General features: G+C 41.8%; 118 protein-coding genes and 2 tRNA genes (1 of these 120 running past the window's edge). 54 read left to right on the top strand and 66 right to left on the bottom strand.

Features of this window, described 5'->3' with window-relative positions; genetic code table 11:
* The 6 genes from KUG63_RS05200 to KUG63_RS05175 form a co-directional block, all read left to right on the top strand.
* Window positions 1–2,119 carry the 3' portion of an FKBP-type peptidyl-prolyl cis-trans isomerase gene (locus tag KUG63_RS05200; RefSeq protein ID WP_287554310.1) on the top strand. 656 nt of this gene lie to the left of the window's left edge, so the window shows 2,119 of its 2,775 coding nt (coding positions 657–2,775); the start codon falls outside the window, past its left edge; its stop codon occupies window positions 2,117–2,119.
* Window positions 2,120–2,548: 429 nt separating this feature from the next.
* Entirely contained in the window at window positions 2,549–3,460 is a 912-nt protein-coding gene (pqqB, locus tag KUG63_RS05195) for a pyrroloquinoline quinone biosynthesis protein PqqB (protein ID WP_287554309.1), read from the top strand.
* A 1-nt stretch (window position 3,461) separates the two neighbouring features.
* Entirely contained in the window at window positions 3,462–4,187 is a 726-nt protein-coding gene (gene pqqC / locus KUG63_RS05190) for a pyrroloquinoline-quinone synthase PqqC (protein ID WP_015005271.1), read from the top strand.
* Window positions 4,184–4,459 (top strand): pyrroloquinoline quinone biosynthesis peptide chaperone PqqD, encoded by a 276-nt coding sequence (gene pqqD / locus KUG63_RS05185; RefSeq protein ID WP_287554307.1) that lies wholly within the window; start codon window positions 4,184–4,186, stop codon window positions 4,457–4,459. The genes pqqC and pqqD overlap by 4 nt, the downstream gene beginning before the upstream one ends.
* A complete protein-coding gene (gene pqqE / locus KUG63_RS05180) occupies window positions 4,434–5,549 on the top strand; it encodes a pyrroloquinoline quinone biosynthesis protein PqqE (protein ID WP_287554305.1) in 1,116 nt (371 codons plus the stop codon). The genes pqqD and pqqE overlap by 26 nt, the downstream gene beginning before the upstream one ends.
* Before the next feature lie 20 nt (window positions 5,550–5,569).
* Window positions 5,570–6,679 carry an S-(hydroxymethyl)glutathione dehydrogenase/class III alcohol dehydrogenase gene (locus KUG63_RS05175; protein WP_015005268.1) on the top strand — a complete coding sequence of 370 codons (1,110 nt, stop codon included), beginning with the start codon at window positions 5,570–5,572 and terminating at the stop codon, window positions 6,677–6,679.
* Between the two features lie 22 nt (window positions 6,680–6,701).
* Here KUG63_RS05175 and pip read toward each other — a convergent pair whose 3' ends face one another.
* Window positions 6,702–7,649, bottom strand: a complete 948-nt coding sequence (gene pip, locus KUG63_RS05170; RefSeq protein ID WP_020161821.1) for a prolyl aminopeptidase — start codon at window positions 7,647–7,649, stop codon at window positions 6,702–6,704.
* 91 nt (window positions 7,650–7,740) lie between these two features.
* On the opposite strand from pip, the gene KUG63_RS05165 reads away from it, so the two are divergent.
* From KUG63_RS05165 to KUG63_RS05155, 3 genes are all read left to right on the top strand, one after another.
* Window positions 7,741–8,823 (top strand): NAD(P)/FAD-dependent oxidoreductase, encoded by a 1,083-nt coding sequence (locus tag KUG63_RS05165; protein WP_015005266.1) that lies wholly within the window; start codon window positions 7,741–7,743, stop codon window positions 8,821–8,823.
* A gap of 54 nt (window positions 8,824–8,877) precedes the next feature.
* Entirely contained in the window at window positions 8,878–9,291 is a 414-nt protein-coding gene (locus KUG63_RS05160) for a Fur family transcriptional regulator (RefSeq protein WP_277642486.1), read from the top strand.
* Window positions 9,292–9,339: 48 nt separating this feature from the next.
* Window positions 9,340–9,415 (top strand) — tRNA-Thr (locus tag KUG63_RS05155).
* Window positions 9,416–9,506: 91 nt separating this feature from the next.
* On the opposite strand, the gene KUG63_RS05150 is transcribed toward KUG63_RS05155, so the two are convergent.
* The 7 genes from KUG63_RS05150 to KUG63_RS05120 form a co-directional block, all read right to left on the bottom strand.
* Window positions 9,507–10,571: an HD domain-containing phosphohydrolase gene (locus KUG63_RS05150; RefSeq protein WP_287554301.1), complete on the bottom strand. Its 1,065-nt coding sequence runs from the start codon at window positions 10,569–10,571 to the stop codon at window positions 9,507–9,509.
* A gap of 386 nt (window positions 10,572–10,957) precedes the next feature.
* Window positions 10,958–13,717: an ATP-binding protein gene (locus KUG63_RS05145; protein WP_287554299.1), complete on the bottom strand. Its 2,760-nt coding sequence runs from the start codon at window positions 13,715–13,717 to the stop codon at window positions 10,958–10,960.
* 474 nt (window positions 13,718–14,191) lie between these two features.
* Window positions 14,192–14,800: a sulfite oxidase heme-binding subunit YedZ gene (locus tag KUG63_RS05140; RefSeq protein ID WP_015005262.1), complete on the bottom strand. Its 609-nt coding sequence runs from the start codon at window positions 14,798–14,800 to the stop codon at window positions 14,192–14,194.
* A 16-nt stretch (window positions 14,801–14,816) separates the two neighbouring features.
* Window positions 14,817–15,785, bottom strand: coding sequence for a protein-methionine-sulfoxide reductase catalytic subunit MsrP (gene msrP, locus KUG63_RS05135; RefSeq protein WP_016389879.1), 969 nt, complete (start codon window positions 15,783–15,785; stop codon window positions 14,817–14,819).
* A 108-nt stretch (window positions 15,786–15,893) separates the two neighbouring features.
* On the bottom strand, window positions 15,894–16,331 hold the full coding sequence (locus KUG63_RS05130; protein WP_015005260.1) for an Hsp20/alpha crystallin family protein: 438 nt from the start codon (window positions 16,329–16,331) through the stop codon (window positions 15,894–15,896).
* A 58-nt stretch (window positions 16,332–16,389) separates the two neighbouring features.
* Window positions 16,390–17,718: an MFS transporter gene (locus KUG63_RS05125; RefSeq protein WP_287554298.1), complete on the bottom strand. Its 1,329-nt coding sequence runs from the start codon at window positions 17,716–17,718 to the stop codon at window positions 16,390–16,392.
* Complete coding sequence (locus KUG63_RS05120; protein WP_015005258.1) at window positions 17,715–18,191, bottom strand: luciferase family protein; 477 nt, start codon at window positions 18,189–18,191, stop codon at window positions 17,715–17,717. Before KUG63_RS05120 ends, KUG63_RS05125 begins: the two co-directional genes overlap by 4 nt.
* Window positions 18,192–18,239: 48 nt before the next feature.
* Here KUG63_RS05120 and greB point away from each other — a divergent pair, with 48 nt between their 5' ends.
* The 4 genes from greB to KUG63_RS05100 all read left to right on the top strand — a co-directional run bounded on the left by greB (window position 18,240) and on the right by KUG63_RS05100 (window position 20,684).
* Complete coding sequence (greB, locus tag KUG63_RS05115; RefSeq protein ID WP_015005257.1) at window positions 18,240–18,734, top strand: transcription elongation factor GreB; 495 nt, start codon at window positions 18,240–18,242, stop codon at window positions 18,732–18,734.
* Window positions 18,727–19,209 carry a YchJ family protein gene (locus KUG63_RS05110; RefSeq protein ID WP_016389880.1) on the top strand — a complete coding sequence of 161 codons (483 nt, stop codon included), beginning with the start codon at window positions 18,727–18,729 and terminating at the stop codon, window positions 19,207–19,209. Before greB ends, KUG63_RS05110 begins: the two co-directional genes overlap by 8 nt.
* Window positions 19,210–19,278: 69 nt before the next feature.
* Window positions 19,279–20,262, top strand: coding sequence for a diguanylate cyclase (locus KUG63_RS05105; protein WP_015005255.1), 984 nt, complete (start codon window positions 19,279–19,281; stop codon window positions 20,260–20,262).
* Between the two features lie 215 nt (window positions 20,263–20,477).
* Entirely contained in the window at window positions 20,478–20,684 is a 207-nt protein-coding gene (locus tag KUG63_RS05100) for an SHOCT domain-containing protein (RefSeq protein ID WP_015005253.1), read from the top strand.
* A gap of 16 nt (window positions 20,685–20,700) precedes the next feature.
* On the opposite strand, the gene purL is transcribed toward KUG63_RS05100, so the two are convergent.
* From purL to dapA, 4 genes are read right to left on the bottom strand one after another with little or no spacing between them, the layout of a single operon-like run.
* The gene (gene purL, locus KUG63_RS05095; RefSeq protein ID WP_287554295.1) at window positions 20,701–24,558 is read right to left on the bottom strand and encodes a phosphoribosylformylglycinamidine synthase; all 3,858 of its coding nucleotides are present in this window, start codon (window positions 24,556–24,558) and stop codon (window positions 20,701–20,703) included.
* Window positions 24,551–25,339 carry an MBL fold metallo-hydrolase gene (locus KUG63_RS05090; protein ID WP_081651250.1) on the bottom strand — a complete coding sequence of 263 codons (789 nt, stop codon included), beginning with the start codon at window positions 25,337–25,339 and terminating at the stop codon, window positions 24,551–24,553. The genes purL and KUG63_RS05090 overlap by 8 nt, the downstream gene beginning before the upstream one ends.
* The gene (bamC, locus tag KUG63_RS05085) at window positions 25,336–25,944 is read right to left on the bottom strand and encodes an outer membrane protein assembly factor BamC (protein ID WP_020933026.1); all 609 of its coding nucleotides are present in this window, start codon (window positions 25,942–25,944) and stop codon (window positions 25,336–25,338) included. The genes KUG63_RS05090 and bamC overlap by 4 nt, the downstream gene beginning before the upstream one ends.
* A gap of 35 nt (window positions 25,945–25,979) precedes the next feature.
* Window positions 25,980–26,849, bottom strand: a complete 870-nt coding sequence (dapA, locus tag KUG63_RS05080; protein WP_015005249.1) for a 4-hydroxy-tetrahydrodipicolinate synthase — start codon at window positions 26,847–26,849, stop codon at window positions 25,980–25,982.
* A gap of 160 nt (window positions 26,850–27,009) precedes the next feature.
* Here dapA and KUG63_RS05075 point away from each other — a divergent pair, with 160 nt between their 5' ends.
* Window positions 27,010–27,483, top strand: a complete 474-nt coding sequence (locus KUG63_RS05075) for a peroxiredoxin (protein WP_015005248.1) — start codon at window positions 27,010–27,012, stop codon at window positions 27,481–27,483.
* Here KUG63_RS05075 and KUG63_RS05070 read toward each other — a convergent pair.
* Together KUG63_RS05070 and KUG63_RS05065 are read right to left on the bottom strand one after the other, a co-directional pair.
* Complete coding sequence (locus tag KUG63_RS05070) at window positions 27,480–28,178, bottom strand: BON domain-containing protein (protein WP_015005247.1); 699 nt, start codon at window positions 28,176–28,178, stop codon at window positions 27,480–27,482. The genes KUG63_RS05075 and KUG63_RS05070 overlap by 4 nt on opposite strands.
* Before the next feature lie 22 nt (window positions 28,179–28,200).
* On the bottom strand, window positions 28,201–29,271 hold the full coding sequence (locus KUG63_RS05065) for an AI-2E family transporter (RefSeq protein ID WP_015005246.1): 1,071 nt from the start codon (window positions 29,269–29,271) through the stop codon (window positions 28,201–28,203).
* A 330-nt stretch (window positions 29,272–29,601) separates the two neighbouring features.
* On the opposite strand from KUG63_RS05065, the gene KUG63_RS05060 reads away from it, so the two are divergent.
* Complete coding sequence (locus tag KUG63_RS05060) at window positions 29,602–30,534, top strand: cation diffusion facilitator family transporter (RefSeq protein ID WP_020161810.1); 933 nt, start codon at window positions 29,602–29,604, stop codon at window positions 30,532–30,534.
* A gap of 2 nt (window positions 30,535–30,536) precedes the next feature.
* Here KUG63_RS05060 and KUG63_RS05055 read toward each other — a convergent pair whose 3' ends face one another.
* Complete coding sequence (locus KUG63_RS05055; RefSeq protein WP_015005244.1) at window positions 30,537–31,421, bottom strand: DMT family transporter; 885 nt, start codon at window positions 31,419–31,421, stop codon at window positions 30,537–30,539.
* 85 nt (window positions 31,422–31,506) lie between these two features.
* Here KUG63_RS05055 and KUG63_RS05050 point away from each other — a divergent pair, with 85 nt between their 5' ends.
* The 8 genes from KUG63_RS05050 to panD all read left to right on the top strand — a co-directional run bounded on the left by KUG63_RS05050 (window position 31,507) and on the right by panD (window position 38,588).
* Entirely contained in the window at window positions 31,507–31,938 is a 432-nt protein-coding gene (locus KUG63_RS05050) for an acyl-CoA thioesterase (RefSeq protein WP_020933030.1), read from the top strand.
* Window positions 31,939–32,092: 154 nt separating this feature from the next.
* On the top strand, window positions 32,093–33,397 hold the full coding sequence (gene pcnB, locus KUG63_RS05045) for a polynucleotide adenylyltransferase PcnB (protein ID WP_015005242.1): 1,305 nt from the start codon (window positions 32,093–32,095) through the stop codon (window positions 33,395–33,397).
* Window position 33,398: 1 nt separating this feature from the next.
* Window positions 33,399–33,902: a 2-amino-4-hydroxy-6-hydroxymethyldihydropteridine diphosphokinase gene (gene folK, locus KUG63_RS05040; protein ID WP_020933031.1), complete on the top strand. Its 504-nt coding sequence runs from the start codon at window positions 33,399–33,401 to the stop codon at window positions 33,900–33,902.
* 70 nt (window positions 33,903–33,972) lie between these two features.
* Complete coding sequence (locus KUG63_RS05035) at window positions 33,973–34,638, top strand: deoxynucleoside kinase (protein WP_015005240.1); 666 nt, start codon at window positions 33,973–33,975, stop codon at window positions 34,636–34,638.
* An 18-nt stretch (window positions 34,639–34,656) separates the two neighbouring features.
* Complete coding sequence (panB, locus tag KUG63_RS05030; RefSeq protein WP_041932966.1) at window positions 34,657–35,469, top strand: 3-methyl-2-oxobutanoate hydroxymethyltransferase; 813 nt, start codon at window positions 34,657–34,659, stop codon at window positions 35,467–35,469.
* Between the two features lie 2 nt (window positions 35,470–35,471).
* On the top strand, window positions 35,472–36,323 hold the full coding sequence (panC, locus tag KUG63_RS05025; protein ID WP_287554291.1) for a pantoate--beta-alanine ligase: 852 nt from the start codon (window positions 35,472–35,474) through the stop codon (window positions 36,321–36,323).
* Window positions 36,324–36,335: 12 nt separating this feature from the next.
* Window positions 36,336–38,084 (top strand): mechanosensitive ion channel family protein, encoded by a 1,749-nt coding sequence (locus tag KUG63_RS05020; RefSeq protein WP_015005237.1) that lies wholly within the window; start codon window positions 36,336–36,338, stop codon window positions 38,082–38,084.
* Between the two features lie 123 nt (window positions 38,085–38,207).
* Window positions 38,208–38,588, top strand: a complete 381-nt coding sequence (gene panD / locus KUG63_RS05015; RefSeq protein WP_015005236.1) for an aspartate 1-decarboxylase — start codon at window positions 38,208–38,210, stop codon at window positions 38,586–38,588.
* 116 nt (window positions 38,589–38,704) lie between these two features.
* On the opposite strand, the gene KUG63_RS05010 is transcribed toward panD, so the two are convergent.
* On the bottom strand, window positions 38,705–39,748 hold the full coding sequence (locus KUG63_RS05010) for an MBL fold metallo-hydrolase (RefSeq protein WP_277642363.1): 1,044 nt from the start codon (window positions 39,746–39,748) through the stop codon (window positions 38,705–38,707).
* A 72-nt stretch (window positions 39,749–39,820) separates the two neighbouring features.
* On the bottom strand, window positions 39,821–40,582 hold the full coding sequence (locus KUG63_RS05005) for a hypothetical protein (protein WP_287554288.1): 762 nt from the start codon (window positions 40,580–40,582) through the stop codon (window positions 39,821–39,823).
* 84 nt (window positions 40,583–40,666) lie between these two features.
* On the opposite strand from KUG63_RS05005, the gene KUG63_RS05000 reads away from it, so the two are divergent.
* The 4 genes from KUG63_RS05000 to ispH all read left to right on the top strand — a co-directional run bounded on the left by KUG63_RS05000 (window position 40,667) and on the right by ispH (window position 43,354).
* Window positions 40,667–41,098 carry a hypothetical protein gene (locus tag KUG63_RS05000; protein WP_015005233.1) on the top strand — a complete coding sequence of 144 codons (432 nt, stop codon included), beginning with the start codon at window positions 40,667–40,669 and terminating at the stop codon, window positions 41,096–41,098.
* Between the two features lie 267 nt (window positions 41,099–41,365).
* Window positions 41,366–41,845 (top strand): ribonuclease E activity regulator RraA, encoded by a 480-nt coding sequence (gene rraA / locus KUG63_RS04995; protein WP_015005232.1) that lies wholly within the window; start codon window positions 41,366–41,368, stop codon window positions 41,843–41,845.
* A gap of 3 nt (window positions 41,846–41,848) precedes the next feature.
* Window positions 41,849–42,415: a cob(I)yrinic acid a,c-diamide adenosyltransferase gene (locus KUG63_RS04990; protein WP_015005231.1), complete on the top strand. Its 567-nt coding sequence runs from the start codon at window positions 41,849–41,851 to the stop codon at window positions 42,413–42,415.
* Window positions 42,416–43,354 carry a 4-hydroxy-3-methylbut-2-enyl diphosphate reductase gene (gene ispH, locus KUG63_RS04985; RefSeq protein ID WP_015005230.1) on the top strand — a complete coding sequence of 313 codons (939 nt, stop codon included), beginning with the start codon at window positions 42,416–42,418 and terminating at the stop codon, window positions 43,352–43,354.
* 63 nt (window positions 43,355–43,417) lie between these two features.
* Here ispH and bktB read toward each other — a convergent pair whose 3' ends face one another.
* A complete protein-coding gene (gene bktB, locus KUG63_RS04980) occupies window positions 43,418–44,605 on the bottom strand; it encodes a beta-ketothiolase BktB (RefSeq protein ID WP_287554285.1) in 1,188 nt (395 codons plus the stop codon).
* 82 nt (window positions 44,606–44,687) lie between these two features.
* Here bktB and KUG63_RS04975 point away from each other — a divergent pair, with 82 nt between their 5' ends.
* Window positions 44,688–45,554 carry an alpha/beta fold hydrolase gene (locus KUG63_RS04975; RefSeq protein WP_232228548.1) on the top strand — a complete coding sequence of 289 codons (867 nt, stop codon included), beginning with the start codon at window positions 44,688–44,690 and terminating at the stop codon, window positions 45,552–45,554.
* A gap of 199 nt (window positions 45,555–45,753) precedes the next feature.
* On the opposite strand, the gene KUG63_RS04970 is transcribed toward KUG63_RS04975, so the two are convergent.
* The 7 genes from KUG63_RS04970 to KUG63_RS04940 form a co-directional block, all read right to left on the bottom strand.
* A complete protein-coding gene (locus tag KUG63_RS04970) occupies window positions 45,754–47,487 on the bottom strand; it encodes a potassium channel family protein (protein WP_033422294.1) in 1,734 nt (577 codons plus the stop codon).
* A 10-nt stretch (window positions 47,488–47,497) separates the two neighbouring features.
* Window positions 47,498–47,881, bottom strand: a complete 384-nt coding sequence (locus tag KUG63_RS04965) for a DUF6394 family protein (RefSeq protein WP_015005226.1) — start codon at window positions 47,879–47,881, stop codon at window positions 47,498–47,500.
* Between the two features lie 97 nt (window positions 47,882–47,978).
* Window positions 47,979–48,173: a DUF1289 domain-containing protein gene (locus tag KUG63_RS04960; protein ID WP_223253188.1), complete on the bottom strand. Its 195-nt coding sequence runs from the start codon at window positions 48,171–48,173 to the stop codon at window positions 47,979–47,981.
* 113 nt (window positions 48,174–48,286) lie between these two features.
* Window positions 48,287–50,011, bottom strand: coding sequence for a PHA/PHB synthase family protein (locus KUG63_RS04955; protein WP_015005224.1), 1,725 nt, complete (start codon window positions 50,009–50,011; stop codon window positions 48,287–48,289).
* 93 nt (window positions 50,012–50,104) lie between these two features.
* On the bottom strand, window positions 50,105–50,470 hold the full coding sequence (locus tag KUG63_RS04950; RefSeq protein WP_015005223.1) for a toxin-antitoxin system YwqK family antitoxin: 366 nt from the start codon (window positions 50,468–50,470) through the stop codon (window positions 50,105–50,107).
* Between the two features lie 80 nt (window positions 50,471–50,550).
* On the bottom strand, window positions 50,551–50,880 hold the full coding sequence (locus tag KUG63_RS04945; RefSeq protein WP_015005222.1) for a c-type cytochrome: 330 nt from the start codon (window positions 50,878–50,880) through the stop codon (window positions 50,551–50,553).
* A gap of 30 nt (window positions 50,881–50,910) precedes the next feature.
* Window positions 50,911–51,228 (bottom strand): c-type cytochrome, encoded by a 318-nt coding sequence (locus tag KUG63_RS04940; RefSeq protein ID WP_015005221.1) that lies wholly within the window; start codon window positions 51,226–51,228, stop codon window positions 50,911–50,913.
* A gap of 155 nt (window positions 51,229–51,383) precedes the next feature.
* On the opposite strand from KUG63_RS04940, the gene grxC reads away from it, so the two are divergent.
* A complete protein-coding gene (grxC, locus tag KUG63_RS04935; RefSeq protein WP_020933044.1) occupies window positions 51,384–51,635 on the top strand; it encodes a glutaredoxin 3 in 252 nt (83 codons plus the stop codon).
* Between the two features lie 7 nt (window positions 51,636–51,642).
* Window positions 51,643–52,035 (top strand): RNA-binding S4 domain-containing protein, encoded by a 393-nt coding sequence (locus tag KUG63_RS04930; protein ID WP_015005219.1) that lies wholly within the window; start codon window positions 51,643–51,645, stop codon window positions 52,033–52,035.
* 10 nt (window positions 52,036–52,045) lie between these two features.
* Here KUG63_RS04930 and KUG63_RS04925 read toward each other — a convergent pair whose 3' ends face one another.
* From KUG63_RS04925 to tusD, 4 genes are read right to left on the bottom strand one after another with little or no spacing between them, the layout of a single operon-like run.
* Window positions 52,046–52,363, bottom strand: coding sequence for a TusE/DsrC/DsvC family sulfur relay protein (locus KUG63_RS04925; RefSeq protein WP_015005218.1), 318 nt, complete (start codon window positions 52,361–52,363; stop codon window positions 52,046–52,048).
* Window positions 52,363–52,653 carry a sulfurtransferase complex subunit TusB gene (tusB, locus tag KUG63_RS04920; protein ID WP_015005217.1) on the bottom strand — a complete coding sequence of 97 codons (291 nt, stop codon included), beginning with the start codon at window positions 52,651–52,653 and terminating at the stop codon, window positions 52,363–52,365. Before tusB ends, KUG63_RS04925 begins: the two co-directional genes overlap by 1 nt.
* Window positions 52,653–53,009, bottom strand: a complete 357-nt coding sequence (gene tusC, locus KUG63_RS04915; RefSeq protein WP_277642359.1) for a sulfurtransferase complex subunit TusC — start codon at window positions 53,007–53,009, stop codon at window positions 52,653–52,655. Before tusC ends, tusB begins: the two co-directional genes overlap by 1 nt.
* A 1-nt stretch (window position 53,010) precedes the next feature.
* Window positions 53,011–53,403, bottom strand: a complete 393-nt coding sequence (gene tusD / locus KUG63_RS04910; RefSeq protein WP_015005215.1) for a sulfurtransferase complex subunit TusD — start codon at window positions 53,401–53,403, stop codon at window positions 53,011–53,013.
* A gap of 38 nt (window positions 53,404–53,441) precedes the next feature.
* Here tusD and KUG63_RS04905 point away from each other — a divergent pair, with 38 nt between their 5' ends.
* Both KUG63_RS04905 and KUG63_RS04900 read left to right on the top strand, forming a co-directional pair.
* The gene (locus KUG63_RS04905; protein ID WP_223253190.1) at window positions 53,442–54,938 is read left to right on the top strand and encodes a M48 family metalloprotease; all 1,497 of its coding nucleotides are present in this window, start codon (window positions 53,442–53,444) and stop codon (window positions 54,936–54,938) included.
* 19 nt (window positions 54,939–54,957) lie between these two features.
* A complete protein-coding gene (locus KUG63_RS04900) occupies window positions 54,958–55,413 on the top strand; it encodes an RDD family protein (RefSeq protein WP_015005213.1) in 456 nt (151 codons plus the stop codon).
* Here the strand turns inward: KUG63_RS04900 and lptG are convergent.
* Both lptG and lptF read right to left on the bottom strand, forming a co-directional pair.
* Entirely contained in the window at window positions 55,384–56,448 is a 1,065-nt protein-coding gene (gene lptG, locus KUG63_RS04895; RefSeq protein ID WP_287554279.1) for an LPS export ABC transporter permease LptG, read from the bottom strand. The genes KUG63_RS04900 and lptG overlap by 30 nt on opposite strands.
* A complete protein-coding gene (gene lptF / locus KUG63_RS04890) occupies window positions 56,445–57,551 on the bottom strand; it encodes an LPS export ABC transporter permease LptF (RefSeq protein ID WP_016390915.1) in 1,107 nt (368 codons plus the stop codon). Before lptF ends, lptG begins: the two co-directional genes overlap by 4 nt.
* Before the next feature lie 109 nt (window positions 57,552–57,660).
* Here lptF and KUG63_RS04885 point away from each other — a divergent pair, with 109 nt between their 5' ends.
* The 3 genes from KUG63_RS04885 to KUG63_RS04875 all read left to right on the top strand — a co-directional run bounded on the left by KUG63_RS04885 (window position 57,661) and on the right by KUG63_RS04875 (window position 62,965).
* The gene (locus tag KUG63_RS04885) at window positions 57,661–59,148 is read left to right on the top strand and encodes a leucyl aminopeptidase (RefSeq protein WP_287554278.1); all 1,488 of its coding nucleotides are present in this window, start codon (window positions 57,661–57,663) and stop codon (window positions 59,146–59,148) included.
* Between the two features lie 15 nt (window positions 59,149–59,163).
* A complete protein-coding gene (locus KUG63_RS04880) occupies window positions 59,164–59,586 on the top strand; it encodes a DNA polymerase III subunit chi (RefSeq protein WP_287554276.1) in 423 nt (140 codons plus the stop codon).
* A 613-nt stretch (window positions 59,587–60,199) separates the two neighbouring features.
* Window positions 60,200–62,965, top strand: coding sequence for a valine--tRNA ligase (locus KUG63_RS04875; protein ID WP_287554275.1), 2,766 nt, complete (start codon window positions 60,200–60,202; stop codon window positions 62,963–62,965).
* Window positions 62,966–63,005: 40 nt separating this feature from the next.
* Here KUG63_RS04875 and KUG63_RS04870 read toward each other — a convergent pair whose 3' ends face one another.
* A complete protein-coding gene (locus KUG63_RS04870) occupies window positions 63,006–63,212 on the bottom strand; it encodes a DUF2970 domain-containing protein (protein WP_020933051.1) in 207 nt (68 codons plus the stop codon).
* A gap of 220 nt (window positions 63,213–63,432) precedes the next feature.
* Between KUG63_RS04870 and KUG63_RS04865 the strand changes: the two genes are divergently transcribed.
* Together KUG63_RS04865 and KUG63_RS04860 are read left to right on the top strand one after the other, a co-directional pair.
* Complete coding sequence (locus KUG63_RS04865; RefSeq protein WP_287554273.1) at window positions 63,433–64,314, top strand: glycosyltransferase family 2 protein; 882 nt, start codon at window positions 63,433–63,435, stop codon at window positions 64,312–64,314.
* Between the two features lie 16 nt (window positions 64,315–64,330).
* Window positions 64,331–65,416, top strand: coding sequence for a glycosyltransferase family 4 protein (locus KUG63_RS04860; protein WP_287554271.1), 1,086 nt, complete (start codon window positions 64,331–64,333; stop codon window positions 65,414–65,416).
* An 8-nt stretch (window positions 65,417–65,424) separates the two neighbouring features.
* Here KUG63_RS04860 and KUG63_RS04855 read toward each other — a convergent pair whose 3' ends face one another.
* The 5 genes from KUG63_RS04855 to KUG63_RS04835 form a co-directional block, all read right to left on the bottom strand.
* Complete coding sequence (locus tag KUG63_RS04855; protein ID WP_287554269.1) at window positions 65,425–66,333, bottom strand: glycosyltransferase family 2 protein; 909 nt, start codon at window positions 66,331–66,333, stop codon at window positions 65,425–65,427.
* The gene (locus KUG63_RS04850; protein ID WP_287554267.1) at window positions 66,330–67,202 is read right to left on the bottom strand and encodes a glycosyltransferase; all 873 of its coding nucleotides are present in this window, start codon (window positions 67,200–67,202) and stop codon (window positions 66,330–66,332) included. Before KUG63_RS04850 ends, KUG63_RS04855 begins: the two co-directional genes overlap by 4 nt.
* Complete coding sequence (locus KUG63_RS04845) at window positions 67,192–68,121, bottom strand: glycosyltransferase family 2 protein (RefSeq protein WP_287554266.1); 930 nt, start codon at window positions 68,119–68,121, stop codon at window positions 67,192–67,194. Before KUG63_RS04845 ends, KUG63_RS04850 begins: the two co-directional genes overlap by 11 nt.
* A 331-nt stretch (window positions 68,122–68,452) precedes the next feature.
* Window positions 68,453–69,499, bottom strand: a complete 1,047-nt coding sequence (locus tag KUG63_RS04840) for a class I SAM-dependent methyltransferase (RefSeq protein WP_287554265.1) — start codon at window positions 69,497–69,499, stop codon at window positions 68,453–68,455.
* Window positions 69,500–69,590: 91 nt separating this feature from the next.
* Window positions 69,591–71,084, bottom strand: coding sequence for a flippase (locus KUG63_RS04835; protein WP_287554264.1), 1,494 nt, complete (start codon window positions 71,082–71,084; stop codon window positions 69,591–69,593).
* 142 nt (window positions 71,085–71,226) lie between these two features.
* Between KUG63_RS04835 and KUG63_RS04830 the strand changes: the two genes are divergently transcribed.
* A complete protein-coding gene (locus tag KUG63_RS04830; protein WP_287554263.1) occupies window positions 71,227–71,355 on the top strand; it encodes a hypothetical protein in 129 nt (42 codons plus the stop codon).
* A 34-nt stretch (window positions 71,356–71,389) separates the two neighbouring features.
* Here KUG63_RS04830 and KUG63_RS04825 read toward each other — a convergent pair whose 3' ends face one another.
* The 3 genes from KUG63_RS04825 to KUG63_RS04815 form a co-directional block, all read right to left on the bottom strand.
* A complete protein-coding gene (locus KUG63_RS04825; RefSeq protein WP_287554261.1) occupies window positions 71,390–72,322 on the bottom strand; it encodes a methyltransferase domain-containing protein in 933 nt (310 codons plus the stop codon).
* Between the two features lie 364 nt (window positions 72,323–72,686).
* Window positions 72,687–72,929, bottom strand: a complete 243-nt coding sequence (locus KUG63_RS04820; protein ID WP_287554260.1) for a hypothetical protein — start codon at window positions 72,927–72,929, stop codon at window positions 72,687–72,689.
* Between the two features lie 121 nt (window positions 72,930–73,050).
* Window positions 73,051–73,290, bottom strand: a complete 240-nt coding sequence (locus KUG63_RS04815; protein WP_287554258.1) for a glycosyltransferase — start codon at window positions 73,288–73,290, stop codon at window positions 73,051–73,053.
* A gap of 296 nt (window positions 73,291–73,586) precedes the next feature.
* Between KUG63_RS04815 and pilB the strand changes: the two genes are divergently transcribed.
* From pilB to yacG, 6 genes are read left to right on the top strand one after another with little or no spacing between them, the layout of a single operon-like run.
* Window positions 73,587–75,296 (top strand): type IV-A pilus assembly ATPase PilB, encoded by a 1,710-nt coding sequence (gene pilB, locus KUG63_RS04810; RefSeq protein ID WP_287554257.1) that lies wholly within the window; start codon window positions 73,587–73,589, stop codon window positions 75,294–75,296.
* Window positions 75,297–75,301: 5 nt separating this feature from the next.
* Window positions 75,302–76,522, top strand: a complete 1,221-nt coding sequence (locus KUG63_RS04805; RefSeq protein WP_287554255.1) for a type II secretion system F family protein — start codon at window positions 75,302–75,304, stop codon at window positions 76,520–76,522.
* Window positions 76,523–76,551: 29 nt separating this feature from the next.
* Window positions 76,552–77,427: a prepilin peptidase gene (locus KUG63_RS04800; RefSeq protein WP_287554254.1), complete on the top strand. Its 876-nt coding sequence runs from the start codon at window positions 76,552–76,554 to the stop codon at window positions 77,425–77,427.
* A 6-nt stretch (window positions 77,428–77,433) separates the two neighbouring features.
* Window positions 77,434–78,039 carry a dephospho-CoA kinase gene (gene coaE, locus KUG63_RS04795; protein ID WP_020933067.1) on the top strand — a complete coding sequence of 202 codons (606 nt, stop codon included), beginning with the start codon at window positions 77,434–77,436 and terminating at the stop codon, window positions 78,037–78,039.
* Between the two features lie 40 nt (window positions 78,040–78,079).
* Window positions 78,080–78,847: a cell division protein ZapD gene (gene zapD / locus KUG63_RS04790; RefSeq protein WP_238538349.1), complete on the top strand. Its 768-nt coding sequence runs from the start codon at window positions 78,080–78,082 to the stop codon at window positions 78,845–78,847.
* Between the two features lies 1 nt (window position 78,848).
* Complete coding sequence (yacG, locus tag KUG63_RS04785) at window positions 78,849–79,037, top strand: DNA gyrase inhibitor YacG (protein WP_015005190.1); 189 nt, start codon at window positions 78,849–78,851, stop codon at window positions 79,035–79,037.
* A gap of 10 nt (window positions 79,038–79,047) precedes the next feature.
* On the opposite strand, the gene KUG63_RS04780 is transcribed toward yacG, so the two are convergent.
* From KUG63_RS04780 to KUG63_RS04765, 4 genes are all read right to left on the bottom strand, one after another.
* A complete protein-coding gene (locus tag KUG63_RS04780) occupies window positions 79,048–79,983 on the bottom strand; it encodes a Nudix family hydrolase (protein WP_287554251.1) in 936 nt (311 codons plus the stop codon).
* 27 nt (window positions 79,984–80,010) lie between these two features.
* Window positions 80,011–81,231, bottom strand: a complete 1,221-nt coding sequence (argJ, locus tag KUG63_RS04775; RefSeq protein ID WP_287554249.1) for a bifunctional glutamate N-acetyltransferase/amino-acid acetyltransferase ArgJ — start codon at window positions 81,229–81,231, stop codon at window positions 80,011–80,013.
* 90 nt (window positions 81,232–81,321) lie between these two features.
* Window positions 81,322–83,976, bottom strand: a complete 2,655-nt coding sequence (secA, locus tag KUG63_RS04770) for a preprotein translocase subunit SecA (RefSeq protein ID WP_287554247.1) — start codon at window positions 83,974–83,976, stop codon at window positions 81,322–81,324.
* A gap of 139 nt (window positions 83,977–84,115) precedes the next feature.
* Entirely contained in the window at window positions 84,116–85,027 is a 912-nt protein-coding gene (locus KUG63_RS04765) for a M23 family metallopeptidase (RefSeq protein WP_015005186.1), read from the bottom strand.
* Between the two features lie 63 nt (window positions 85,028–85,090).
* Between KUG63_RS04765 and KUG63_RS04760 the strand changes: the two genes are divergently transcribed.
* Complete coding sequence (locus tag KUG63_RS04760; protein WP_015005185.1) at window positions 85,091–85,495, top strand: DciA family protein; 405 nt, start codon at window positions 85,091–85,093, stop codon at window positions 85,493–85,495.
* Between the two features lies 1 nt (window position 85,496).
* On the opposite strand, the gene lpxC is transcribed toward KUG63_RS04760, so the two are convergent.
* The 17 genes from lpxC to mraZ all read right to left on the bottom strand — a co-directional run bounded on the left by lpxC (window position 85,497) and on the right by mraZ (window position 104,163).
* Window positions 85,497–86,411 carry a UDP-3-O-acyl-N-acetylglucosamine deacetylase gene (gene lpxC / locus KUG63_RS04755; protein ID WP_016390939.1) on the bottom strand — a complete coding sequence of 305 codons (915 nt, stop codon included), beginning with the start codon at window positions 86,409–86,411 and terminating at the stop codon, window positions 85,497–85,499.
* A 160-nt stretch (window positions 86,412–86,571) separates the two neighbouring features.
* A complete protein-coding gene (ftsZ, locus tag KUG63_RS04750; RefSeq protein ID WP_015005183.1) occupies window positions 86,572–87,738 on the bottom strand; it encodes a cell division protein FtsZ in 1,167 nt (388 codons plus the stop codon).
* Window positions 87,739–87,787: 49 nt separating this feature from the next.
* On the bottom strand, window positions 87,788–89,017 hold the full coding sequence (gene ftsA / locus KUG63_RS04745) for a cell division protein FtsA (protein ID WP_015005182.1): 1,230 nt from the start codon (window positions 89,015–89,017) through the stop codon (window positions 87,788–87,790).
* Between the two features lie 5 nt (window positions 89,018–89,022).
* A complete protein-coding gene (locus tag KUG63_RS04740) occupies window positions 89,023–89,814 on the bottom strand; it encodes a cell division protein FtsQ/DivIB (RefSeq protein WP_287554246.1) in 792 nt (263 codons plus the stop codon).
* Window positions 89,811–90,749, bottom strand: a complete 939-nt coding sequence (locus tag KUG63_RS04735; protein ID WP_015005180.1) for a D-alanine--D-alanine ligase — start codon at window positions 90,747–90,749, stop codon at window positions 89,811–89,813. Before KUG63_RS04735 ends, KUG63_RS04740 begins: the two co-directional genes overlap by 4 nt.
* Complete coding sequence (gene murB / locus KUG63_RS04730; RefSeq protein WP_015005179.1) at window positions 90,746–91,648, bottom strand: UDP-N-acetylmuramate dehydrogenase; 903 nt, start codon at window positions 91,646–91,648, stop codon at window positions 90,746–90,748. Before murB ends, KUG63_RS04735 begins: the two co-directional genes overlap by 4 nt.
* A 12-nt stretch (window positions 91,649–91,660) precedes the next feature.
* Window positions 91,661–93,115 carry a UDP-N-acetylmuramate--L-alanine ligase gene (gene murC / locus KUG63_RS04725; protein ID WP_015005178.1) on the bottom strand — a complete coding sequence of 485 codons (1,455 nt, stop codon included), beginning with the start codon at window positions 93,113–93,115 and terminating at the stop codon, window positions 91,661–91,663.
* The gene (gene murG, locus KUG63_RS04720) at window positions 93,112–94,173 is read right to left on the bottom strand and encodes an undecaprenyldiphospho-muramoylpentapeptide beta-N-acetylglucosaminyltransferase (RefSeq protein WP_015005177.1); all 1,062 of its coding nucleotides are present in this window, start codon (window positions 94,171–94,173) and stop codon (window positions 93,112–93,114) included. Before murG ends, murC begins: the two co-directional genes overlap by 4 nt.
* A complete protein-coding gene (ftsW, locus tag KUG63_RS04715; RefSeq protein WP_015005176.1) occupies window positions 94,158–95,354 on the bottom strand; it encodes a putative lipid II flippase FtsW in 1,197 nt (398 codons plus the stop codon). Before ftsW ends, murG begins: the two co-directional genes overlap by 16 nt.
* On the bottom strand, window positions 95,351–96,736 hold the full coding sequence (gene murD, locus KUG63_RS04710; RefSeq protein ID WP_020933077.1) for a UDP-N-acetylmuramoyl-L-alanine--D-glutamate ligase: 1,386 nt from the start codon (window positions 96,734–96,736) through the stop codon (window positions 95,351–95,353). The genes ftsW and murD overlap by 4 nt, the downstream gene beginning before the upstream one ends.
* 11 nt (window positions 96,737–96,747) lie before the next feature.
* Complete coding sequence (mraY, locus tag KUG63_RS04705; RefSeq protein ID WP_015005174.1) at window positions 96,748–97,830, bottom strand: phospho-N-acetylmuramoyl-pentapeptide-transferase; 1,083 nt, start codon at window positions 97,828–97,830, stop codon at window positions 96,748–96,750.
* Window positions 97,821–99,221, bottom strand: a complete 1,401-nt coding sequence (locus KUG63_RS04700) for a UDP-N-acetylmuramoyl-tripeptide--D-alanyl-D-alanine ligase (protein WP_073024774.1) — start codon at window positions 99,219–99,221, stop codon at window positions 97,821–97,823. Before KUG63_RS04700 ends, mraY begins: the two co-directional genes overlap by 10 nt.
* Window positions 99,209–100,762, bottom strand: coding sequence for a UDP-N-acetylmuramoyl-L-alanyl-D-glutamate--2,6-diaminopimelate ligase (locus KUG63_RS04695; protein WP_287554243.1), 1,554 nt, complete (start codon window positions 100,760–100,762; stop codon window positions 99,209–99,211). The genes KUG63_RS04700 and KUG63_RS04695 overlap by 13 nt, the downstream gene beginning before the upstream one ends.
* Window positions 100,759–102,498, bottom strand: coding sequence for a peptidoglycan D,D-transpeptidase FtsI family protein (locus KUG63_RS04690; RefSeq protein ID WP_015005171.1), 1,740 nt, complete (start codon window positions 102,496–102,498; stop codon window positions 100,759–100,761). The genes KUG63_RS04695 and KUG63_RS04690 overlap by 4 nt, the downstream gene beginning before the upstream one ends.
* Window positions 102,495–102,773, bottom strand: a complete 279-nt coding sequence (gene ftsL, locus KUG63_RS04685; protein ID WP_015005170.1) for a cell division protein FtsL — start codon at window positions 102,771–102,773, stop codon at window positions 102,495–102,497. Before ftsL ends, KUG63_RS04690 begins: the two co-directional genes overlap by 4 nt.
* Window positions 102,773–103,708: a 16S rRNA (cytosine(1402)-N(4))-methyltransferase RsmH gene (gene rsmH, locus KUG63_RS04680; protein WP_015005169.1), complete on the bottom strand. Its 936-nt coding sequence runs from the start codon at window positions 103,706–103,708 to the stop codon at window positions 102,773–102,775. The genes ftsL and rsmH overlap by 1 nt, the downstream gene beginning before the upstream one ends.
* On the bottom strand, window positions 103,708–104,163 hold the full coding sequence (gene mraZ, locus KUG63_RS04675) for a division/cell wall cluster transcriptional repressor MraZ (protein WP_015005168.1): 456 nt from the start codon (window positions 104,161–104,163) through the stop codon (window positions 103,708–103,710). Before mraZ ends, rsmH begins: the two co-directional genes overlap by 1 nt.
* A 588-nt stretch (window positions 104,164–104,751) precedes the next feature.
* Between mraZ and KUG63_RS04670 the strand changes: the two genes are divergently transcribed.
* The gene (locus KUG63_RS04670; protein WP_287554241.1) at window positions 104,752–105,969 is read left to right on the top strand and encodes a DUF711 family protein; all 1,218 of its coding nucleotides are present in this window, start codon (window positions 104,752–104,754) and stop codon (window positions 105,967–105,969) included.
* A 136-nt stretch (window positions 105,970–106,105) separates the two neighbouring features.
* On the opposite strand, the gene KUG63_RS04665 is transcribed toward KUG63_RS04670, so the two are convergent.
* The 3 genes from KUG63_RS04665 to KUG63_RS04655 are packed head-to-tail and all read right to left on the bottom strand — an operon-like array spanning window position 106,106 to window position 109,101.
* Entirely contained in the window at window positions 106,106–106,696 is a 591-nt protein-coding gene (locus KUG63_RS04665) for a DUF3365 domain-containing protein (protein WP_277642437.1), read from the bottom strand.
* On the bottom strand, window positions 106,677–107,696 hold the full coding sequence (gene cydB / locus KUG63_RS04660; protein ID WP_016390951.1) for a cytochrome d ubiquinol oxidase subunit II: 1,020 nt from the start codon (window positions 107,694–107,696) through the stop codon (window positions 106,677–106,679). Before cydB ends, KUG63_RS04665 begins: the two co-directional genes overlap by 20 nt.
* On the bottom strand, window positions 107,689–109,101 hold the full coding sequence (locus tag KUG63_RS04655) for a cytochrome ubiquinol oxidase subunit I (RefSeq protein ID WP_016390952.1): 1,413 nt from the start codon (window positions 109,099–109,101) through the stop codon (window positions 107,689–107,691). The genes cydB and KUG63_RS04655 overlap by 8 nt, the downstream gene beginning before the upstream one ends.
* 668 nt (window positions 109,102–109,769) lie before the next feature.
* On the opposite strand from KUG63_RS04655, the gene KUG63_RS04650 reads away from it, so the two are divergent.
* From KUG63_RS04650 to KUG63_RS04615, 8 genes are all read left to right on the top strand, one after another.
* Window positions 109,770–110,027 (top strand): hypothetical protein, encoded by a 258-nt coding sequence (locus KUG63_RS04650; RefSeq protein WP_287554240.1) that lies wholly within the window; start codon window positions 109,770–109,772, stop codon window positions 110,025–110,027.
* An 86-nt stretch (window positions 110,028–110,113) separates the two neighbouring features.
* Entirely contained in the window at window positions 110,114–110,707 is a 594-nt protein-coding gene (locus KUG63_RS04645) for a hypothetical protein (RefSeq protein ID WP_287554238.1), read from the top strand.
* A 100-nt stretch (window positions 110,708–110,807) separates the two neighbouring features.
* Entirely contained in the window at window positions 110,808–111,440 is a 633-nt protein-coding gene (locus KUG63_RS04640) for a cold shock and DUF1294 domain-containing protein (RefSeq protein ID WP_287554236.1), read from the top strand.
* A gap of 143 nt (window positions 111,441–111,583) precedes the next feature.
* Window positions 111,584–111,772, top strand: a complete 189-nt coding sequence (locus KUG63_RS11870) for an SEC-C metal-binding domain-containing protein (protein WP_083923775.1) — start codon at window positions 111,584–111,586, stop codon at window positions 111,770–111,772.
* 182 nt (window positions 111,773–111,954) lie between these two features.
* The gene (locus KUG63_RS04630) at window positions 111,955–112,251 is read left to right on the top strand and encodes a 4a-hydroxytetrahydrobiopterin dehydratase (RefSeq protein ID WP_287554233.1); all 297 of its coding nucleotides are present in this window, start codon (window positions 111,955–111,957) and stop codon (window positions 112,249–112,251) included.
* Window positions 112,252–112,317: 66 nt separating this feature from the next.
* Window positions 112,318–112,713, top strand: a complete 396-nt coding sequence (locus KUG63_RS04625) for a VOC family protein (RefSeq protein ID WP_287554231.1) — start codon at window positions 112,318–112,320, stop codon at window positions 112,711–112,713.
* A 107-nt stretch (window positions 112,714–112,820) separates the two neighbouring features.
* Entirely contained in the window at window positions 112,821–114,125 is a 1,305-nt protein-coding gene (locus tag KUG63_RS04620) for a DUF2130 domain-containing protein (RefSeq protein WP_287554230.1), read from the top strand.
* Window positions 114,126–114,227: 102 nt separating this feature from the next.
* Window positions 114,228–114,569, top strand: coding sequence for a DUF4405 domain-containing protein (locus KUG63_RS04615; protein ID WP_015005149.1), 342 nt, complete (start codon window positions 114,228–114,230; stop codon window positions 114,567–114,569).
* Window positions 114,570–114,749: 180 nt separating this feature from the next.
* On the opposite strand, the gene KUG63_RS04610 is transcribed toward KUG63_RS04615, so the two are convergent.
* On the bottom strand, window positions 114,750–115,100 hold the full coding sequence (locus KUG63_RS04610) for a hypothetical protein (RefSeq protein WP_015005148.1): 351 nt from the start codon (window positions 115,098–115,100) through the stop codon (window positions 114,750–114,752).
* Window positions 115,101–115,259: 159 nt separating this feature from the next.
* Window positions 115,260–115,336: transfer RNA gene (locus KUG63_RS04605), tRNA-Met, on the bottom strand.
* Between the last annotated feature and the right edge of the window lie 7 nt (window positions 115,337–115,343).

Genomic DNA, 115,343 nt, shown 5'->3' with positions numbered 1-115,343 from the left:
AAAAATAAAAAAAAGCAATCAAAATGATGCCGCAATGGGTGTCTTTCTCTCAATGCTTGGTTCGACATTTTCAACAACCAAAAAGGACATGACGGTTTTAGAGGAAATCAGCATGTATTATTTGGCTCGCTCAGGCGAACGACGACCTAGTGATTGCTTTGACCCGGGCGCTATCAAACGCACATTTACATATAATTACCCTGAAATAGTCTATGAAGATGGCTATAGAATTCCAGCCTCTCAACTAAAATCAGAATACACGATAAACCCTCAATTCATTCCACTTTGTGACAGATTATGCGAAAAACAAGGCGTACTTTACGCTGTGGCAAATGGTATTAATGCCGGCATGAAGAGACTAGAGATTGCGGATCTTTATCGGGGTATTGACGAAATGATCCAACATTATTCTTGTAGGAGCCCAGAAATTAAAAGATTCGAAGCCAACCTTATTAAATATAATGAAAAAGAGCTAAATCAGCCTTCAAATATTAGACGCAATACATTTAAAACAGTGCTTGAAGCGCCAGAGTCAACTTATATCCCTTATGCTCTTCAGCCTCATTCAGCCATTGCAGATAAATTTATGGCTGACAATGCTAAAAACCCAAATGTCGTCACTACACTTAGTGGTTTGCAATACATTATGCTAACGCAAGGGCATGGTAGGCAACCAAGTCCTGGCGATATCGTCAATATCTATTATAAAGGCACTTTGGAAAACGGGAGAGTTATTGCAAAAAAATACGCCACAGGCACACCTTCAACTATATCCACCAACGGCTTAATTAAAGGCATGTCTGAAGCGGTATTATTGTTAAAACCTGGTGGTAGAATTAAAGTTTTTGTACCACCTCATCTTGGTTTTGGAGACAGCGCTAATGGAGTTATTAATAAAGACTCCATTTTAATTTACGAAATAGAATTAGCCCCCTCTATAAACTCCCCTTCTCATATTTCGGAGCCGGCAAGAATAGTCCCCACCAAAACCTTAAAGAAACTCACTGGCAATACCCGAAAACGAACATCGTTTACAACACAACCACAACAAAAACCACCTTCTCAAGTTAGAAAACCGGTTTCCGCTATCATTCAATCTGCTAAAAACACTCAACCTGACAAAAAAACGCTGTATCTAGCATCAGAAGATCTCGAGATTACTAATAATTTTAAGTTCCCTGTAGACATTACCTTAAATAGCGTCTTGGTTGATTTTTTGGCTGTTAAATTAGCGTCAGATCAGCTTGATAATAACAGCTGGTGGACAATGCTATCATCACGTTGGCGTTATGAAAAATCCGAACTATCACCCATGGGTGGACATTTTTTTCATCCGACCGCTCAACAATTTTCCAATGATGATCTTGAAAATACTCTCATACATTTTAAAAATTGGATGTTAGAACAAAGTAATAAGTTACCAGAGATTATCTACATACCTGCGTCTGTAATGGTTGCTAAAGTTGGCAATACTACTCATGCAGTCCCTGCTGACGGTTGTGCGATTTTGGATGACAAAAAAAACCTTAGACCTCACCAATCCAAACTAACTAAGGCTCTATCACAATCACTTTTACCTAAGATGCAGAGCTGTCAGCAACGAATTAAGACTAACAGCGACGACTTAATGAGTTGTGTAATGGCACACCAAAGCGACCCAAGTTTTTGTGGACAACAAATAAAAAATAAACTGACAAAATGTTTAGCTGAATCACCTCAAAACCACACCGATACATGGAACAAAATAAACGTCAAATGGGTTCAAAGTAATTTTAGTATAGCCCAATGTAATGCTTATTTAAGACATGAAAAATTACGCACCTCGAAAAGGTTTCCAACAGACAACGGTTCTCTTCAATTTAAACCATCACAAATTACTGCTCGATTCAATTTTGGCCAATCATTTAGCTTACCCTCTATAAAGGATAAACCCTTCAATTTAGAAAGGCCGCTAGAACAAGCGATATTAATGTTTAAAGTTAAAATACTTTCAGGAAAATTATCTTCTGTGCTTACAAAGAAAGGGCCTACCCTTCAGGTAAAAACAAAGATTATTAGCACAAAATACACTAAAGGAACTACTTACGGGTTAAAACCTATTCGGGGGGCGTCAAGCTGATATTTCTCAATATATAAAACGAGTTAACTAAAACCCTGCCCTCCCATATCGACATACAAGATCAGGTTTCAGCACAAAACTGCAACCTAATGAAGCCTTTATTCTTTATTGTAAAGTTAGAACAATCACTCTCCGACTTTGTAGCGTTTATCTTTAGAAATGGTATTTACTCGCTACTCCTAGCAGTGTTGCTATAAAGGGTAATTTTGCCGAACAATTAATAATGACCCCCTATATCAGACGATACGATAGAATACTATCGTATGCCTAACGGTCATTCTTAGAATCTGAATGATAGCGCAGCATTTTAATTAGCTTACTCATTTAACTAGGTTTTTTCTTTATTACGAAAAAAAATTTCAATACCCGTTTAATTAACTTTTACCATAAAATCGATTAGAACTCTAACTGACTCCTCTTATTAAATTTATGCAAATTCGTGTTTTAGGCTCAGGTGCTGGCGGCGGCTTTCCACAATGGAATTGTAGCTGCCCTAATTGCAAAGCTGTACGTGCAGGAACGATTAAAACCTCCACTGCGCGAAACCAATCCTCCATTGCCGTTTCATCTGACGGTGAACATTGGGCTTTATTTAACGCGTCGCCTGACGTTCGCGCTCAATTAGAGAGCTTTCCTGAAATACACCCAAAAAATAAAGTACGTGGCACCGGTATTGAAGCCATTGTGATGTTTGATTCTCAAATTGATCACGCTACAGGGTTATTGATTTTACGCGAAGGCGACCCATTAACCATTTATTGTACCGAGATGGTAAGGCAAGACCTAACAACCGGTTTTCCAATTTTTAACATTTTGGAACACTTTTGTGGTGTTGAAGACCACACCATTCCATTGAATGGTGATGCGTTTACAATTCCCAATATTCAAGATTTAGAGTTCACCGCCTTGCCGTTAAAAAGCAAAGCGCCGCCTTATTCACCCCATCGTAATGACCCACACGAGGGAGATAATATCGGTATGATTATTCGGCAAATCTCCACCGGCAAAACAACCTTCTATGCACCTGGATTAGGTGAAATAGAAGCGCACGTTGAACAAGCAATGAAGGACGCTGATTGTGTATTGGTTGATGGTACTTTCTGGTCAGATGATGAACTTGCTTCCGTTGGTAGACCTTTATTGGCTAGAAAAATTGGGCACTTACCGCAATCTGGCAAAGGTGGCATGATTGAGTTTCTAGATACCCTTGAAAAGCCACGCAAAATTTTAATTCATATCAACAACACTAACCCTATTTTGAATGAAGAGTCTGAGGAACGCGATATACTGACCCAACACGGCATTGAGGTGTCGTATGACACTATGAATATCGAACTATAATATGACAGAAAAAGCACCTTGGTCACTGCAAGAATTTGAAACACGCATTCGCGATATGGAACGTTTTTACCATATCAACCACCCTTACCATGTGATGATGCACGAAGGTGCGTTATCTAAAGAGCAAATTCGTGGCTGGGTAGCTAACCGATTCTATTACCAAGTTAACATTCCCCTAAAGGATGCGGCGATTATGGCAAACTGCCCAGACCGTGATACCCGCGCGCAGTGGATTCAACGAATTATTGATCACGATGGCGCGCCTGGTGAAGTTGGTGGCATTGAAGCCTGGTTGCAATTGGCGGAAGCAGTAGGTTTAACACGTGAAGAAGTCTTGTCTGAAGAACATGTTTTACCGGGCGTTCGCTTTGCTGTTGATGCCTATGTTAATTTTGCACGTAGAGCCGATTGGCACGAAGCTGCTAGCTCTTCATTAACAGAATTATTTGCACCAAAAATTCACCAACAACGGTTAGATAATTGGCCAGCGCATTACCCTTGGATTGACCCAAAAGGGCTGAGCTACTTTCAAAAACGTTTAAGCGAAGCCCGCCGTGATGTTGAGCATGGCCTACGCATCACCCTAAGCTGGTATAAAACCCGTGAACAACAAGAAAAAATGATTCGTATTTTAAAATTCAAACTGGATATTCTATGGACCATGGCTGATGCAATGCACATGGCTTATGTTCATGAAATGCCACCTTACTTTACTGTTGAATCATGAGTCTGCAACTCACAGAGCCCTTTCAGTTGTTAACAAGCTACCGCTTGCAATGGGAAGAAGCACAAAATATGTTTGTGTTGCTCTACCCTGAAGGGCTTATTGAGTTAAACCAAAGCTCTGCTGAAATTTTAAGCCTCTGCGATGGCCAGCACACACTTGACAATATTGTTTCAGTACTTGAAGTAAAATTTTCAACAACGGGTATTAAAAACGATATTACCCATTTCTTAACTACCGCGCTCAATAATGGCTGGATCACCCAAAACACCTAGCCCACCTCGCTGGTTGCTTGCAGAGCTAACGTACGCTTGCCCATTACAGTGTCCATACTGTTCTAACCCCTTGGACTACAAAAATTTCTCAGCTGAATTATCGACCAATGAATGGAAACGTGTGCTGAAGCAGTCTCGCGAAATGGGTGCCGTACAGCTGGGCTTTTCAGGCGGCGAGCCGCTGGTTAGGAAAGACCTAGCAGAACTGGTTAACTATTCACACCAACTCGGTTATTACACCAACCTCATCACCTCCGGCTACAAGATGGATGAGGCTAAAATTATCGAGTTAAAAGACGCTGGTTTAGACCACATTCAAATCAGCATTCAAGCCAGCTCAAAAGAATTAAATGACTTTATTGCTGGCACAGAAAGCTTCGACGATAAAAAATCCGTGGCTAAATTAGTTAAGAAGCATGGTTACCCAATGGTGTTATGCGTTGTATTACACCGCGAAAACATTCATCAAATGAGGGAAATTCTAGAGATGGCGATTGACTTGGGCGCCGACTTTGTAGAACTAGCAAACACACAGTATTATGGTTGGGCGCATCACAACCGCGATCAACTAATGCCAACGCAAGAACAACTTCAAGACGCTGAAAAAATTGCTAACGAATACCAACGCTTTCAACAAGGCAAGATGAAAATTTATTACGTCATACCTGATTACTACGAAAACCGCCCAAAAGCTTGCATGAACGGCTGGGGAACCACCTTTTTAACCATTGCGCCAGATGGTGCGGCATTACCTTGTCATTCTGCTCGTCAACTGCCTAACTTTGATTGCCCAAATGTTAAAGACTTCTCAATAAGTGACATTTGGAATCACTCTGTAGCCTTCAACTACTTTCGTGGCGATGACTGGATGAAAGAACCGTGTAGAAGTTGTTCTGAAAAAGATAAAGACTTTGGCGGCTGTCATTGCCAAGCCTTTTTATTAACCGGTGATGCAACAAATGCAGACCCTGTTTGTGATTTATCAACACAACACTACCTAGTAACCGATGCTATTAAACAAGCTACTCAACTAACTGAGCAGCCACTATTATTTAGAAACAGCAAAAACTCTAAACAATTTAATCACTAACCCCAACCCAAGGAACACCCATGAAAGTAACCGCTGCTGTTGCCTGGAAAGCAGGTCAACCATTATCCATAGAAGACATTAACTTAGACGGACCAAAACATGGAGAAGTGTTAATTCGAAACGTCGCCGCGGGTGTTTGTCATACCGATGCGTTTACCTTATCCGGCGATGACCCTGAGGGCATTTTCCCTGCCGTATTAGGCCATGAGGCTGGTGCCATCGTTGAAGAAATTGGCCCAGGCGTCACCTCAGTACAAGTAGGTGACCACGTTATTCCGTTGTACACACCAGAATGTGGGCAATGCAAATTTTGCTTATCGGGCAAAACCAATTTGTGCCAAGCCATTCGAGTCACTCAGGGCAAAGGATTAATGCCTGATGGCACCTCTCGCTTTTCCAAAAATGGACAAGCAATATACCATTACATGGGCACCTCCTCTTTTGCCGAATACACGGTTTTACCAGAAATATCACTCGCTAAAATAAACAAAGCAGCGCCGTTAGACAAGGTTTGTTTATTAGGTTGCGGTGTCACTACGGGTATCGGCGCTGTGCTCAACACCGCCAAAGTAGAACCGGGTAGTACTGTCGCTATTTTTGGCTTAGGTGGTATTGGTCTAAGTGCTATTCAAGGTGCTGTTATTGCGAATGCTGAACGGATTATCGCTATTGATATCAATGAAGATAAGTTCGAATTTGCCAAACAACTCGGTGCAACAGATTGTATTAACCCGAAGCATTTTGATCAGCCTATTCAAGATGTTCTTGTCGACATGACCGATGGCGGTGTTGATTACTCATTTGAATGTATCGGCAATGTTAACACCATGCGCTCTGCGCTAGAGTGTTGCCATAAAGGCTGGGGTGAGTCTGTTATTGTTGGCGTAGCGGGTGCAGGACAAGAAATATCCACTCGCCCATTCCAGCTGGTCACAGGCAGGGTTTGGCGCGGTACGGCTTTTGGAGGCGTTAAAGGTCGCAGCGAACTACCCGATTATGTTGAAAAATACCTTCGCGGGGAAATTAAAATAGATGAAATGGTCACCTATACCATGCCCTTAAACGACATTAACCGTGCCTTTGATTTAATGCACCAAGGAAAAAGTATTCGCTCGGTGATTATCTATTAATACGCAGTTTTGTCTGACAGGATCATACAAATTGATCAGTCGCCGACACCAACGCATCAATCATTTCATCACCATGCGCTAAATGCGTTGAATTTGGCAGACGGATAAACTGTGCAAGAGGAAGTGCTTGCGCCAACGAAAATGACGACTCAATCGGACACATAAAATCTTTTTGGCCGTGGATAATAGTGCAGGGTATCTCTTGTATGCGAATAGCATTATCCAAAATTTGATTTTCTCGAATATAGTAGTTATTCATCGCGTAGTGCGTTTCGATACGTGCTTGCGCGATGGCTTTTTCAGGCACCGCTCCATCCAACGCTTCTGCCTTAAAATCATCACCTAACACCACCGCACCACCCCATGCATCCCACTCACGGGTTGTTTCTTGAAGGACCTGCTCATCATCAATACTTAAACGATGATAATATGCCTTCAACACATCTTTACGTTCATTGCTTGAAATATGGCCCGTAAAACGCTGCCACGCTTCAGGGTATAACCTGTTTACACCCTCTTTAAGAAACCAATCTGCATCTTTAGAACGTGCTAAAAATGTACCTCGTAAAACCAACCCCAATACATTATTTGCATATTGTTGGGCATACAACAAGCTTAATGTTGCGCCCCAAGAGCCACCAAACAGCAACCATTTTTCAATGGCCAGTTTTTTACGAATCAACTCCATATCTTGTAATAAATGATTCGTTGTATTGTTTTTCAACCGCCCCAAGGGTCTCGAACGGCCAGCACCGCGCTGATCCATCAAAATAATATGGTATTTATTAGGGTTAAAAAAGCAGCGATGATGCGCCTTACAACTTGAACCTGGCCCACCGTGCAAAAAAATAACCGGCACCCCTTTAGGGTTACCTACTTGCTCAAGATACACTTCATGCCCATCCCCCATATCAAGCCATTCATGGGCAAAGGGTTCAATCTCAGGGTACAACGTTTTCAATATTAACATCCTTCGTTTTCATCACTTAAAAGCTGATCAGGCTCAGCAAATATCAAGTTAGACTACGCTATACTACGGCTTTTTAAAACCCCACTTCATTATGTTCGATTTTCTTATTATTGGCGGCGGCCTACTTGGTTTATTAACAGCTAAGGAACTACAGCAAGCGGGGGCAAAGGTTGCGGTGGTTGATAAAAACAGTCGCGGCCAACAAGCTACTTGGGCAGCCGGTGGCATTTTATCCCCGATGCGGCCTTGGTTATATTCCGAACCTGTTAATGCAATCAGCTCACTTAGCCAGTCGGTCTATCAGCAACTTTCCATCGAGCTTCGTGATCAAACAGGAATAGATCCAGAATGGTTATTATCTGGCATGTTAGTACTTGAGGATAATGAACTGCCTCAGGCTATCCAATGGTGCGAACAAAATAATTCACCCGTTGAAGTGTTATCTGTCGAAGAGCTCAACAGCCAATTCGAGCACTTAGCGCCCTTTACAGAATCTGCCATTTACCGGCCAGACGTTGCCACCATCCGGCCCCACAAACTGTCAGCTGCGTTAACCCAGTATTTAACGCTTAACGGTGTCTCATTTTATAACGACCAAGAAGTAACAAAATTACAGCATACTGATTATGCCGTTACAGGTGCCGAGATTGGAAAAACTACTCTCAGCGCTAATGAATACATCCTTTGTGGCGGCGCTTGGAGTACACAATTAGTACCCAAGCTTTGCCCGCAACCAGATATCAAGCCTGTTAAAGGTCAAATGATCTGTTTCCCACCAACAGATATCACCAACCTATGCATGGTCATGGATGGCAACCGTTATATTATTCCTAGGAAAGATAAGCGAATTGTCGTTGGCAGCACACGCGAATACACTCAATTCGATGCCAGTACCACACAGGCCGCTTTCGACGAACTTAAGCATTTTGCCCAACAGTTATACCCCGCATTAGCAAGCATTGAACCTGATGCACACTGGGCTGGGCTTCGACCTGCTTCACCCAACAGCATCCCTTATATTTGCAGAGTCGCCCCTCTCAGCAACCTAAGTCTCAATGCTGGGCATTATCGAAATGGTATTGTTACAGCACCGGCAAGTGCCGAATTAATGAGCGATATTTTGTTAAATAGACGCTGTAAAATAGACCCGACACCCTACCAATTACAGCGTTAACTACCCACTAAAAACCTTGTGCTATACTGAGACCAAGAGATCAAGGTGATGATAATGGCTGAAAAAACAGGCGAACAACACGTTAAATACTTACTTAATGCGCATGGCATTACGCCCACTCAACAACGCATTAAAATCGCTAATTTTCTGTTTAAGAAACAACAGCACGTGAGCGCCGACCAAATTTTATCAACCATTAATCAAGGGCAACAACCCGTTTCAAAAGCAACCGTTTACAACACCCTCGGCTTGTTTGCTAATAAAGGCTTATTACGTGAGGTGATTATTGACCCTAACAAAGTCTTCTACGATACTAATACCAAACACCATCACCATTTCTACAATACAGACACCAACACACTCACTGATGTTAACGATGGCGAGATCACCATTCAAAACCTTCCCGCATTACCCAAAGGTACTGATCTTCACTCTGTTGAAGTTATTATTAAAGTTAACAACCAGTAAACGTCTTGTCTCACCTTCAACAATTCCCTATACTTTCTCGCCCATAAAGCCGATGTAGCTCAGGTGGTAGAGCGGCTCATTCGTAATGAGTAGGTCAGCGGTTCGAATCCGCTCATTGGCTCCATTTTAATGACTTTTTAAAGTAATCTGCCCATTAGGGAATATTCAAAAATACTAGGCCTTGGCCCAGCAATATAAAGTAAACCGCTTTCGTCTTAGCTTTTATAGGTTTCGAATATTTCATTAAATACTTCGTGATTAGCCACAAATTTTTCTTTAACTGTCGGATCGAAATGGCCTGACTTAATTTTCTCATCGCCATGTTCTATAATACCTACCGCTTTTTTATGATCAAACGCCTTTTTATAAGGCCGTTCACTTCGTAACGCATCATATACATCACACAGGCCCATAATACGAGCAGACAGTGGAATCTCCTTACCTTTTAAACCATTTGGGTAACCACTTCCATCCCACTTCTCATGATGACATAAGGCCACTTTTTTACCCATTTTGATATAGCTCGAACTATGTTCACTTGTTTTCAAAATCTCAGCGCCAATGGTGGTATGACTTTTCATTATTTCCCATTCACCAGGCTCAAACCCGCCCGGTTTTAAAAGAACACTATCGGGTATACCTATTTTTCCAATATCATGCATCGAACTGGCTAAAAACAAGGTGTCACAAAAAATTTTATTCATTCCAAGCATTTCCGCTAAACGCCTACAATAGTGACTAATGCGTTTAACATGCGCACCGGTTTCATCATCTCTATATTCTGAGGCACGCATTAATAAAAATATGCTCTCTTCAAATGACGCCTTTAGCCGTTGGGTGCGTGCTTTTACTTTCTCGTCCAGAAGATGATTATGGTTCTTCAAAATATCATTCGCAATTTTCAGCCTTAGCAGATTGCGAACTCTAATTTGAATTTCATTGGCTTTAATTGGCTTGGTAATAAACTCTTCAATCCCTCTTGAAAGCCCTTTCTCACGAGAGGCCTGATCATCAAGAGCGGTGACCATAATCACCGGAATACCCTCTGTTTTATCATTACTTTTAAGTTGCGTCGCAACTTCGAAACCATCCATTTCTGGCATCATGGCATCTAATAAAACCAAATCTGGCGAAAACATACTGGTTTGCGCTAACGCCAAGCTGCCACTAGAGGCTTCTTCAACCTGATACCCTTCTTCTTCCATCAGTTTCCTGAGTAACACCCTGTTTCTTTTTTCATCATCTACGATGAGTATTTTGGAACCTTTTGTATCAATCATCACGTCTCACGAATCATTTTTAACAGCTCATCAATCTTTTCTATAAACACTTTAGGGCTTATTAGTTTTATCATGGAACCATTACAAGCAGCCGCTAGCTCCGCCCCATAGTGTTTGTAGTTAAAATAAAGATGATGATTGTTAAGCGTTTTAAACCTCAGCGTGGTTACCTCTCTTCAACCACCCACCTTTAGTAATTAAAAACTATTACTAAAGGCATGCTAACCATATTATCTGTTACAACTAAGCTTTTTTAATGCGGGTGGTCATATGTGTGAAGTAGCTCTCAATTGCTAAATAGCTCTTGCAAATCAATTTTTATCAATACGTCCATCACTCAAAAACGCGTTAACTAAGTTCAGTAACATCAACAAATAACCGACAATCTAAACTAAATAATCAGTCTCTAAGTCTACTTTTTTGTATGGTAAATAAACGCTAAAGGTAGAACCTTCGCCAAGTGTTGATACAACCGTGACAAAACCACCATGAAGCTCAGTCATTGCTTTGACCAAACTTAGTCCTAGCCCCGTTCCCTCAAACTCCCTTGCTAAGGAGCCATCAATCTGTTCGAACCGGCGAAATAACTTACCAATATTCTCTTCAGATATACCAATTCCTGTATCACTAACAGATAACTTTAAATAAGGAGTTTCGCACTGAGCCAACTCGCTATCGTCTAATCTAAAATCAGGATGAAGCACCTTATCTATTGTTGCCGATATAACAATGGAGTCACCTTTTGGAGTAAACTTAACGGCATTGGACAAAAGATTAATTACAATTTGCTTTGTTTTCCGCTCGTCCAACAAACAAACCGTCACTTTTTCCTCTACTTCCTCTGTAATACTAATACCACGCGCATTCGCTTTATCCCTGAGCATATAAACAGTGCTCTGCAATAATGACTGAATAGAGACTTCATCTAATGCCAATTGCTCTTTCCCAGCTTCTATTTTTGATAAATCTAAAATACCGTTTATTAAGTCCAATAGGTGCGAACCACTATCAAATATTTCTTTTGAATATTGGCTCTGTTCCTCCGTTAATGGGCCAAGCACACCACCTTTTAAGAGCTCTGAAAAACCGATAATAGCATTCAAAGGTGTTCTTAGCTCATGGCTCATATTTGACAAAAATTGCGATTTCATCTGACTCGCCAATGCTAGTTCTTTATTTGTCTCTTTTAATTGCTCTTGAACACGCCTTCTACTCTCTTCTTCAAGCAAGACCTCCACTAACATTGATAGTGACTTAACATATTGCGCTTCATCAGACCTTAATACTCGTGCTTCATCTTGGTTCACAACATTAAACACCCCTGCGATGCTTTTATATTTTGTAACAGGGAGCTGGAGGGTAGATACTGGAGAATGAGCTTGCTCAGGAAAATGAGATAATAAGGGTGTTGTCTCATTAGACAGCAACCCGCCTTCCATTAAGAGTTCAGAAAAATAATATTCATGCTCTGACACCAACAATGAGGGTAATGTAAAATACGATTTTTCTCTGCCGCTGTAATAATTCTGACATAACAGCGCATCCCTCTTATTATTAAATAACCAAAGCCCCACCCAATCTGCCTGAAGTACTTCAGCACACTCTTGTAAAATTTTATTACATGCTTCCTCAAAATTGGTCGAAGCCCTTCTAACAAAATCACTGAGTGATAAATAGCTATTATATTGCTTCTTTAAACGTTCATCGGTCTGCTGAATTTCCAGCTCCATCGCTTTCCTAACCGTTATGTCACGAAAGATACCTATAAAATGCTGTTCTTCATTAACCCTATACTCGTTTATAGATAAGCCCATCGGGAAAACTGAACCACTTTTTCGTCGGCCAACCACTTCCCCATTATGTTCTATTCCTTTTGACGCGCCTGTGCCCTTATAATCAGCATCAGATTTCTCATGCTCTTCCTTAAACAGCTCTGGTATCAACAGATTGATATTGTTACCGACCATCTCCTTTTCGTCATAGCCAAACAAATCAATCACCGCTGGGTTACAAGACTTAATCGTTCCAAACTCATCCATCATTATTAACGCGTCTTCCATATGAACAACAACATTTTCTAACGACTTGGCGCTGGAATCGGCCTGCTTCTTCATTTCTTTTAGTATTACCTCAGACTGCTCGGTATATTCATTAAATGCCTGAAATAATTCCTTAAACTCATCATCAACGCTTGTTTCATCAAGCCGAACTGAAAAGTTCCTATCGCCTACAGCACGACAGCCCTCTACCAATCGAACAATAGGATTAATAATAATTCTTGATACAAGCATTGATGCAAAAAAAACGGCCAGCAATACAATCATTAAGCCGGTAATAATCATCGAGTCGCGTGCTTGATCTAGGTGCTTAAAAACAACACTTTTAGGCAATTCATGAATGACCCCCCAATAGCGTTGAGGATTTTGTTCATCAAATAAAATTTTGTGGACAGCTAAGACACTGTTCCTTTTATCGTTGATGAGAACATACTCGTTTTGTTGTCGTTCATTGGCTAAAAAGTAAGCACCAAAATCAGTACTTTCATTAGGCCCAACCCAAAACTTACCTTTATTATCAATAATATAAGTATCAATTCCCTTTCTTTTTTCAATCGCAGAATTAAGCAACGGCAAAGCTGAAATTTCTGCCACGGCGACACCCTCCACTTGCCCATTGATATAAATAGGTGTTGATACCGTTAATATAGGCAAGCCATCGACCTGTTGATGCTTAATATCTGAATAATAAACAGCCTTATCAGCTAACCTCATAACTTCTTGATCAGCCGCTAAGTGCAGCGCACCCGCCAACACCTTCCCTTCAGCATTTAACAACGCAAGACTAAGGTAATTAGGATAATTCGCAAGAAAAGCCCGAACCACTTGATTTAACCCACTCGCGCAAACCTTTGCTCCTTCCGTTGATACAGGTTCAATACCACCGTCTTGATTTGTTCTTAAAGTAGCTTCAACGGCAGGTATTTCGGCAAACGTTAATAAATTTGATTTCGAATTTTTTAATACGCTTGTAATTTCATCTGAATAGTCCTCTTGTTGCTCCAACAATAAACCAAGGGCTTGTTTTTCCGCTAAATGCATACTACTAAAATAAATACTCCCCCCCATTAATAACAAGGAAAGGCTCATCAAAGCCGCCACACTAAACATGACTTTCGCATTAAGACTAAAGCTCAGCGACTTGATGATTGGTTTTTTCAAGTTCTTTTTTTTAATTTGAGACCCCTTCTTGAACGATGCTGAATTTTGAATACTAATTAATCAAAAAAATATTTTAGTTTTATTACACCGTTTAAATTTATTGTTTAACCATGAATTTGAATACTCGCCAGCGACTTGATTAGATGAATTGGCCATTTTCAAGATAACGCTAATCTAGCTCTACGTAAACTGATTATCGAGGCGCCTCCAGATAAATCATAGACAGAAAACCGTATCAATACATGTCTTTTTATTACCCAAGCATAAAGCGTTATGCCCACAAATATTGCAACCTTCTATACAAATTAAAGTGCCTAAAATAAATAAACGACGTTTTTAATACCACAAAGTACCCAAGCACCTTAATGCTAAAGTCAGTAATCTCTACGAAGCTATTGCCGCTTAAAGCTTATTAATTTTTTTATTCGTTAAGTAACGAAATAATAATAAGACTGCTAACAAGACAGCGTAAATAAATGGTTCTGTATCATCTAGTTTTGTTAACCAAAAGAAATGTACAACACCCATTACCGCTATCAAATAAAGGCTTCTATGTAACTCAACCCAGCGCTTACCCAACCGACGCATCATGCCTTTGGTGGAGGTTATCGCAAGTGGTATTAGCATTAAGTAGGCCAACAAGCCCAGCATAATGTACGGGCTTTCTGGTATATCCTCTAGCATATGCTCAACCCTTAATGATTGATCTAAAACCAGCCAAACAGCCAGGTGCAAACTGGCATAAAAGAACGCAAATAAACCAAACATTCGTCGAAAACGTATTGGCAAAGAAACGTTAAATGCCCGTTGTAGTGGTGACATTAGCAAGGTAATTAATAAAAACCTTAACGCCCAATCTCCTGTTCTAACATGCAAGGTCTTGATTGGATCAGCGCCTAATAAATCATTAAACCCATCCCATATAATCAATAAAAATGGAATTAAGCAGGTATTAAAAACTATCGTTTTTAATAGCCTTATCTGCTGTTTTGAAGCTTTCTTTCTTAGCATTTTAATTATAGTTTTTTTAAAAAAACTGGCGAAGGTTCATCCCTTTATACAAATAAGCCACGTGCTCACCATAACCATTGAATAGTTCGGTATCACGCTTGGGCGTAAACAATGACGCGCCAATCACCCTTTCTCTACGTTGACTCCATCTTGGATGAGGAACATCCGGGTTAACATTAGCGTAAAAGCCGTATTCATGTTTTGCTGATTCATTCCATGATGTTTTGGGCATCTGTTCTGTAAATTTAATTTTGACGATCGATTTAATACTCTTAAAACCATATTTCCAAGGCACTATTAAGCGCAACGGTGCACCGTTTTGATTGGGCATTTCTTCACCATACAAACCGGTGGCCATCAGTGAAAGCGGGTTCATTGCTTCGTCCATTCGTAACCCTTCTACATATGGCCATTTTAGAATACGGCTTTTTTGCCCTGGCATTTGCTTAGGATCATACAGCGTTGTAAATTCAACATATTTCGCTTTTGACGTGGGTTCCATCTGCCTAATCAATTCAGCTAATGAAAAGCCAATCCATGGCACCACCATTGACCATGCCTCTACACATCGTAGGCGATAAATACGCTCTTCGAGTTGTTGCTGCTTAAGAATATCTTCTAAATTGTAAACTCCTGGTTTAGCCACCTCGCCTTCAATTGTTAAGCTCCAAGGTTTTGTTTTCAATAGATGTGCTCTTAATGCTGGGTCGCTCTTTGCTGTCCCAAATTCATAAAAATTATTGTAGCCGGTCACATATTCATAAGGTGTTAGTTTTTCTTTCAATGAAAACTGGCTAGTCACATAATTTTCAATTTTATTACCAGCCCATAAGGCATCAGGCGCTAAAGCACCCGCTACCATAAATCCTGAACTACGCGTTAGAAATTGACGTCGAGAAGCGGATATGAGTGCACGACTTTTATCAAAATCAGCCTTCGGTGTAACATCATTATCGGTAAGAGATGTCAATTTTTTAATACCCATGAGAATCCTTTTCTTATACCTCAACACTATAGACCCTATCGTACCGTAAAACCTTTCAGACAAAAAAAACGGGGCCTAGGCCCCGTTGTTAACATAAGACTATGTCATTTAATTATCTTTATCATTAACCTTTATACGTTTTGGCAATACCGCCGGCTTCTTTGGAATTATTAATTCAAGAACACCTTTTTCATAATTTGCGCTCACTTTATTTTCATCGGTTGTATCGGGTAATACAAAACGTCGATAAAAAGTACCATTGAAACGCTCTACACGTTTATAGCCATCTTTCTCTTCTTTTGATTCACTAGAACGTTCACCTCGTACAGTTAAAATGCCGTCCTCCATTGTCACATCAATCTCGTGTGGGTCTACACCCGGCACATCAGCGTGAAGAACAAAGCGATCATCTTCTTCTTTAATATCCACTGCTGGTGTCCAAGTTGATGTTGAAGAAACACTGTCTTCATCATCTGAAAACCTGCGACTTAAATCGTTTCCATAACGCCCTAAAAGGTTCCATGGTTCATATCTTGCAATTGCCATATCAATTCTCCTATTTAAGTTGTTTACAGTATTTAAATAGGGAGGCATGAACATTTTTTCAAGCCTTATCTTGCACTTTTTCGTGGTTTTTAATAAAGAAAAGTGCTGTTGCCGTGACAAAACAGAACGAACCAAACACAATAAAGTTCACATCTAAACCAAACGATGCGGCGACTAAAGCACCCGCTAATAACGGACCGACAATAGACCCGATCCGTCCAATGCCTAAGGCCCAACCTACCCCAGTAGAACGAATATGTGTTGGGTACATATAACTGCTCAGTGCATTCAAACTGACCTGCCCACCCACAACAAAAAAGCCAGCAAAGAAGGACAAAATCATCACCATATTAATCGATGAACCAAATTGGCCTACAGCCATCATACTGAACCCAGCCAATACAAAACAAACCACCAAGACCCTCTTAGTGCCCCAGTAAGATATAAATTTAGCTAAAATAAAAGGCGAGATGGCACCGCCAATATTTAAAACAATGACTGTTTTTGTAGCTTCACTTAGCTGATAGCCCGCCTCAACCAGTAGCGTTGGAATCCAGCTATATAGGAAATAAGCCACCAGTAAATTAAAGAAAAAGACCACCCATATTAACAAGGTGTCTGCCTGCCTTCTTTCCATAAATAACGCCTTAACAGGAAAGTGCTTTTCCACTGGGTGATGATAAAACACGCTGTTAGATGGAACCTCTCGCCTACTCTCTATTTTTTGGGCAATCTTACAAAGCAACTTATCATTATCGTTATCATGCTCCACTAAAAACCGAGGTGACTCAGGTAAATATAGAATTAACACGGGAACCAATAGCAGGGGCAAAACTCCACCTACGTAGAACAATGACGCCCAACCATAAGCCGGAATAATTTCTGAAGCAATTATTCCGCCGCTTATACCACCAATCGGCATGCCCAGAAATATCACTGCTATGGCAATGTTTCTATACCGTGTTGATACATATTCAGTCATCAATGCCATAGCATTTGGCAAAGCACCACCAAGTCCAAGACCGGTGAGGAAACGCAACAATACAAGTTCGTTATAGGTTTCTATAAAACCCGTCAACAAGGTACACAAACCAAACATACAAACGCTGGAAATAACCGCATTACGACGGCCAAACTTATCGCCAACCGGGCCTAATATTAATGCCCCCAACATCATACCGAACAACCCTGCCGCAAAGACATAACCCAAGTCGCTGTTAGCTATCTCTAACGCCTTACTAAGGTCTGGCGCAGCAAACGCGATGGCTAACACGTCAAAACCATCAAAAATAATGATCAAGGCACAAAAAAGCATCACTAATTGCTGAAATTTACCTAGCGGGTTTTCTTCGATAATAGCGCTCATATCTAATGGTTTTTGATTCATAATGCTGTCCCCTTTGTTGTTTTAGCGTTCTTCAATGACGCATTTACGATCTTCATGACGGTATCTATTTCTTCTATATCTCTTGGCGCATAAACGAGCGCTATGGTTTCTGGAATAGGCCCCTTACCTGCTAATGGGTGTCGTTCACCCCATTGTTTATCAATCACTGTTTTAAAATCTTCTTCGGATAGCGCCATATGTAGACTACCATCATACGCCGGATGAATATGTGCAAATTCTCGCTCGATCATAAACCCATTCGTACAATTACATGGCTCACCTTCTTCTAGCCATAGCGCTTCAGCACCGGGCACAGAAATAATACTCGGACGACGACTCACCTTATCAAAATGAAATAATTTCTCTTTAAATAATTGATGGCATTCAACACTTGGGTTTTGCGTTAATTGCTCATGCGGATTAGTATTAGTCGTTTCAGGGCGTTCGCCCTCACGGGTTGATATCTGCAACATATTTTGCCTTATAATCTAATTCAAAAACTAACTAGCTTACACTAATATATGAGTCGTTATCGACCTCCTTCACCACCGAAATCTGCCTATATTACCAAAAAAGGCTTTGAACGCTTACAAGCCGAAGAAAAGGATTTGTGGCTAAAGCGTCGCAGCGTTGTCGCAGCTTTATCAGCCGCAGCCGCCGAGGGTGATCGCTCTGAAAATGCTGAATATATTTACCGCAAAAAAGAACTGCGTGAAATCGACCGACGTATCCGATATTTACAAAAACGCCTGCCCATTCTTAACGTTATTCATGAAAAACCAAGCAACTTAGACAGCGTATTTTTTTCCAGTATTGTTACCCTAGAAGACCTTGATGGCGAAGAAAAAACTTATCGCATTGTAGGCCCAGACGAACTGGATCACCAACCCCACTACATCAGTATGGACTCCCCAGTTGCCAAGGCTTTATTCAAGAAACAACTCGATGATGAAGTGACCGTTACCACACCTGCTGGCAAAATAACCTACATGATTACTAGCATCGATTATGAATAATTCTTTATGCCCTTGCGGTTCGGGTCGATTGTACTCACAGTGCTGCGCACTTTTTATAACCGCATCATTAATGCCTGAAACAGCTGAACAATTGATGCGTTCAAGGTTTACTGCTTTCTATTTCAACGAACACCCATATTTAGTCAATACGCATCATCCAAGCCAACGCGAAGCCAATGAATTAACAAGCTTACAAAACAGCCAAGAAACAAGCCATTGGATTAAGTTAATCATCCATCAAGTAAAACACGGTGATAAGCAACACCAAACGGGCCAAGTTGAATTTTCTGCTTTTTTTAACGAAAACAATGAATTTTTTGAGTTACGCGAAAAGTCACGATTTATTAGAGAACAAGACCAGTGGTATTACCTTGATGGAGAGCCCAACATTTACCGCACCAACCTTAAGCTAAAAAGAAATGATCTATGTTGGTGTCAAAGTGGCAAAAAATTTAAACACTGTCACGCATTATAAAAAATTCATTTCTCTTGATTCTTCAGTCAATCAGCGCATAATCAGCATATATGTTTACTACCATGAATAATGAGTACTCATCCTGACAAAGGCTTAACAACGAGCCATGAGAACTTATTTACGTTCCATCTGCTCGATAGTATTACTATTCCCACTTTTGCCATTAACACCCAGCACGAAATAACACACTGGAATAAAGCACTTGAGAAAGCCACCGGCTTTCTAGCTGTCGATATGATTGGCACTAAAAAACAATGGAAACCGTTTTACCCAAACCCTCGGCCAACATTGTCAGACCTTATTATTGAAGGCGCAAAGGATGAGTCCGTTGAGCGTTTCTATACCAATAAATATCATCGGTCTAACGTGTTAGACAATGCTTTTGAAGCTGAAGATTTTTTTCCAACCATAGGCTCCGGTGAATGGTTACTTTTTTCTGCGGCGCCCATATTAAATGCCAACCACGATATTATTGGAGCCGTTGAAACACTGATTAATATTAGTGAGCAAAAACACAGTGAAAAAAGACTTTTCGATAACCAACAAAAATACCGAGAACTCAGCACGCTGGACGATTTAACTCAACTGTATAACGCACGACATTTCTTTTCAGAATTTAACAGCGAGGTCAGTCGTTGCGATAGGTATCGACAGGTTTTATCCATCTGCATGTTAGATTTAGACGACTTCAAACAGGTTAATGATACCTATGGTCACCAGTTTGGCAATACTGTGCTAACAGGCTTTGCAGACATCATCAAAGAAAACATTCGTCACGTCGATGTAGCCTTTCGTTATGGTGGTGAGGAGTTTGTTATTTTATTCCCCTTTGTTATTGCAAATAAAGCAGCGATTGCCGTTAAAAAAATTCGCACCCAGCTAGCACAGAAAAACTTTGTAACTGACGAAGGCAAAACCGTTAACATCACGGTAAGTGCAGGCGTTGCTACCTACCTAACAAAAGAGGGCGCTAACAGTTTTATTAAACGAGCAGACAAGGCTATGTATCAAGCTAAAGAAAATGGTAAAAATCAAGTTGTTATTGCCAAATAAGCAACTCACTTCATTACTCTACGTCGCTATGATTAAACACATCGTTTTATACTCCTTACGCTATGTTGAAACAGCGCAAACAAAAGAAAACTTTAAAACTGAAACCGCAATTAAACGTTATGTTATACAGCATTCTCTGAGCATCAAACGCTTAGCCCTTTTATCAGCTAACTATCACTCGCCCCTAAACCCATTAATAATGAAACTGACTAACAATGAATGCTGACGACTTTGGCTTATGGGCTATGCTGGCCTTTTGGGGTAGCGCCATTGGCGGTATATTTTTAGCTATTCAATGGGCCAGCAAGAAAGGCAAAAAAAGCCCCGCCCCACGTGATGTGATGATTAAATCACTCGACAAGCGGCTAGCTGAAGGTGAAATAACTGCAGAAGAACATCAACGGCGAATGAATGAATTATGAGCGTTTAAAGCGGTTTTTACCCTACCCACTTTCTCGCATTTCTAAACATTCTTAACCACGCGCCATCCTCACCCCACTCTTCTGGTGACCAGCTATTTTGTACCGTTCTAAAGCAACGTTCTGGATGCGGCATCATAATTGTAAAACGGCCATCATCTGTTGTTAGCCCGGTAATGCCTTGCACTGACCCATTTGGGTTAAAGGGAAACTGCTCTGTCACGTCACCATCATGATCAATGTAACGCAACGCCACATGGCCTTGCTCATCAGCCTTAGTATATTCTACCCGACCTTCACCATGCGCCACGGCTACAGGCACTTGTGAACCTTCCATACCCGATAATAAAACAGAAGGTGATGGTTGAATTTCTACCATCGCTACTCGCGCTTCAAATTGCTCAGACTCATTTCTAACAAAATGTGGCCATGCTTGCGCACCAGGAATCAATTCACGCAAATTCGACAACATTTGACAGCCATTACACACACCTAAGCCAAACGTATCGCTACGGTTAAAGAAGTCACTGAAGGTTTGACGTGCATGCTCGTTAAATAAAATAGATTTAGCCCAGCCTTCACCAGCACCTAAAACATCACCATAAGAAAACCCACCACACGCTGCCAACCCTACAAACTCTGCAAGGTCACGTTGACCCAAAATCAATTCACTCATGTGAACATCAACAGATTCAAAACCAGCTTTATCAAAGGCAGCCGCCATTTCAACATGACCATTCACGCCTTGTTCTCGTAGTATAGCCACTTTTGGTCGAGCCTTAGTTGCTGTTAACTCGGCAACGATGTTTTCTCTTGGATCAAAACTTAATTCACTAAATAAGCCCTTATCCGCATTATTGGTAATTCGCTCAAACTCTTGTTGAGCACAGCTTGGGTTATCCCTTAATGCCTGAAGTTTATAGGATGTTTCTGACCATGCCTGTTGCAACTTCGCCCGCGACTCTTCAAAAACGGTCTCCCCGTTTTGCGTAACAATGATACGTTGAAACGTATACGCCGTACCAATAACACTGACGCAATCTGCCAATCCTTGTTTATTAAAGGCGTCTATTACTGAAGCTTCATCTGTTTTGGATACTTGAATAACAGCGCCAAGCTCTTCATTAAACAGGCTGCTAAGTAGATCGCCTTCAATATCAATAATAACCCCACAGCGACCAGCAAATGTCATTTCACATAAGGTTGCCCATACACCACCATCCGAACGATCATGGTAGGCCATCAGCTGACCCTTTTCATTAAGTTGCTGAACCGTATTGAAGAAGGCTTTAAATGCTTTAGCATCATCTAAATCGGGCACCGATTCACCCATCATCTGCTGGGTTTGCGCTAACACCGAGCCACCCATACGGTTTTTACCTGCACCCAAATCAATCAAAATTAAACTGTTATCAATATCTGTTTTTAACTCAGGGGTCAGTGTTTTACGTACATCGTTTACTGGTGAAAAAGCCGTAATAATTAACGATAGTGGTGAGCTGACGACTTTTTCTGCCGCATCTTCTTTCCATGCCATTTTCATCGACATTGAATCTTTACCCACTGGAATGGCTAAACCCAAGGCTGGGCACAGTTCCATACCAACGCTTTTTACCGTATCAAATAATGCTGCATCTTCACCTGCTTCACCACAAGCAGCCATCCAATTGGCTGACAAACAAACTTCATCTAAACCACGAATATTTGAGGCTGCAAGGTTAGTTAAGGCTTCACCAATGGCCATGCGCCCCGATGCAGGCCCATCGATAACGGCCAACGGAGTTCGTTCGCCTAACGCCATAGCTTCGCCCGTGTAATGATTAAATCCACTCGTTGTGACCGCCACATCAGCCACTGGAATTTGCCACGGCCCGACCATTTGATCACGCGCAACCAGCCCCGTTACTGAACGGTCTCCAATATGAATAAGGAATGATTTATCAGCAACCGCCGGAAAGCGTAAAACTTGATATGCCGCCGTTTTTAGGTCAATTGTGCTTGCATCATAAGCCGGCACATTACATTGAATATGCTCAACCGAGCGTTCCATTTTGGGCGGTTTGCCAAATAATAATGACATCGGCAAATCAATTGCTCGGTTATTAAACAAGCGATCATTAAGAACTAATTGCTCTTCTTGAGTTGCTTCACCAATGTGCGCGTACAAACAACGTTCTCGTGCACATAATGCTTTAAATTCTTCTAACCGATCTGCCTTTAGCGCAATAACATAACGTTCTTGTGATTCATTACACCAAATTTGCATCGGCGATAAACTGCTATCTGCACATAAGATATCACGCAATTCAAAGCGACCACCCAAATCACAATCATGAATGATTTCTGGTACCGCGTTAGATAAACCGCCCGCACCTACATCATGAATAGAAATAATGGGGGTTTTTTCGCCCATCGCATTACACGCTTCTATCACCTCTTGGCAACGGCGCTGCATTTCTGGGTTTTCTCGTTGCACGGATGCAAAGTCTAAGGCCTCAGAACCTTCGCTGGAGGTTTGTGATGACGCCGCACCGCCTCCCAAACCAATCAACATCGATGGACCACCCAATACTATAATCGGTGAGCCCGGTTCTATTTTTTGCTTTAAAGCATGCATCGGACGGACTGAACCAACACCACCTGCAAGCATAATTGGTTTGTGATAACCACGCGCTTTTAGGCTGTTTTCATTTGGCACATTTTGTTCAAAGGTACGGAAATAACCGGTTAAATTTGGACGTCCAAATTCATTATTAAACGCCGCCCCGCCGAGTGGGCCTTCCAACATAATATCAAGCGCTGAAGCAATCCTCTCTGGCTTGCCAATGCTTTGCTCCCATGGTTGTGAAAACTCAGGAATATTTAGGTGTGATACGGTAAAACCCGTTAGACCCGCTTTAGTGCGTGAGCCTCGCCCAGTCGCCCCTTCGTCACGAATTTCACCGCCAGAACCTGTTGCCGCACCAGGGTAAGGCGAAATGGCTGTTGGGTGATTATGCGTTTCTACTTTCATGAGATACGGCACATGCTCTTCAACAAACTGATATGAACGACTTTCAGGGTCACGAATCATCACATCTGCGTCACTACCCTCTGCTACTGCAGCATTATCGCTGTATTTAGAAATAATGCCTTTTGGGCTGTGCTTGGCCGTATTTTTTATCATACCGAACAAGGTTTCTTCTTGTTCATCACCATCTATCGTCCAATCTGCATTGAAAATTTTATGTCGACAGTGCTCCGAGTTTGCCTGAGCAAACATCATCAATTCAATGTCATTAGGGTTTCGACCTAGGGCCGTGAAATTGTCAACCAAATAATCAATTTCATCGCTTGATAAAGCCAACCCCATTGTTTTGTTAGCCGCTACTAAGGCCTGCTTACCTTCTGACAAGATATCAACCGATGCCAAGGTGCCGGGTTCTGCATGAGCAAACATATCATCTGCCCGCTCCCCTTGTTTTAAAACCCGCTCTGTCATCCTGTCATGAAGTTGCTCAGCGACTTGAGCGAGTTGCTGCTCGTTAAGGTCACCTTGCACATAATACGCAACACCTCGCTCAAGTCTCTTGACTTGATCCAATCCACAATGTTGTGCAATATCGGTGGCCTTACTAGACCATGGTGATAACGTATTCGCGCGTGGCACAACTAATAAACGTTCACCCACGTGTTCAACCCCGTCACTCTTGGGTCCGTATGTTAAAACACGCGTTAACGTTTCTAGCTCACTATTCGATAGTGTCTGTTCAATATCAACAAAATGAATAAATTCCGCACTAATATCAGTGATGTGTGGAACAGATTGTCTGATTTTTGTTAAGAGTCGTTGTTTACGAAAAGCAGATAGTGCTGTGCTGCCAATAAGTTCAAGCATGTAGAGTCTCGTTACTTTTAATGTTTGTTGTTAGGTTGCGCCAAGCCATACCCATCTCTTGATCAATCACTTCTAACCAAGCTCGGTCGCATTGTATCGCCTTGCTCACGCTATCTAAAACGAGATCATGGCTATTGTTCTTTTCACTGACGTGAGCCAGTACTAAATGTTGTAATGTCGCTGTATTCAGGTGCTGTAATAATTCAATCGCTTGTTGATTATCCAAATGCCCCCAATCACCCATCACCCGTTGTTTTAGCGACTCTGGGTAGACACCATTCAACAGCATCTCTCGGTCATAATTACATTCAAGTATCAAGGCGTCGCAGTCATTCAACACATCAACCATATGCTGGGTTATCGACCCCGTATCGGTCATAACACCGAGTTTCAAATGATTCGATTTAAAAACAAATTGTGTCGGCTCGCGTGCATCGTGCGGCACTAAAATAGGTTCGACTGAAATATCCCCTAATTCAAAGGGTTTATGACTATTAAAGCACTGTACTGAGTCAAAATTTTTCATCATCGCCGCGGTGCCATAACTGGCCCAAACAGGGATATTGTAACGACGAGCGTATCGAGCAACACCACCCACGTGATCGCCGTGTTCATGCGTTACAAGAATAGCGCTAACATCACTACCAGCAACGCCTAAGCGTTGCATCCTTTTATCAGTTTCCTTGATAGAAAACCCGTTATCAATCATCAACAAGGTCTCGTCAAACTGGACGAGCGTTGAATTCCCTCGGCTGCCGCTGCCTAGGGAGGCAAACCTCACGGTGCTAACTGGGCTAATAAATCAGTCAATAGTGTTTGAGAGGTAGCGTTATCAATACGATTTTTTTCTTCATCTAAAACACGCACTGTGATGCCATTTTCGGCTCGTTGTAACTCAACCACATACACATCAGTCTCTGCTTTCTTCCAAAAAGAAAGACTAGACAACATACTGCTCGAACCACTATTTTTTGCAATATTCAAATAGACCAAACTCGTTTGGCGATTCTTGTCTTCTATGTCGTAGTTTTTCTCTTCTAACGCAGAGATCGTTTTACGCCAAGCATTTCGTAAACTATCGCGCACAAGTAAATGACTATCCACCCCATCTTGTATTAATTCAGCGCTGGGTTGACTCTCGTTTAGCGGCGTTGTTTGAACAACATTGCTATACGCTGAGGGACTAACATTATTATTGTTTACACCACCATCATATTCATCCTTAATCACGCTGCCCGATAAGTCAGGCGGCACTTCAAGCGAAGGCAGTTCGTGCGCTCGCTTATACGCTTCTCGTTGATCAACAAACACTTCATCGACTGAAGGCATCATGCCGCATGCACTTAAAACAGCCATTAACATTGCTATTAAAATCAATTTAACCATTACGTTTATCTTCATTATTTTAATTTTTAATACGTTTATTGAGCAGCCAGCATCGCTTTTTTAACAACCTCTTCACATTCTGGACTTAACCAAGTCATCGGCAAACGGATACCTTTTTTGATAAGGCCCATTTCACTCACAGCCCACTTCACTGGGATCGGGCTCGACTGAACAAATAAATCACGATGTAAGGGTTGAAGCGTGGCATCTATTGCTTTTGCAGCCTCGGCATCACCGGCTAATGCTTTCATACACATTTGGTGGTTTTTTGCTGGTGCGACATTACCTGTAACTGTAATAGAACCCTTTGCGCCCATTAAAATTAACTCACATGAGGTCGCATCGTCGCCAGAATAAACTGCAAAATTTTCATCACTTAAATCAATTAATGCTTGCCCAATGGCCATGTCACCCGTAGCGTCCTTAACCCCTATTATATTGGGGATATTTTTTAATTTAGCCACCGTTTCAGGCAACATATCACAGGCAGTTCTGCCCGGTACATTATATAAAATTTGTGGAATATCTACTGCTTCTGCAATCGCTTTAAAATGCAACACCAAGCCCTCTTGTGTTGGCTTATTATAATAAGGCGTTACTAATAAACAGGCGTCCGCCCCTGCCTGCGCGGCGCAACGTGTCAAGTCGATCGCTTCGGTTGTTGAATTTGCACCGGTGCCAGCAATAACAGGAATACGACCGGCTGCAATACGGACAACCTGACGAATAAAGTGACAATGCTCTTTTTCATTCAAGGTCGCTGATTCACCGGTTGTACCCATCGCCACAAGGGCATCGCTACCCTGTTCGATGTGAAATTCAACCAATTTATTTAAACTCTCTTCGTCAAGCGACCCATCTGCATGCATGGGGGTGACGAGTGCAACAATACTGCCTTGAAACATAGTTGAATCCAATTTAAACGGAAATTTAACGACTATCTTAAAGACCTTTCTTTAAGATAGTCTCGATCAGCAGGATATTATACATACATCAATGCTACAACTAAAAAACAGTCTGCTAAAATACTTCCAATTTCAATAAATTTTTATAAGGTTATTAATCATGGACACCGTAACACTTAATCAAACCGTTCCTGAATTTTCTTGCACCACAACAGCTGACGAATCATTAACGTTGAGCAGCTTGGCAGGTAAAAACATCGTCATTTATTTTTACCCTAAAGACAACACACCTGGCTGCACACAAGAAGGGCAAGATTTTCGTGATCACTACGAAGAGTTTCAAGCGGCCAACACCGAAATTTTTGGTGTTTCACGCGATTCCGTTCGCGTTCATACCGGCTTTAAAACAAAACACAATTTTCCATTCGAGTTGATCAGCGACCCTGATGAGTCTTTATGCAAATTATTTGACGTAATTAAGCTAAAAAAATTATACGGCAAAGAGCACATGGGTATCGAACGCAGCACGTTCATCATTAATGCCGACGGCGTACTCACCCACGAGTGGCGTAAAGTTAAAGTCAAAGAACATGTCACCGAGGTCTTAGCCGCTGTAAAGGCTTTAAATACTTAAAACCGAAACAACGGAACGACTTTTTCTACTCCAGCCATGTCATTCACAAACCGCGTTGCTTGCTGCGCGGTTGATTGACTTAACTGGTCACCTAATAGGTATACATAGCCATCGGACACCACCACTTTAATTGTTTCTGCTTTATCAATAATCGATGCATGCAAAAGCTTATTAACAATGCTGGCGCGAAGTAGATCATCGTCACTTCGAGCCACTTCGCTAATTGGCGTGGACACCCTCACCTCATTATAGAAACGATTCACCGTACTACACTCTTCTGCCATTTTTAAATTAAAACGACGACGATCGTTCGCGGCCATTTTAGATGCTTTCTCGCCACATACTTGGGCATTCGAAGGTTCCACATGGTTAACATCGCCTTGTGTCCATTGTAAATGTGCCTCGGACAACACCACGCTCAACACCTTATTTTTTATTTCTTCTGTCGCTGCTTGACCGGCAATTAATACCGAATTTCGATTACGTGACACAACAATATGCGCTCCTTCACGCAAAGTTTTATTACGTAATAATGCCGAATCTACTTTAAATTCAAACGCAGCATCCTTTAATTGACCCTCTATTCCTGTCGCATTATCTTCAAAAAGACGGTCAGAAATATCTGATAATTCAAATGCATGCACCGTTGTGGCAGCAAATAATAATGTGCAAAAAGTAAGTTGGAGCAATTTCATGAGGATCCTTTTTAAAATTAAATTATTTGATTGGGCTATCAAGCACATTATAACGAGTGGGCCACGCCACTAAAACTGCTTGAACTAATGTAGCCAACGGAATTGCAAAGAAAACGCCCCAAAAGCCCCATATTCCACCAAAAAATAAAATGGCCACAATAATGGCAACAGGGTGAAGGTTAACAACCTCGGAGAATAACAGCGGCACAAGAACATAGCCGTCTAGCGCTTGAATAATTAGAAAAATACTTGTCAGGTAAATAAATTCATTTCCCCATTTCCATTGAACATACGCAACTAGCACCACAGGGATCGTCACGACGGTAGCACCGACATACGGCACCAATACAGATAACCCGACTAAAAAGCTTAGAAGCATTGCATAGTGCAAGCCCACTAAATTAAACGCGATAAAACAGACCGCCCAAACAATTAAAATTTCCCAAACCTTGCCTCTAACATAATTAGCAATTTGCTCATTCACTGTTGACCAAACTTCTATTGTTAAACGTCGATTGGTGGGCAAAAAGCTGGCAAACCATTGTGAAATTTCTGCCTTGTCCATTAAGAAAAAGAACACCATCATCGGCACTAAAAGCAGATAAACAATTAACGCCACAACATTTAAGACCGAGGCGGCTGAAAACGACAATAAATTTTGCCCGTATTTAACCGCTTCTGTACTGACTTGATCAAAAATTAATTTAACCTGAGCTTCGGTAATAAAGTTTGGGTACTTTTCAGGCAAGGCCGTAAATAAGTGAACCCCCTGATTTAACATATTGGGTAACTGTTGAGCCAATTGAACTGTTTGTATGGATAACAAAGGAATCAGCCCAAATATCATATAAGACAACAGCGCCATAAATAAGCTAAACGAACTGATAACCGCTAGCTTTCTGGACAAGCCCAAAAATTGGAATTTAGCAACAACCCCTTCCAGTAGGTAAGCTATCACTATACTGGCCAACACTGGTGATAACAATTCACCCACCCAGAGAATGGCTAACAACCCAAATAATAAAGTTCCTAACAAAGCCAAAGCTTCGGGATTTGTCAGCACTCGATTAAACCACTGTTTTATATTTTCCATATCGCATCAAAAATTTAGTTACACCCAACAACCCCAGACATCCTACTGATCATCCCACACAATTGATCAACATAAACCAAATGGATTTATTCGTTGACTACCGACTGATGCCGACCCCTTATATCATAACCTGTTTTTAGCCATCTCATCGCCAGCAGCACATAAATGCTAGAAGATACCGCCGTTACGATTATTTACGCAGTTTTCTTTCTGTTTTATTCTCCTTATACCCAATAGCGCTTTTATTGCTGTCCTTGCAAATTGCATAAGGCTTTACAAGCAAACAAAATATGGTGACACTTGCTGCATTATTATCACCTTATTTGGCCCATGTCCTCATCTTCTAAGAAAGTTATCTACGCGGCGCTCATTGGCAACAGCCTCATCTCCATTACTAAATTTATTGCTGCTTTCTACTCGGGTAGCTCTGCTATGCTCTCTGAAGGTATTCATTCGCTGGTCGACACGGGCAACCAAGTGCTACTGTTACACGGTTTAAAAAAGGCCAAACAACCTGCTGACAAACAATTCCCTTTCGGTTACGGCAAAGAAATATATTTTTGGAGCTTTGTCGTCGCCATCCTTATTTTTGCGGTTGGCGCGGGTGTTTCTATATATGAAGGTATTCACCATATTATTGCCCCCACACCAATGGGCGACCCAACGCTAAGCTTTTGGGTCTTAGGCCTAGCCTTCGTTTTTGAAGGTGTCGCATGGTTTTTTGCCTTAAATGAATTCACTCGCAGCAAGGGCAAATGGGGATACCTTGAAGCCGTACAGCGTGGCAAAGACCCGTCTATGTTTGTTGTATTATTTGAAGACTCTGCTGCCATGCTCGGCCTGTTGATTGCCTTTCTAGGCATAGCTGCCTCTTATTACACTGGCAACCCATTATTCGATGGTATCGCCTCTGTCATTATTGGCTTAATTCTAGCAGGAACTGCCATTTGGCTTGCTTACGAAACTAAAAGTTTATTGATCGGTGAAAGTGCTAATCCAGAGTTAGTCAGTGATATTCGACGTATTGTTAGTCATTATGACACTGTTGAGTCGATTCATGAATTACTCACCATGCATATGGGGCCAGACTTCATTATAGCGACGCTAAACGTCAACTTTAAAGACGACCTATCAACTGGCCAACTAGAACAAACCATTGCCAACATGGATTTGCAGATCAAACAAAAATATCCGCCTGTTAAACGCGTGTTTATTGAAGCACACACCATCAGCTCATCAGTAACCAAAACCCCGCAGCGTTAAGTTTATCGCTGCTTCCTAAAATTAATTTGCAACAGCAACCCCCCGACAATAAGCGCCGCTCCTAGCCCTAAAGTCATGGTAAACGGCTCACCAAGCCATATGGTTGACGATAATATCCCCATTAATGGCACCATTAGCAAGCCTAGCGAAACAGTCATCGCCGGTAAAATTTGCGTTGCCCTTATGGATGCCCATTGAGCCAGCGCCGTCGCCAGCATGCCGTTATATAACAAAATAAGCACCAACTCAGCACTCCAAACAACAGCTTGTGTATTAGAAAACCAAGCGTAGGGCACCACGATCAGTAAAGCCACCATAATTTGCCAGGGCGTTAACTCCAGCACACTGCCTTTCCATTTATGTTGTCTAATATGCAAAATAGATATTGCCCAAACCATCGCCGCCACTAACAATAATATATTGCCCTTAACCACCGAGGCATCATTCCAATCAAAACCTAATGGGTTAAACAGAATTAATAGACCGCAAATTCCAACAGCTGCCCCGACCAACTTTATTCGCGAGACCGGTTCTTTTAAAACAAAATAGGCGCCAGGCGTCACCCACAATGGCGTGGTATAAGCCAGTAACGCGGCCCTTCCAGCATTCACCTCAGTTAAGCCCATATTTATTAAGGTTACAAAGACAGCAAACTGCATCACCCCGACACCTAAAACAATAGGAACATCCTGCCGATGCGGCCGTTTTAAACGTCCCAAGAATAAAAGTAAAACCGAAATAGTAACCAGCGCTATACCCAATCGTGCAGCCGCGAACCAAAGGGGATCTATCGACCTTAAACCAATTTTTATAATCGGCCAATTTACCCCCCAAATAATCACTATTAAGATCAATAAAACCCATGCAGAAGATAATAATTTATTCACATTCTTGGCCCATTTAGAAAAATACAATATAGCATTACATAATGCTCCTCTATAATGTGAATCACCAATCAATATTGAGGGCGACATGACCAGATTATCTATCACGTACCCAGAACACACCTTATTCAGTTGTACGTTACCTGTTCGCATCGGCGATATTAATTACGGCCAGCATCTAGCACACGACAAGCTCATTTCAATGCTGCATGAAGCTCGCGCCCAATTTTTTATCCACGTTGGCATGCAAGAGTCAAACATTGCTGGCTTGGGCATCATCATGGCCGATTTATCTATCTGCTACCAAGCTGAAGCTTTTCACCCTGACCAGCTAAACATCAACATTGCCATAGAAGACCCAAGCCGTTGCGGCTTCAATATGCTCTATCAAGTCAGTAAGAATAACGGGGAAACCATTATTGCCACTGCGAAGACAGGCTTACTGTTTATGGATTACCATAAGAAAAAAATAAGCGCCATGCCTAAGGAGTTTAAACAGCTCATCGACCCGGACTTATAAAAACACATACCCGTTATACAGGCATTCTTTAGCACGTCCAAAACGCTTAGAAATGGCAAAAATAACGCAAAACAACCCTATTGCTAATATACGTTACAATACAATTGTTCATCAAGAACCTAATCATTGACTACTGACTACATTAAAAACTAATTTGTTAACTCAACATAAACCAACCACTTACACATTACACGAACTCGGTTTATCTGCCGATAAACTTGACCGCCACGCTGTTTCAATTACTGACCGCTTGGTTAAAGCAGGCTTTGAAGCTTATTTAGTTGGCGGTTGTGTTCGCGACTTATTATTAGGACTACACCCTAAAGACTTCGATGTTTCCACCAATGCCGAACCTGAAGAAGTCCAAGCGCTATTCAAAAACTGCCGATTAATTGGCCGCCGTTTTCGGCTCGCACATATTCATTTTGGTCGCCATATTATTGAAGTAGCGACTTTTCGCGGGCCTCACGTTAAACACGATAAAAATGACAGCCATGCTCATCGAGATGGCCGCCTATTGCGTGATAATGTTTATGGAACCTTAGAAGAAGATGCTTGGCGCCGTGATTTTACCGTTAACGCGCTGTATTTAGACCCTAAGAAAAAGACCGTTATTGATTACGTTGGCGGCATTAAAGACCATCAAAATAGAGTCTTACGGCTAATGGGCGACCCTGTCACCCGCTTTAAAGAAGACCCGGTAAGGCTCCTTCGCGCTGTTCGGTTTCAAGCAAAGTTAAACTTTCAAATAGAAAACGACACCGCCGCACCTATGCTCGAAATGGCACCGTTGCTAAAAGATATTCCTTCTGCTCGTTTGTATGATGAAACACTCAAACTTTTCCTCAATACAGACGCAAATCAAATTTTCGACGCACTCCGTCAATATGGTCTATTTGAAGCGCTTTTCCCGCAGACCGACTTATGTCTTAAAAAAGCTACTTCTGATAAACCACTTGGGCTTCTTAAACAAGCCATGAGCAACACAGAAACCCGCTTAAAGAATCAGCAACACGTCACCCCTTATTTTTTATTGGCCACCTTGCTCTGGGAACCTGTCCGCCGGCTTATTGAACAAAACAGGTCATCATTCAGTAATGATACGCAGGCCATTCATGCAGCAGCCAATGAAGTCATTGCACACCAGGTTAGCCGACTAGCTATCCCAAAGCGGATGACCACACCCATGCGTGAGGTTTGGGCTTTGCAACCACGCTTTCATAAGCAAATTGGCGTGCGATGTTTGCGCTTTTTAGAACATCCGCGCTTTCGTGCGGCTTATGATTTTATGCTATTAAGGGCGCAGTACGGAGAGGTGGATGAAAAAATTGCCGATTGGTGGACTCATATCCAAACACTAGACCCTACTGAACAAAAGCTAATGACACGGCCCAATCAGTTCAAACATAAAAGAAAATCACGCAAGAAGCCCCCTAAACCAAACAACACTGAGCTTTAACGTGCAACACTCTGTTTCCGCCTATATTGGATTGGGTAGCAATTTATCAAACCCTACGCAGCAAGTACTAACGGCTATTGAGCGCATTAAGCAACTAAAAAACTGCTCGCTTGAGTTGGTCTCCAGCTTGTACCAAACGCCCCCGATGGGGCCTCAAGATCAGCCTGACTACACTAATGCTGTGGCTAAAATCAGTACCTCGCTTACGCCCTATGAGCTATTAAATTCATTACAAGCCATCGAAAATCAACACGGTAGAACACGGGACTCGGGGCGTTGGGGCGCAAGAACATTAGATTTAGATATATTGCTTTATGATGCACTGGTTTCTCAAGACCCAGAACTGACACTCCCTCACCCTGGGATCGCTTCTAGAGCTTTTGTTTTATACCCATTAATTGAACTAAACAAAGATCTCAACATCCCTACCTTAGGCCCTGTTCAAACCTTAATAGACAAGTTGAATGACAGCGCACCCACACGTCTCGATTCAGCCAAAATTTAACCGATGATGGCTTGAAACATATCGTCGTATCGTGCAAAGTTCTCTCCTCTCTCATAGAAAGCATTAAACCTTGGATAATCACACTTTAGAAACCGCTCACCCACCCAAGTTCATTGCTGTTGAAGGCCCTATTGGCGTCGGCAAAAGCAGCTTAGCGAAAAAACTTGCAGCAAGTTTTTCGTGCGACCTCGCGCTGGAAAAAGCCGATGAAAACCCCTTTTTAGAACATTTCTATACGCACACCAACCAATCCGCATTACCCGTTCAACTGCATTTTTTAACGGAACGAGCAAAACAATGGAACGAATTAAGCCAAAATGAGCTTTTCTCAACAGGTGTTGTGGCTGATTTTATGCTCGAAAAAGATCGTTTATTTGCGAAGCTCACCCTAACGGATGAAGAGTACAAATTATATGATCAAATGTATCAATCACTTGCCATACAAACAACAAAAGCCGACTTGGTCGTCTACTTACAAGCCCCCGTTAATACTTTACAATCTAGAATAAGAAAACGCGGCATTAAGCACGAAAAGAATATCAGCGGAGAGTACCTACAAAAACTCTCCAATGCTTACACTGAATTTTTCCATCATTATGATTCAGGGCCCTTACTTATCGTCAACGCAAGCGACATCAACCCTGTTGATAACGATGAGGACTACGAGCAACTGCTAAAACACATCTGCTCTACACGCGCAGGTCGCCACTATTTAAACCCCTTACCCATTTTATAACCCCTTTTTGAGATCGACATGAGCCAACATTCAAGCCATAAAAAAATCACCAATACCGACTTACTCACCATGAAAAAACGTGGCGAAAAAATTGTCAGCCTTACCGCTTATGATGCCAGTTTTGCGCATATTCTTGATAAAACGGGCGTTGAAATGGTACTGGTTGGAGACTCACTCGGCATGGTTGTCCAGGGCCAGTCAAGCACCGTTCCTGTTACAGTAGAAGAAATGGCTTATCACTCAAAAATTGTTTCACGCGGCTTAGAACGCGCTCTGTTGGTCACTGACCTACCGTTTATGAGTTACCCCGATCCTCATACAGCGGTTGATAATGCAGCTATTTTAATGCAGCAAGGCTACGCCAATATGGTTAAGCTTGAAGGTGGCCAAAAAATTCTCGACAGTGTTCAACATATTGTCGATCAGGGCATTCCCGTCTGCGGACACCTTGGGTTATTACCACAGTCGGTCAACCAATTAGGCGGGTATCGCGTCCAAGGTAAGGATGACACACAGGCAAACATAATGATTGAAGACGCTAAGTGTCTTGAACAAGCCGGTGCCAGTGCAATTGTTGTTGAGTGCATTCCTTCATCCTTAGCTAAAAGAATTACCGCCTCTGTTAGTATCCCTATTATCGGTATTGGCGCAGGTGTTGAGTGCGACGGGCAAGTCTTGGTCAGCTATGATATGTTGGATATTACTGCTGGTAAACGCCCCAACTTTAGTAAAGATTTTATGCTTGAGGCAGGTAATGTTTCAGCCGCCGTTAACGCCTATGTTGAAGCTGTAAAAAATAAAACATTCCCTGCAGAAGAACACTCGTTTTAACTATGCTTGTTGTAGCAACCATTAAAGAATTACAAAACGCCCTCTATAAACACCGGCAAGCAAATAAAAAAATTGCTGTCGTACCCACCATGGGGAACTTACACGAAGGGCACCTTGCGTTGGTTAAAACTGCTCAACAACACGCTGATATCGTTGTGGTAACCTTATTCGTTAACCCTACACAATTTGGTGCCAACGAAGACTTAGATAGCTACCCGCGTACCTTTCAAGATGACTGCGACAAGCTTGATGCGCTCAATACAAGCATTCTTTTTGCACCCAACATTGATGAAATGTACCCGTTAGGTGGCGATCAAACAACCCACGTACACGTTCCCAATATGACCCAAGTTTTATGTGGCGCTTCACGACCCGGGCATTTTGATGGGGTGACCACCATTGTGTCCAAATTGTTTAACATTACCCGTGCTGACATTGCTATATTTGGTGAGAAAGATTATCAGCAATTGGCCGTTATTCGTCGTATGGTAAATGACTTAAATATCCCCATCAAGATTATCGGAAAACCAATCGTTAGAGAACCTGATGGATTAGCCATGAGTTCTCGTAATGGTTACTTATCTGAAAAAGAGCGACGAATAGCCCCTCGTCTTCATCAACTTTTACAGACCATTAAACAAGAAATTATTGAAGGAAACCATGATTTAAATAGCCTAGAAAGTCATGCCATAACAGACTTAATCGAAGCTGGTTTTAAACCCGACTACCTACAAATTTATCAGCGCAACGAACTTAGGCCCGCCACTGAAAACGATAAAGAAATTATTATTCTTGCAGCAGCTTTTCTGGGTTCAACAAGGCTAATCGACAACATATACGTTAACCGTTCATAAGCATTATTAACCATGAAATATACGTTACTGACCCTTATACTTCTTCTCAACACCAGCCTTTGCTTTGCAGAAAACGCTGACTCTACAGAGCATGACAATGACCATCAGGTGGTCAGCGCAGAAGCCTTAGGCCTTAGTTCGCCAAGGGATACTTTTGCAACATTCTTGCACAGCATGAATGATATTAAACGTGGTCAGCCAGAAAAAATTAATAAGGCCATCAGCACACTAGATTTATCAGCTATCAACCCACTGGTTCGAGATGAAAAAGGCCGTGACCTAGCATGGATGTTACTTGAAGCCATTGATAAAACCCGCATCGTAAAGCTTGAGAACATTCCAGATAATAAATCAGGCCCTCCCTACGTCTTTGCTCAATACAAAAATGACACTATCAGTATTGTTAAGTCATACAATGATCGTTGGTTGTTTAGCCAAGAAACGCTTTCATCGCTCCCCAACATTATTGACCAACTTGCGTCTAAAAAAACCCTAAAAGTTGAGGATCAAAACGCACAGTTTATTCCTTGGCATATTCAATTTCGTCGGCAATTACCCGACACCCTTAAAACGCGCTCTTTCTTGCTTGAAAATTGGAAATGGTTAGGGGTTTTATTGTCTATCGCGCTCGGCGTTATCGCTGACAAAGTTGCCGCTTTCTCACTGCAATTAATGGTGTTAAATTTCCGCAGAAAAACTAAGACGCCGGCCTTCAAAGAAGCACCTGAAGATATGCTTAGGCCGTTGGCGATGCTCGCCATGGCTGCTATTTGGTGGGCTGGTTTAAACCTCCTTGCACTGCCAGAACAAGCAATGGTTATTTTATTGGTTGCCGTTAAAGTTCTCGCAGGCATTGCGGGTGTTTGGGGTGCTTATAGACTGGTTGATTTCGTCACTCTCTATTTACATTACCAAGCCAGCAAAACTGACAATAAAGTAGATGATGTTCTTGTTCCTCTTATTAGAAAAACATTAAAAGTTTTCGTCACTGTCATAGGCATTACCTTTATTGCTTCTAATTTAAATTTGAACGTTTCAAGCCTACTGGCTAGTTTAGGCCTTGGCGGTTTAGCATTTGCTCTGGCTGCAAAAGATGTCGTACAAAACTTATTCGGCTCGATCACGGTTATTCTCGATCAAACCTTCCATAATGGCGATTGGATCGTCGTTAACGATATCGAGGGCAGCGTCGAAGAAGTGGGGTTACGAAGCACCAAAATACGCACCTTTTATGATTCCCTTATTACGCTGCCTAATGCTATTTTTATCAATGCAAAGGTCGACAATATGGGTCAGCGCCGCTATCGCCGACTTAGCTGTAACGTAGCCTTAACGTACGATACACCTCCCGATAAAATTGAAGCCTTCTGCGAGGGTGTAAGAGAAATTATTAGACTGCACCCATACATGAGAAAAGATTATTTTCATGTTTACCTCAATTCACTGGGCGCCTCTTCGCTAGATGTTCTTGTTTATGTCTTTTGGGAAACACCTGATTGGAGTACCGAATTACGAGAGCGTCAGCGTTTTCTATTAGATATATTACGTCTGGCAAAAGCACAGCATGTTGACATTGCATTCCCAACACAAACCTTACATTTATTAACGCCAAACGATGTAGCTGACAATAGCAAAGAAAGCACGACAGTCCCTTCTGACTCTTCTATAAATACACTGTCAGAACAATTCAAACGCTCTGCAAAAGACATTGTTTCTCAATCGATAGACCCAGACAATAAACCCCCGCCAGTAAAGTTCTAACGAATATTTAAATTTTATAGCCCTATGATTTATAAAGAATTATTGCATATGCACATTATTGTTGATGAAAAACGACATATGAGGCATAATTCCCCTCCTATTTAGTCAATCTAGCTTATTTTTATGCGTTCTACGATGTTACAAACAAAGTTACATAGAGCTACTGTAACTCACAGCGAACTTCATTATGAAGGATCCTGTGCTATTGATGGAAGCCTACTCGATCTTTCAGGTATTCGTGAGTACCAACAAATTGACATTTATAATGTTAATAATGGCGAACGCTTCACTACATATGCTATTAGAGCAGAAGATAACAGCGGTATTATTTCTGTTAATGGTGCGGCTGCACGTCGCGCAACAGAAGGCGATATTTTAATTATTTGCGCTTATTCAGAATACAGCGAAGCAGAACTGGCTACCTTTAAACCTTGCCTGGTATACCTTGACGATAATAATGGCGTTAAAGAAACAAAAAACGCCATTCCTGTGCAGGCAGCATAGTTCAAACATATTAAGCAAAACCCGATGAGAGTTCACCGGGTTTTTTTATGCCTAATAAACAACTTGTACTTAAGCCTATAAGCGACCAATTTGCTTTTTAATAGGTTCTTTAACGGTTATCGCTCAACTGGAAACGCAAGCTTATTCCACGCCAGCATGCCACCTTTCATATTCTTAACATTATGAAACCCCAGCCCTTTTAAAATGGCGGCTGCAGTCGTACTTCTAGCGCCTGACCGACACACTAGGATAACTTCTTTCTTTTTAAGTGGCTCCAAATCTTCTATTACTTTAGGTAATGAGCGCATTGGCATTAAACGACTACCGGCTATATGCCCAAGCTCACCAGTGAACTCAGAGTCCTCTCTTACATCAATAATTACGCAGTTATCGGCTGTTTCTTCGAGTCGATTTTTTACCGCGGCGGGTTCCATTTGTAATACTTGATTTAACTCTGCAATCATTGGAAATTTAATAAGGTCATCATCGACCTCGCTTTGGTTGATCTGTAAAACTTCTTGAATTTTTTCAGGAAGTGGCAGGTTCAAATTATCCATAATCTCGATATATTCCTCGCGCGTTTTCCCCGCTATTCGCGGATTTGATGCCTTCTCTAAACCAACCGTTGTTTCTGTATTGCCACGGTAATCATGCGCAGGGAATAACAAGGTTTTATCAGGCAGAGTAAAAATTTTATCCGTAATAGAGTCATATTGATCACCAGCATTTCCACCAGCAAAATCTGACCGCCCTGTGCCTTGGATCAAAATAACATCGCCCGTTAAAACCCTGTCATCATTAACATAGAAACTAACGCTATCTGGAGTATGCCCCGGGGTATGCAGCACTTTAATATGTATATTACCAACCGTTAACTCATCACCATCAATATAGCGCTTATCTACTGTTGGTTGTGGTGATAGCTCATGCATCATCACAAGGCAGTTCGTTAATCGCCTAAGGGCTGTACAGGCTGAACGATGGTCGGCATGCGTATGCGTATCTGCGACAAATTTTAATGTAAGGCGGTGATAGGCTAATATCGCAAGGTAGCGATCTATATAGCTATCAACCGGGTCAATGATAGCGGCCTGCCCAGCATCTAAGTCCGCTATTAAATATGTCTTACAGTTGATATTATTTAATTCTTGAAAAAACATAACACAACCCCTTTTATTCTAATTGTCTATTACCTTATATTAATGACTTATATCAATCCATGATTTATCTCATCAATTAGCGTTAATCCACCCTATCTCTCTCGCTGTTTCTACACCTATCACAGATTGTTTTAACGACTCTGGCATAATTGACTCGTCTTCATTGATTGGAATCTTACCCGCCATTATCTCGGCCTTTGACTGACGATAGCGCAGATTAGGTGATGCAAAACCACTTGGGTAACTCGGCTGCCCCGTTGTTAAACTGTATTTATCCGACGCGCCCACTGTATGCAATAACTCATGTGCAATAACCAAATTATTCTGCTCATCATACTCAGCTGAAGCATACGCATTGACCACGCCAATCAAACCTTTTTGCAAACCCAACGAATGTGCTAACGGCTGATTAGCATTGACTGGATGATAACGCACAAAAATATTCACTGTGCTTCTATGACTATCGACAGCCTGTTGGTATGACCAAAACCGTAAGCGTAGACTCCAGAAAATCACCTTTAATATATTACCATCTGTTGGTGGAAAGGGTGGTTGCTGCATGATTTCTGGCTTTAGTGTGATAACGATAGGGTCCGCATCAAATTCCCTATATGTCGCCCATTGCACCTTGAAAAACTGATTTAGACTGAGAAAGTCTTGAGCCGTTAAGGCATTAATATATTGACCTGTTAATACGTCCCAGCCAGCATTAATAGGGTAAATAGATACCTCTAATGGTTTAATCCAAGCCATGGTATCAAGACGTTGCAATTTGCTATAAAAAGCGACAAAAACAAGGATCAGTAATAACAATATAATCCTGATTAATTTCATATTACTATGCAAAGTATTTTAAAAATTTGCACTCTCCATTAAAGATCATATAATTGTACCTCTTTAGTTAACGGGGCTTCGCCTATGTTATTAGCTTTCATTCTTCTTACATTAGTGGTGTTAGCACTCGTTTACTACAAAAAGAAAACACCACACACCTCTTCAAAAGCAAACACCTCGACAGAACGTCAACAACAGCGAATTCAATCAATGATTGATTCAAAAAAATACTGGGGTTTTTATATTGAACCCCGCGATGAAAAAAATTGCTGCACCTCTGTTCTAGCCCTTCGTAAAAAGCACTTCCCTATCAATAGCGTTCCCGCCTTGCCGTTAGACGACTGCTCAAAAAAAATATGCCATTGTAAACATGTGGGTTTAGTCGAAAAAAGAAGGCCCGTTTATCAGCGCCGCAGAACTAATGACCGCCGTGGCAGTATTAGGTTTGAAGAAGTATCAGATCGACGTTCACATTCAGACCGTCGGTCTAGTAATTGGGTACAACATAGGCATTAGCCTGTCTGTTCAACGCGACAAAATACCCCCCTTTCAATTTCTGTGTTTTCCTTTCTTTTACGCTTAACGAATCTATTGTTAACTGCATTGCTATACCCATTCGTATAAAAAACACTCTTAGTCAAATATCATAACCTAATCATTTAGCTTTCATGTGCTTTCTCCAAAAAGAGCCCCTCATATTTATCACACTCGATACAAAGTATCTCTGCTGATAAAAAGAACTGGTTTATAATGCTTAAAAGTATACTCTACGAGTTAAAAATCATGACTTTTAAAACAGCAGACCTATGTGATGACTATTCAGATAACCTGCAGATTGCGACCCCCATGTTTCAGTCTTTTGGTGGTCATAAAACCTTTAATGGCACTATTCAAACGGTAAAAATCTTCGAAGACAATGTATTCGTTCGTGAAATGCTATCCCAAAAAGTAAACGGCGATGTTTTAGTCGTAGATGGTGGGGGTTCTTTACGTTGCGCTTTGCTTGGCGACATGCTTGCTGAAATGGGGCACCAAAATGGCTGGAGTGGTGTCATTATCTATGGCTGCATTCGAGATTCCGTTGATATAAATAAAATGCCTATTGGAGTACGTGCATTACAAACCAACCCTCTAAAAAGTATTAAAAAGGGCTGGGGAGATAAAAACATTCCTGTCACCTTTGCTGGCGTCACTTTTAACCCTGGCCACTACCTTTATGCAGACGAGGATGGCATTATTCTTTCAAAAAAGGCTCTACTTTAATTTATGGGACATCGGCTTTCTAAAATTTACACCCGAACTGGTGATGCTGGCACCACTGGCTTAGGCGATGGTACTCGGGTAGATAAAGACTCACTACGTGTTGAGGCATATGGCACTGTTGACGAATTGAACAGTCAAATTGGCCTAGTGATTGCCTTCGGCATAGAAAAAAAGATAGCCGCTCAACTGCTGGACATACAACACGATCTTTTTGACCTAGGCAGTGAATTATGCGTGCCAGGTTATAGCGCTATCAACGACAGCCACACGGATTTGCTCGAAAAAGTTCTAGACGAACATAATGCAACACTACCCGCCTTAAAAGAGTTTATTTTACCCGGTGGTAATCTCGCAGCAGCAAGCTGCCATATTGCAAGAACCGTATGCAGGCGATCTGAGCGAATTGTTGTGCGCCTAATGCGAGAAGAAAAAATCAATCCACCCGTTATAAAATACCTCAACAGACTATCCGATTTATTATTCGTTTTATGCCGAGTACTGGCCCGCCAAGACGGCCAATCAGAAATCCTCTGGGATAAAAATCGCCAACCAGAAAAAGGTAAGCAGTAAATGCAAATATTTTTAGCTAATCCTCGTGGTTTCTGCGCCGGTGTTGACCGTGCCATTGAGATCGTCGAGCGCGCACTTGAATTACTCGGTTCACCCATATACGTTCGACACGAAGTCGTACATAACCGTTTTGTGGTAGAGAATTTAAAGAAAAGAGGCGCCATTTTTGTTGAAGAGCTTAACGAAGTCCCCGATGACTCAACTGTTATCTTTAGCGCTCACGGCGTCTCTAAAGCAGTAGAAGACGAAGCAAAACGCCGTCAATTAAATGTTTTTGATGCGACCTGCCCCTTGGTAACTAAAGTCCATATGGAAGTTGTTAGTAATGCAAAAAAAGGCCGTTGCGTTATCCTCATTGGACACAAAGGCCATCCAGAAGTAGAAGGCACAATGGGACGCTATGAACAACAAAACCCAGATGTTCGAATTATCCTCGTAGAATCCCCTGAGGATGTAGAGTCATTAGAAATACCAGCAAATAAAGGGCTTTCCTATGTGACACAGACAACCCTTTCAATGGATGATACCAGTTCAATTATTGATGCTTTACGTGATAAATTCCCACATATTACTGGTCCTAAAAAAAGCGATATTTGTTATGCCACACAAAACCGCCAAGATGCGGTCAAAGAACTCGCCGAAAAATCAGATTTAGTATTAGTCGTTGGCTCACCGAATAGTTCAAACTCAAACAGGCTTCGCGAAATTGCTGAAAAACTTGGCAAGCCTGCTTACCTGATTGATGGCTCAGAGGATATTGATAAGCGTTGGCTAGAAGGCGTACACAGTATCGGCGTAACAGCGGGAGCCTCCGCACCTGAAGAACTCGTTCAACGAGTCATCGATCAACTTAAATGCTGGGGTGGTGAAACAGCTCTTGAAACCCCTGGTATTCAAGAAAAAGTAACATTTTCCTTACCTAAAGCTCTACAAAAATAATGTTCTTTTTAGACATAAAAAAACGGGCTTAGAGCCCGTTTTTTTATGTCTAACGCTATTAAACTATATGCGTTCCCAAAGAGTCGCAATACCTTGCCCACCACCAATACACAAAGTAGCCAATGCGTATTTGCCTTGAACACGCTCTAATTCATGCAGTGCTTTTACAACAATAATATTTGCAGATGCCCCGATTGGGTGACCTAATGAAATCCCACTTCCGTTAACATTCACCTTATCCATTGGAAGGTCAAGTTCTCGACAAACGCTTAACGCCTGGGCAGCAAACGCTTCATTCACCTCAAACACATCAATATCGCCAATCGTCAAACCTGTTGCCGATAAAATTTTCTCAACAGCAGGTACAGGGCCAATCCCCATAATTTCTGGTTCAACACCAGCATGGGAGTAAGCCACTAATTTTGCCATCGGTTTTAAACCACGCGCTTCTGCTGCCTCTTTAGCCATCAATACCATTGCAGACGACGCATCGTTAATGCCCGATGCATTACCCGCTGTGATGCTACCGTCTTTCTTAAAGGCTGGGCGCATACCAGATAACTTCTCAACGCTGATATCAGGACGAACATGCTCGTCTTTATCAAAGACCGTCACACCCTTACGCGTTTTAATTTCTACTGGAACAATTTGACTATCAAAACGACCTTCTGCTTGTGCACGCGCTGCATTTTGATGACTCGTTACGGCTAATGCGTCTTGGTCTTCTCGAGAAATATTGTATTTATCTGCTAAGTTTTCAGCCGTCATCCCCATATGACCTGTTCCAAATGGATCAGTTAATGCGGAGATCATTAAATCAATCATTTGACCAGCACCCATTTTTTGCCCCCAACGAGCGCCAGGTAAGGCGTACAAGGAGTTACTCATTGATTCAACACCGGCACCAATGGCAACGTCATAATCACCTAGCATAATCCCTTGCGCAGCATCCACAATAGCTTGCATACCACTGCCACAGAGCCTGTTGACCGCAACACAAGATGTTTCACAAGGAATACCCGCTTCAATTTGTGCAATACGAGCAGTATAAGGCGCCCTCTCTTCTTCAGGAACAACCGTACCCATCACCACCATACCAACCTCTGCAGGTTCAATACCTGATCTGGCAACACTTTCCTTGAGCGTAATGGCCGCTAAGGTGCTCGGCTCTACGGTTTTTAAACTTCCACCAAAATCACCAATCGCAGTTCTGACAGCGCTTAGTACGACAACCTCTCTTACTTCACTCATGCTTCTCTCCAAATTTTAGGTTATGCTTTATAAAACAACAGTTCGATTATAGATGCATCGCAACAATAAATCATCAAATAACATGAAAACTCAATACCTTACTAGCTGTTCCACTGAAGGCTTACACCACCTTGCTTACACCGATTGGGGTAACAAAGATAACCCCAATATTCTTGTTTGTTCGCATGGTTTAACACGTAACAAGCATGATTTTGATGCACTGGCTAATAAACTATCTACTGAACGTAGAGTCATCTGTTTTGATTTACCCGGCCGTGGTGAAAGTGATTGGTTAAACGATAAATCAGCCTATGATTACAAACAATATATCGTAGATGCTTTAATGATTATTGCTCGAACAGGTGCCAACAAAATTGATTGGCTAGGCACCTCAATGGGTGGCCTATTAGGCATGATGCTCGCCTCGTTGGAAAACTCACCCATTAAATCGTTAATCCTCAATGATGTTGGCCCGTTTATCCCTAAGGCCGCCTTAATTCGTATCGCTAACTATGTTGGCAAACTACCTTATTATGATACAGCCCAGGAGCTTGAGAACTATATGCGAACCACCTACGCTGGCTTTGGAGACCTAAGCGATGAACAATGGAAGCATTTGTTACGTTATGGGCAAAAGAAATTAGATAATGGGCAAATAACGCTTAATTATGACCCCGATATTTCTCTCGCCTTTAACCATCAGCCCATTGAGGATATCGATTTATGGCCTATATGGAATAATATTCAGCAGCGAGCCTTGATTATTCGCGGCGAAAACTCTGACCTGTTAGCACGCTCAACAACTGAACAAATGCTTGAACAACACCCTAACGCTGAGTTTTTAGAAATACCGAATACAGCCCACTCTCCAGCACTCATGAATGATGCTGATATTCATTCAATTGAACAATGGCTTGATAAAGCCGAACCAAACAGCTTTATCGTTTGATGAGAGACTTATGCCCCTTTGGGTATAAAGCCGAACCAAACAGCTTTATCGTTTGATGAGAGACTTATGCCCCTTTGGGTATAAAGCCGAAGCAAACAGCTTTATCGTTTGAGAGAGACTTATGCCCCTTTGGGTATAAAGCCGAACCAAACAGCTTTATCGTTTGAGCAGGGCTACTACCTTTATACTATAAACACGTTTAACTCACTATGTTTTTTCTTTCCAGCCATTTAAACAAATAACCTCGCGCTGGATCTTTCCCTGTTAACAAGTACTCTAGGGTATATCTATTGGACAAGTTAGACTCTAGAAATATTTTTTCTTTTGGCTGCATACAAAATAATATTTCATCATTCACTCTTAACTGCAAATCATTGGCAGGTAATACTTTAATCACCTTCCCCCGACGAAGAACCAACGGAACCATTTTTAACGCATTTTCTCTGTTCGATGGTTTTTTGTAAATATCACCTAAACTAACCTCGCCATTATTTGATAGCTTGGCACACACCGCAGGGGCTGTTTTCTTATCAAGAATATACGTCCTGATGGCTGGAAAATTGCCGCCTACCTCTATTGCGAGTCTATTGGTTATATCTGCAAGTTTTGAGGGGTCATTCTCATACAATAACCTAAGGTGTGCAAAAAAGGATTTCAATAATGGCGCCATCAGCATAAATAAAACCATTCGAGCGATGACTAAACTGGGTTGCAAAATATAGTCTACATCTGCTTTTTTAAACAGCACTTCGTTAACATGTCTGTTTTGCCTGACGATAGAAAACAGCGATGGGTTTTCCCTATTCGCTTGATGTACCATGCTTAAGTTGAACGTATCGTTGTCTGTACCGGCGACTAAACCCACACAGCCCTTCAACCCTGCTTTATTTAAGTTTTCTAAGTTTGCTCTTCCTAAGACAGCGTGATCGGCAATCTCCTCAACATTTTCAACCAGTGGTTCGACTACCGTCAGATCAATCCCTTTTTCACAGAGTTTCTTATAAACAATTTGCCCCATCCGACCATGCCCACACAAAATCCACCGACCTGCTTTCAGTGGGCAAATATTGCGATCCAATGTTGCCCCTGGCTCTCCTGACATCCATTCATTCAATGTATGTACGGTGGGGTTATAAATGATTAAGCTGAGGTAACTTGCAAAAACACGAAATGGATCAACAACATGCGTGTCCCCACCAATGGCTAAAATTTCACTCTCATTTTCTGCGGAGGTTGAACGACAAATAATTTTAATATCAGGCCTTAATATTCTCGCCGACACAGCTACTTTTAGATTAGCTTCTTCATCATTGGACAAAATTAAGACACCGATACACTTATCCCTTTCAATACCAGCATCTAGCAAATAGCGCGGTACCGTTGCGTCTGCGCAAAGCCCCAATACCTTGGATTTATAGTTACGCAAATCGAGCGCTTTAATACGTTCATTGTCCAACTCTAAAACAACCGCGGAAAAGCCTGCATTGGTCAAACCACGCAATAAGAGACTGCCTGTATCTCCAAAGCCACACACCAAATAATAATCTCTGCTTTTTTTTCTAACCGCTCGTATAAACTTCTCTTCAGCAAAAGCCGAATATAAATAGGGATTCTTTAATAAAGAAATTATTTTCCCGACCGTATACAGCCAAGTAATGACACTAATATATAAGCAGCAAATTGCCCATATTCTTTGTGCATCACTAAAGGGCCTAGGTAATTCCCCAAACCCTGTTGTTGTAGCGGTATACGCAAGGAAATAATACGCATGGAAAAACGACATATACGTCGTTTGACCATTTGCATCCGGCAGACCGGGCACTAACACCATCCCTAAAATGCACAAAGCATACACAGATATAAAAATAATAATCGGTGTGCGCATATGGCGCAGCACGATGAACGATACTCTACCCAGTGATGAGCCTGACATAGTCGTACTTTTAACGTCGTGACATAAGTGTTTCTGACACTAACATCACCACAGAAACAATGTTAGCAACCAATGCACCACCCGATAATGAAACAATCACTGAGGTATTATCTGCCGTCAATCCAGTCTCTGAAATTTGTGTTACATAACCCCACACGAAGGCCCCTGCAAGTAATTGTAAATTAGCGACTATACTTGTCGACAATAAAACAGCACCCACTTGCGAACGATCTCCCAGTTTCAAGCCCATCGCAACAAGGTTAACGAAAATTGTAGCGAATAGCACATAGATATTATGGTCTGTTGGGTTGCCCAACTTACCCAGAAAAAAACCAAAATTCAGTGTCAGCGCTAAAACAATAAAGAAACTGAAAACAACTTTTTCGGCATTCATGCAAACCCTCCAATCTATATTATATAAGTCAATTAGTTTACCCCTAAGGTTTAGGTAATCAAGGGCCTATTGAGGGTTAATTCATTTACCAGCCACCTCACTTCTTTTGATCGACTAAACCCGGCTTCCATGTTTTTAATGCCTGCAAACGATTCTGACACTGCGTCATAACCTCAGCACGTTTTTGCTCCGAAAAAGATACCCATGATGTGATTTCACCAAGCATTCGCCCACAACCAAGACACATGTCGTTTTCATTTAACGTACACTGCCTGACACAAGGGGATTTCATAACCACTCCAATCGTTTCTTTTTTACACATGAAAAAGCCACCGTATAAACGGTGGCTTCTATAATCACATAGCTAAGCTAAGTTGTCAGGTGAAGCTTCAATAAAACTTAACGCTAACTGGCTTTCGCCATAACAAATGACCCCGGTGCAGGTTCTAACTCTGGGTATTTATCTGTCCCTAATTGAGAGGGGGCATCTACTGTTTTATTACCATTAGCTTTCAACCACGCATCCCAATGTGGCCACCAGCTTCCTGGCACTTCCTCCGCTGACTCTAACCAATGCTCAGGCCCTTTACCCAGCTCACCGTCTTTCCAGAAATGACGTTTGTTTTTACTCGCAGGGTTAATAACACCCGCCACATGACCACTTGCCGCCAAAACAAATTCTATCGACTCAGATTTAACCAACTCTGTACCAATAAACGTAGTTTTCCACGGAGCAATATGATCTTCAATAGCCGACAAGAAATACACAGGACAATCAATCTTCCCTAAATCAACCTTAACACCACAAAGTTCAACACCACCCGGTTTTGCCAAATTATTTTCTAAATACATATTGCGCAAATACCATGTGTACATCGCAGATGTCATATTAGTTGAATCACCATTCCAAAATAAAATATCGAATGGAGGTGGCGTTTTACCTTTTAGGTAGTTATTAACAACATAACTCCATACAAGGTCATTCGCACGTAGCATTGCAAAGGTTGATGCCAGTTGCTTACCCGGCATGACACCGCCTTCTTTTAGTTTGTGTTCATGTTGTTGAACCTGAGACTCATCGATAAATACACCCAATTCGCCCGGGTCAGAAAAATCTAATAAGGTTGTAAAAAATGTTGCTGTTGCTATTGGCTTTTTGCGTTTTGAAGCCAACACAGACATTGTTGTCGCTAACATCGTGCCACCTATACACCAAGAAACCGCATTGATTTTCTTCGCACCAGAAATTTCTTTCACTGCATCAATAGCAGGTATTGTCCCAACAGAAATATATTCATCCCAAGTAACATCACCCAAGGACTCATCTGGGTTTCTCCAAGAGATAATATAAACATCATTGCCTTGTTCTAAACAGTAACGAACATATGAATTATGTTCAGACAAATCAAGAATATAATATTTATTAATGCATGGCGGAATAATTAAAATAGGACGCTCATTCACTTTCTCAGTCATCGGCTTAAAGTGAACCAATTGAATCAGCTTGTTTTCAAACACCACCGAGCCGGGTGTAGTCGCCAAGTTTTCACCTAATGTAAACTTTGACTCATCGGTCATGCTGATACGCCCTTTATCTATATCAGACATTAGGTTTTCAAGCCCTGCAACCAAATTCTGACCATTAGACTCTATGGTTTCTTTCAACACTTCTGGGTTCGTTAAGGCAAAATTAGATGGCGACATCGCATCAATAAATTGGCGCGTGTAAAAATCGCACTTTTGCTTAGTTTTCTCATCCAGCGTTGAGTTTTCAACCAAGCCTGTTAGCCAACGGCTCGATAATAAATAGGACTGCTTCAAGTAATTATGAACGGGGCTTTCTTCCCATTCATCACCTGAGAAACGACGGTCGCCGCGCTCTGGATGAACTGTAGATTGACTCGCTGGATTAAACATATTAATCCAGAGGTTAAATTGATCTTGGTAAAAACCAGACATCGTTTTCACCCACTCTTCAGGACTCTCCATGGCACGTGTAACAATTGTATTCCATGCATTCCCAAACTGAGACAACATTTCTTTTGATTCCGCCGCTGAAAAATCTTTAAACATGTTATGGCCTTTTTCCGCCATTTTCTCAAATATTTCTTGTGGGGATTTATCATCCATTTGCCCGCCTCCAATTTAATTAATCATTTTATTGCGTTGCATCATTGTATGCTTTTTTTTCGCCCTTTACCAGAAAATGGCTACAACGGAATTTTATTGATCATAGTTTTTTTCAGCTAATAGTTCACCATTATCAGACCAAGATTTAAATACACCCGTTCGCTCCCCCTTATCAAAATGACCTTGTTCACGCATTTCGCCGTTTGGCCAATACGCAGTAAAGAGGCCATGATAATTACCCTGTGCAACAGTTGCGGTTAGTGCAATATGCCCTGTTAAATACCATGATGTATGATGGCCTTGCATAACACCTTGAATAAAATCTGTTTCAGAAATTTTCACGCCAGAGGGGTGCCAAATTGTTCGCTTTCCATGCATAACCTCACCGAGGTATTCACACTCCTCTATGAGCTTCCCATCATTATTGTGCTTAAGTTTCACGCTAACGTCTTGACTCATTGTCTATCCTTATATTTTATAGATACAAAAAACGCGCAAGAATGCGCGTTTTTTGTATCTACTAATTTTAAATTTAAGTCTTATTTTTTCAGTGTTTTCAAGCCTTCTTGACTGGCAAAATAAGCTGCTAAATCAACGATATCCTCTTCAGTCAGCGCCGCAACTGAAGCTCGCATAATAGGGTCATTACGTAGCCCCGATTGATATCCTTTTAACGTATGAACCATATAATCTGCATGTTGCCCAGCAATAGTAGGAAACATCGGGCTAGCACTCACCCCACTTACACCGTGGCATGCTGCACAGGCTGTTGACTTTTCTTTGCCTGCTTGAATATCACCCGCTGCTATAGCACTGACAGATACCACAGTAAGCAATACGGTAAAAATCATCTTATTTAATTGTTTCATTTTCTTCCTCGTGATCTTTAATATTAACGTTTATTTTCCGTCTTGCTCAAAATATGCCGCAATATCTTGCATATCTTGCTCTGATAAATCAGCCACATTACCATGCATGGTGGCATGAGTGCGTGTACCGTTTTTATAGGCTTTCATGGCAGTTACCAGATAGCCAGCATGCTGACCACCCAATCTTGGCACATGATAGGTTGGATACGCATTGTTGTAATTTTCCACACCGTGACAACCAAGGCAGGTTTGCCCTTTAATTGTTCCAGCGGCAACATCACCCGCTGCGTTTGCCGTTACAGAAAACGCCATTCCCAACACCAATAAACTTACTAATAATCGCTTCATTGACTCTTTCTCTCTATGATTTTATTAATTCTTTAACATCCCGTGATTCTACTGAAAACAGGCCCATAGCGCTAGCATAAACCCGTTAATCCAACAGATTTCCCTTCCAAATCTGTTAAAATTAACTGAAATTAATTTAACGCTATCGACCTCCTATGTCCAAGATCACTATATACACTTCTTCTTTATGTCCTTATTGCACTCAGGCTAAACGTTTGTTAAATAATAAAAACATTCCATTTACTGAAATTTCCATTGCAAATGACCCAAACAAAAGAGCTGAAATGATACAAAAAAGTCAGCGCTCTACCGTTCCGCAAATTTTTAATGGTGACAAACACGTTGGTGATTGCACAGAAATTTACGATTTAGAAAGTCGCGGAAAACTAGACGAGTTACTCGCTTAATTATCTAGTGACTGAAAACGTTCTAACAAAACAGCGTTTAGATACTTGGTTATGGGCTGCTCGTTTTTTTAAGACACGACGGCTCGCCACCGAAGCGATTTCAGGTGGAAAAATCCACCTCAACGGTCAACGAAGCAAACCCAGTAAAGAAGTTCGCATTGATGATAGCCTGCAAATCCATAAGGCTGGTTATCAATGGACGGTTAAGATTGTCGGCTTAAACCCTCAACGTCGCCCCGCCAAAGAAGCCGTCCTTTTGTACAAAGAAAGCGATGAAAGCCTTCAACAACGTCAAGCGCTGAAAGCACTCAATAAAGACATGAACGCCTCTATGCCTCGCTCTGAACGGCCTAATAAAAAACAGCGACGGCAAATTCACCGATTTAAACAAACGGATTAATACAGCGTCTTTATATGCATGAAGGTGGAATAGGTAACCCCGCATATTTATTCGCGTATTTTAATGGTCCGTTTGGAAATAATTTATATAAATAAATAGACGACCCTTTTTCAGCGCCCAATCTCTTCTTGATCGCTTGGCCAAATAATCGCGCATTGGGTTGGTGATTAAATTCATCGTAGTATGCTTGCGCAAAATGAATAATTTCCCAATGCAATGGCGTCAGTAATAGCTCATCTTCTTTCGCCATTGCCTCAGCCACGGCCTCGCTCCAGTCGCTTCTATTCTGCAAAAAGCCATATTCATCGCGTTTTAACTGCACTAACATCAACAGCAAGACCTAACAGGATTATTATTTTCTACTAACTCAACAAAGCCTGCATAATCAACATACCGAATATGCTCATAGCAGCGGTTAACATCAATGCCTCTCGCTTTCATATCAGGGCTTAACGCATAGATCTGAACCTGATCGATAGGTTTAGATAAAATGGACGGTGGCTTTGTAATGACCGTAGCTAAAACAGCTTCTTCAATTAATAAGACAACATCATTTGACATCACTCTTTCAATGCAACTGTCTAGGGCCTCGGTTCTTTTATTAACAATATATAACATCAGATACTGAATACATGGTGTGCTGCATTAAGTTGTTCAACCATCTCATGACGAGAAACCAACGTAGTTTCAATGGTCAGCTGTTCCTTCACTAAGCCCCATTGATCCATTGACTCTTTTTCAACAAACACGTCATTAATATCATATAACGGCAAGGCCTTTAATATAGGTGTTATGTTTTTTAAGGCAATATTTTCAGGCTGCTGGTTTTTAACTAAGGCATTCACAGCTTCACCTTCAAACAAGATAACAACCTTTTGGTCAAAAGCCGCCGCCATTAATGCCATATCTAAAAACTCATGACCTCGCACATTTCCATGAAACCCTTTATTAAAAATAAAAAATAGCGTTTTCACTTCAAGCCCCAAAAGTAACATGACGGTCCGACTCAATAACCGCCTCCATTAACAAACCTAACCCTGCGATTCGAAACCCATCCGCCAAGGCATTTTCGTAACCCGATACTTTGTGAGCGACAGTTTTTTCAAGCAAACCTCTTCGCTGCGCTGATGAAACGCACACCACTAAATCCACACCTTTTTCTGCTTGTAAGGCCGTCCACCTTTTTACAATATCCCTTTCATCACCCGGTGGGCGTGAATCACGGCAGGCATTAAAAATGCCATCATGGTAAAAAAACACCCGGTATATGTCATGCCCACTGGCAATCGCCGCTTCAATAAAGTGCCACGCCGTATCCGCTGCTTGATATTGGTAGGGGCTTGCATTGATCTGAATAGAGATTTTCATTTAACTTGCATTTAAACTCAATTACACTAAAACGGCTTATGAACAAATATCATAATATCATGCGTCGTTTTCTTACCGTACTAATCGCCTCAAGTTTTACATGCATTATTGCGAGTAGCGCCTTTGTTTGGTCTAAAAATAGCCAAGCTAATGAGCGAATTAAATTACCCGACATTGGTAATACATCAAATATCATCATTTCAGGTGAACTTGAAAAGAAACTTGGTAAAGCATTCCTTAGGAGCATTCGACTAAGGGTTCCACTCAGTAACGACCAAGAAATTAATGACTACGCACAACAACTTGGTGACAGGGTCGCTAAATTCAGCGAACAACCTGACCGACAATTTAATTTCTTTGTCGTGCAAGATGATCGAATCAATGCGTTTGCAGGCCCCGATGCTAATATCGGACTAAACACTGGACTTATTTTAGCGGCTGAATCTGAAAGCGAATTAGCGTCAGTCGTTGCTCATGAAATTGGCCACGTTACCCAACAGCATTTACAACGCGCTATTGAATCAGCCAGTCAAATGTCGATGCCCAGCGCAGCGGCTATGCTTGCCGCCGTCGTTTTAGGCGTAACTGTTCCAGGTGTTGGCCCAGCCGCTGTTTTGGCGGTACAAGCTGGGCAAGTGCAACAACAAATTAATTTTACGCGAAGTCATGAAGCTGAAGCCGACCGAGTAGGTGTACAAAACCTTGCCGCTGCTGGCTTTGACCCTAGAAGCATGCCGATTTTCTTTGGTCGACTTCAAACGGCAACCACCCAATACGGTCAAAAAATTCCTGAAATTCTGCTCACTCACCCAGCGCCCGCTTCGCGTATCTCGGACACCGCTGCACGTGCGGAAAAATTCCCTTATAAACAAGTTGAGGACTCCCAAGATTTTCGTTTAATTCGAATGAAAATTCGCGTTAACAAACACCCACAAAACTTAACCGGCGAGTTAATAAACGCCTTAAAGGATGAATCATCACAAGGCATTACAAAAATTAAAGAGGCGGCTCGTTATGGCCTTGCACTCGCCTTAATGAAGGATAGGCAATTTGAAAAAGCACGCGACATTCTCTCTACGCTGACAGAGCAAAACCCCACCCAACTCCATTATTTAACTGCTCTCGCTCTGAATGAATACCGTGACAATAAGCCGCAGCAATCCTTGGCGTTACTTGATCAGGGCAAACAACGATTCCCTCAAAGCCGCGCGGTTAATTTATTATATGCCATGGTTCTATTACACAATGGTAAACCGCAACAGGCCTTAACGAACCTCAATGAGGACCTACAAAATTACGAACCGACACCCAATGTGTACGACCTCCTTTCCATCGCTTACGGCCAGGTTAACAACCCAGTACGAGGTTTCCAATATAAGGCTGAGTACTTTTACTCGCTTGGGTTAACCAAAGACGCTATTATCCAGCTTGAACAAGCCTTACGAGCCGCTAATAATAATTTTTACTTAAGCAGCCAAATTGAAAACCGTATTAATCAACTTCAAGCCGAACTTAGGGCCCCCAAACTACTGTAACCAATCTATATAACACCCCATGCCTGATTTAACAAAGCCACCTGGTCTGCTAAGACGGTTAGCGATCATCACTTATGATGCGCTATTACTGATTGCCATCTTATTTTTAGCGACATTAGTATTGCTTCCCTTTCAAGATAGTCATTTATTTCAACCAAACTCATGGCTATATTCGCTGTACCTCTTGTCGGTCAGCTTCTTATTTTATGGCTGGTTTTGGACTAAAAGTGGTCAAACGCTGGGGTTGCTCGCCTGGAAGTTAAAAATAGCTAATAACAAAGGCCAAAATATTAGCTGGCGACAAGCCTTGATACGTTTCACAATGGCCATTCTGTCTTGGGGGGTTCTTGGCCTTGGTGTTTTGTGGATACTCGTCAATAAAGATCGGCTGAGCTGGCATGACATCGCCTCAAATAGTCGTTTAATTTGGGTGGAAAAGGAGCCTTCAGCCCATTCGCCGGATGGTGAAGACTGATATACATAATGCCAAGAAAAACGGCAGCGATGCAGCGATAACTGGGTTTAAACCGTACAACACCCCAATATTTCCAAACAGTCTATCAACCAAATTAAACCCTATTCCAATTAACGCACCGATTAAAATTCGCGCGCCAGTACTACCTGCTCGCTTTACCCCTAACACCATCGGGATGGCAATCAAGAGCATAACCAGAATTACAAAAGGCCGAATTAATTTACTGGTCATCGCAACAATAAAATGCGTAGCATCTTGCCCGTTATTGTCTAAAAAGTTGATATAACTGGCTAAGCCCATGATAGATAAACGCTCTGGTTTAACAACAATAACATCAAGCAAACCAGGGTCTAATAACGAGTCTAATTTTGCCGAATCAGACAAGGCAACTTTTACACCGGCATCATTAATGGTGGTTTGCTCAACACCGCTTAACTCCCACTTATTATCAATAAAACTAGCGGTCTTTGCATGCGTTGCATACTTTAGCTCGTTCATATCCGTCATTTCATAAATACTGACGTCTTTGAGTTCAGCTGAGTTTAAAATTTCACGGATATTTAAATACGTATCACCATCTCGCGTCCAAAAGCCATATTTCGTTCTCAACGCTACTTGTTCATTTTTAGCCGTAAACTTTAGCATTTGAGCCGCTTGTTCAGATACCGGTGCCACCCCTTCGCTAACCAGTAAAGAAACTACCATCAATATCATGCCGACACGCAATGCAGAAAAAATAATTTGCCAACGACTAATCCCTGCCGCTCGCATAGCGGTTAATTCATAATTATTGGCCATTCCACCTAAGGTAATCAACGCGCCCAACAGAGCCGCCGAAGGCAGTAATTCATAAAAATTACGCGGTGCAATTAATGCCAAGTACTTAAAAATCTCAACTAAACCATATTGACCTTTGCCCATATCGTCCAGCTCATCGGCAAACGTAATAACCAATACCAGTGATAACAAAAAAAGCACCGCCACCGCCGTGCTTTTTAACATTTCTACGGCTATGTATTTATTAACGACCTTCATCTTTTAAACATCACTTTCTTTTTAACATAGCTAACACCGTGCATATTAACCACCATAATTGCTGTAACACCTATTAGCAGTAGATGCACCCACCATATGCCAAACCAAGGTGCCGTTACCCCTTTTACTAACCACGAGTGCGATAAACTCATGAAGTTTTCAAACACAATATAGATCAGCAAAGCCGTTAATAAATTCCCATACATTCCTGCCCGTGGCGATACACGGCTAATAGGTACTGCTAATAAGGCAAATGTTATTAAGGCCAACGGCACAGACCAACGCTTTTGCAGTTCACTGATTGCTCTAGGCGACTTCATCGCCATCAACTGAATAGTAGAGGTTTCTTTGGTACCAAATGACACCTGTGCTGACGACTTTTCCGCCACTACAACACCGTATTCCTTAAAATTGGTAATTTTATAATCTGCTTGGCCCGGCACGCCTTCATAACGGTTACCGTCTTTTAGAATAATAAAACGATCGCCTGTGACAGGGTCCACCTTTATTTCGCCACTTTTCGATGAGGTAATCCCCAACTTGCCATGCTGACGATTTTGTATAAATACGTTCAACATCTTGTCGTCGCTGGTTATTTTTTCAACATAAAAAACCAAGTCGCCACGACTGTATTCATTAAAGCGCCCATCCGTAATGCCGCGAATATCTAAGTTAGCTTGATCGCTTGTCTTCACTCGCTCAATCGCTTGCATTAATGTTGGAGCTGTTACTAATGAGAGGTATATCGTTAAAGCGAATAAGGGGACAACAAAAATAAATATTCCACGATAGATCTGAGTTAAGCCTATACCTGACGAGAACAGTGCCGTCATTTCATGGTCTCGATACATCCGGCCTAACACCAGTAATATCGACAACAACAAAGCCACCGGTAGAATTTTAATCATCAATAGCAACAGGTTAAAGCCAACCAATGACAACACAACATCAGCGGACAACTCACCGGCTGTAACCTTAGAAAACAAACGAACCAATCGCTGACTTAATAAGATAACCGTCAACACCGTCATGACCCCTAACATCATTTTGCTAATTTGAGTCACTAGCAATCGATCAATAATTTTTAATTTAAACGCAGACATCAACAGTGTATTTGGCTTATAGTTAGGCTCATAAATCCATAGAGTTATGGTGTCGTATCCTAACGGAAAAGCCAAACAAAAACATTACTTATCATTCAGAGGTATCCGCATGCAATTCGTTTCAAAAACAGGGTCAATCGATAAACTTTCAACTCCTTGCCTTCTTTTGCCCGTTTTCAGTAAAGGTAAACAGCTTGAAATAACCACCCACTTCGACCAAGCCCATGATGGACAAATAGCTGCCGTTTTAAAACAAGGTGACGCTTCTGGCAAAGCGGGCAATACACTGTTACTTCAAATGCCTGCCAGCAGCAAAATAAAGCGTGTGCTTCTTGTCGGTTTTGGCGAGCAAGGCAACACCTCAGCGGAAGATTACACAAAGGCCATCAGCGAAAGCATCAACTCGCTTAAAAACTTACCGATTAAGGCTGTTTGCTCTACATTATTAGCTGTTGAAGTTAGCGGTAAAGATATCGACTGGAAAGTTCGTCAGTTAGTATTGAAGTCTCGTGAAGCACTTTACCAATACACCGATACGCTCACGACCTCCGCGCCCGATGCCAACATATTAGAAAAATGCCAACTATGGCATACCGATGATTACACTGCAAAAATGATCAACAGTGCTGCAGACACCGCCTCGAGTATCGCTAATGGCATTGACAGCGCAAAAAAATTAGCCAATTTACCCGGTAATATTTGCACCCCAAGCTACTTAGCTGAGACAGCAAAAGAACTTGGCAAACAACACGCATCGCTCAAAGTAACCATTTTAGATGAAGCCAAAATGGAAGCACTAGGAATGGGCTCATTATTATCTGTTTCTAGGGGTTCTCGCCAACCGGCGAAGCTCATTACTATGGAACATAAAGGTGGCCCAAGTTCTCAAAAACCCATCGTTCTGGTTGGTAAGGGCCTCACTTTTGATGCCGGTGGAATTTCCATAAAACCCTCATCCGGTATGGATGAAATGAAATACGATATGTGCGGTGGTGCAAGTGTCTTCGGCGTGATTCAAATGTGCGCCGAATTAAATTTACCCATCAATGTAGTTGGCGTTGTTCCATCATCAGAAAACCTACCCGATGGTGATGCCAACAAACCTGGTGATATCGTTACCAGCATGGCCGGTCTAACCATTGAAATTTTAAACACTGATGCAGAAGGACGTTTAATTTTATGTGACGCACTCACCTACTCTGCTAAATTTAAACCTGAAGTAGTCATTGATATTGCTACCTTAACTGGCGCTTGTGTAGTCGCGTTAGGAAAACATGCCACCGGCTTACTAGGCAATAACGATAAATTGGCTAACGAATTGCTAGACGCTGGCATTAAAGCCAATGACAAAGCATGGCAATTACCACTGTGGGATGAATACAAACCCCAGCTAAAAAGTAACTTCGCCGATCTCGCTAATATTGGCGGCCCTGCTGGTGGCACTATTACCGCAGCCTGCTTTTTGTCACACTTTACCGAAGATTATAAATGGGCTCATTTAGACATTGCCGGCACTGCCTGGAAATCGGGTACGGATAAAGGCGCAACTGGTCGCCCTGTTCACATGCTAAGCCAATTTATATTGGATCGCTGTTAAACAAGCCATTACAAAATGACCAGAATCGACTTTTATGTACTGCCAGATGACACCCCTGATACACAGCACCTTTTTGCCTGTCGGCTAGCTCAAAAAGCTAGCAAACAGGGTCATCGCGTGTATATTCATACCGATTCAGAACAACAATCCAAGACAGTGGATGACTTGCTTTGGTCCTTCTCGCCCACCAGTTTTGTACCACATACTATGGACCCAACAAAGTGCGCCAACCACCCAGTGTACATTAACCACACTGGTGACCCGTTAGATATTCACGACGTGCTAATTAACCTTACTGAGAAAACACCCGATTGTTTTGCTCGGTTTGAACGATTTGCTGAGCTTGTTAATCAAAATGAATCAATTAAACAAGCAGGACGGGAGCGGTTTAAGTTTTATAAGAGCAGAGGGTATCCACTGCAGACGCATAAAATTTGATTCTTATTATCGCTGCCGCTAGGGTGTTCATTTCTAGTTAAGGTTTCGCCCTAAAGGCCGAGTGACTCTTTTGTCAGTAGCAACAAAAGAATAACCAGAAAAGTGCCACCCAAATGCTTTCACCCTGAAGGGTTCCTTCAAAACCAATCCCTAAAATAACTACTGTGGAACTCGCCTACAAAACAGGCTCAAACAGCCACATTAGAACGCTCTACTTTAATGCTTAGTTTTTCAGTGAGAGCAAAAGGGGATATTAAAATCAAGACCGGTTCAGATATGGCTCTAGATTTACCGTCCCTTTATCTCGCAAGTAAATTAGCTGTTTTCGGATAAGTAAGCAGGTTGTCTGAGCGTAGCGAGTTTACCTGCGAGCCCGAAAACTGTTAATTTACTGATATTAGGGCACCCTTTTCTTTGGTTCGTTACTTTTGGGTGAACAAAAGAAATGAACGTCCTCGCGACAGCGAAAAACTATAAACATTACGTATTAAGGAAAACTAACAAACCTTCTTCTTGTAAAATATCATTAAGCTAAAAACTTGCTTACCAATAACCCTACCCTCCCCAACAAAGTTATAATACCGCCTTTAAAAATCAACACCGAACACACACGATGGATAAGACATACGCCCCGCATGACATAGAATCTCGCTGGTATCGCCAATGGGAAGAACAAGGTTACTTCGAACCCAAAGGAGGCGATAGCGCCTATTGCATTATGATACCGCCGCCCAATGTTACCGGTAGCTTGCACATGGGGCATGCTTTCCAAGACACGATCATGGATTCACTAACGCGTTACCATCGTATGCAAGGACACAACACCCTATGGCAAGCTGGTAGTGATCATGCCGGTATTGCGACCCAAATGGTGGTTGAACGCCAATTAAACGCAGAAGGTAAAACTCGCCACGACTTAGGCCGAGAAGAATTTGTTGAGCGCATTTGGGATTGGAAAGAATTATCTGGCAACACCATCACTAAGCAATTACGCCGCATGGGCACCTCCCTAGATTGGTCGCGCGAACGTTTCACTATGGACGAAGGGCTGTCAAAAGCGGTTAACGAAGTGTTTGTAAAACTACATGAAGAAGGGCTCATTTATCGCGGTAAACGCCTGGTTAACTGGGACCCTAAATTACACACTGCGGTATCCGACCTTGAAGTTATTTCGCAAGAAGAACAAGGCCATATGTGGCATATGCGCTATCCATTAGCCGATGGTAGCGGCGAACTTGTGGTTGCAACGACCCGCCCAGAAACCATGCTAGGCGATGTTTGTGTCGCTGTTCACCCATCTGACGAACGCTACCAACACCTAATTGGCAAAATGATCGCGTTGCCTTTATGTAACCGTGAAATCCCAGTTATTGCCGATGATTATGTAGACCCAGAATTTGGTACGGGCTGTGTAAAAATAACCCCTGCTCACGATTTTAACGATTATGAGGTTGGCCAACGCCACAATATGCCGTTAATCAACATCTTCACCGTTGACGCCAGCATCAATGATGAGATGCCAGAAAAATACCGTGGCTTGGATCGCGTGGCAGCGCGTAAACAAATCGTACAAGATCTGGATGATTTAGGCTTATTAGCTAAAATTGATGACCATAAACTCATGGTGCCTCGTGGCGACCGGTCAGGGGTGATCATTGAACCTTTGTTAACAGACCAATGGTTTGTTAAGGCCAAACCGCTAGCAGAACCTGCTATTGAAGCGGTTAAAAGCGGCAAAATTAAATTTGTACCTGAAAACTGGGATAAAACCTATTACAACTGGATGAACGATATTCAGGACTGGTGCATTTCCCGTCAAATTTGGTGGGGCCATAGAATTCCCGCTTGGTACGATGAGAGTGGCAACATATATGTTGGCCGTAACGAGGCTGAAGTACGTGAAAAAAACAACCTAGCCGATAGCCTTGTATTATCACAAGATGAAGATGTATTAGACACCTGGTTCTCATCCGCATTATGGCCATTCTCTACCCTTGGCTGGCCCGATAAAACTCCCGAACTTGATACTTTCTACCCCACTAGTGTACTCGTTACCGGTTTCGACATCATCTTCTTCTGGGTCGCCAGAATGATTATGATGGGCCTAAAATTTATGGACGATGTGCCGTTTAAAGAAATATACATTCACGGCTTAGTGCGCGATGCGGAAGGGCAAAAAATGTCTAAATCCAAAGGTAACGTACTGGACCCGATTGATTTAATTGACGGTATTACGCTAGATGACTTACTTGAAAAGCGTACAAAAGGCCTTATGCAACCTAAAATGGCTGCTAAAATCGAGAAAGATACACGTAAGCATTTCCCCGATGGCATCCCCTCTTTTGGTACCGATGCGCTACGTTTTACCTTTGCCTCACTCGCCTCAACTGGGCGCGACATTCGATTTGACTTAAATAGAATTGAAGGCAATCGTAATTTCTGTAACAAATTATGGAACGCCACCCGCTATGTACTGATGAACACCGAAGGCGAAGATACAGGCCTTGGTGCTGAGTTATGTGTATACAGCTTACCCGATCAATGGATTGTGTCACGCCTGCAAAAAACCGAAGCCAGCGTTATTACCTCTATTGAAAAATACCGCTTCGACTTAGCCGCACAGTCGCTATATGAGTTCCTTTGGAATGAATACTGTGATTGGTACTTAGAGTTATCAAAACCTATTTTGCTTGATGACAATAGCTCAGCCGAACAAAAACGCGGAACTCGCCAAACCTTAATTCGCGTACTTGAAGCCGTACTGCGCTTGCTGCACCCGCTGATGCCCTTTATTACTGAAGAAATTTGGCAGCAAATAGCACCACTGGCAGGCAAAACCGGCAATACCATTATGCTACAGGCCTACCCAACACCCGATGACAGCAAAATATCTGCCGCTGCTGAAAGTGATATGCAATGGGTAATGGATTTCGTTATGGGCATTCGTCAAATTCGCGGTGAAATGAATATCCCCCCCAGTAAGCCATTACCGGTACTGTTAAACCACTGTTCAGAACAAGACCAACAGCGTCTTACAGATAATCGTTTATTATTGGAAAAACTAGCACGTATAGAATCCATCACCACATTAAACGCAGCAGATGAAGCACCACAATCTGCTATTGCTCTAGTCGGTGATATGCAAGTGCTAATACCAATGGCTGGGCTAATTGATAAAAATGCCGAGCTAGAACGCTTAAATAAAGAAATTGAAAAGCTTGAAAAAGAGGCATCACGCATCAGCGGTAAATTATCAAACGCTTCTTTTATCGACAAAGCACCGGCTGCCGTTATAGAAAAAGAAAGAGCAAAACAGCTTGATATTACCTCAAAACTTAGCAATTTAAACGATCAAAAAGAGAAAATCGCCACCCTATAACTGCCTTATTAACTAGCTAGGCCGGTCATTCTTCATCGGTCTAGCTAGGCAATACCATTCTAACAACGCCTAACACAGCAAAAATAAACAACAAGGCCAAGATAAACCCAGTCACAATAAACACCTTAGGGTTTCCATATTGAAAATCTCGCCTTCTTCGTGACTCTTTAGAAACCCCCAAAAATGACAACATTGTACTGCCTACCATTTGCCAAAAAGAAGGTGCTAATCCATCATCTTGCTTCATTTAATACTCCTAAGGTCAAATAAATTAAACACATTTTAACACCCCCTAATACCTTATTGCTAAAGTCCTTACGATTAAAGAAATCAGAATAGGGGCTTTAAATTAGCGTCAAATAGAACTCTTGCTAAGCAAGCATAAATCTTCTGCCTATTTAGACAAAGCACGTCCTAATAAAAAATATGAGACAATTAAACTTACAATTAATTTTAACGGTTTAAACATGGTAAAAAACACACCTACTCTCAGCATTGTAATGCCCTGTTTAAATGAGGCAGAAAACCTTGAAGCCTTGCTACCCCAATTAAAATCAGCACAACCAACGGCTGAAATTTTAGTTATTGATGATGGCTCAACCGACCTTTCTAAATCTATTTGCGAACAACACGGTATCAAAGTTATTTCTCACCCTCACTCATTAGGAAACGGCGCCTCCATTAAAACGGGCGCACGAAATGCCTCCGGAGACATTATTGTTTTTATGGATGCTGATGGACAACATAACCCAGATGATATCCAACGGTTACTATCTAAATTGGCCGAAGGTTATGACATGGTTATTGGTGCTCGGCAATCAGGCTCTCATGCGTCAACAAAAAGGCTGTTAGGTAATGCCGTCTTTAATAAACTAGCTTCTTTTATGACCGGCCATAAAATAGAAGACCTCACGTCGGGCTTTAGAGCGGTTCGAGCGAACCATTTCAGAAAGTTTTTATACCTTTTACCTAATGGCTTCTCATACCCCACCACCTCGACCATGGCATTCTTCCGTTCAGCCTTACCGGTCGCCTATATTCCTATTAAGGCAGGAAAGCGTGAAGGCAAAAGCAAAATAAAGCTACTAAAAGATGGCTTACGCTTCTTTATTATTATCTTAAAAATTGGCGCACTTTTCTCACCCATGCGTTTATTTTTACCCACTAGTGCTTTTTGTTTCCTATGCGGGGTCATCAATCATATTGACAGCTATCTATCTTCAGGCACATTCAGTAATGGCAGTTTATTTTTGTACGTCGCATCTGTATTTATTTTTTTAATGGGAATATTGTCTGAGCAGATTTCATCGTTGCATTATAGAAACTCTGAAAAAGAAGGCCACCGGTAACTTTTCTCTGAACACAATGAACCTTCTATTTATATCTAGGGCTCACCCACCAACCATAGGTGGCATTGAGAATCAAAACGAAGCCTTAGCTCGCCACCTCTCTAACTTGATAACATGCCGAACGATTATTAATCGGTTTGGCAAAAAGGCACTCCCTTTCTTTATACCGTGGGCCATCATTACCGGTTTAATTAAAATAAGAAAAGCAGATCAAGTTTTACTCGGAGATGGTGTTGCAGCTATTGTGGGCTGGTTCATTAAGTTGTTTTCTAATAAGCCCGTCAGTTGCATTTTACATGGGCTAGATATTACTTGGGATAACCCTGTTTATCAAAAAATTTGGATCTGCTTTTTTTTCAGGAAAATTGATTTCTTTATCGCTGTCAGCCATTCCACAAAAGATATCGCTATAAGTGCGGGTATTCCAGCCGAAAAGATTTCAGTCATCCCAAATGGTGTTGAAAAGTCTGCCACCACTCTGCTATCAAAAAGAAAACTACAACAGCGCCTACAAATAAATTTAGACAATAAATTTACATTACTTTCATTAGGCCGCTTAGTAGAAAGAAAAGGTGCTCACTGGTTTATAAAGAACGTCATGGTTCACTTGCCAAAAGACATCATTTACCTCATTGCTGGTGATGGACCTAATAAAGATAAGATCAGCTCCTTAATAAAAAAATTACACTTAGACAACAATGTCTATTTATTGGGAGAAGTCGATAATCAATTAAAAGAAACCCTATTCACCCACAGCGATTTATTTATACAAGCAAACATCCCAATAAAAAACGATGTTGAAGGCTTTGGCATCACTCAATTAGAGGCCGGCCTTTGCGGCTTACCGTCCATATCATCCAATTTGGAAGGTATTCAAGACGCAATACAAGAAAACAAAAATGGCTGGTTAGTTGAACCCTTAAACGCAGATGCATTTAGAAGCCTTATTTTAGAAAAAAAAGCGTTACTAAAAAAAGACCAACAAATAATTAGTAATCGTGTCGCTGAATACTGCTTTGAAAATTTCGAGTGGCCACGAATTGCTATGCGTTATAGAGAAAAATTACTAATATTAACCCTACTCGTTAAGCAGCCTAATTGAGGCACTTACTATTTCTTAACACCAAGCCTTTTGTTGATTCCATCTTTAAGACCAATATACATATTAGAAATATGTTTAACTCTCTGCCGATGAAAAACCCCGAAATAGCCTATCGTTAAAATTAATTTTAAAATATTCTTATATTTCCAACTTATGGGAACATAGCTTTGCTGCTGCAAGAAAATGCTATTTCTAAACAAGTAATAATGTCTTTCAGGGGTTCTATCTGGCATGGTTCGCCAACCAAAAAACCAATATTTTATAGTCGACTCACCCATCGAATGAGATAACAAAGCATCAAATGTTCCATAACACTCATAACCAGCTGCTCTAGCTCTAAAGCACCAATCTGTTTCAACGTGATCTATAAATAATGAACTATTATTACCACCTAGATCTTGCCAAACACCCAAAGGAATTAGAGACCCTGAGCTATTAATACCATCGCACTCAAATATATTATTTTCTGCCTCTTCTTTATAAAAACGCTTTCCATTTTTTATAAAGCCAAAGCGACTATCTAAAAAAGAATCCACTAAAGCTGGGCCAATAGCCCCTAACTTTATTCCTTCACTTTTTAGCTGATTAGCATAATTATATAAAACTTCAATACAGTTCTCCACAGGAACACTATCTTGGTCAAACAATATAATAAAAGTACATGCATCGTTCGTTGTTATCGAATCAACCGCTAAATTTTGTGCCTCAGCTAAACCAACGTTAGCTGGTAAAAATGAGGCTGCCAAATTAGCATATTTTGAGCATAATTCTTTCAACTCAGCCACGCTGTTTGATCCATTATCAACTAGCTGTACCTTATCAAATAATTGTAAGGAATTTAAAAGGTCATCCAAGACTTTAATTTCAGCGTTGTACGTTACAACAACCGGAATTACATCATTTAAGAAATCCCTCACCCCAGAACCTTCTTCCCTGAGATGTTCTGGAAGCCATCTTTTAGCCCTAGCAACATATAATTTAATTTTTCCCTCTTCTCGGATTCAAATAAAACTATATAAACGGCAATTCTTACAACATTAATCCCCCCAGTGACTGTATACAAAAAGAAAGATTTAAAAAAACTGCGGCATAAAAAAATAGTATTCCTAGTTAAGTAATACCGCCGTAAAGCCGAATGATTGCTAGTTATGAACGTCAACCCTAGTAAACTATGCTTCGTTGCATCTCCAATAAAATGCTCCATAAGTACTTTCGTAGACTTATATACACCATAACCTTTCAAGTGAGCTCTCAAGCAAAACTCTAGATCAACACCATCAATAAAGTAACTTTCGTTAAATGGGCCAATACCCTTATAAGCCTCAATATTTAACAAACTACCAGAAGTGATGACTGTCTTCTCTGCTACAAATCTAGCTTTTTTTTGCTTGGAAAGAGCAGTTGATATCTGATAGTTTGAACCAACTATAGCGACTGGGGCTAATCTAGATCGATCATTATAAATATACACCAACTCATCCAGAAAACTACGACTAAGTTTAGTATCTTGGTCTAATAAAACGGCAGCCGAAAAACCACCCTTAATAGCAAGCTCAGCGCCTTGGTTTAGAGCTTTAGCAACTCCATAATTGGCGTCGTTAGCAACATAAACTAGCGAGTCATTACTATCCATTCCACAAAAATCATGGGACGGATTAGGCTTGTCAGAATTATCAATTACAAACACTTTTACGAAAAAGCTAACCGCCCTTACTAAATTTTTAATGACATAATCTTCAGGGTTATAAAGCACCATAACAGCACAAACATTTTGATTATGAATCAAACCCTACTCCCAACATTATTTTCAGCCGCAAGACAAAATCTTTAGACTTAAAATTTGATTTAACAATCGGATGCATAACAAAACTCAACTTATCTCCAAATGTTGCATGCGTTACTAAACACCTCATTTTTTTTACTATACTTTTTTCTTTTTCTGATAACTCGGGGTAAGTCTTAACAAATTCTTCAGCTTGCTCCAACCAGTCTAAAGACCCTATAAAACGCTTATTTTTGATAGTTACAATAAGATCTTTAAATCTCCTAACCAAGCTTAAGCTTTTTTCATATGAGGGAGTAACACTTAAACCATGTTGCCTATACAAAATCCCGTAGTAGTCATCATAAACAACTCTCCCAAATGCAGAGGCTGTTAAGTACATCCACCAATCATGCATAAGCATATTATCAGGGGAAGCCACTAAAAATCGTTCCCTCAACTTATCATCGAATACAATAGTACAGCCAATAGCAACGTTTTCATTAATCGCATTACTGAATTTTATATTAACTGGTGCCATGGAATAAGCCATATGAACCAAATCCTCAGTCACATATTCCAACCCCGAACAATACAGTGAATCACTCACCCCGATCTCACTTAATATCGTAACAGCTCTTTCTATCTTTTCTAACGCCCAAATATCGTCTTGATCACAAAAAGCATATAATCCATTTTCATAATAGCTTTGTTTTAATAGCGTATAAAAACTTTTAGTCACCCCGATATTTTCACCGAAACACACATGCACATTATCATTAGCTTCGTAAAACTTCTTAAGAATCAATTGAGTCGAATCGGTTGATCCGTCATCTCTTATGAAGACCCTAGTATTTTTGTATGTTTGATTTTTCAGACTAACGAGTAACTCTTCTAAATAGAGCTCTCCGTTAAATGTTGATAAAAGTATATTGACGCGCATAAAACAAACTAATTAAGGACTTATGTAAAACAATTCCTAACAAATAATAATGCTAGTATTTTCATGCTTGCCGCAAGAACCTAAAGTAAACACACAACTTGTTAATGTTTCAGACATAAAGTGCATTTTAGATCCTTCATTCCCTTTTCTCACACAATATACCAGCCGTAACGCCTTTATTGTAACTTGCATAACATGCCTAGATTTCGGGCATGGCTCAAAAAAGTATTACCCGAATAAAATTGCTATACAGAATAAAACATATTGCCCATATATTTGCCTTTTCCATGCGCACCCAACAATCACCAAAATAAAAACCCCAAGTTTAATATCATTTTCGCCTTGCCTTTATTGTTATAAATTCCCTTCGACTTTCGTCATTTTTGGCAATATGCTCCGCTTTGTTTTGGAGCCCTTGGGGTACTTTTGGCAAGTTCGCTGAAAACGGGGACTTTCCCTCAGCTATCGCCAAGCTACCTCGTAACGTAACTAGATTTATTGAATTATAGCCTTGCATTTCTATATCAACAAAGCCCACCGCCTTTAGAACACTCCTCAGCGACTTTAAATTAAAAATAACGAGATGCCTAGGAACGTCCAAATCTCTCCAATTTGCACCAAAATACTGATGGCCAAAAGAGCCTATATTTGGTGTTTCTAACCAAATATACCCACCTAATTTTAACTTCCTAAAGCAATGCTCTAATAAACCTACTGAGTCATGTACGTGTTCCAGCACATGCGACAGCGAGATAACATCGAATTTCTCTTCAAATTCGTCTATAACTTCCACACCACCCACTCGAACATCCAACCCACCCTCGCGCGCTTGTTTTACTGCTTTTTGATCAAAATCCACACCTCTTACTTCCCAGCCAACCTCTCGAGCACGTCGCAAAAAATCACCATTGCCACATCCAAAATCCAGCAAAACTTGACCTTTTTCCACTCTATTCAAGTGACGCATTGATAAATCCATGTTCCTTCGCCCATTAGGATACAGGGATATAATAAGGGCACTTATAAAACCAAAAAAGTCACTTGAGCCAACACATCCATAACGATAGTTTCGATATGCCGTCTCTATCCGTCGTTTAAGCTTATTCAGTAAACTTAAAGAAGAAATATCTTCTCTTACATGCGTAAAGTATTGCTTATATGCCAACCCAATGGAGCCTGCTGTTGGCCGTGGGTCTAAGTACGCACTCTCACATGACGCACAACTATACATTGCCCATTTTCCTGGTGCGCAGAAAAACACTTTATCTGTAAGGCTATGATATAGAGCCTTCCTATCTCTTTCGCCACAAACTGGACATCTTAATACACGCTCCAACCCATCTATAGGCCATTCATGTAAATCTTTATCTTGTTTCATTTTTTCCATTCGTTCTATATGCACCCTTCCATACTATATTTTAACTATCACTCATAAGCATCTTTAACAGCTTCATAAATCTTAGTAGCTCTTAAGCATTGAAATAATTAACAACTTGAGCCCTATCTTCTTCCATAAAGATATATACCCACATCACATAAACAAACAAGCAAAACATCGATGCAAGAAAAGAAATTTTAGCGACTTGACTCGTCAATAGAGCCGCTATTGTAAGCACCACCAAGGTGCTCATTGTTAGTAATATGGGTTTTACTGCAAAAGGGGACTCTACTAATTGTAATTTATAAGCTATTGAGAAAAGAGCAACTGAATCAAAGACTACTCGTAGAACCCACGCAACCGCTGCTCCAATAACACCGTATTCAGTCACTAAAAACCATAGTGCTATCAAATATACGGGAAGCTCTAATATATGTAGTTTTGCAGTAATATCTGGATGCCCCCCAGCCTGAATTAAGCCGAACGCTATTTGAGCAAAGCTATTAATCAACACGCCAACCGCTAAAAATTGCAAAACAGTCGTACCTTTATCAGCAAAATCGCTACCTAGCCACAAATATAATCCATCATACGCATATGTAACTATCAACAAGACCAAAGGAAACAGTACTAAAAAAATAGCTTTAATAGCTCTTCCATAAAGGTGCTTCGCTCTATTACGGTCTTGGACTAGTGCAGCAGCTAACGCAGGGAACAAAGCCCCCATAAGTGCACCTGACACCACCCAAAGCTTTGTGACCATTTCATACGGTGTTGTATAATAGGCCACAGCACTCATAGTTAATAAGTTACCAATAAAAAACCGGTCCATATACACCATAATAGGGCCAATAATATTTGAAACTGTCATCCACCCACCAAAGTTAATTAATGGATGTATTAAACTTTTGTTTACCTCTAAAGATTGTCGGATATTAGGCTCAACTTTTACACATAAAGTGGCGTGAGCACACCAAGAAATCAACCGCACAATGATTAGCGAACTCACTAACACATCAAGGCTACTTGAGAACTGTAGAGCTATAATTGGAAAAACAAACGTCAATATACCGATTGGAGTTCGTACCATATTGACGAAATCAAAACGCTGATACGCTTCTAGAACACCACGAAGAGCTGTGGTTGTAATGACAATGGGCAACGAAAAGCCCAGTAAATAAAATGCAACCTCACTTTCTTGCCGAAGTTCCTCAGGAATATTAAGAACATCATTAACCAACCATGGGGTAAGTAGAATAATCAATGCCGCACCAATCAAGCTAACCGCGCCTAAGATCAGCAATGCTGTCCAAACCAGTGCAGGAACTTCTGTATTTAGCCCTTTAGCCAGCTTTTCAGATAACAACTTGGTTAGCGCGCGGCCTAACCCTAAATCAAACAGCCCAAAATATCCTACTACTGCCCATGCAATCATCAACACTCCGAATCGCGGCACACCAAGACTATTAACTAAAATAGGCAACGCAACTATAGCCGCTAAAAGCGGAATCATCATTCCAAATAAATTCCAAGAAACATTCCGTCTAATACTAGACGTTTCAAAACTATATTCTTGTTTAGTCATCTTTGTGTAACCCTTCATATACAACCGAAGTTAAAAGTAAAGCTAAGCTTTTATCATACATATGACCCATTAATTTGCGTCTATTAGCCTGTTCTGCAAAGCAACTTTCGTTTTCAACCTAGTTCTGTGCAGGAAAAGTTATATGAAAAAATGGATAATCATCCATATTTTAACGCACAAGCCATTATCTGAAGGGATTCATGCTGATTCTACCGCCTCTATTGAAATTTTTAGACTTAAACCCGCCTTTCAACTTAATTATTCGACCTAAGAACCTTCATATTAAAAAACCCGTCTAAGAAAACTCAAGCTCTTATTTGATCCAATGCAAAAGGGCTATTCATATAATGTACTGCTGTATCACTTCTATATTCCTCATTATTTACAAGACCATCCGCCTCGGTTTTTCTCGACACAATTACAATGTGATAAGGCATAAATAGTTCAACCGCTAGTATTTCATGCCCTATATGATTCACCATTTCAATGGCAAGTTTAGTATCAAATACGTGGTGGTGAAGACACCTATTTTCTTTGTTTCGTTTTGATCGCTCTTCAAAGGCTACAAATTCACCTGCACCGGGGTCTTTTGACAAATCATGCAATCTCAAAATTTCTTCTAAATGCGTCATGTCACCCTCATTTGTTTGATTATCAAAATCTTCAATCAGATGTTCCAATGTAGTCACGGGTCTTTTATGATCAAACGTCCCCTCTTTATGCGGAACAACAAGAACTAGCATCCCATCTTGTTTAAGAACACGATTCCACTCTATAAGCGCTTTTATTGGATTGGCTACATGCTCTATGCAGTGAGATGACAGAATAAAGTTATAAGAAGAATCCCCAATCATTTCAAGATTACTGGCCTCTCCAACATATTGACAACCATGAGCTGTACCTTTGTTAAAAAAGAAGCCTTTATCTTCGCTGATCCCTCCTTCCCAAACAGTATTATGAGAAAAGTTAATATTGTCTATTTTTTTAGCGTCCGGATAAACGGGAATAACCCCTCGCTGTCCAAAAATGTTACTTGGACCGCCAATTTCCAAACCAACACCCGTTTGGAATAAGCCCCTACAGGTGGGATAATACTCAAGCCGAAGGGGAATTAGGTAATGATATAAAACCTTAAGCAAACTTCTTATACCTTCTGATTTCAATTTAGCATATACCTTTCTTATCACAAAACCCCCTCTCAATTTCAGCAATATAATTAATCTTATCTGTTCTACCACTACGTATCCACTACACACCGGCGAATATGTTTATCCTGAAAAATGGCATCAGTCTTTTTTTATAAAAAAAGCATCATTACTTTACATGCACAGCAGACAATCAAGGCATCTAACCGCTCTATATTTTTAAGGGCGTTTAAACTTAACGACCTGAAACCGAGTTATAAAGCACAATTTTTTGCATTCCGAACCCATTCGACAACAGCGGCTAAATCAGCGTATTATTCCTCAAAAAATCACATATCAATATTCGCCTTACCGAGGTTTATCTCAAACCTTTTCATATTAAACGGGCTTAATGGAAATCATGGGGTCAAGCCAGCTTGATTTTCAAACGACCGACAGAAACTAGGTCTTTTAAAGTTCATTCTGCTTTATTATTGCGATAAACAATCAGGTGCTTATAAATCCTTTCTATGCTTTGTTTTTTATTAAACATTGCGCTGATCGCGACACTCATTACTTCTGGTTCATCTTCATAGGTATGTGATAATGTGTTTCCGGTTTTCCTTAATTCAAGCCACTGTTCTTTGCTGTCTAAAATATTTAATTTTTCTAGTCTATTTAATAAATCAATAAAGGGTGCATCGATCACGCCTTCTTCCAATGATAAAAGATCGCCTGAAACACTCTTTTTTCAATGGTGTCTTGCGGCTTTACAAAGCTAAATAGATACTCATCAATATACCCTATCTCATCTTCACTAAGCGCCACCTACTTATTTGCACCTAATGGTAATATAGCCGATGATTTTTAATGGCACCTGCAATGCCTTTATCCGGCTCTGATATCCACGTTGTTATTTTAGAGTCATATTGTTTGATAATACTTAAGGTTTTATCTGTGGATGCCCCATCTATAACGACATACTCGATATCACCGTTCTTCTGATCTAAAACACTTTTTATGGTTTGCTCTATATGTTTTTCGGCATTGAAACAAACGGTGATAATAGATATTTTTGGCATTAACTCTCAATCTAAGTACTCATTAATGCGCTAAGTATAGGGCAGTTATTCAAAAACGGTAATCTCAATATTTATTCAACTAAAATTAATAGCTCACGCCCCCTAAGCACACTTAAAGGCAGGTACTTCGTAAGTATTCAAAAAATTTTACAAAGAACAATGGCTAAAAACTGCCAAAGAAGGTCTTACAATCCAAACGAGTTCATTTCTATTTACTACACAAACCCATATTTTCTACTATTATTGATAAAGTATCGTTTATTATGTACTAACTATAGGAAATTAATCGATTTAACATGGCTTTATCCGGCGAAAAATTTTATTTAGGTGGCTTAGCAAGACGATTTGTATTAGACGGTCTAATTACTGAAGACGTTGCACTCAAATATTCTGAGGAGGCTTATAAACAGAAAAGACCTTTTGTTAGCTTTCTTGTAGAGAAAAAAGTTTTAGATAGTCAAATTATTGCTCTTTCTGCTTCTGAAGAGTTTGGCGTTCCATTATTTGATATTACTGCACTGAGCAAGGATGTTATTCCCAAAGGTATTGTTGACGAAAAATTAGTTCGTAAACACCATGCATTACCGATATTTAAACGTGGCAATAAGCTGTTTGTTGCAGTATCTGACCCGACTAACCTTCAAGCGCTTGATGAAATAAAGTTCCAAACAAGGATGAGCACCGAAGCCATTCTTGTTGAAGAAGATAAATTAGCACGTGTTATTGACACCGCCATGGATGATGAAGATACATCCATGAATGACTTATTAGATGACGACCTTGAAAATATCAATTTCGATGACCCCGATGCAGAACCGGTTGACGATATTGACAGTGAAATTGATGACGCACCCGTTGTGCGATTTGTTAATAAAATCTTATTAGATGCCATTAAAAAAGGTGCATCGGACATTCATTTTGAACCGTATGAGAAAAGTTTTAGAATCCGAACACGGCAAGATGGTATTTTGAAAGAAGTTGCTTCACCACCAATTAATATCTCAAACAAACTGATATCACGAATTAAGGTGATGTCGCGGATGAATATTTCAGAACGCCGTATTCCACAGGACGGTCGTATTAAAATGGCTTTATCAAAAAAAAGGGCCATCGACTTCCGTGTTAATACTTGCCCTACTCTATATGGTGAAAAAATCGTGCTGCGTATTTTAGACCCAACCAGCGCACAAGTCGGTATTGAGCAACTTGGGTTTGATGAAACTCAAAAGGAAGCTTTTCTAACCGCTATCAAAAAACCATACGGCATGATTTTGGTGACAGGACCAACCGGTAGTGGTAAGACCGTTAGCCTTTATACCGCGCTTAACTTATTAAACGACCCAAACATCAATATTTCAACAGCTGAAGACCCGGTTGAAATTACTGTATCGGGTATTAACCAAGTCAACGTAAACCCAAAAACTGGCTTAACCTTTGCTGAAGCGCTTCGAGCTTTTTTACGTCAAGATCCGGATATAATCATGGTCGGTGAGATTCGAGACCTTGAAACCGCTGAAATTTCTGTTAAAGCCGCACAAACCGGTCACCTTGTTCTATCTACATTACACACAAACGATGCCCCACAAACCTTAAACCGTTTAAACCAAATGGGCGTTCCACCCTACAATATTGCGGCATCTGTGTTATTAATTATGGCGCAACGTTTGGCAAGAAAACTATGCGATAAATGTAAAAAAGAAGAAACATTACCAACAGAGTTATTAATCAAAGAAGGCTTTAGCCCTGAAGAAGCTGAAGGATTAACAACTTACAAGGCTGTAGGCTGTGATCATTGCACTAACGGCTATAAAGGGCGTATTGGCATTTTCCAGGTAATGCCTGTTTCTGAAGCCATGGAAAACCTTATCATTAAAGGTGGTTTAACAACTGAGCTTGAAGAACAAGCTGCACAAGAGGGCGTTTTAACACTCAGGGAGTCTGGCTTTAAAAAGGTCATCGCTGGTATTACCAGCATAGAAGAAATAAACCGAATCACTAAAGATTAAACATTATGGCATCTAGTGCATCAAAAATTACCTATATTTGGGAAGGAACCGACAATAAAGGCAACCGCAGCAAAGGGGAAATAAATGCCCGAAGTGATGCCCTTGTTAAAGCAGAACTGAGGCGTCAAGGGATTCGCCCTCTTAAGGTTAAGAAAAAGCCTCAAGCACTTTTTGGTAGCATGGGTCAAAAACCAATTGTTCCTAAAGATATCGCGGTTTTCAGCCGTCAATTAGCAACCATGATGGCGTCCGGCATTCCATTAGTACAATCTTTTGATATTATTGGCAAAGGACACGAAAAGCCTGCCATGCAAGATATGCTTGCCAACATTAAATCAGACATTGAGGGTGGGTCAACACTCGCTGAAAGTTTAGGAAAATACCCGTTTCAATTCGATGAGCTATTTTGTAATTTAGTAGAAGCTGGCGAACATGCCGGTATTCTCGAAGATTTACTAGTCAAAATTGCTGAATATAAAGAAAAAACAGAAAGCTTAAAAGCTAAAATCAAAAAAGCCCTTACCTATCCTATTTCAGTATTAGTAGTGGCCGTTGTTGTTACCGCAATCTTATTGATTTTTGTGGTGCCTCAGTTTGAAAGCTTATTTAGCGGCTTTGGTGCAGATTTACCGGCGTTTACACAAATGGTCGTCGAACTGTCTCGTTTTATGCAAGAGTGGTGGTGGGCTGTCTTTGGCATAATGGGCGGTGTTGTATTTATTCTAATGCAAGTTAAAAAACGTTCACGTAAATTTAACCACCTGCTCGATAGAATGATACTGAAAATGCCAATTATTGGCGACATCATGAACAAAGCAGCCATTGCTCGTTATGCTAGAACGTTGTCCACCATGTCTGCTGCTGGCGTACCCTTAGTAGAAGCACTAGAGTCTGTTTCAGGGGCAACCGGAAACATTGTTTACTCTGAAGCCGTTTTACAAATGAGAGAACAAGTGGCGACCGGCATCCAATTACAACAAGCTATGAAAAATGTAGGCCTTTTCCCTCATATGGTTGTGCAAATGGTCGCTATTGGCGAAGAAGCAGGCTCGGTCGAAAGCATGCTTGGTAAAGTGGCTGATTTTTATGAAGAAGAGGTCGACAACGCTGTGGATTCCTTATCTAGCCTTATTGAACCCTTAATTATGGCTATTCTCGGTATCTTAGTGGGTGGTTTAATTGTTGCCATGTACCTGCCTATCTTTATGTTAGGGTCTGTTTTTTAATAATACACCCAACGGCTTAACCGTCTTACATGAGCATTATCCAAGCGCTTGAACAAAGCCCCTTTTTATTCTATTTAACCGTTTGCTTACTAGGGCTTCTGGTTGGTAGCTTTCTTAATGTTGTCGCCTATCGGCTACCCATCATGTTACAAAATGCTTGGCGCCAAGAATGCCTCGCCTTTCTTGAGCAAGAAGATACAAATAATCCTTCACCAGCGGTCTTTAATTTATCGCAACCGCGTTCACGCTGCCCTTCTTGCCAACACCCTATTAGCGCACTCGAAAACATTCCCGTTTTGAGCTACTTATTTCTACAAGGGCGATGTAAAAACTGCCAACAAGCTATCTCAATTAGATACCCCGCCGTCGAGTTAATCACTGCTCTTTTGTCGCTTCTCATTGCCGTACAGTTTGGCGTGTCGTTACAAATGTGCGTCGCTTTATTATTTACCTGGGCGTTAATCTGCCTAACATTGATAGACCTTGACACTCAACTATTGCCCGACTCTATCACCCTTCCACTTTTATGGTTTGCCTTATCCATCAGCCTATTTGAAATTTTCATAACACCTAAAACCGCACTCATCGGCGCACTTGCCGGTTACCTTAGCCTTTGGTCAGTTTTTTGGTTATTTAAATTAATCACCGGTAAAGAAGGGATGGGCTACGGTGACTTTAAGCTACTTGCCGCTATTGGCGCTTTATTGGGCTGGAAAATGTTACCTCTGGTCATTATGTTATCTGCTTTAGCTGGTGCAATCATTGGAATAACACTCATCATTATTCACGGACGAGATAAGAACATACCCATACCATTTGGCCCCTATTTATCTATTGCCGCGTTTATTGCGTTGATCTGGGGCGAAAAAATTAACCTAACTTACCTCCAGTTTGTCGGCTTATAACATCGTATGTTAACCATTGGTTTAACGGGGGGTATTGGCTGTGGCAAATCGACTGTCACCCAATTGTTCGAAAAAAGAAACGTCCCCGTGGTGGATGCAGATATTATCTCCCACACCATTGTACAATCAGGACAACCCGCCCTCCTCCAGCTGCAACAAGCCTTTGGGGATTCCATTCTTTTACCGAGTGGTGCACTAAATAGGGACTACTTACGTGATTTAATTTTTAACAACCCCAGCAAAAAAGAAACCTTAGAGTCCATACTCCACCCCATTATTTACAAAACCATGTACCAAACCTTGGCTAGCTTTGACTATCCTTATGGTATTTTAAGTATTCCTCTTCTACTAGAAACCAAGCACCAATCAAACATTGACCGCATCTTGGTCATTGATTGCCCAGAAGCCACCCAAATTAAACGCGTTAAAGCACGCGATCAACTGAGTGATTCTATGATTAGCTCAATTATGAACGCTCAATGTACCCGCGCATTCCGCCTCAGTCAGGCTGATGATATTATCACCAATGTTGGGTCATTAAATAGTTTAGAAAAAAAAGTAGAGCAGCTACATAACTTCTACTTAGAAATGAGCGCTGGAAAAACCAAATAATATCCTGCAAAATAACCGTTTTAGGATTTATCTATTACTTGTGTCTGAACAGATCACTTACGAACTACCTCTTAGTGAACGTATCCGCACCTTTTTGCGGCTAGAGGATTTATTCGAGCAAATGTTACACTTTTCTCAACATGACGGAGAATGGCAAAACAGAGCTGAGCTGAGTTGTTTACTTGATATTCTTGCCATCTCAAGCAGAACAGACCTAAGAAATGAAATTACAAAAGAAATTGAACGACACACAAAGTGCCTTGTCATTTTTGCTAAAAACCCAAAAGTAGACCGCGAAAAACTAGAGCAAAGCATTGACCAACTCAATTCATTAAACCGCCAGCTTTTAACATCTAGCGGAAGAATTGATCAGGTCTTAGGGCAGGTTGACTTATTAAAGTGCTTATCACAGCGCAACAGTATCCCTGGTGGTACCTGCGATTTTGACCTGCCAGCTTACCATTTTTGGCTTAATAAGCCATTAAGCGTTCGTCGCGAGCAGATACAAAACTGGACCGCTCATCTCACACCAATTCGGCAATCTATCTCGCTATTACTGCAATTTATTCGCTATAGCGCCATGCCGACCGAAAAAATTGCACGTGCTGGTTATTACCAACAAAGCTTAGATACTAACCATCCGGTTCATTTACTTCGGGTTTCTTTAAACCTTTCCTCTGAGTATTTTGCTGAAATCAGTGGTGGTAAGCACCGCTTTACAGTCCGCTTTATGTTGCCCCTTGAAACAGAAAGACCCAGTCAAATAGATGAAGACATTCGTTTTACATTAAGTATCTGCCAACTCTAAAATGAAAACACAAACCGTTAACTGCCCCACTTGCCGCAAAGCCGTGCCTTGGAATAAAACCTCAACCTTTAAACCTTTTTGCAGTGAGCGCTGTAAATTAATTGATCTAGGGGAATGGGCTTCAGAAAAACATGCAATTGCTGGAGAAAAAGCACACCCAGCTGAGGACGATCAACTGTTCGAACATTAAGCTTTGACTGTTACCTGCCAAATGCTCTTATACCAGCCACACCATAAGCACCATTTGACAGCGCTTTATCTAGCGTTTCTGGCCCCACACCCCCTAGAGCAAAAACAGGTAGCGGCACAGCCTCACTTAACGACTTAAACTGCGACCAGCCTAAAGGCTTCATGCCTATATGCGTTTGTGTTGCACATACAGGTGATAACACGGCAAATAATACGCCCAGTTCCTTTGCTGCTTTTAGTTCTTGTTCATTATGGCAAGAGGCGGCCAGCAAAACACCTTTCAGTGAACTGGCTTTATTTTTCATGGCTAGCACCTCGTTAGCACTTAAATGTATCGCCTCAGCATTCATCTCTAATGCATCAGTCATACTGCTATTAATAAATAAACGAACATTGTTACGTTTACAAAGAGTCATCGCTTGCTCAGCTAAGTGTTTAAAGCCACTCTTATTAAGCGACTTTGCTCGCCATTGAATCATCGTATACCCGCCTGATATTAAGGCCTTTAAATGGCTTAACATCTCTTCTTCTCCGCCTATTGACTCATCAACAATTGGATAATACCGAGGTAAATTCAACGCATCGATGATCGCCTTGTTTGCTGCAGGAAATGAGCTTTTGTCTAACGAATCGATCGCAAGCCATTTAATCGGTTGACCTTCCATTCCACATGCCTTGCCTTGAAAGCTTTCAACCAGGTACACCTCAAGCAACACACCTATATCGTTATAATCGTGCTTCACCTGTATAAAGGGAACTGCCGTTAACACCTCTATATTCAACTCTTCTAGTAGCTCCCTTTTTAACGCGTCTTCAGTCTTTTCGCCTTCTTCGACTTTACCACCCGGAAATTCCCACAAGCCACCTTGATGCGCCTTCTTAGAGCGCTTACTAATCAGCACCTCATTGTATTGATTTTTTATAACCCCGACCGCTACCTTTAACATCTGTATATCAATACTATGTCTAATACTTTATGAGCGGTACTCAGCATTTATTTTGACGTAATCGTAAGATAAATCGCAGGTTAATACACGGGATGAACAGTCTCCTTGAGCCAGACAAATACGAACACAAATTTCATCTTGATTCATAATCTTTTGCCCCTGCTCTTCAGTATAGTCAGCTGAACGCTTACCGGCCTTAACAATACAAATATCATTTAAGTAAATTGAAACCGCATCAACATTTATTGTTGCTATGTTCGCTCTACCTACGGCGGCTAGAATCCTCCCCCAATTAGGGTCTGAGGCAAAAAAGGCGGTTTTCACTAATGGTGAATGCGCAACCGTATAAGCCACTTCCTTTGCATCACTTGCTGTATAAGCTTGTTCAACCTGAACGTTTATTAGTTTTGTAGCGCCCTCTCCATCTCTTACGATTGCTTCGGCCAAATAACTACACAGCTGTTTTAATGCTGCTAAAAACACTGGGTACCGTTTATCACTTTGCGTCTCAATCGGCTCTATATCAGCCGCTGCGGTTGCCATTAACACGACAGCATCGTTTGTTGACGTATCACCATCTACCGAAATACTGTTAAAAGACACATCCACGGCCTCCTTCAGCATAACCTCGAGGATTTTTCTGCCAATCGGCATGTCAGTCGCAACATAAGATAGCATCGTCGCCATATCTGGCCTTATCATGCCTGAGCCTTTTGCAATGCCCGTTATGGTGACCTCTGTGTCATCCAACTGCAATGTACGAGAGCAGCCTTTTTCACAGGTATCGGTTGTCATAATGGCTACAGCCGCTTTTTGCCAATGCTGTTCGCTTAAGGTATCTACTGCCGTTTGCAAACCACCTACAAGCTTGTCTACTGGTAACGGTTCACCAATCACTCCTGTTGAAAACGGTAATACCTGTGTTTCTTTAGCATTCACCTTGCTTGCAAGTTCTGCACAGCATGTTTGCGCTGTCAACAAACCTGCGTCGCCCAAACCAGCATTTGCATTGCCTGAATTAATCAGTAGATAACGTGAAGAGTCTTCGGCTAAATGTTTTTTAGCCACTGTAACGGGCGCTGCACAAAATTTATTTTTTGTAAAAACAGCCGCAACCTGTGTTTGCGCAGTCAGTTCAAATAGCGTTAGGTCGTCACGTTCAGTTTGTGAAATACCCGCTGATGCGGTGCCAATGCGAACACCTGATATTGCTTTTAATTCTAAAGGGACAGTTCCGCCTACAGGCATGATTAAGCTCCTAATAAACAGTTATAGTTATAAAGTTAAGTAGCCCTTAGACTATAAAAAGCCACCTTACTCAAAGCGCTTAACGTAGCCTCACAGCTTGCCGTGGCACTGTTTAAATTTCTTGCCAGAACCGCATGGGCAAGGGTCATTCCGGCCAATTTTTTTATCCGAACGTTTAAAAGGCTGTGCCTTGTCGGCTTGCTCATCGTTCTTTTCTTCACCTAAGGCATTTGCATCATCATGCTTGTATTCCATGGTTTGATGAATACGACGTTGCTCATCAACGGCTTGAACATCTTCTTCTGCACGAACTTGGACCTTTGTTACCAACTGAACAACATCTCTTTTTAATGTATCTAATAGCGATGTGAAGAGCTCAAAGGCCTCGCGTCTATATTCCTGTTTCGGATCTTTTTGTGCATAACCACGTAGATGAATACCCTGTCTTAAATGTTCCATCGCACCTAAGTGATCCCTCCACAACGAATCTAATGTTTGCAGCATCACCGATTTTTCAAAGTGCCGAAGCACCTCTGCACCTGCTAATATTTCTTTTTTTGCATAGTCATCGCTGATTGTTTTTAGGATTAGCTCGCGCAGACTGTCTTCATGCAAGCTATCATCTGTATCTAATAGCTCTTGAATATTAAGCTTGCAGGAGAACTCATCCTCAAGAGCAGCCTGTAAGCCTGCAATATCCCATTGCTCTTCGATTGATTGTGCTGGAATATACACATCAATTAATTGGTTAACGACATCTTCACGTATAGAAACAATAGTATCGGCAATATCTGATGCCTCCATAATTTCATTACGTTGATCATAAATCACTCGACGTTGATCATTCGCCACATCATCGTATTGAAGAAGTTGCTTACGAATATCGAAGTTATGCCCTTCTACTTTACGTTGAGCATTTTCAATCGCTTTACTCACCCAAGGGTGCTCAATCGACTCACCTTTTTCTAAACCCAGTTTTTGCATCAAACCAGATACACGTTCTGAGGCAAAAATTCGCATTAAGCTGTCTTCTAACGATAAGTAAAAACGACTTGCACCAGGGTCACCTTGACGCCCGGACCGGCCCCTTAGCTGATTATCTATCCGGCGCGACTCATGCCTTTCTGTACCAATCACACGGAGACCACCGGCATCTAGTACTGCCTGATGCTTTTTTTGCCATGCTTCAGATGACTCGTCGTCACTCTTGCCACCCAAAACAATATCGGTCCCCCGTCCGGCCATATTAGTCGCAATAGTGACCGCCCCTAAAGCACCGGCATTGGCAATAATTTGTGCTTCACGTTCATGCTGTTTAGCATTAAGCACCTCATGAGGCACCTTCTTCTTGGTTAGGCTGGACGATATATATTCAGAAACTTCAATAGAGGTTGTACCCACTAATACTGGCTGCTTTCGTTGGTAGCAATCTTCGATATCCTCAATAACCGCTTCGTATTTTTCTTTCGCCGTTAAATAAATAAGGTCCCCGGCGTCTTCACGCGCCATCCCACGGTGTGTTGGGATAACAATAACTTCCAAACCATAAATTTGTTGAAACTCAAATGCTTCGGTGTCTGCAGTACCGGTCATTCCCGATAATTTGTCATACATCCTAAAATAATTTTGGAATGTAATAGACGCCATCGTTTGATTTTCACTTTGAATTTTAACGCCTTCTTTTGCCTCTACTGCTTGATGAAGCCCCTCGCCCCAGCGCCGGCCCGGCATTGTTCTTCCAGTAAACTCATCAACAATAACCACTTGACCATTTTGAATAATGTAATCGACATCTTTGTGATACAGCGCACTGGCTCGTAATGCAGCATATACATGATGCATCAACCCAATATTAGTGGCATCGTATAGGCTTTCATTTTCACTTAATAGGCCGCTACTGGTCAGTAGTTCTTCAATTTTTTCATGGCCTAACTCTGTCAAAAAGACTTGTTTCGACTTCTCATCAACGGTGTACTCACCACCCTCTTGCGACTCAACCTCTTCTGTAAGGTCTTTTACCAACTCGTTAAGCTTGATATATAAATCACTTTTATCATCTGTTGGGCCTGAAATAATCAATGGTGTTCTTGCTTCATCAATTAAGATTGAATCAACCTCATCAACGATCGCGTAATGCAGCTCACGTTGAACCTTGTCTTCGACACCAAATGCCATATTGTCTCGAAGGTAATCAAAGCCAAACTCATTATTAGTGCCGTATGTAATATCTGCTGCATAGGCTTCGCGTCGCTGTTCAGGGCTCATCGAATTGACGATCACACCCGTTGTCATGCCTAAGAAAGCGAACAACTGCCCCATCCATTGTGAATCACGTTCAGCCAAGTAATCATTCACTGTCACCATATGAACGCCCTTACCGGGCAATGCATTCAAATAGGCTGATAACGTGGCAACCAGTGTTTTACCTTCACCGGTTTTCATTTCGGCGATGCGTCCATCATGAAGCACCATCCCGCCAATTAGCTGTACATCAAAATGACGCATGCCTAAGGCGCGAACACCAGCTTCTCTAACCACTGCAAACGCTTCAACGATTAATGAGTCGAGTGTTTCACCTTGTTCAAGTCGAGCACGAAATTCATCCGTTTTCGCTTTCAACTCAGTGTCACTTAAGGCACTGATTGATGCTTCAATCTCATTAATTTTTTTAACGGTTTTTTGTTTTGCTTTTACCAACCGATCATTACGACTACCAAAAACTTTCTTTACGATATTTGAAATCATTACAAATAAACTTTAGTGTGAAACGAAAAACCAAATGATACCGCATATGGTTCACTGAAACCTGCTTTTTAAGCCCATTCAAGCCCTATTCATAACGCTTTAAATCAGAATGTAAAAGGACGTAGGAGTAAGTACTGCCTTAGCTTGAAGAATACAGGTATTTACGGGGATTCACCTTCTTACCGTTGCGCATTACTTCAAAGTGAACATGTGGCCCGGTAGAATGACCCGTTGACCCCATTTTAGCGATAACATCATTTTGTTTAACGACATCGCCTAATTTGACCACTATTTCCTTATTATGCCCATAGCGGGTGACGTACCCTGAGCCATGGTCAATTTCAATTAAATAACCATAACCGCCTTTTTTCCCCGCGTAGGTCACCAAGCCAGATGCAGCGGCTAAAACACTGGTCCCTGTCTTGCCCGCAATATCGACACCATGGTGAAATTTTTTCTTGCCAGTAAATGGATCTGCTCGGTAACCGTAATACGATGACAACCATCCTTTTGCGACTGGTAACCCTGCTGGGCGAACCTCTTTAGACAACTCTTTATTTGCCGAAAAAACACCCAATAACGTTAATTGTTTTTCGCGTAAAGATAACTGTTTATCGAGTACTTGAATATCATGCAGCAATTGGTTTTCTGTAAAACTTTCTGCTGAGTCCGGCAAATCTGCACTGCCGATGGCTGGTAATTCGTCAAAATTAAATTCTGACGCCGTTAAATTAGCCTTCTTAACAAGGTGTTCACCAACCGCATTCAGCCTCGTCAATTGTGCTTGCATTTGCCCAACTCGTAAGGCAAGGTTATCCAGCGTATTTTGAGTTTTCTCGCGCACTCTTTCCAGCTCTATTCGCTGGGTTAATAACTCTTGAGATACCTTCCCTGATTGTTCGGTTAACCTAACTTCAGTCACCGATGGCATATACCAATAAACTGCTAGTAATAAAACAAAGCTACCAAGTAACCCATAGATAACTTTTTGCTGGATCGCAGAAAAGTTGATGGTTTTCTTTTTACCTTTTGTTAACAGTATAATTTGCATATTATTTATTTTTTATCTTAACAACATATGTTTAAACAACCTTTCAAAAACAACAGGTCATCCTTGAATGGTTTACAGCATATTCAGCAAAGCTTGCATCAACAAAAAACACTTCTGCGTCTTGTTCAACGATCAATAACTGAAGATTTGGCAGCTCATTGTTTGCATGTCACCGCCAGTAAAAACACGGTAATCTTATTCACCGACTCTTCTGTCTGGGCTTCAAAACTACTGTATCTACGTCAACCTATTCTAAACGCCTTATCAAATTACTTTGGTGAACGGGTTCGTACTTTAAAGGTTAAAGTGCTATCTAAGCACACAGCAAAAACACCGCTTTTGCCTAAATCGCCATCCAGTCATACATTGAAGTGTCTTACAGAAGCCAACGATTCAGAACAGGCAGACTCGTTAACCCATTCCATGAATAAACTCATCAAGACACTACAAAAAAACAAGCTATCTTAGTTTAAACACCCGCAGGTAGTGGTTCTATATATGAAATAGGGAATTGGTCATCTTCTTCAAACGTTACTTCTTCCCAAGCATCCTCTTGAACCAACAACTCTCTTAATAACTTATTATTAAGCTCGTGCCCCGATTTATGGCCATGAAACTCACCAATCAAGCTATGCCCTAGTAAGTATAGGTCACCAATAGCGTCCAAAATTTTGTGTTTCACAAATTCATCTTCGTAACGCAAGCCATCTTCATTTAAGACTCTAAAATCATCGACGACAATGGCATTATCCATGCTTCCACCCAACGCTAAGTTGCGTTGACGTAACATTTCAATATCCTTCATAAAACCAAAGGTACGTGCACGGCTTATCTCTTTAACGAATGAAGTTGAAGAAAAATCAATAATCGCCTCTTGTGTACGCGATTTAAATACTGGGTGATCAAACTCAATACTAAACCCGACCTTAAAGCCTTCAAAAGGGACAAAGCTCGCCCACTTATCGCCATCCTCTACTCGGACTTCTTTTTTGATGCGAATATAGCGTTTCGCTGCGTTTTGTTCTTCTATACCAGCCGATTGTAGTAAAAAGACAAACGGGCCTGCACTGCCATCCATGATCGGCACCTCAGCAGCACTTAAATCAATGTAAATATTATCAATACCCAATCCAGCAATGGCCGACAACAAGTGTTCAACAGTAGAGACTCGTACGTCACCTTGTATCAAGGTGGTTGATAATTGTGTGTCACCTACATTTTCTGCTTTTGCTGGAATAACGACTGCTTCGTCAAAATCTATTCTGCGAAAAACAATACCGGCATTGACGCCTGCAGGGCGCAACGTTAAATAAACCTTTTCGCCACTGTGTAAACCAACACCCGTAGCACGAATCACGTTTTTCAGCGTTCGTTGTTTAATCATTTAAAACTCCCAAGCAGATAAATTCAATTTATTTTTATTGTCATTATTGCGGGATATTAACACATTTTGCAATTTAACAATAAGCCATGCATTGCCACGTACTCAGTTATTTTACCGCCCTCAACACATTTCAATATCCAAGGGCGGTTCACGGTCTCAACTAATCGGCTTGCCTTCTTAAAAACGCAGGTATATCCAAATAAGCAGGGTCTAAGGTATTATCTATACCACTGGTTTTTTGATCCGCCATTTCCGCTTTTCCATCACGCATGATTGTTGGAATATCAAAATCCTCTTCCTTCAGGTCAGCCGTTTTAATGGCTTCTCTTTTCACTTGAACAATCGGCGTTGGTTCTTCAGCCACTTTTGCCTTGCCACCTAAACCAGTTGCAACAACAGTTACTCGCATTTCGTCTGACAAATCAGGATCAATAACCGTACCGACAACGACATTCGCATCATCCGATGCAAAATCTCTAATCGCTTGACCGACCTCTTCAAATTCACCTATAGACATATCTAATCCAGCCGTGATATTCACTAAAATACCGCGAGCGCCTTGTACATTGATATCTTCTAACAAGGGGCTGTGAATGGCCGCTTCTGCAGCTTCGCGTGCTCTAGATTCTCCTTTTGCATTACCTGTTCCCATCATCGCATCACCCATTTCTGACATAACAGTTCTAACGTCAGCAAAGTCGACATTAATCAAGCCAGGGCAGGTTATTAATTCTGCAATCCCTTGTACAGCGCCTAGCAAAACATCATTCGCCGCTTTAAAGGCATTTAGCAGACTCATTTCTTTGCCCAGTACGTGCAATAACTTTTCATTCGGAATAGTAATTAATGAATCAACGTGAAGTGCTAATTCCTCTATCCCTTGTTCTGCCAATAACATTCTTTTTTTGCCTTCAAATGGGAAAGGCTTAGTCACTACAGCTACTGTTAAGATACCCATTTCTTTTGCTATTTCGGCCACTATTGGCGCAGCACCTGTCCCTGTTCCACCACCCATTCCTGCTGTGATAAAGACCATATCAGAACCGACGATTACTTCTTGAATTCGCTCTCTATCTTCAATCGCTGCTTGACGGCCCACTTCAGGGTTCGCGCCTGCACCCAAGCCTTTTGTACTATTATTACCTAACTGCAATACCGTTTTAGCTGGTGTGTCTTTTAGAGCTTGCGCATCTGTGTTGGCGCAAATAAATTCCACACCATCTATTGCACTATTAACCATGTGATTCACGGCATTGCCACCGCCACCGCCAACACCAATGACTTTAATTACTGCATTTTGTGTATGTGCATCCATTAATTCAAACATATCAATTCCCCTATCTTGTTAATCTAAATACTAAAGTCTCTATTTATCGTTAAAAATTACCTTGAAACCAGCTCTTCATCTTTTCCCACATAGCTTCAAAACCATTTTTCACCTCTCCACCACTTGCCACACTATTTTGCTGCCCAAACAACAACAACCCAACACTGGTTGCATATATCGGATTACGAACCACCTCGCTTAAACCAGACACATACTGCGGATAACCCAGGCGAACAGGCATGTGGAATACCTCTTCTGCCAATTCAACCAATCCCTCTACCTTTGCACTGCCGCCCGTTAGCACAATCCCTGCGGCAACAATGTCCTCGTAGCCCGAGCGCCTCAGCTCAGCCTGTACAAGCATCATTAATTCCTCATAGCGAGGCTCAATAATTTCAGCCAAATTTCCACGTGAAATTTTTCGTGCCGGCCGATCGCCTATGCTTGGCACATCAATCATTTCGTCCTCTTGAACTAATTGAGTCAGCGCACATGCATATTTCAACTTAATTTCATCGGCATGCTGGGTAGGCGTCCGTAATGCAACAGCGATATCATTAGTAACTTGGTCTCCGGCAATTGGAATAACCGCGGTGTGGCGAATAAAGCCATCACAAAAAACTGCAATATCCGTCGTGCCACCACCAATATCAACCAAACAAACGCCCAGTTCTTTTTCATCATCCGTGAGCACCGAACTGCTCGATGCAAGCTGCTCTAAAATGATATCGCCTACTTCTAAACCACAACGCCTTACACATTTAATAATATTCTGCGCTGCACTCACTGCGCCGGTCACAATATGTACTTTTGCTTCCAGCCTGATGCCCGCCATTCCAACAGGCTCTTTAATGCCCTCTTGTCCATCGATAATGAATTCTTGTGGCATGATGTGAAGAATCTTTTGATCCGCAGGAATAACCACTGCCCTTGCCGCATCAATCACTCTCTCTATGTCTGATGGAATCACTTCGCTTTCTTTAATACCCACCACACCACTGGAGTTCAAGCTACTGATGTGACTGCCTGCTATCCCCACAAATACTGAGTGAATTTGACACCCCGCCATCAACTCAGCCTCTTCTACAGCGCGTTGAATTGAATGCACTGTAGACTCGAGGTTAACCACCACACCTTTTTTCAAACCTCGCGAACTATTGGTTCCGATACCGATGACATCAATCGTTCCATCTGGGGTTATTTCCCCCACAATGGCCGCCACTTTAGATGTACCTATATCTAAACCAACAATTAAATTCTTATCACTGTTTTTCTTCATTGTTCTTAGCCTTTAACTGGCTGATCCTTTTTCAATTTAAATGCGGCTATTTGCTCAACCCGGTCAGCAAATTTATAACCGTCTTTCCACTGTACGGACACCCCATTTGGGTAACGCAAATCCACCTTCGCAAGCTGATCAATCAAACTGCCTTCCAGCGATGCCAATAACCTTAATGATTTACCAATTGCCTGTTCAGGCGACTGATGACCCACACTTACTTTTATGCCATTGCTCATTACTGCCGACCAACTACCGTGCTCTGCTAAACTCAATTTGCTGACATGAATACCCGTGCTTTTTATTGCGTTATTAACTTTTCTATATTCTTCAAGTATCGCCTGACTACTCGTCTCCACGCCTGATAAACTTGGCAATGTTTCTAAGCTTTTATCAAATACCGGTTTAAATACCTCGCCCTGTGTATTCAGCAAGGCCGTTTTATTCCAAATCGCAGCAGGCTTTTGTTCCACCAAGGTCAACACAATAGTATCTGGCCACACACGCCTAATTGTTGCTTTATTCACCCAGGGTAAGGCCGTCGCTTGTTTAACAATTTCACTGCTATTCATCGCGAAATACCCGGTATCAACTAATGCTGATAACGATGTTGAAATATCCTCAGCTGTCACATAATTTAATTCACCACCGATACGCACCTGTTTAATGGGCATCGTGCTTGGTTGCATTAACCAGCTAACGAACTGCCATACAACAATCGCTACTATTAGAGAAAGAACGCTCTTTTTAACCAACACTTCATTTTGCTGAAGCAAATCAATCATCACACTCTTCATGCCCCCTCCTTCGCAAAGCTGGTTTCCAATATCTGCCAAACTAATGTATTAAAATCAATACCTGCCTGTTTTGCGGCCATTGGGACTAAGCTGTGGTCGGTCATTCCAGGTACCGTATTTATTTCTAATAACTGCGGCTTACCTTGTGCATCTAACATTAAATCAACGCGCCCCCAACCTTCACCAGCCAACAACTTAAAGGCTTTAATCGATAAGTGTTGTAAGGCTTGTTCTTGTTCAGCAGTTAGCCCACAGGGGCAATGGTATTGAGTTGTTTCTGCCTGATATTTCGCTTCGTAATCATAAAACTCATTAGGGGTTTCCAATCTAATCACTGGCAACGCTTTATCTGCTAGTACAGCCACGGTGTACTCTGCTCCTTCAACCCACTGCTCTGCCATAACATCACAGGTAAATTTCATTGCTTTTTTATACGCTTCACGAAGCTGCTCTATGGTATTTGCTTTTGCCATCCCCAAACTAGAGCCTTCTAGCGCTGGTTTAACCATGACTGGAAAACCTAGCGCAACTACGCATGCATCTATATCGGATTCTTTTTCTAGCACCATCCATTTTGGTGTTGGAAGCCCAGCACCCAGCCAACAGTTTTTTGTTCTTAACTTATCCATGCCCAATGCAGACCCCAATACACCACTCCCTGTGTAGGGAATGCCAATTAGTTCTAAAGCACCTTGCAATTGGCCATCTTCTCCACCACGCCCGTGCATAATATTAAAAACACGGTCTATACCTTTTTCTTTTAACTCCATGATGTCAGAGGCTGCCGTATCAAACTTAATCGCATCAACCCCCTGTGATTTAAGGGCCGACAAAACGGCCTCACCACTTAATAATGAAATGTCACGCTCAGCAGCATGCCCACCCATTGCCACAGCAACCTTGCCAAAAGATTTAGCGGATTGAATAGTGCTCATTGCGCCTTTTCCTCACCGATAATACGAACTTCTGTTTCAAGCAAAACACCCTGATTTTTATGCACCTGACCTTTGACATATTCAATGAGACGTTCAATGTCCTTAGCCGTGGCATGACCTGTATTTAATATAAAGTTCGAATGTTTCTCTGATACTTGCGCACCGCCAATTCGATAACCTTTCAAGCCTGTTATTTCAACTAAATGCGCCGCATGGTCTCCTTCAGGGTTTTTGAAAACAGATCCACCGCTAGGAACATTTGTAGGTTGTGTTTGTGAACGTTTAGCCAATAACTGACGTATTTTTTCACGACTTTCTTTATTGCCACCTTGAGGAATATCTAAATAACACGCTACAAACCACTCATCATCAGCCAGTGATACTGAGCGATAGCCCACGTCAAAATCATCCGCATCGCGTACTATTAAATCCCCGTGCCGATTCAACAAAACAACCTTACTAACTAACGCCCATGTTTCACCACCAAATGCACCAGCATTCATAGCTAACGCACCACCCATTGTGCCGGGAATACCGGCTAAAAACTCCGCCCCAGACAAGCCTTTTTCTGCAGCTAGTTTAGCCACCAAAGCACACGGCACACCTGCTTCAACTTTAAGCATTCCGTCAGCCAATTGTTCCATCTGTTTTAAACAACCTCGTGTATAAATGACTGAGCCGCGCACGCCACCATCACGAATTAATACATTACTACCCAAACCCAACCAAAGTACTGGCTCGCCAGCTGGTAGCGACTTCAAATATTGTTGTGCGTCCTCTATACCTGCTGGTTTATATAACCGATCTGCAATACCACCCACACGCCATGATGTATAACGAGCCAAGGGCTCCTTCTCCATCAAGCATCCTGTTAATTGGTGAGTATTTTTCATCATCATATGCATAAGCCCCTAGGTCGTTTGCCCAAGGTCGCTTAGAGTATTTAACTGTTTTTCTAACTTTGCAGATGCGGCACCAATATCTCCGGCCCCAGAAGTCACCACAATGTCATTGGCTAATAAAACGCCATCTAAAACATCGGGGAGTTGCTGAATATCCTTGACGAATACAGGAATAATTTTTCCTCGTTGCCGAATGGCCTTACTCAAGGCTGCCCCATCAGAACCAGCAATTGGTTTTTCACCAGCAGCAAACACGTCAAGTAATACCAATACATCCACCTCATTTAACACATCGACAAAATCTTCAAACATATCGTGTGTTCTAGAGTAACGGTGTGGTTGAAAAACCAAAACCAAGCGCTTGTCTGACCAGCCTTCACGCACAGCTTTAATGGTGGCGATAACTTCACGAGGGTGATGCCCATAGTCATCAACCAATAAAGCTGAACCACCTTCTCGCTTTATTTCGCCATTCACTTGGAAGCGTCGTCCAACACCCTTAAAGTGATTCAGGCCAGATGCAATCGCCTCATCAGATACGCCCAACTCACTGGCCACTGCAATTGCCGCCAGAGCATTTAAAACATTATGTTTACCCGGCATATTCAAGGTTAACGGTAACTGCCCCTTATTACCCAAACGCTTTAAATTAAAATGTGTTCGAAAGCCTTCTTGTTTTACATTCAACGCCTGAAAATCTGCCGCTTGATCAATGCCATAACTCAAAATAGGTTTGCCAATCGATGGCGCCAATTCGCGTATATTCTCATCATCAACACACATCACCGCTAAACCATAAAATGGCAATTGATGTAAAAACGACTGAAAGGCATCTTTCACTTGCTGAAAATCGCCACCGTATGTACTCATATGGTCTTCATCAATATTGGTGACCACTGCAATCATGGGTTGAAGGTGTAAAAATGACGCATCACTTTCATCTGCTTCTGCAACCAAGTAATGGCTTTCACCCAGTTTTGCATTTGACCCTGCACTGTTTAACAAACCACCAATCACAAAGGTAGGGTCCAGTTGCCCCTCTGTCATCAGCACTGCCAATAGACTAGTTGTTGTGGTTTTTCCATGCGTACCGGCAATTGCAATACCAAACCTAAACCGCATCAATTCCGCAAGCATTTCAGCGCGCGGAATAACCGGCACACGTTGCTCTTTCGCAGCAACAACTTCTGCATTGTCTTTTTGAACCGCTGTTGAGGTTACCACTACATCGCAATCGTCTACATTCTCGGCCATGTGCCCGATGTAAATGGTCGCACCTTGGTTCGCTAATCGCTCAGTTACTTTACTATTACGAATATCTGACCCTGATACCTCATAGCCAAGGTTGATCAACACTTCGGCTATGCCACTCATTCCCGCACCACCAATGCCGATAAAATGAATACGCTTAAGTTTGCCAAAACCTAAGTGCGCTGAATAATGTTTATGCGTATTGGGCATCATAAAGCCACCTCCAAACAAGCATTAGCAACTAATTCTGTTGCCTCTGGTTTTGCTAACGACCGTGCTTTTTTACGCATATCTGATAATTGATTTTCATTAGTAAGCAAGGCCTTTAATGTTTCTGACAGGTTCTGTGATGTCAGTGTCGACTGCGGCATCAACACAGCCGCCTCTGCATCTGCTAAGTAGGCTGCATTTTTAGTTTGATGATCATCTATGGCATGCGGCAGTGGCACAAGAATGGAAGGTAAGCCCATTATTGCTAACTCAGAAATGGTCATTGCTCCTGCCCTACAAATCACAATATCAGCCCATTGATATACTTGCTTCATATCCGCAATAAACTCTCGAATATCTGCTGCAACACCCGCCTCACTATATTTTTCTCTAGCAATCTGTATGGTCGCTTTGCCTGCCTGATGAATAACGTTAACGCTTAAACTAGCCTGTAGGCTTTGTAATGCCTCAGGCACCACCTCATTCAATACCGATGCACCCAAGCTGCCACCAACGACTAAAATATTTGTGTTTTTCTTTGGCTCACCCACCGAGCCGCCTAACAACTCTTTTCTAACTGGGTTACCTGTAAAGATAGCGCCTGTCTGTTCATCAAAACTATTTGGAAAGGCTTCTAATACCCGCTTAGCCAACTTTTTTAACAAACGATTTGTTGTACCTGGCACCCGGTTTTGTTCATGTATAACCAGCGGCGTTTTGTGTAACCAAGCCATCAAACCACCAGGGCCTGAGGCAAAACCACCCAGCCCTAATATCACATCGGGTTGACGACGACGAATGATGTTAGCGGCCTGATAGCAGGCTTTTAACAACATTATTGGCGCTAGCAATAAGCTCAGCAGACCTTTGCCTCGCAAACCGGATACGCTTAACCAGTCAATTTCAATACCGGCTTCCGGCACTACTGTTGCTTCAATGCCCTTTTTGGTGCCTAACCAGCTAACCATGTGTCCAGCATTCTGTAAGTAATCTGCCACAGCCAAGGCTGGAAAGACGTGCCCACCTGTGCCACCCGCCATAATCATTATGCGTAATGCCATGCCGCGCCTCCTTTCAATTGAGACATGTACTGTTGTTGCGTTTCATGGTAAATACGGCACAACAAACCCACGACCATGCACATTACAATCATGCTACTTCCACCATAGCTCATTAAAGGCAAGGTTAACCCTTTCGTCGGTAACACACCCATATTTACAGCAATATTTACAAACGATTGCAGGCCAATCCAGACACCTAAACCGTAAGCTAATAATGAATAAAATCTTAGGTTTAATCGCTCTGCGGCCTTACCTATTTGAAAAGCACGCCATAGCAATAAACCAAATAACAAAATCACTACACTAGACCCTATAAAACCCAATTCTTCACTGAGAACCGCAAAAATAAAATCGGTATGCGCTTCTGGTAAATAAAACAACTTTTGGATACTACTACCTAGCCCTACCCCAAACCATTCACCACGGCCCATTGCAATAAGCGATTGAACCAGCTGAAACCCCGAACCTAGGTGATCTGCCCAAGGATCCATGAAAGCTGTCACTCGTTCCATTCTGTAAGTTGAAGAAGCAATCGCCAGTACACCTAATACAACTCCCATCAACACAAGGGTCAAAAACTCTATAAGACGTGCACCCCCTAAAAACATCATGCACATCACACTAAAGCCAATAACAAAAGTTGCACCAAAATCAGGCTCAGCCAACAACAAACCGAACACCACACCTAGCGGTAGCATAGGGCGTATTACCCCTTTGATAGACTCGCGGACAACATGAACATGACGCGTTAAAAAACCTGCCATATAAACAATACAAACAAGCTTTACAATTTCTGAGACTTGAAGCCGAGCTACGCCCAAATTAATCCAGCGGTAACTACCATTTACCTTCACGCCGATACCCGGAATAAACACCAAGACCAGTAGGGCGATCGCTACCAAAATTAGGTTAGGCCCACTTTGCTCCCATGCCGATAATGGAACATTAGCCATGACAAACGCCAAGATCAAACCCACAACAATATGTGCCGCCTGACGTGCAGGGTAATGCCAAATATTGTCGAACACTCTTTCGCCAATGTGTAATGAAGCCGACACCACCATCACATAACCAATGCAAAGCAAACTTATCGCCGCAAATAACATCCAGCCATCTAAATAGTAACGGCCGCGTCTTGCCACTCGTGAAGAATCTCCTACGCTTAACATCGCAGCACTCATCGTTCTAACGCCTCCACAGCCGTCATAAAATGCTCACCACGTTGCTGATAACTTGCAAATTGGTCCAGCGATGCACAAGCAGGCGACAATAATACTGTGTCTCCAGATACTGCATGCTCAGCGGCTAGTTGAACGGCTTTTTCGATATTAGCAACCAATTCACAAGGTATTGACCCAACCGCTTCTTGCTGAAACCTTTTAGCATCACGCCCAAGCAATATAACCAATGAAACATTTGACTGAATACTCTGCTTCAACAAACTAAAGTCAGCGCCTTTTCCATCACCGCCAGCAATTAGAATAATTGGAGCAGGCAAACCATTTAGCGCCGCTAAACAGGCTCCTGGGTTGGTGGCTTTAGAATCATTTATCCATGTAACACCCTTTAACTCAGTCACCCATTGCGTTCGATGACTAAGGCCTGAAAACTCTCTTAATGCTATTTGTTGAGCCGCTACTGGAATCTTTAGCGCATCGGCCATCGCCATCGCAGCTAGAGCATTTTGAATATTATGTGTGCCTTTAATTTTTAACTCAGCAACTTGCAAAATAGGCTCACTACCTTTTGACAACCATTCTCCGCCGTCCACCGATAGCAGACCATAATGATCACCATTAGGCTGATCCAAGCCAAATGAAACACCTTGACGTTCCGATGGTAATGCCAATGCGTTAACCATCTCGTCTTGACGGTTAAAAACCGCTACGCCCTCACCAAAAAAGATTCGTTGTTTCGCATCACAATAAGCAACCACGCTGCGATAACGATCCATATGGTCATCACTAATGTTCAGCAGCGCCGCCACATCAGCTTTAAGCTGAGAGGTTCTTTCAAGCTGAAAACTAGATAGTTCTAAAACATACAAGTCGGCCGTTTTCTCGGTTAACAAATCTAAAGCCGGTGTCCCTAGGTTTCCACCGACTCGAACATCCCATTGAGCTTTTTCAGCCATCTGTCCCAATAAGGTAGTCACGGTACTTTTTCCATTTGAACCAGTAATACCTACAACAGGCGCATCTACACACACCGCGAAAAGGTCTATATCACCAAACACAGGCACACCACGTTCTGATGCTGCTTGAATTTCTTGCTCCTCCAACGTCACCCCAGGACTCACAATAATATGCGTCGCTGCTTCAAAAAAATCATGATCAAAACCGCCAGTAAACACCGCAATATCTCGAAATGATTCTTCAACCACATCTAAACCAGGCGGAGTTTCACGGCTATCAACCACAGCCACTTCAATATGATTTTGTTGCAGGAATCTAATCACCGATAAACCGGTCACGCCCAGACCCACAACAAGTACACGCACGCCATCTTGATCCAAGCCCAAACGGGCTAAACCTAAACGTTGATAGTGAAAATCATTTTGCATCAGTGCTTCCATTATCTTAGTTTTAACGTAGACAACCCGATTAACACCAAAATAACGGTGATAATCCAAAAACGAACAATAATTCTTGGCTCTGGCCAGCCTTTTAACTCGAAATGATGATGGATAGGCGCCATTCTAAAAATGCGCTTACCGGTTAATTTAAACGAGGCTACTTGCAAGATGACCGAAACCGTTTCCATCACAAACACACCGCCCATGATGATTAACACCAATTCTTGGCGTACTAAGACTGCTAAAACCCCCAAGGCAGCCCCTAACGCCAGCGCACCCACATCTCCCATAAAAACCATTGCGGGGTAAGCGTTAAACCATAGGAAGCCCATACCTGCACCCACTATCGCCCCACAAAACACAACCAGTTCACCCGTTCCTTGTAAGCTAGGAATCGCCAAATATTGAGCAAATTGTGCATTCCCAGATAAATACGCAAAAATACCCAACGCACCTGCGACTAAGACTGTCGGCATGATCGCTAGGCCATCCAAACCATCGGTTAAATTAACCGCATTACTGGTACCAACGATCACAAAATAAGTCAACGGAACAAAGAACCAGCCTAGTTGAAGGCTTACATCTTTAAAAAATGGTACGAACAGTGTCGTTTCAATGGGCGATACCGCTGTGTAATACAAAAATAACGCCGCCGATAAGGCAATCACTGACTGACCTAAATATTTCTTACCCGCCGACAAGCCTTTGGGGTCTTGCAAGGCTACTTTTTTATAATCATCAATAAAGCCTATTACCCCTGTTAACAGGGTAACCAGCAACACGACCCAAACATATCGATTGGAAAGATCAGCCCACAACAAGGTACTCAAACCAACGGCTACTAAAATTAACGTCCCGCCCATTGTTGGCGTGCCCGCTTTTTTAAAATGTGTTTCCGGACCATCATCACGTACCGCCTGACCTATCTTATGAAACGTCAACCTACGAATCATGGTTGGCCCAACAAGAAAGGCGATAAACAACGCCGTTAACGTGCCTAAAATCGAACGCATCGTCAGATAGTGAAACACTCTAAAACCACTGTGGTATTCAGACAGCCAGTCTGCAATCATTAACAACATACGCTGTCCTCTTTAAGTGTTATTTTTTCAACAATAGTTTCTAAACCCTGTGAACGAGAGCCTTTTAGCAAAATCACTGTATCCGCACTCAGCTCATGCTCTAAGTGCACTGCCAACGCGTCTTTAGTAGAAAAGTGAACCGCCTGCCGATTTGGCGACTTACTGTGCTTATTAAACTCATTCACCGCCGCTTTCATCTGCTCACCGACAGCATAAAAACGCTCTACATGACTGGTTTCAATGTCTGCACCTAACTGCCGATGAATCTGCATACTCTCAGTCCCAAGCTCTGCAAAATCACCCAGCACTAACCACACAGGTTGCTGTATATTTTTTAAACAGGCCATGGCTGCTTCAAATGATTTAGGGTTTGCGTTGTAGCAATCATTAATAACAACACTGTTATTAACGCCTTTTAATGATTGCATCCGACCTTTTACCACCATCAGTCGCTCTAACCCTTCTTTAATATCAGTGAGCGACTCGCCTAAACTGATGGCTGCACTGGCCGCCGCAAGTGCATTTAGAACATTATGCGTACCGATAAGGTTTAGCTGAATTTCGACCTGTTCTTGCTGATAATGCAGAATAAAAGTCGTTTTAAATTGACCGTTAAAAATACCCGTTTGTACCGATTCAATATCTGCCCACACATCGGCATTATCAGACCAGCCGAAACGAATAACACGTCTATTCCCAAGTAACGCCAGCCATTGGTCTAACCAAGGCTCTTCTTGATTAAGAATCGCCGTCCCTGTTTCACTAACTCCTGAAACAATTTCACCTTTCGCGTTGGCAACCCCCTGAATACTGCCAAACCCCTCTAAGTGCGCTGAGCCAACATTATTTAAAATCGCCACGGTTGGTGCTGCAATATCACATAAATGCGCAATATCACCTGAATGACTTGCGCCCATTTCAATCACTGCAACATCATGTTCGTCGGTTAGCCTTAATAAAGTAAGCGGCACGCCTATTTGATTATTCAGATTACCTTCTGTTGCTAGCACTTTATTCGAACCGCTTAAAATGCTTGCTAACATTTCTTTTACACTGGTTTTGCCATTACTGCCCGTAATAGCGACCAAGGGGATATCCAGCGCCTTGCGTTGTTCTTTTGCGATCTGCGTTAAAGCTAATAAAGTGTCATCTACTCTCACATATGGCATATCAACACTTATCTCAGCACTAACAATCGCCGCCACTGCACCGTTCTTATTGGCCTGTTCTACAAAATCATTTGCGTCAAAATTTTCACCTTGTAAGGCAACAAAAAGATCACCCTGTTGGATCTTTCTTGTGTCTGTACTAATGGCATTAAAGCTCACGTTTTCACCCACAAGGTGCCCTTTAGTGATAACCGCTGCTTGCTGAAGGCTCATGGTTTGCATCCGTGACCTCCCTCTTCGCTCAACACGCTTGCATTTAATGCATCTTTTACCTGTGCAACATCGCTAAAAGCTATTTTTTCATTCTGTATCTGTTGGTATTCTTCGTGCCCTTTACCGGCCACTAAAATAATGTCGTTTTTAGCGGCACTTGCAATGGTTTGCTGTATTGCCTGCCCACGATCAAGCATAACGGTCAGCTTAGCCACATGACTAATGCCTGCTTTAATCTGCTCAGCGATCGCTTCAGCTGATTCAAAACGTGGGTTGTCATTTGTAATAACAATACTATCGGCTAACTCATCCGCTATGGCCCCCATTAGTGGACGCTTTGCTTCATCCCGATTACCGCCACAGCCAAAAACCAATCTTAAGGTTCCTTTGCAGTGCTGACGCAAGCTTTGCAAAGCAAGCCTTAAGGCATCTGGTGTATGCGCATAATCAACCACCACTTCGGGCTTAGCCCCTTCAACTAAAACCCGTTGCATACGCCCTTCAACGGCCTTCACCTTTTCAACCTTAGCAACGGCGACACTCAATTCATCACCCATTGCTATTAACACAGCAGTGCTTGCAACAAGGTTATCAATATTGAAAGCACCAAACAGTTCAGAGTGAACTTGAACAGTACACCCATTAAAAGACAACTCGAATGATAAGCCCGTTGCTAGCAATCGTTCATTAGAGATAAACAAACAATTTTCAACTGTTGAATAGCAGCTTGACCTTGAGAATGAATACACTTTAACGCTTGATGACAGTGCGTTTTTAATCCGCTCACTAAAGGCATCATCCCGATTTAGAACAACAAAGCTTAATGAAGGACATTTGAATAAGGTTAATTTAGCATCACCATAAGCCTCAAGGGTTTGATGATAATCCAAATGGTCATGTGTTAAATTTGTGAACACAGCGCCCTTAAACGCAACCGCCTTAACCCGCCCTTGATCTAAACCATGCGAAGAAACTTCCATCGCAACGGTTGCAATGCCTTCGTCGCGTAAAGTCGCCAGTTGCCGCTGAACACTCACTGCATCTGGAGTGGTATTGATCGTTTTCTTTAAATCATCAACCTGTCCCCAGCCTAAGGTACCGATGATAGCGGATGAATTTGTCTGTACATTTAATGCCTGAGCAATAAAGTGGCTCACCGAGGTTTTACCATTGGTGCCAGTAATCCCGACCACAGATAACTCCTTCGATGGAAATTGATATAAACGCGCAGCCATGATGCTGATATGCTCACCAAGGTTGGCAAGCTTAAAGAGGGAAATGCTATGTGCTTTTTTTACTTTCTCGGCTAAAAATTCACCCCCTGCTTCAGGGTCATAAATAATCGCAACGGCGCCAGCTTGTATCGCTTGTTCTGCGTACATAAGGCCATGCTTTTGTGAACCAGCGACTGCTATAAATACGTCATCTTTTTGAATATTGCGCGCATCTACACTCAAATTTGCAATACGTAAGTCTGAGTCAACCTCCAACAAGCCGTCCAACACGGTTTGCAAAGGCAGCAACGAAGAATTTTGCTTAGCTGGCATCATTGAATACCTCTTTCAAGTGATGCAAACACGGTTGCCTTATCGAGGTTGTCCGGTGCAATATTCATTAAGCGTAACGCCCCAGACATCACTCTGGAAAATACTGGTGCGGCCACTAAACCACCATAGTAATCGCCTGCTTTTGGCTCATCAATCACCACAACCATTACTAATTTTGGGTCGCTAGCTGGCGCCATGCCTGCAAACACACCTAAGTATTTATCTTCTGCGTAGCCACCAGCGATCGCTTTTTTTACAGTGCCTGTTTTACCGGCAACCGAGTAACCGTACACCTTTGCTCTGGGCGCTGTACCCGCTTTAGTAACCACACCGCGCATCATATTGCGCACACTGTTAGCAACTGTTGGACTCATCACCCGCACACTTTCAGCAGCCGCTTCATCAACCACTAACGAAATCGGCTCTAAAACACCTTCATTCGCAATAACCGAATAAGCACGTGCTAATTGCAATGCCGAGGTAGACAAACCATAACCAAATGACAAGGTCGCCGTTTCAATCGGCCGCCACTGCTCATAGCCAACTAGTTTGCCACGAGCTTCTCCCGGAAACCCAAGGCCTGCTGACTGACCAAACCCTAAACTATTCAACATACCCCATAACTTTTCGCCAGGAATGCCCAAAGCAATTTTTGCTGACGCCACATTACTTGACTTAAGTAGTAGCGTTGCTAAATCTATTTCACCGTAATTACGGTGATCCCGCACTTGACTACGTCCCACTCGCATATAACCGGGGTTGGTATCAATCACGGTAGAAGCATCAAAGACACCCGATTCCATGCCTGCCGCAACGGTAAAGGGCTTCATTGTTGAACCGGGTTCGAACAAATCAACAAAGGCTCTGTTACGAACATGACTCGCTTTAATCTTAGAACGATCGTTTGGATTAAAGGCAGGCTGGTTTGCCACTGCTAACAACTGGCCAGTTTCAGCATTCAGCAACACTAATGAACCAGACGTGGCCTTTTGCTGCGCGACGGCCGCCTTTAACTCTCGGTATGCTAAATATTGCAAACGCCGGTCTATCGTTAGCCGAATATCTTGACCGGGAATAGGCGCACGTATGTTATCAACATGCTTTACCATTCTGCGTTTGCCATCACGAAGCACACGCTCGGCACCTGCTGAGCCTTTTAATGATTCATCCCAGGCTAATTCAAGGCCCTCTTGCCCTTCATCATCAATATTTGTAAAGCCAACAAGATGTGCTGCCACCTCGCCATCAGGGTAATAGCGCCTATATTCCTTTTGTAAATACACCCCTGGTAATTGCAACTGATCAATCATTGCCGTCACCTGTGGATCCATATGGCGACGCAAATACACAAACCGCCTCGAGGCTACTTTTTTAAGCTTCTTATCAAGTGCGCTAACCTTCAAACCAAGCAGCTTTGCAAACTCTTTCTTTTTAGTGCCCAGCTCCAACTCTTGCGGGTTCACCCAAACAGAACTCACTGGTGCACTAATGGCCAACGCGTGCCCACCTACATCTGTAATTTTTCCACGATAAGCAGGTAATTTGATGTCACGCAAATGAACCGCTTCTCCGCGCTTTTGCAAATAACTATTATTTAATACTTGTAAATCAATTGCCCGATAAATCAGCACGCACATCATCAACATAAAACACGCCAGAATAAATCGGCGACGCCCCGCCAACTCAGGCACAATAACCTTCTGCACAGTGTTATTAGATTGTTGATGTGAATACTTCATTTAACTTTTACGTAAACAATTTGTGCCGACGTAGGCGCCTGTAAATTTAACTTTGTACGAGCTAGTTTTTCTATTCGGTTATTTGATGACCAAGTGTTTTGCTCTAACTGCAAACGATTCCATTCAACGCCCAACCTATCCTGTTCTCGTAATTCTTTTTGTAGCTGATTAAACATTAAACGCGCATCATATTTCACGTACACAACGGCCAATGCCGACACCATCACCAACACCAATAAAATAACTGTAATACCTGCTAGACTTTGATCTGCCATTACAATTTCTCTGCAATACGTAATACAGCGCTGCGACTTCGAACATTACCCGCTACTTCATTCGCAGACGCTTTAATTGCCTTACCCACCACTTTTAACACCGGCTTTTTAGCATCTAACGGCATTGGAAGATGGCGAGGAACGATCTCTCCACGCGACTGCTCACGTATAAACCGTTTCACAATTCTGTCTTCTAACGAATGAAAGCTAATAACGGCTAAGCGGCCGCCTTGTTTCAACATACTCAATGAGCTTGCCAAGGCCTGCTCAAGGTCATCGAGTTCTTTGTTAATTTTAATTCGAATGGCTTGAAAGCTTCTTGTTGCAGGATGTTTGCCGGGTTCTCGCCTTTTCACAACATTTGCAATTAATGCCGCTAATTGAGCCGTTGTTTCAATCGCCGTTTCCTTGCGCTGAAGAACAATTTCTGCTGCAATTTTACGAGCAAACTTTTCCTCACCATACACCCTTAGCACTTTAACCAGCTCGCCTTCTTCAACATGAGAAAGCCATTGCGCTGCTGACTCGCCCTGCGTTGAATCCATTCTCATATCTAAAGGCCCATCTTTCATAAAGCTAAAGCCACGTTCTGCAACATCTAACTGGGGGGACGACACACCAAGGTCTAGCAAAATACCATCAACCGCGCCATCCCAATGCCGTTCTTGTGCCAATTGCTCCATCTGTGCAAAACTACTGTGCGCTAATTCAAATCGTTCGTCTTTTAATAAGGCTTGTGCTTGGGGGGAGTTCACAGCATCCATATCCTTATCAATGGCCAATAAGCGCCCCTGAGGCGACAAGACCTGCAATATTGACCCGCTATGACCACCACGACCAAAGGTTCCATCGATATAAACCCCATCAGTTTGTCGTATCAGCCCCTCTATCGCTTCATCCAATAAAACCGGCTTATGTAATTCACCAGTAGACATCAAAGCGACAAGGTTCCCAGTTCAGGTGAAAGCTCACCGTCTTCTGCACTCTCCTCTTCAAACCATATGTCACGCTTAGTGACCCATGTCTGCTCATTCCAAATTTCGAACTTGTTTCCCTGTCCTATCATGACTGTTTTCTTATCCAGTCCAGCAAATTCTCGTAGGGGTGGCGACACAAGCACTCGGCCCTGCCCATCCAATTCGCATTCGGTTGCGTGCCCAATTAATAAACGCTGCAAACGTCTGGCTTGCTTATTTAGGGTAGGCAATTTAATCAATTTTCGTTCTATATCCTCCCAAACCGGCAAGGGATATAATAAGAGACTATGTTCACGATCAACCGTCATCATCATTTGCCCATCACAAGAGGTTTTCAACTGCGCACGATAACGCGTAGGGATAGACAATCGCCCCTTTGCATCCAACGTCACGTTATTAACCCCTCTAAACAAAACCGGCCCCTTATTTGATTTATTCCCTTTTCTACCACTTTACCCCACTTTTTTGCACTATAAGGATGAAAATACCACTCTGTCAAGTTTCCCATTCCATAAATACTTTCTTTACGAACAAACACTTAGCTAGGGTTTATAAAGGCCATTGGAAAACACATTTAAATAAACAATAAAGGCAATAAAAATCATTGGCTTGCATCGCTTTATTAAAGAAAATACTAGAAATTCTTTTGTTAAACCCTTCTGATAAAGAAATATTGCGGAACAAGCAGATGATCGGCAAGCAGTGCCATAAAAACGTAACCTATTGAATAATAATGACATTATTGTTTGGTTTTAATTTCAAAAACGCATGTTCTCATTCACAAAAAAAGCCCCTTCATTTTAAAACCCATTGATACCATCACGTTGCAAGCCCATCGCTCTTAAAAACAGCCAGCAAACACACAAATTTGCTAAACCATCTGAAGGGGTTTCTTTTTAGCTATGCACTGGCACTCACCGGTTCTGATATATTAACTATCAACCTATTAAGACTCCCAATACACATTTAATCGCTGCACAACGCTTTACTCAGGAGACCAGATGGAAATTCGCGCCCTTACCTTTTTCACTGAACTGCCAATCAATACCGACAAACAACAGATGGAGCAACAAATTGCACCTCTCGGCAAACAAGCCTTGCAGGTTAAAAAGTTATTTACTGACGCAGGTTTTGCCGTGCAAAGTTTACGCCTAGCCAGCCAACCACTCGAAAAAATTTTCCCCGAAGGCGCCAGCGCTGAGCATTTAGCCTTGTTTGCCAGCCAGTACGAACAAGTTGCCAATCAAGCAGGCTTTAAACATGTAGCCCTAGGGACACTTGGAGCAAGCTTAAGCACTGACGAGGCAAGCACTGAAAACAGCTTACTCAAACAACTTATGGCTGGAATCCCTGCCATCATTGAGGCAACTGATTGGGTATTTACCTCCGTACAATTGGCCGATCAGGCAAATGGACTCAAAACAGACTGCCTGCCACCTGCAGCGCAAGTCGTGGTGGATAACTCAACCATCAAAGAAGACGGTTTTGGTAATTTACGCTATTGCATGGTCGCCAATATGCCAGCATTTAGCCCGTTTTTTCCTGCCGCTTGGCACGATGGAAACAGCTCAACCGCCTTTTCAATGGCTATCGAATCCGCAGATATCCTTGTCGACTTATTAGAAACCTTTGATAATACTGAACAGCGCTGGTTAGCAGAGCCGTCCTTAACAGCCACGTTTAACCGCCTCGGAGCAACGCTTGATAAGCTGGGAACCGAAGCTGCCGCGCTCACTAATATAACCTACCGCGGCATTGATATGACGCCATCACCCTACCCAAGCATTCCTCGTTCTTTTGGTCGTATTGTGGAACTGCTCACAAACGAACCTTTTGGTGGCCCCAGCACAATGGCAGCCATTGGTTTAATCAAACAAAGCTTGGATGCCGCTAACTTTAATCGCGCCGGCTACTGTGCGGTCATGCTTTTGCCACTAGAAGATGCAGTGCTCGCACAAAACGCTATCAGTGAGAATTTTAATATCGCAACGCTATTGGCTTGCGCAGCTGTTGGCGGTACCGGCTTGGATGTCATCCCTGTTAGTGGCAATACACCTCAGAAAAAAATTGAGGGATTAATGCGAGACACAGCGATGTTGTCTCTGTCCTTAAATAAACCTTTAACCGTCCGTTTATTACCCGTGCCTGGGCAACAAGCAGGTGAATTGACTCAGTTCAACTTTGATTACTTTTCTTCAACACGTATTTTTGACCTATAAACATGTTGAAGTTATGAAATAACACTAAATGTTCATAATAAATTTGATCACCGCGCCCATACTCACAACGCAGAACAAACCAAAGCACCAAAGAATCACAAACCATGCCCATTGTTTTTGTTTAGGCGATAAATATTTACTTAACAATTTGTCCATTAGCTAACTCTATATATTTTTGCAAGCTAAATGCTCCGCGAATCTCACCTATTTTAAAGCCCATCGCGGTATCGCGAGGGTAGAGCTCCTTGATATGGTTTTTAAGTGAGGTCTCTACCGTTATGCCATGGCAACTTAAACACAAGCCCTGCATTGGAATTGCCTTCATATACATTATGCTTGTGCCCTGCTGTTGCCACCATTCCATTTCTGCAAGGTCTTCACCCGCACTTTTCCTGCTTACAAACTCGTCTAAAACCGCCTTTTCTTGCGCTGTGGGCCTATTGTTTTGATGACGTGTTTTTAAAGAGGTACGCCCTATTGCCCAGCCTGTTTCGTCTGCCATTTTTTCTGCAATTTCAGGTGCGCGAAGACTACACACATCGACGGCTTTTTTTAAACCACCTGTTTTAATCGCCGCCTGTAATTCCTGCTTTAATGTTTGTTGAAATTGCTGGGTAATGCCTCTTGCTTCCTCAACATAAGAAAAGACAGGCTCTTGTGCAAAACTGACTGCATAACACAATAAACACGCAACAATTAGCCCGCTTTTAATACATGGCTTTATCATCAGCTTTACCCCTAAATATGTAATAACTATATCCTGTATACACTAAAATAATGGGCAAAAACACCGCGGTTCCAACTAATAAGAATGATTGCGATGTTGAGGCAGCGGCCGCATCCCAAAGGGTAAAACTAAACGGAACAATCCATGGAAACAAGCTGATACCTAGCCCCACATAACCGAGTAAAAATATGAAGATGGTGAGCAAAAACGGACGAATCTCGCGCTCGCTATGTAAGTCTTTCCAAAGTAAAACAAAAGCGCAAAACGTAATAATAGGAACCGGTGCCAGAAAAAACATATTGGGCATAGAAAACCACAACGTCAGAATGCGTTCGTCAATAAATGGCATACACAAACTCACTAAGCCCATTGCCAATGCTACAAAGCCGATAACATATCGCGCCACAGCACGTGCCCAGCGCTGGGTATCATCCTCACATTTCCATATGAGCCATGTTGCGCCAATCAGCGCATAGCCAAACACTAGCGAAATACCTGTTATTACTGCAAACCCATTAGCCCAGTCAAGCGGACCGCCGGCAAAACCTCGCTCAACAACCTCAAAGCCTTGTACAAAATTACCCAAAATTACGCCCTGCATAAACGCAGCCAATAACGAGCCAACGTGGAAAGACACATCCCATAGTTTGCGGTCTCTTCCCTCCGTTTTAAAACGAAATTCAAAGGCGACACCACGAAAAATGAGCCCTATCAGCATTAAAATAACGGGTAAATAAAGTGCCGGCATCACTATCGCATACGCAACTGGAAAAGCCGCAAAAAGACCGCCCCCACCAAGAACAAGCCACGTTTCGTTACCATCCCAAAACGGCGCGATCGAATTCATTATTTTGCTACGGCATTTATCGCTAGGCGCAAATGGAAATAATATGCCACAGCCCAAATCAAAGCCATCCAACAAGACATATATAAAAACAGCTGTTGCGATTAAAGCGCCCCATATTAAAGGTAGGTCTAGCCATGGTGATAAATCAAACATTTTTACCCTCCTTTCCAATGTTGCTGGCTAGATTAGGTGCAACCGCCTCTTGCCCGTGTTCATAATAGCCATTACCCGACTTATCTTGGTTGGGCCCCTTGCCAATTAATTTCAAAATATAATAACTACCCGTGCCAAAAATCAGCGTATAAGCCACAACAAAAATACCTAAGCTCAAGGCCAGTTGTTCTGCGATAACTGGAGAAATACTCTCCGCCGTTCTAACAATGCCATAAACCGTAAAGGGTTGGCGTCCTACCTCCGTTACAAACCAACCAGCTAACAATGCTATAAACCCGCTTGGCATCATTGCCATGCACCATAATTGAAAGGACTTAACATCAAACAAGCGTTTTCTGAAATATAAAATGGCAGCCAAAATACCCGTTAGTATCATTGCCACACCCAAGCCAACCATAACGCGGAAAGACCAAAACACAATAGCCACCGGAGGGCGATCTTCTTTTGCGACCTCTTTCAACCCAGGCACAACCCCCTCTGCAGAACCTGTTAAGATCAAACTAGCGCCGTTAGGAATAGTAATACCATAATCTGTACTTTCGGTTTCTTCATTCGGTATGCCAAAAAGGTACAGCGGTTTATTGCCACCACGCTCCCAGTTTCCCTCCATCGCAGCCACCTTGATAGGCTGATATTCCATTGTGTTTTCACCATGTGCATGGCCTATAAGCAACTGGGTTGGTGCAACAAACACCGCCATCAGCATCGCCATAGAAAACATCACTTTAGCGTGTTCAACATGGATTTTTCGCCATAAATAATAGGCCCCAACCCCGCCTACAACAAAAGCGGTTGTCAGATAGGCTGCTGTTACCATATGAAGAAAACGCACAGGGAAAGATGGGTTAAAAATAACTTCCATCCAATTTGTGGCATACAGCAAACCATCGGCCCTTACTTCAAAACCCTGAGGGGTTTGCATCCAACTATTGGCTGACAAAATCCAAAACGCGGAAACAAGCGTGCCAAAAGCTACAATTAAGGTGGAAACAAAATGCATTTTCTTGCTCACACGGCCCCAACCAAAAAGCATAATGCCAAGAAAAGATGCTTCCAAAAAGAACGCTGTTAGCACTTCGTAGCCTAGAAGCGGCCCAATAACATTGCCAACTTTATCGGAAAAAACAGACCAGTTAGTACCAAACTGATAGGACATCACAACACCCGAGACAACACCCATCCCAAAGCACACCGCAAAAATCTTAATCCACATTTTGTAGATTTCTCTATAAACATTTTTGCCTGTTTTCAGATACAGCCCCTCAACAACAGCAAGCCAACTTGCCAAGCCAATCGTGAATGCCGGAAAAACAATGTGAAAACTAATCGTGAAGGCGAATTGAATACGCGCCAGTAATACAGGGTCAAGCTCAAGTGCTAACATAATATTTATCCTCTATTTTTCCACGGTCACCAGTTGCTATAAAAGCTGATCAACATTTATAGAATATTCCTCTAAACCCACAATAGCAAATAGACGAAAGGCCCGTGTGAAAACGCCTACTCAACTAGCTAAAGGTGGATGCAATATGGCGACTGCAGAATTATTGGAGAGCAAGAAGCCTAAAACTCAAAAAGAAAAGAAAGTGCCTGCGCTAAATACCCGCGCCTTAAAAAAGCTATAACAAACAACCTGAGAAGGTGGAAAATTAAGCCTTAGGGCGACACCCGCAGTTTTTATCCGCCACCTTACCCAAAATAACCTTCCCTCCCAAATCAAATCGTTATAACAACGCCGGTCATTACGACCCCATGTTAACAGTGCCATGCTGTAAAAATAGTTGTGTTATATTCAGCTATAACAACTCACTATATTACAAGCCAACAGCCTATTTACGTTTAGCTGCTAATATAAAAATACATGGAAGTATTATTCACCTATCTATATTATTTAATACGTGGAAAACTGCTTCGGCTTACTTGATACAATTAGGTTAAATAGGCATAAACTTACGTTTAAACAAGGATCGTATGAATAATATACTATCAATTACCATCATGGTAATGGCGTTATTAAATGGATGCGCAAGCATAGTTACAACGGGAGAAAGAGTGTTCATCACACCATCTGATTCCGCCCACCTTTCAAATTGCGAGATGCTTGGTCAAGTTCAAGTTGATGCTAACATAGTTATGCTATGGGATAGAAATCAGCAAGTAATGGAAATAAAAAATAGATTACGAGATGCAGCTGCCCAAAGGTATCCAAATGCCGATACCGTTACACACTCCGATCTAAATGTTGGCACATGGTCATCCCCTGACGCACAGGCAATGGGCACGGTATTCAAGTGTTTCAGGCCGTCTTAGATTCACAACAAAAAAGTCAAATACGAAGCGTAAAAACCACGTGAATCTTATTTTAAGCTTTATAAGTCAATCCAACATGGCACCAGATGAAAGCAATTGAAGTAATTACTGAAATAAGAGAGGCGCTAAGCCAGACGAAGGAACAGGGGCACTCGACTGTATCTATTGATGCTATGGAGAATTACCTCATGTTATTTGATAAAGACGTTGAGAATGACACATATTATAAGTCACTAAATCATGAAGCAGAATTGGCTAAATTCAAAGCTGAAAACGACCGAAATATAGCGCATGCTAATAATGAGACTGCTCATTCTCTAGAGATGTTTAAGTCTGTCATAACTGCAGGGCAATCAGCTCTAAAAGCAAGCATGCTGATAAACGGTGGTGCAGCGGCAGCACTTTTGGCTTTTACAGGTAAAATATGGAAAAGCCCAACAACGGAAGTTGTTGCAAATAGCCTTACAAGTTCAATTTTTATATTCTGCTTAGGTGTGCTTTGCGCGGCCTTAGCTACAGGTACCACCTATTTGTCGCAATTAGCATTCTCAAGTGACTCGCCCAAGCTAGGACATTCTATAAATGCCTTCAATATACTTATTGTACTTTCTTCCTTTGTGCTATTTGGTTTTGGTGCTTTTAGAGCAGCCAACTCTCTAGGCGTTCATTTTGGCTTATAACAAGGCATTGGCACTTGACCACCAAAAGCGTGTTTCGCTGCTCTCCACTATTCTTTTGTCGGCAAGTGAGCTATATCATTAGCCAAATTAAAGCGAGAGCATGAAATTTCAAGGTAAAGTTTTAAACTGGAATGATGAGAAGGGTTTTGGTTTTGTCGAGCCAAATGATGGAGGCAAACGCGCTTTCGTGCATATTAAAGCTTTTAAACCTCGTTCACGTCGACCTGTTAATGGCGAAGTTATTGTGTACGAATTAGTTCAGGACAATAATAACCGTTATAAAGCTGACAATATTCAATTTGCTCGTGATGCTAGAGATTTAAAGAAAAGAAGCCAAGCAAAAAAAGGCTGTCATTTTGGTGAAATTTTTATAGCGCTTTTTTGCGCAGCGCTATTAACCTCAACTTATTTTGGCAAGCTACCCCTAATTATCACCAGCATTTATATTGTGATGAGCCTTATTACTTTTGCCACATACGCAATTGATAAATCTGCAGCTCAAAACAACCATTGGAGAATACAAGAAAGCACGCTGCATCTACTTTCAATAATTGGAGGCTGGCCGGGTGCTTTTTTTGCTCAAAAGAAATTGCGCCACAAGTCGAGCAAAAAAGAGTTTAAACGTGTTTATTGGGTCACTATTATTTTGAATTTAAGTGGTTTGTTTTGGATCCACACGGAGAAGGGAATAAACGTCATCAACAATGTGATTTATCCACTATTTAATGGCTAATGTGCAAGCAAGGCAAAATATTCTAGAGAAATATAGAAAATAAATCGCTCAAGCATTTCAAAATTGGCGCACGCTGTATAGGCTCGCTATAGGTTTATAATTACAGTCTGTATTTTAATTTCAACAAAGAGTGAATAACCCATATGAATGAAAGTAGCCATAATTTATCAACCCCATCTGTAGCGCCAAAAGAGTCTAGCTGCAATGACACCAGTTGCTGCCCGCCACCACAAACACCTATAACCAGAGCGACACCAAAAATTGGCCGTAATGACCCTTGCATTTGCGGTAATGGCCGTAAATATAAGAAGTGTTGCGGTAAAAACGCATAAATCATTTTAATTTTTGCTACACCAAACAGCACAACAAGGCACAACATAATCGCGGGATAAAAAGCTTAGGTTTCAATATGTTGGAAGCATTGATGTGCTGCTTATTTTTGAACACCGAAAAATAGGCATCCATTCCCCAATAACCAAAACCGATTGATAACTTAAGAGGCGTAGTGATTACCATGAAAAAACTAATCTCATTAACGGAAGCCGAATCTCGTTTGAAAAATGGCGAAATAAAAGGCTGGGGCTTAAAAGAAGGCAAGCTTTACCGAGAGTGTACGTTTCCTAATTTTGCACTGGCTTTTGGTTTTATGGCCTCTGCCGCAATAACAGCTGAAGCAATGAACCACCACCCTGAATGGTTTAACGTTTATAACAAAGTTAATATCAGCCTGACGACCCATGATGTTGACGGTTTAAGCGAACTGGATTTTGAGCTAGCGGAAAAGATGAATAAACTACTCACTAATCTATAAAAACACTCCAAACTGTTGCTGAAGCAGGCGGTAAACAAAAACCTAAATAAATAGGGAAGATACACGGTGAAAGAAATTACCCGGATCAATCATATTGGGTTACGAGTTAAAAACCTGAATGCCTCTAGACATTTCTACCAGCAACTGGGGTTTGAATTTATCGCTGGCCCTATCGGGCCGGAACCTGTTGCCATTATGGAGCACCCATCTGGTATTAATATAAACTTTATTCTCAACGCAGATTCTGATTGCACAGAAAATGTACTGATGGATATTGCCGCAAAAAATACGGGTTACACTCATGTAGCCTTACAGGTAACGAATATCGAATCTGCACGAAAGATTATAAAAGAATTGGGCATTACCATTACTGAAGAAGTTGAGTTTGAAGGCGCACAGTTCTTTTTTATTAGAGACCCTGATAAAAATGTTATTGAGTTTCATCAACCGTCAAACCGTTAACAAATAGCTATTTTGAACAATTATCAGCTGGGCTAAAACCAAGCTTCAAACGTAACAGAACAATACAGTAGCGACCACCAAAAGACACCAACAAAGGAACAAATACCATGCAAGATATACATTGCCCTGAATGTAAAAAAGCATTCAAGATTGATGAAGCTGGGTACGCGGATATCGTGAAGCAGGTTCGTGATAGCGAATTTACACAGCAGCTAAATGAGCGCTTAGACATTGCTGAAAAAGAAAAAATTAATGCCGTCGAGCTGGCCAAACAACAAGCAACGAACGATGCGCAAAAAAAATCAGCTGCCAAAGATGCAGAAATACAAGACCTGAAAGCAAGGTTAGAGGCAGGTGATACGTCAAAACAGCTGGCTGTTTCTGAGGCGGTTAAAGCAGTTGAAAAGGAACGCGATGATTTAGCCAATAGATTAAGGCAAGCCGAGCTAGAAAAAAAAGCCGCGTCTGAGCTGGCAGCGGCAAATCACTCCAATCAGCTACAAAAAACATCTGCGGAGAAAGACAAAGAGATTCAACACCTTAAAGCCGTACTTAGCGCGAAAGAAAGTGAAAAAACAATGTCAGAAATATCCTTAAAGGATAAATACGAAACACGTATTAATGACCTTGAAGATACGATTGAACGCCTGAAAGACATGAAAGCGCGCCTGTCTACCAAAATGGTTGGCGAAACGCTTGAACAACATTGTGAAACAGAGTTTAACCGTATCCGGCCGACTGCTTTCCCTAAATCTTATTTTGAAAAAGACAATGATGCTCGCACTGGCAGCAAAGGTGACTACATTTTCCGCGATAAAGATGAGAATGACATTGAGACTGTCTCCATCATGTTTGAGATGAAGAATGAAAGTGACGAAACGGCGACTAAGAAAAAGAACGAAGATTTTCTCAAAGAACTCGATAAAGACAGACATGAAAAAAATTGTGAGTACGCTGTTCTTGTGTCCCTTTTAGAACCCGATAGTGAACTGTATAACTCGGGCATTGTTGATGTCTCACATCGCTACAAAAAAATGTACGTTATTAGGCCGCAGTTCTTTATTCCAATAATAACGTTGCTACGCAATGCGGCTCAAAACTCACTGAAATACAAACAAGAACTGGCCATTGTAAAAGCCCAAAATGTTGATATTACTCATTTTGAAGAAGAACTTGATGCATTTAAAACAGGCTTTGCGCGAAATTACGATTTAGCATCTAAAAAGTTTAAAACCGCCATTACCGAAATTGATAAAACAATCGACCACCTTCAGAAAACTAAGGATGCCCTTCTTGGCTCAGAAAACAACCTGCGCTTAGCCAACAACAAAGCAGACGACCTAACCGTTAAAAAGTTAACGAAAAAGAACCCCACAATGGCCGCTAAGTTTGAAGCGCTTAGGAAGGATTAGCCAACATGGCCCGCATTATATCGTTTCGTTTAGATGCACGCTGTAGTATGGTCAGCTCAGTTCAAACGTGATCAGTCACACACTAAAAATTGGAGAGTTAATATGTTCAGGAAAATTGTCGCCGTAGCCCTTTTTGTTTCGTTTATCGCCATGTCCACCTCGGGGCTTTTGATGTTTGTTATTGAGAAGCCATCTTTCACGATTCAAATGCATCCGGTGCATAAACTGTTTGGCCTAATCATGATACTGGCGGTTCTGGCGCACCTAAGTTTTAACTTTAAATCGATCCTCCATTACATCAAAAATAAATCAGTAGCCGTGTTTGGCGGCCTAATGATTATTTTATTAATCGGGTTATATGGCGTAGTTATTTATAACGAAGTGCCACCAGAAATCGCAATACCTATGGACGAGTTGGCCGCCGAAGCTGAGTCACACGAGTGATTAAGTAGCCACACAGGTCGCTGCGCTAACACAGTAATGAAAAAGACCCTGCAAAAATCTAAAAGCGTGAGCTGAATAACTCACAGCTCGCGCTTTTTTCGCACACGGCAATGCTAGCAGCGGAAGTTTAGGTTACCAAAATAGGTGACAAAGTCTTATGGTAGGTTGCTGACGCTGTATTTAGCGACCACAAGCCGAGTCCATCATGGCTTTATTGTACGATGTTCTGGATTTGCTATATTCTGCCGCCCAAAAATCGCAGGTTTCCCGCTTAATTCTTTGAACGTTCTTTTGATTAGCTGATTCAATAACTGCGATTCTTTTTCTTTCGCGATTTTGGGTTTGCAATTCTTCCATTCGCTTAGCAGATTCAACCTTCATTCTTGCAGTTGACTCTTCCATCAGTTGAGCAGCCACTCTTAACTCATAAGTCTTCCACGCTTTTTCTGCTAAAAAAAGCAGACCATTGCCTAAGAAAATAGCTATCGCTATCGTGAAACATAACGCGGTGTAGTTGATCCCTTCTTTCATCACTAATTCCTTTTTTTGCGTGCCGTCGTTTAGTAACTATAGTACGCAAATAACATTGAAAACCAAATAATGCTGTAAATGATAAGCAAGCAAAACCAACAGCTCTTTTTAAGAGTCGCGTAGTAAAAGTTGCGTAATTTTTGAAGGCAAAACTTGAAATGGTGGTCATGGGTGGACTTGAACCACCGACCCCGGCATTATGAATGCCGTGCTCTAACCAGCTGAGCTACATGACCATACTTT

The sequence above is a fragment of the Cycloclasticus sp. genome (assembly GCF_019090545.1).
Classification (GTDB): domain Bacteria; phylum Pseudomonadota; class Gammaproteobacteria; order Methylococcales; family Cycloclasticaceae; genus Cycloclasticus; species Cycloclasticus pugetii.
Note: the sequence above shows the minus strand (reverse complement) of the source record. Positions and strands in the feature narration are given on the sequence as shown.

Excerpts from the sequence above, each read along its gene's own strand:
- pqqB (WP_287554309.1), top strand. The coding sequence starts at position 2,549 with ATGCAAATTCGTGTTTTAGGCTCAGGTGCTGGCGGCGGCTTTCCACAA.
- pqqC (WP_015005271.1), top strand. The coding sequence starts at position 3,462 with ATGACAGAAAAAGCACCTTGGTCACTGCAAGAATTTGAAACACGCATT.
- pqqD (WP_287554307.1), top strand. The coding sequence starts at position 4,184 with ATGAGTCTGCAACTCACAGAGCCCTTTCAGTTGTTAACAAGCTACCGC.
- pqqE (WP_287554305.1), top strand. The coding sequence starts at position 4,434 with ATGGCTGGATCACCCAAAACACCTAGCCCACCTCGCTGGTTGCTTGCA.
- KUG63_RS05175 (WP_015005268.1), top strand. The coding sequence starts at position 5,570 with ATGAAAGTAACCGCTGCTGTTGCCTGGAAAGCAGGTCAACCATTATCC.
- pip (WP_020161821.1), bottom strand. The coding sequence starts at position 7,649 with ATGTTAATATTGAAAACGTTGTACCCTGAGATTGAACCCTTTGCCCAT.
- KUG63_RS05165 (WP_015005266.1), top strand. The coding sequence starts at position 7,741 with ATGTTCGATTTTCTTATTATTGGCGGCGGCCTACTTGGTTTATTAACA.
- KUG63_RS05160 (WP_277642486.1), top strand. The coding sequence starts at position 8,878 with ATGGCTGAAAAAACAGGCGAACAACACGTTAAATACTTACTTAATGCG.
- KUG63_RS05150 (WP_287554301.1), bottom strand. The coding sequence starts at position 10,571 with ATGATTGATACAAAAGGTTCCAAAATACTCATCGTAGATGATGAAAAA.
- KUG63_RS05145 (WP_287554299.1), bottom strand. The coding sequence starts at position 13,717 with ATGAGCCTTTCCTTGTTATTAATGGGGGGGAGTATTTATTTTAGTAGT.
- KUG63_RS05140 (WP_015005262.1), bottom strand. The coding sequence starts at position 14,800 with ATGCTAAGAAAGAAAGCTTCAAAACAGCAGATAAGGCTATTAAAAACG.
- msrP (WP_016389879.1), bottom strand. The coding sequence starts at position 15,785 with ATGGGTATTAAAAAATTGACATCTCTTACCGATAATGATGTTACACCG.
- KUG63_RS05130 (WP_015005260.1), bottom strand. The coding sequence starts at position 16,331 with ATGGCAATTGCAAGATATGAACCATGGAACCTTTTAGGGCGTTATGGA.
- KUG63_RS05125 (WP_287554298.1), bottom strand. The coding sequence starts at position 17,718 with ATGAATCAAAAACCATTAGATATGAGCGCTATTATCGAAGAAAACCCG.
- KUG63_RS05120 (WP_015005258.1), bottom strand. The coding sequence starts at position 18,191 with ATGTTGCAGATATCAACCCGTGAGGGCGAACGCCCTGAAACGACTAAT.
- greB (WP_015005257.1), top strand. The coding sequence starts at position 18,240 with ATGAGTCGTTATCGACCTCCTTCACCACCGAAATCTGCCTATATTACC.
- KUG63_RS05110 (WP_016389880.1), top strand. The coding sequence starts at position 18,727 with ATGAATAATTCTTTATGCCCTTGCGGTTCGGGTCGATTGTACTCACAG.
- KUG63_RS05105 (WP_015005255.1), top strand. The coding sequence starts at position 19,279 with ATGAGTACTCATCCTGACAAAGGCTTAACAACGAGCCATGAGAACTTA.
- KUG63_RS05100 (WP_015005253.1), top strand. The coding sequence starts at position 20,478 with ATGAATGCTGACGACTTTGGCTTATGGGCTATGCTGGCCTTTTGGGGT.
- purL (WP_287554295.1), bottom strand. The coding sequence starts at position 24,558 with ATGCTTGAACTTATTGGCAGCACAGCACTATCTGCTTTTCGTAAACAA.
- bamC (WP_020933026.1), bottom strand. The coding sequence starts at position 25,944 with ATGGTTAAATTGATTTTAATAGCAATGTTAATGGCTGTTTTAAGTGCA.
- dapA (WP_015005249.1), bottom strand. The coding sequence starts at position 26,849 with ATGTTTCAAGGCAGTATTGTTGCACTCGTCACCCCCATGCATGCAGAT.
- KUG63_RS05075 (WP_015005248.1), top strand. The coding sequence starts at position 27,010 with ATGGACACCGTAACACTTAATCAAACCGTTCCTGAATTTTCTTGCACC.
- KUG63_RS05070 (WP_015005247.1), bottom strand. The coding sequence starts at position 28,178 with ATGAAATTGCTCCAACTTACTTTTTGCACATTATTATTTGCTGCCACA.
- KUG63_RS05065 (WP_015005246.1), bottom strand. The coding sequence starts at position 29,271 with ATGGAAAATATAAAACAGTGGTTTAATCGAGTGCTGACAAATCCCGAA.
- KUG63_RS05060 (WP_020161810.1), top strand. The coding sequence starts at position 29,602 with ATGTCCTCATCTTCTAAGAAAGTTATCTACGCGGCGCTCATTGGCAAC.
- KUG63_RS05050 (WP_020933030.1), top strand. The coding sequence starts at position 31,507 with ATGACCAGATTATCTATCACGTACCCAGAACACACCTTATTCAGTTGT.
- panB (WP_041932966.1), top strand. The coding sequence starts at position 34,657 with ATGAGCCAACATTCAAGCCATAAAAAAATCACCAATACCGACTTACTC.
- panC (WP_287554291.1), top strand. The coding sequence starts at position 35,472 with ATGCTTGTTGTAGCAACCATTAAAGAATTACAAAACGCCCTCTATAAA.
- KUG63_RS05020 (WP_015005237.1), top strand. The coding sequence starts at position 36,336 with ATGAAATATACGTTACTGACCCTTATACTTCTTCTCAACACCAGCCTT.
- panD (WP_015005236.1), top strand. The coding sequence starts at position 38,208 with ATGCGTTCTACGATGTTACAAACAAAGTTACATAGAGCTACTGTAACT.
- KUG63_RS05010 (WP_277642363.1), bottom strand. The coding sequence starts at position 39,748 with ATGTTTTTTCAAGAATTAAATAATATCAACTGTAAGACATATTTAATA.
- KUG63_RS05005 (WP_287554288.1), bottom strand. The coding sequence starts at position 40,582 with ATGAAATTAATCAGGATTATATTGTTATTACTGATCCTTGTTTTTGTC.
- KUG63_RS05000 (WP_015005233.1), top strand. The coding sequence starts at position 40,667 with ATGTTATTAGCTTTCATTCTTCTTACATTAGTGGTGTTAGCACTCGTT.
- rraA (WP_015005232.1), top strand. The coding sequence starts at position 41,366 with ATGACTTTTAAAACAGCAGACCTATGTGATGACTATTCAGATAACCTG.
- KUG63_RS04990 (WP_015005231.1), top strand. The coding sequence starts at position 41,849 with ATGGGACATCGGCTTTCTAAAATTTACACCCGAACTGGTGATGCTGGC.
- ispH (WP_015005230.1), top strand. The coding sequence starts at position 42,416 with ATGCAAATATTTTTAGCTAATCCTCGTGGTTTCTGCGCCGGTGTTGAC.
- bktB (WP_287554285.1), bottom strand. The coding sequence starts at position 44,605 with ATGAGTGAAGTAAGAGAGGTTGTCGTACTAAGCGCTGTCAGAACTGCG.
- KUG63_RS04975 (WP_232228548.1), top strand. The coding sequence starts at position 44,688 with ATGAAAACTCAATACCTTACTAGCTGTTCCACTGAAGGCTTACACCAC.
- KUG63_RS04970 (WP_033422294.1), bottom strand. The coding sequence starts at position 47,487 with ATGTCAGGCTCATCACTGGGTAGAGTATCGTTCATCGTGCTGCGCCAT.
- KUG63_RS04965 (WP_015005226.1), bottom strand. The coding sequence starts at position 47,881 with ATGAATGCCGAAAAAGTTGTTTTCAGTTTCTTTATTGTTTTAGCGCTG.
- KUG63_RS04960 (WP_223253188.1), bottom strand. The coding sequence starts at position 48,173 with ATGAAATCCCCTTGTGTCAGGCAGTGTACGTTAAATGAAAACGACATG.
- KUG63_RS04955 (WP_015005224.1), bottom strand. The coding sequence starts at position 50,011 with ATGGATGATAAATCCCCACAAGAAATATTTGAGAAAATGGCGGAAAAA.
- KUG63_RS04950 (WP_015005223.1), bottom strand. The coding sequence starts at position 50,470 with ATGAGTCAAGACGTTAGCGTGAAACTTAAGCACAATAATGATGGGAAG.
- KUG63_RS04945 (WP_015005222.1), bottom strand. The coding sequence starts at position 50,880 with ATGAAACAATTAAATAAGATGATTTTTACCGTATTGCTTACTGTGGTA.
- KUG63_RS04940 (WP_015005221.1), bottom strand. The coding sequence starts at position 51,228 with ATGAAGCGATTATTAGTAAGTTTATTGGTGTTGGGAATGGCGTTTTCT.
- grxC (WP_020933044.1), top strand. The coding sequence starts at position 51,384 with ATGTCCAAGATCACTATATACACTTCTTCTTTATGTCCTTATTGCACT.
- KUG63_RS04925 (WP_015005218.1), bottom strand. The coding sequence starts at position 52,363 with ATGTTAGTGCAGTTAAAACGCGATGAATATGGCTTTTTGCAGAATAGA.
- tusB (WP_015005217.1), bottom strand. The coding sequence starts at position 52,653 with ATGTTATATATTGTTAATAAAAGAACCGAGGCCCTAGACAGTTGCATT.
- tusD (WP_015005215.1), bottom strand. The coding sequence starts at position 53,403 with ATGAAAATCTCTATTCAGATCAATGCAAGCCCCTACCAATATCAAGCA.
- KUG63_RS04905 (WP_223253190.1), top strand. The coding sequence starts at position 53,442 with ATGAACAAATATCATAATATCATGCGTCGTTTTCTTACCGTACTAATC.
- KUG63_RS04900 (WP_015005213.1), top strand. The coding sequence starts at position 54,958 with ATGCCTGATTTAACAAAGCCACCTGGTCTGCTAAGACGGTTAGCGATC.
- lptG (WP_287554279.1), bottom strand. The coding sequence starts at position 56,448 with ATGAAGGTCGTTAATAAATACATAGCCGTAGAAATGTTAAAAAGCACG.
- lptF (WP_016390915.1), bottom strand. The coding sequence starts at position 57,551 with ATGTCTGCGTTTAAATTAAAAATTATTGATCGATTGCTAGTGACTCAA.
- KUG63_RS04885 (WP_287554278.1), top strand. The coding sequence starts at position 57,661 with ATGCAATTCGTTTCAAAAACAGGGTCAATCGATAAACTTTCAACTCCT.
- KUG63_RS04880 (WP_287554276.1), top strand. The coding sequence starts at position 59,164 with ATGACCAGAATCGACTTTTATGTACTGCCAGATGACACCCCTGATACA.
- KUG63_RS04875 (WP_287554275.1), top strand. The coding sequence starts at position 60,200 with ATGGATAAGACATACGCCCCGCATGACATAGAATCTCGCTGGTATCGC.
- KUG63_RS04870 (WP_020933051.1), bottom strand. The coding sequence starts at position 63,212 with ATGAAGCAAGATGATGGATTAGCACCTTCTTTTTGGCAAATGGTAGGC.
- KUG63_RS04865 (WP_287554273.1), top strand. The coding sequence starts at position 63,433 with ATGGTAAAAAACACACCTACTCTCAGCATTGTAATGCCCTGTTTAAAT.
- KUG63_RS04860 (WP_287554271.1), top strand. The coding sequence starts at position 64,331 with ATGAACCTTCTATTTATATCTAGGGCTCACCCACCAACCATAGGTGGC.
- KUG63_RS04845 (WP_287554266.1), bottom strand. The coding sequence starts at position 68,121 with ATGCGCGTCAATATACTTTTATCAACATTTAACGGAGAGCTCTATTTA.
- KUG63_RS04840 (WP_287554265.1), bottom strand. The coding sequence starts at position 69,499 with ATGAAACAAGATAAAGATTTACATGAATGGCCTATAGATGGGTTGGAG.
- KUG63_RS04835 (WP_287554264.1), bottom strand. The coding sequence starts at position 71,084 with ATGACTAAACAAGAATATAGTTTTGAAACGTCTAGTATTAGACGGAAT.
- KUG63_RS04830 (WP_287554263.1), top strand. The coding sequence starts at position 71,227 with ATGAAAAAATGGATAATCATCCATATTTTAACGCACAAGCCATTATCT.
- KUG63_RS04815 (WP_287554258.1), bottom strand. The coding sequence starts at position 73,290 with ATGCCAAAAATATCTATTATCACCGTTTGTTTCAATGCCGAAAAACAT.
- pilB (WP_287554257.1), top strand. The coding sequence starts at position 73,587 with ATGGCTTTATCCGGCGAAAAATTTTATTTAGGTGGCTTAGCAAGACGA.
- KUG63_RS04805 (WP_287554255.1), top strand. The coding sequence starts at position 75,302 with ATGGCATCTAGTGCATCAAAAATTACCTATATTTGGGAAGGAACCGAC.
- KUG63_RS04800 (WP_287554254.1), top strand. The coding sequence starts at position 76,552 with ATGAGCATTATCCAAGCGCTTGAACAAAGCCCCTTTTTATTCTATTTA.
- coaE (WP_020933067.1), top strand. The coding sequence starts at position 77,434 with ATGTTAACCATTGGTTTAACGGGGGGTATTGGCTGTGGCAAATCGACT.
- yacG (WP_015005190.1), top strand. The coding sequence starts at position 78,849 with ATGAAAACACAAACCGTTAACTGCCCCACTTGCCGCAAAGCCGTGCCT.
- KUG63_RS04780 (WP_287554251.1), bottom strand. The coding sequence starts at position 79,983 with ATGTTAAAGGTAGCGGTCGGGGTTATAAAAAATCAATACAATGAGGTG.
- argJ (WP_287554249.1), bottom strand. The coding sequence starts at position 81,231 with ATGCCTGTAGGCGGAACTGTCCCTTTAGAATTAAAAGCAATATCAGGT.
- secA (WP_287554247.1), bottom strand. The coding sequence starts at position 83,976 with ATGATTTCAAATATCGTAAAGAAAGTTTTTGGTAGTCGTAATGATCGG.
- KUG63_RS04765 (WP_015005186.1), bottom strand. The coding sequence starts at position 85,027 with ATGCAAATTATACTGTTAACAAAAGGTAAAAAGAAAACCATCAACTTT.
- lpxC (WP_016390939.1), bottom strand. The coding sequence starts at position 86,411 with ATGATTAAACAACGAACGCTGAAAAACGTGATTCGTGCTACGGGTGTT.
- ftsZ (WP_015005183.1), bottom strand. The coding sequence starts at position 87,738 with ATGTTTGAATTAATGGATGCACATACACAAAATGCAGTAATTAAAGTC.
- ftsA (WP_015005182.1), bottom strand. The coding sequence starts at position 89,017 with ATGAAGAAAAACAGTGATAAGAATTTAATTGTTGGTTTAGATATAGGT.
- KUG63_RS04740 (WP_287554246.1), bottom strand. The coding sequence starts at position 89,814 with ATGAAGAGTGTGATGATTGATTTGCTTCAGCAAAATGAAGTGTTGGTT.
- KUG63_RS04735 (WP_015005180.1), bottom strand. The coding sequence starts at position 90,749 with ATGAGCACTATTCAATCCGCTAAATCTTTTGGCAAGGTTGCTGTGGCA.
- murB (WP_015005179.1), bottom strand. The coding sequence starts at position 91,648 with ATGATGATGAAAAATACTCACCAATTAACAGGATGCTTGATGGAGAAG.
- murC (WP_015005178.1), bottom strand. The coding sequence starts at position 93,115 with ATGATGCCCAATACGCATAAACATTATTCAGCGCACTTAGGTTTTGGC.
- murG (WP_015005177.1), bottom strand. The coding sequence starts at position 94,173 with ATGGCATTACGCATAATGATTATGGCGGGTGGCACAGGTGGGCACGTC.
- ftsW (WP_015005176.1), bottom strand. The coding sequence starts at position 95,354 with ATGAGTGCTGCGATGTTAAGCGTAGGAGATTCTTCACGAGTGGCAAGA.
- murD (WP_020933077.1), bottom strand. The coding sequence starts at position 96,736 with ATGCAAAATGATTTTCACTATCAACGTTTAGGTTTAGCCCGTTTGGGC.
- mraY (WP_015005174.1), bottom strand. The coding sequence starts at position 97,830 with ATGTTGTTAATGATTGCAGACTGGCTGTCTGAATACCACAGTGGTTTT.
- KUG63_RS04700 (WP_073024774.1), bottom strand. The coding sequence starts at position 99,221 with ATGCAAACCATGAGCCTTCAGCAAGCAGCGGTTATCACTAAAGGGCAC.
- KUG63_RS04695 (WP_287554243.1), bottom strand. The coding sequence starts at position 100,762 with ATGATGCCAGCTAAGCAAAATTCTTCGTTGCTGCCTTTGCAAACCGTG.
- KUG63_RS04690 (WP_015005171.1), bottom strand. The coding sequence starts at position 102,498 with ATGAAGTATTCACATCAACAATCTAATAACACTGTGCAGAAGGTTATT.
- ftsL (WP_015005170.1), bottom strand. The coding sequence starts at position 102,773 with ATGGCAGATCAAAGTCTAGCAGGTATTACAGTTATTTTATTGGTGTTG.
- rsmH (WP_015005169.1), bottom strand. The coding sequence starts at position 103,708 with ATGTCTACTGGTGAATTACATAAGCCGGTTTTATTGGATGAAGCGATA.
- KUG63_RS04670 (WP_287554241.1), top strand. The coding sequence starts at position 104,752 with ATGGAAATTCGCGCCCTTACCTTTTTCACTGAACTGCCAATCAATACC.
- KUG63_RS04665 (WP_277642437.1), bottom strand. The coding sequence starts at position 106,696 with ATGATAAAGCCATGTATTAAAAGCGGGCTAATTGTTGCGTGTTTATTG.
- cydB (WP_016390951.1), bottom strand. The coding sequence starts at position 107,696 with ATGTTTGATTTATCACCATGGCTAGACCTACCTTTAATATGGGGCGCT.
- KUG63_RS04655 (WP_016390952.1), bottom strand. The coding sequence starts at position 109,101 with ATGTTAGCACTTGAGCTTGACCCTGTATTACTGGCGCGTATTCAATTC.
- KUG63_RS04645 (WP_287554238.1), top strand. The coding sequence starts at position 110,114 with ATGAAAGCAATTGAAGTAATTACTGAAATAAGAGAGGCGCTAAGCCAG.
- KUG63_RS04640 (WP_287554236.1), top strand. The coding sequence starts at position 110,808 with ATGAAATTTCAAGGTAAAGTTTTAAACTGGAATGATGAGAAGGGTTTT.
- KUG63_RS11870 (WP_083923775.1), top strand. The coding sequence starts at position 111,584 with ATGAATGAAAGTAGCCATAATTTATCAACCCCATCTGTAGCGCCAAAA.
- KUG63_RS04630 (WP_287554233.1), top strand. The coding sequence starts at position 111,955 with ATGAAAAAACTAATCTCATTAACGGAAGCCGAATCTCGTTTGAAAAAT.
- KUG63_RS04620 (WP_287554230.1), top strand. The coding sequence starts at position 112,821 with ATGCAAGATATACATTGCCCTGAATGTAAAAAAGCATTCAAGATTGAT.
- KUG63_RS04615 (WP_015005149.1), top strand. The coding sequence starts at position 114,228 with ATGTTCAGGAAAATTGTCGCCGTAGCCCTTTTTGTTTCGTTTATCGCC.
- KUG63_RS04610 (WP_015005148.1), bottom strand. The coding sequence starts at position 115,100 with ATGAAAGAAGGGATCAACTACACCGCGTTATGTTTCACGATAGCGATA.